General features: G+C 43.2%; 99 protein-coding genes, 3 pseudogenes and 1 riboswitch (2 of these 103 only partly in view). Of the genes and pseudogenes, 23 read left to right on the top strand and 79 right to left on the bottom strand.

Annotated features, from left to right (window positions below; translation table 11 throughout):
• Positions 1–950, bottom strand: the 5' portion of a protein-coding gene (gene spoIIIAA / locus R50345_RS21055; RefSeq protein WP_042129831.1) for a stage III sporulation protein AA. It extends 52 nt beyond the left edge of the window; only the first 950 of its 1,002 coding nucleotides appear in the window; it begins with the start codon at positions 948–950; its stop codon lies off the left edge, out of view.
• A gap of 82 nt (positions 951–1,032) precedes the next feature.
• Entirely contained in the window at positions 1,033–1,296 is a 264-nt protein-coding gene (locus tag R50345_RS21060) for a YqhV family protein (protein ID WP_375103510.1), read from the bottom strand.
• Between the two features lie 302 nt (positions 1,297–1,598).
• Here R50345_RS21060 and R50345_RS21065 point away from each other — a divergent pair, with 302 nt between their 5' ends.
• Entirely contained in the window at positions 1,599–2,465 is an 867-nt protein-coding gene (locus R50345_RS21065) for a YitT family protein (protein ID WP_081390085.1), read from the top strand.
• Between the two features lie 96 nt (positions 2,466–2,561).
• Here the strand turns inward: R50345_RS21065 and R50345_RS21070 are convergent, their stop codons facing one another.
• From R50345_RS21070 to R50345_RS21090, 5 genes are all read right to left on the bottom strand, one after another.
• On the bottom strand, positions 2,562–3,620 hold the full coding sequence (locus R50345_RS21070; RefSeq protein WP_197069699.1) for a type 2 periplasmic-binding domain-containing protein: 1,059 nt from the start codon (positions 3,618–3,620) through the stop codon (positions 2,562–2,564).
• A 445-nt stretch (positions 3,621–4,065) separates the two neighbouring features.
• A complete protein-coding gene (locus tag R50345_RS21075; protein ID WP_042129833.1) occupies positions 4,066–5,319 on the bottom strand; it encodes an aspartate kinase in 1,254 nt (417 codons plus the stop codon).
• Between the two features lie 317 nt (positions 5,320–5,636).
• Positions 5,637–6,194: an elongation factor P gene (gene efp / locus R50345_RS21080; RefSeq protein ID WP_042129835.1), complete on the bottom strand. Its 558-nt coding sequence runs from the start codon at positions 6,192–6,194 to the stop codon at positions 5,637–5,639.
• A gap of 47 nt (positions 6,195–6,241) precedes the next feature.
• On the bottom strand, positions 6,242–7,312 hold the full coding sequence (locus R50345_RS21085) for a M24 family metallopeptidase (RefSeq protein WP_042129837.1): 1,071 nt from the start codon (positions 7,310–7,312) through the stop codon (positions 6,242–6,244).
• Positions 7,313–7,386: 74 nt separating this feature from the next.
• Complete coding sequence (locus tag R50345_RS21090) at positions 7,387–7,878, bottom strand: YqhR family membrane protein (RefSeq protein ID WP_042129839.1); 492 nt, start codon at positions 7,876–7,878, stop codon at positions 7,387–7,389.
• A gap of 207 nt (positions 7,879–8,085) precedes the next feature.
• Here R50345_RS21090 and R50345_RS21095 point away from each other — a divergent pair, with 207 nt between their 5' ends.
• Both R50345_RS21095 and R50345_RS21100 read left to right on the top strand, forming a co-directional pair.
• Positions 8,086–9,033: a DUF1385 domain-containing protein gene (locus R50345_RS21095; protein ID WP_375105438.1), complete on the top strand. Its 948-nt coding sequence runs from the start codon at positions 8,086–8,088 to the stop codon at positions 9,031–9,033.
• A gap of 7 nt (positions 9,034–9,040) precedes the next feature.
• Positions 9,041–9,382, top strand: coding sequence for a hypothetical protein (locus R50345_RS21100; protein WP_042129842.1), 342 nt, complete (start codon positions 9,041–9,043; stop codon positions 9,380–9,382).
• Positions 9,383–9,464: 82 nt separating this feature from the next.
• Here R50345_RS21100 and R50345_RS21105 read toward each other — a convergent pair whose 3' ends face one another.
• The 3 genes from R50345_RS21105 to mntR form a co-directional block, all read right to left on the bottom strand.
• Entirely contained in the window at positions 9,465–10,394 is a 930-nt protein-coding gene (locus tag R50345_RS21105) for a patatin-like phospholipase family protein (RefSeq protein ID WP_042129844.1), read from the bottom strand.
• A gap of 89 nt (positions 10,395–10,483) precedes the next feature.
• Positions 10,484–12,115, bottom strand: coding sequence for a family 10 glycosylhydrolase (locus tag R50345_RS21110; RefSeq protein WP_042129845.1), 1,632 nt, complete (start codon positions 12,113–12,115; stop codon positions 10,484–10,486).
• Between the two features lie 305 nt (positions 12,116–12,420).
• Positions 12,421–12,846 carry a transcriptional regulator MntR gene (mntR, locus tag R50345_RS21115; protein ID WP_042129847.1) on the bottom strand — a complete coding sequence of 142 codons (426 nt, stop codon included), beginning with the start codon at positions 12,844–12,846 and terminating at the stop codon, positions 12,421–12,423.
• Positions 12,847–13,039: 193 nt separating this feature from the next.
• Between mntR and splB the strand changes: the two genes are divergently transcribed.
• Complete coding sequence (splB, locus tag R50345_RS21120; RefSeq protein ID WP_042129849.1) at positions 13,040–14,116, top strand: spore photoproduct lyase; 1,077 nt, start codon at positions 13,040–13,042, stop codon at positions 14,114–14,116.
• On the opposite strand, the gene R50345_RS21125 is transcribed toward splB, so the two are convergent.
• The 8 genes from R50345_RS21125 to R50345_RS21160 form a co-directional block, all read right to left on the bottom strand.
• Positions 14,113–14,826, bottom strand: coding sequence for a cytochrome c biogenesis CcdA family protein (locus R50345_RS21125; RefSeq protein WP_042129852.1), 714 nt, complete (start codon positions 14,824–14,826; stop codon positions 14,113–14,115). The genes splB and R50345_RS21125 overlap by 4 nt on opposite strands.
• A 94-nt stretch (positions 14,827–14,920) precedes the next feature.
• Positions 14,921–15,724, bottom strand: a complete 804-nt coding sequence (locus R50345_RS21130) for a metal ABC transporter permease (RefSeq protein ID WP_042132348.1) — start codon at positions 15,722–15,724, stop codon at positions 14,921–14,923.
• Positions 15,725–16,045: 321 nt separating this feature from the next.
• Positions 16,046–16,795 carry a metal ABC transporter ATP-binding protein gene (locus tag R50345_RS21135; protein WP_042129853.1) on the bottom strand — a complete coding sequence of 250 codons (750 nt, stop codon included), beginning with the start codon at positions 16,793–16,795 and terminating at the stop codon, positions 16,046–16,048.
• Positions 16,796–16,829: 34 nt separating this feature from the next.
• On the bottom strand, positions 16,830–17,825 hold the full coding sequence (locus R50345_RS21140) for a metal ABC transporter solute-binding protein, Zn/Mn family (RefSeq protein ID WP_042129855.1): 996 nt from the start codon (positions 17,823–17,825) through the stop codon (positions 16,830–16,832).
• Between the two features lie 211 nt (positions 17,826–18,036).
• Entirely contained in the window at positions 18,037–20,049 is a 2,013-nt protein-coding gene (gene metG, locus R50345_RS21145; RefSeq protein WP_042129857.1) for a methionine--tRNA ligase, read from the bottom strand.
• Positions 20,050–20,399: 350 nt separating this feature from the next.
• Entirely contained in the window at positions 20,400–20,663 is a 264-nt protein-coding gene (yidD, locus tag R50345_RS21150; protein WP_042129859.1) for a membrane protein insertion efficiency factor YidD, read from the bottom strand.
• 2 nt (positions 20,664–20,665) lie between these two features.
• Positions 20,666–21,127, bottom strand: a complete 462-nt coding sequence (locus R50345_RS21155; protein WP_042129860.1) for a Fur family transcriptional regulator — start codon at positions 21,125–21,127, stop codon at positions 20,666–20,668.
• A 227-nt stretch (positions 21,128–21,354) separates the two neighbouring features.
• A complete protein-coding gene (locus R50345_RS21160) occupies positions 21,355–23,604 on the bottom strand; it encodes a copper amine oxidase N-terminal domain-containing protein (RefSeq protein WP_042129861.1) in 2,250 nt (749 codons plus the stop codon).
• Positions 23,605–23,923: 319 nt separating this feature from the next.
• Between R50345_RS21160 and R50345_RS21165 the strand changes: the two genes are divergently transcribed.
• The 3 genes from R50345_RS21165 to R50345_RS21175 are packed head-to-tail and all read left to right on the top strand — an operon-like array spanning position 23,924 to position 28,283.
• Positions 23,924–25,726 carry a sensor histidine kinase gene (locus R50345_RS21165; RefSeq protein ID WP_156114841.1) on the top strand — a complete coding sequence of 601 codons (1,803 nt, stop codon included), beginning with the start codon at positions 23,924–23,926 and terminating at the stop codon, positions 25,724–25,726.
• A gap of 11 nt (positions 25,727–25,737) precedes the next feature.
• Positions 25,738–26,982 (top strand): response regulator, encoded by a 1,245-nt coding sequence (locus R50345_RS21170; RefSeq protein WP_042129866.1) that lies wholly within the window; start codon positions 25,738–25,740, stop codon positions 26,980–26,982.
• 23 nt (positions 26,983–27,005) lie between these two features.
• Positions 27,006–28,283 carry an ABC transporter substrate-binding protein gene (locus tag R50345_RS21175; RefSeq protein ID WP_156114842.1) on the top strand — a complete coding sequence of 426 codons (1,278 nt, stop codon included), beginning with the start codon at positions 27,006–27,008 and terminating at the stop codon, positions 28,281–28,283.
• Positions 28,284–28,365: 82 nt separating this feature from the next.
• Here the strand turns inward: R50345_RS21175 and R50345_RS21180 are convergent, their stop codons facing one another.
• The 19 genes from R50345_RS21180 to R50345_RS21270 form a co-directional block, all read right to left on the bottom strand.
• Positions 28,366–29,964, bottom strand: coding sequence for an ABC transporter substrate-binding protein (locus R50345_RS21180; protein ID WP_042129868.1), 1,599 nt, complete (start codon positions 29,962–29,964; stop codon positions 28,366–28,368).
• Between the two features lie 93 nt (positions 29,965–30,057).
• Positions 30,058–31,020, bottom strand: coding sequence for a carbohydrate ABC transporter permease (locus R50345_RS21185; RefSeq protein WP_231573854.1), 963 nt, complete (start codon positions 31,018–31,020; stop codon positions 30,058–30,060).
• Positions 31,021–31,035: 15 nt separating this feature from the next.
• Positions 31,036–32,061 (bottom strand): ABC transporter permease, encoded by a 1,026-nt coding sequence (locus tag R50345_RS21190; protein ID WP_231573856.1) that lies wholly within the window; start codon positions 32,059–32,061, stop codon positions 31,036–31,038.
• A gap of 768 nt (positions 32,062–32,829) precedes the next feature.
• Positions 32,830–33,615, bottom strand: coding sequence for a response regulator transcription factor (locus R50345_RS21195; RefSeq protein WP_042129873.1), 786 nt, complete (start codon positions 33,613–33,615; stop codon positions 32,830–32,832).
• On the bottom strand, positions 33,590–35,446 hold the full coding sequence (locus R50345_RS21200; protein ID WP_042129874.1) for a cache domain-containing sensor histidine kinase: 1,857 nt from the start codon (positions 35,444–35,446) through the stop codon (positions 33,590–33,592). Before R50345_RS21200 ends, R50345_RS21195 begins: the two co-directional genes overlap by 26 nt.
• Positions 35,447–35,475: 29 nt before the next feature.
• Positions 35,476–36,306 carry a carbohydrate ABC transporter permease gene (locus R50345_RS21205; protein ID WP_042129876.1) on the bottom strand — a complete coding sequence of 277 codons (831 nt, stop codon included), beginning with the start codon at positions 36,304–36,306 and terminating at the stop codon, positions 35,476–35,478.
• The gene (locus R50345_RS21210) at positions 36,306–37,190 is read right to left on the bottom strand and encodes a carbohydrate ABC transporter permease (RefSeq protein ID WP_042129878.1); all 885 of its coding nucleotides are present in this window, start codon (positions 37,188–37,190) and stop codon (positions 36,306–36,308) included. The genes R50345_RS21205 and R50345_RS21210 overlap by 1 nt, the downstream gene beginning before the upstream one ends.
• A 126-nt stretch (positions 37,191–37,316) precedes the next feature.
• Complete coding sequence (locus tag R50345_RS21215) at positions 37,317–38,726, bottom strand: extracellular solute-binding protein (protein WP_042129880.1); 1,410 nt, start codon at positions 38,724–38,726, stop codon at positions 37,317–37,319.
• Between the two features lie 426 nt (positions 38,727–39,152).
• Positions 39,153–39,890 (bottom strand): pyruvate formate-lyase-activating protein, encoded by a 738-nt coding sequence (pflA, locus tag R50345_RS21220; protein WP_042129882.1) that lies wholly within the window; start codon positions 39,888–39,890, stop codon positions 39,153–39,155.
• Positions 39,891–40,107: 217 nt separating this feature from the next.
• Complete coding sequence (gene pflB, locus R50345_RS21225) at positions 40,108–42,369, bottom strand: formate C-acetyltransferase (RefSeq protein WP_042129884.1); 2,262 nt, start codon at positions 42,367–42,369, stop codon at positions 40,108–40,110.
• Between the two features lie 251 nt (positions 42,370–42,620).
• Positions 42,621–45,242: a bifunctional acetaldehyde-CoA/alcohol dehydrogenase gene (gene adhE, locus R50345_RS21230; protein WP_042129885.1), complete on the bottom strand. Its 2,622-nt coding sequence runs from the start codon at positions 45,240–45,242 to the stop codon at positions 42,621–42,623.
• Between the two features lie 403 nt (positions 45,243–45,645).
• On the bottom strand, positions 45,646–47,109 hold the full coding sequence (locus R50345_RS21235; RefSeq protein WP_042129888.1) for an ABC transporter substrate-binding protein: 1,464 nt from the start codon (positions 47,107–47,109) through the stop codon (positions 45,646–45,648).
• A gap of 132 nt (positions 47,110–47,241) precedes the next feature.
• Complete coding sequence (locus R50345_RS21240) at positions 47,242–48,114, bottom strand: carbohydrate ABC transporter permease (RefSeq protein WP_042129889.1); 873 nt, start codon at positions 48,112–48,114, stop codon at positions 47,242–47,244.
• Position 48,115: 1 nt separating this feature from the next.
• Positions 48,116–49,036, bottom strand: coding sequence for a carbohydrate ABC transporter permease (locus R50345_RS21245; protein WP_042129891.1), 921 nt, complete (start codon positions 49,034–49,036; stop codon positions 48,116–48,118).
• 117 nt (positions 49,037–49,153) lie between these two features.
• A complete protein-coding gene (locus tag R50345_RS21250) occupies positions 49,154–50,482 on the bottom strand; it encodes a response regulator (protein ID WP_042129893.1) in 1,329 nt (442 codons plus the stop codon).
• A 19-nt stretch (positions 50,483–50,501) separates the two neighbouring features.
• Positions 50,502–52,295, bottom strand: a complete 1,794-nt coding sequence (locus R50345_RS21255) for a cache domain-containing sensor histidine kinase (RefSeq protein WP_042129895.1) — start codon at positions 52,293–52,295, stop codon at positions 50,502–50,504.
• Between the two features lie 583 nt (positions 52,296–52,878).
• On the bottom strand, positions 52,879–53,517 hold the full coding sequence (gene pgmB, locus R50345_RS21260; RefSeq protein ID WP_042129897.1) for a beta-phosphoglucomutase: 639 nt from the start codon (positions 53,515–53,517) through the stop codon (positions 52,879–52,881).
• A 32-nt stretch (positions 53,518–53,549) separates the two neighbouring features.
• Complete coding sequence (locus tag R50345_RS21265; RefSeq protein WP_042129899.1) at positions 53,550–55,832, bottom strand: glycosyl hydrolase family 65 domain-containing protein; 2,283 nt, start codon at positions 55,830–55,832, stop codon at positions 53,550–53,552.
• Complete coding sequence (locus R50345_RS21270) at positions 55,829–58,135, bottom strand: glycoside hydrolase family 65 protein (protein WP_042129901.1); 2,307 nt, start codon at positions 58,133–58,135, stop codon at positions 55,829–55,831. Before R50345_RS21270 ends, R50345_RS21265 begins: the two co-directional genes overlap by 4 nt.
• Before the next feature lie 420 nt (positions 58,136–58,555).
• Between R50345_RS21270 and R50345_RS21275 the strand changes: the two genes are divergently transcribed.
• Positions 58,556–59,281 carry a Crp/Fnr family transcriptional regulator gene (locus tag R50345_RS21275; RefSeq protein WP_042129903.1) on the top strand — a complete coding sequence of 242 codons (726 nt, stop codon included), beginning with the start codon at positions 58,556–58,558 and terminating at the stop codon, positions 59,279–59,281.
• A 272-nt stretch (positions 59,282–59,553) separates the two neighbouring features.
• On the opposite strand, the gene R50345_RS21280 is transcribed toward R50345_RS21275, so the two are convergent.
• From R50345_RS21280 to R50345_RS21320, 9 genes are all read right to left on the bottom strand, one after another.
• Complete coding sequence (locus R50345_RS21280; protein ID WP_042129905.1) at positions 59,554–60,345, bottom strand: formate/nitrite transporter family protein; 792 nt, start codon at positions 60,343–60,345, stop codon at positions 59,554–59,556.
• A gap of 52 nt (positions 60,346–60,397) precedes the next feature.
• A complete protein-coding gene (gene nirD, locus R50345_RS21285) occupies positions 60,398–60,718 on the bottom strand; it encodes a nitrite reductase small subunit NirD (RefSeq protein ID WP_170880354.1) in 321 nt (106 codons plus the stop codon).
• Positions 60,719–60,752: 34 nt separating this feature from the next.
• The gene (nirB, locus tag R50345_RS21290) at positions 60,753–63,176 is read right to left on the bottom strand and encodes a nitrite reductase large subunit NirB (RefSeq protein WP_042129907.1); all 2,424 of its coding nucleotides are present in this window, start codon (positions 63,174–63,176) and stop codon (positions 60,753–60,755) included.
• A gap of 217 nt (positions 63,177–63,393) precedes the next feature.
• Positions 63,394–64,104 carry a hypothetical protein gene (locus R50345_RS21295; RefSeq protein WP_042129909.1) on the bottom strand — a complete coding sequence of 237 codons (711 nt, stop codon included), beginning with the start codon at positions 64,102–64,104 and terminating at the stop codon, positions 63,394–63,396.
• A 450-nt stretch (positions 64,105–64,554) separates the two neighbouring features.
• Positions 64,555–65,304, bottom strand: coding sequence for an iron-sulfur cluster repair di-iron protein (gene ric / locus R50345_RS21300; RefSeq protein ID WP_042129912.1), 750 nt, complete (start codon positions 65,302–65,304; stop codon positions 64,555–64,557).
• Positions 65,305–65,505: 201 nt separating this feature from the next.
• The gene (locus R50345_RS21305) at positions 65,506–66,237 is read right to left on the bottom strand and encodes a hypothetical protein (RefSeq protein WP_042129914.1); all 732 of its coding nucleotides are present in this window, start codon (positions 66,235–66,237) and stop codon (positions 65,506–65,508) included.
• A gap of 251 nt (positions 66,238–66,488) precedes the next feature.
• Positions 66,489–66,806 (bottom strand): winged helix-turn-helix transcriptional regulator, encoded by a 318-nt coding sequence (locus R50345_RS21310; RefSeq protein ID WP_042129916.1) that lies wholly within the window; start codon positions 66,804–66,806, stop codon positions 66,489–66,491.
• A gap of 124 nt (positions 66,807–66,930) precedes the next feature.
• A complete protein-coding gene (locus R50345_RS21315) occupies positions 66,931–67,254 on the bottom strand; it encodes a protein YxiS (RefSeq protein ID WP_042129919.1) in 324 nt (107 codons plus the stop codon).
• Positions 67,255–67,279: 25 nt separating this feature from the next.
• On the bottom strand, positions 67,280–68,215 hold the full coding sequence (locus tag R50345_RS21320; protein ID WP_042129921.1) for a Gfo/Idh/MocA family protein: 936 nt from the start codon (positions 68,213–68,215) through the stop codon (positions 67,280–67,282).
• 166 nt (positions 68,216–68,381) lie between these two features.
• On the opposite strand from R50345_RS21320, the gene R50345_RS21325 reads away from it, so the two are divergent.
• From R50345_RS21325 to R50345_RS21340, 4 genes are all read left to right on the top strand, one after another.
• Positions 68,382–69,002 carry a TVP38/TMEM64 family protein gene (locus R50345_RS21325; protein ID WP_042129922.1) on the top strand — a complete coding sequence of 207 codons (621 nt, stop codon included), beginning with the start codon at positions 68,382–68,384 and terminating at the stop codon, positions 69,000–69,002.
• Positions 69,003–69,101: 99 nt separating this feature from the next.
• On the top strand, positions 69,102–70,088 hold the full coding sequence (gene msrA / locus R50345_RS21330; RefSeq protein ID WP_042129923.1) for a peptide-methionine (S)-S-oxide reductase MsrA: 987 nt from the start codon (positions 69,102–69,104) through the stop codon (positions 70,086–70,088).
• A gap of 138 nt (positions 70,089–70,226) precedes the next feature.
• Positions 70,227–70,625 carry a helix-turn-helix domain-containing protein gene (locus tag R50345_RS32010; protein WP_042123336.1) on the top strand — a complete coding sequence of 133 codons (399 nt, stop codon included), beginning with the start codon at positions 70,227–70,229 and terminating at the stop codon, positions 70,623–70,625.
• A complete protein-coding gene (locus tag R50345_RS21340; RefSeq protein WP_231574208.1) occupies positions 70,577–71,377 on the top strand; it encodes an IS3 family transposase in 801 nt (266 codons plus the stop codon). Before R50345_RS32010 ends, R50345_RS21340 begins: the two co-directional genes overlap by 49 nt.
• Before the next feature lie 79 nt (positions 71,378–71,456).
• Here the strand turns inward: R50345_RS21340 and R50345_RS21345 are convergent, their stop codons facing one another.
• A complete protein-coding gene (locus tag R50345_RS21345) occupies positions 71,457–72,581 on the bottom strand; it encodes a DUF4349 domain-containing protein (protein WP_052414679.1) in 1,125 nt (374 codons plus the stop codon).
• 237 nt (positions 72,582–72,818) lie between these two features.
• The gene (locus tag R50345_RS21350) at positions 72,819–73,595 is read right to left on the bottom strand and encodes a hypothetical protein (RefSeq protein ID WP_042129925.1); all 777 of its coding nucleotides are present in this window, start codon (positions 73,593–73,595) and stop codon (positions 72,819–72,821) included.
• Between the two features lie 371 nt (positions 73,596–73,966).
• Here R50345_RS21350 and R50345_RS30905 point away from each other — a divergent pair, with 371 nt between their 5' ends.
• Positions 73,967–74,119, top strand: coding sequence for a DUF1540 domain-containing protein (locus R50345_RS30905; protein WP_076120659.1), 153 nt, complete (start codon positions 73,967–73,969; stop codon positions 74,117–74,119).
• A gap of 141 nt (positions 74,120–74,260) precedes the next feature.
• Here R50345_RS30905 and metE read toward each other — a convergent pair whose 3' ends face one another.
• From metE to R50345_RS21390, 8 genes are all read right to left on the bottom strand, one after another.
• Positions 74,261–76,579: a 5-methyltetrahydropteroyltriglutamate--homocysteine S-methyltransferase gene (gene metE / locus R50345_RS21355; RefSeq protein ID WP_042132354.1), complete on the bottom strand. Its 2,319-nt coding sequence runs from the start codon at positions 76,577–76,579 to the stop codon at positions 74,261–74,263.
• 131 nt (positions 76,580–76,710) lie between these two features.
• A riboswitch (cobalamin riboswitch) is annotated at positions 76,711–76,916 on the bottom strand.
• 192 nt (positions 76,917–77,108) lie between these two features.
• A complete protein-coding gene (locus tag R50345_RS21360; RefSeq protein WP_042129927.1) occupies positions 77,109–77,969 on the bottom strand; it encodes an undecaprenyl-diphosphate phosphatase in 861 nt (286 codons plus the stop codon).
• Positions 77,970–78,019: 50 nt separating this feature from the next.
• Positions 78,020–78,643, bottom strand: a complete 624-nt coding sequence (locus R50345_RS21365) for a DedA family protein (RefSeq protein WP_042129929.1) — start codon at positions 78,641–78,643, stop codon at positions 78,020–78,022.
• A 17-nt stretch (positions 78,644–78,660) separates the two neighbouring features.
• Complete coding sequence (locus R50345_RS21370; RefSeq protein ID WP_042129931.1) at positions 78,661–80,610, bottom strand: FtsX-like permease family protein; 1,950 nt, start codon at positions 80,608–80,610, stop codon at positions 78,661–78,663.
• Positions 80,585–81,355: an ABC transporter ATP-binding protein gene (locus R50345_RS21375; protein ID WP_042129933.1), complete on the bottom strand. Its 771-nt coding sequence runs from the start codon at positions 81,353–81,355 to the stop codon at positions 80,585–80,587. The genes R50345_RS21370 and R50345_RS21375 overlap by 26 nt, the downstream gene beginning before the upstream one ends.
• A gap of 85 nt (positions 81,356–81,440) precedes the next feature.
• The gene (locus R50345_RS21380; protein WP_042129934.1) at positions 81,441–82,439 is read right to left on the bottom strand and encodes a sensor histidine kinase; all 999 of its coding nucleotides are present in this window, start codon (positions 82,437–82,439) and stop codon (positions 81,441–81,443) included.
• The gene (locus R50345_RS21385; RefSeq protein WP_042129937.1) at positions 82,436–83,137 is read right to left on the bottom strand and encodes a response regulator transcription factor; all 702 of its coding nucleotides are present in this window, start codon (positions 83,135–83,137) and stop codon (positions 82,436–82,438) included. Before R50345_RS21385 ends, R50345_RS21380 begins: the two co-directional genes overlap by 4 nt.
• A 574-nt stretch (positions 83,138–83,711) precedes the next feature.
• On the bottom strand, positions 83,712–84,506 hold the full coding sequence (locus R50345_RS21390) for a TIGR00266 family protein (protein ID WP_042129938.1): 795 nt from the start codon (positions 84,504–84,506) through the stop codon (positions 83,712–83,714).
• Positions 84,507–85,038: 532 nt separating this feature from the next.
• On the opposite strand from R50345_RS21390, the gene trhO reads away from it, so the two are divergent.
• Positions 85,039–85,935 carry an oxygen-dependent tRNA uridine(34) hydroxylase TrhO gene (gene trhO, locus R50345_RS21395; protein WP_042129939.1) on the top strand — a complete coding sequence of 299 codons (897 nt, stop codon included), beginning with the start codon at positions 85,039–85,041 and terminating at the stop codon, positions 85,933–85,935.
• A gap of 259 nt (positions 85,936–86,194) precedes the next feature.
• Here the strand turns inward: trhO and R50345_RS21400 are convergent, their stop codons facing one another.
• From R50345_RS21400 to R50345_RS21420, 5 genes are all read right to left on the bottom strand, one after another.
• Positions 86,195–86,866, bottom strand: a complete 672-nt coding sequence (locus R50345_RS21400; protein WP_042129940.1) for a YitT family protein — start codon at positions 86,864–86,866, stop codon at positions 86,195–86,197.
• A gap of 315 nt (positions 86,867–87,181) precedes the next feature.
• Positions 87,182–87,682 (bottom strand): Crp/Fnr family transcriptional regulator, encoded by a 501-nt coding sequence (locus R50345_RS21405; protein ID WP_042129942.1) that lies wholly within the window; start codon positions 87,680–87,682, stop codon positions 87,182–87,184.
• 264 nt (positions 87,683–87,946) lie between these two features.
• Positions 87,947–89,875: a PTS fructose transporter subunit IIABC gene (locus R50345_RS21410; protein WP_042129944.1), complete on the bottom strand. Its 1,929-nt coding sequence runs from the start codon at positions 89,873–89,875 to the stop codon at positions 87,947–87,949.
• A 38-nt stretch (positions 89,876–89,913) separates the two neighbouring features.
• Positions 89,914–90,825: a 1-phosphofructokinase gene (gene pfkB, locus R50345_RS21415; RefSeq protein ID WP_042129946.1), complete on the bottom strand. Its 912-nt coding sequence runs from the start codon at positions 90,823–90,825 to the stop codon at positions 89,914–89,916.
• Between the two features lie 148 nt (positions 90,826–90,973).
• Positions 90,974–91,774 carry a DeoR/GlpR family DNA-binding transcription regulator gene (locus R50345_RS21420; protein WP_156114843.1) on the bottom strand — a complete coding sequence of 267 codons (801 nt, stop codon included), beginning with the start codon at positions 91,772–91,774 and terminating at the stop codon, positions 90,974–90,976.
• 282 nt (positions 91,775–92,056) lie between these two features.
• On the opposite strand from R50345_RS21420, the gene R50345_RS21425 reads away from it, so the two are divergent.
• Positions 92,057–92,332, top strand: coding sequence for a hypothetical protein (locus tag R50345_RS21425; protein WP_042129950.1), 276 nt, complete (start codon positions 92,057–92,059; stop codon positions 92,330–92,332).
• A gap of 200 nt (positions 92,333–92,532) precedes the next feature.
• Positions 92,533–93,642: an AI-2E family transporter gene (locus R50345_RS21430; RefSeq protein ID WP_042129952.1), complete on the top strand. Its 1,110-nt coding sequence runs from the start codon at positions 92,533–92,535 to the stop codon at positions 93,640–93,642.
• A 107-nt stretch (positions 93,643–93,749) separates the two neighbouring features.
• Here the strand turns inward: R50345_RS21430 and R50345_RS21435 are convergent, their stop codons facing one another.
• Genes R50345_RS21435 through rnhA form a run of 3 tightly spaced genes read right to left on the bottom strand, consistent with a single transcriptional unit; the run spans position 93,750 to position 95,560 of the window.
• On the bottom strand, positions 93,750–94,154 hold the full coding sequence (locus R50345_RS21435; protein ID WP_042129953.1) for a hypothetical protein: 405 nt from the start codon (positions 94,152–94,154) through the stop codon (positions 93,750–93,752).
• A 31-nt stretch (positions 94,155–94,185) separates the two neighbouring features.
• Positions 94,186–94,854 (bottom strand): uracil-DNA glycosylase, encoded by a 669-nt coding sequence (locus R50345_RS21440; protein WP_042129954.1) that lies wholly within the window; start codon positions 94,852–94,854, stop codon positions 94,186–94,188.
• A 43-nt stretch (positions 94,855–94,897) separates the two neighbouring features.
• Positions 94,898–95,560 (bottom strand): ribonuclease H, encoded by a 663-nt coding sequence (gene rnhA / locus R50345_RS21445; RefSeq protein ID WP_042129956.1) that lies wholly within the window; start codon positions 95,558–95,560, stop codon positions 94,898–94,900.
• A gap of 267 nt (positions 95,561–95,827) precedes the next feature.
• Here rnhA and R50345_RS21450 point away from each other — a divergent pair, with 267 nt between their 5' ends.
• Positions 95,828–96,409 carry a hypothetical protein gene (locus R50345_RS21450; protein ID WP_042129959.1) on the top strand — a complete coding sequence of 194 codons (582 nt, stop codon included), beginning with the start codon at positions 95,828–95,830 and terminating at the stop codon, positions 96,407–96,409.
• A 135-nt stretch (positions 96,410–96,544) separates the two neighbouring features.
• Here R50345_RS21450 and R50345_RS21455 read toward each other — a convergent pair whose 3' ends face one another.
• From R50345_RS21455 to R50345_RS21465, 3 genes are all read right to left on the bottom strand, one after another.
• Positions 96,545–97,657 carry a DNA alkylation repair protein gene (locus R50345_RS21455; protein ID WP_042129961.1) on the bottom strand — a complete coding sequence of 371 codons (1,113 nt, stop codon included), beginning with the start codon at positions 97,655–97,657 and terminating at the stop codon, positions 96,545–96,547.
• 99 nt (positions 97,658–97,756) lie between these two features.
• Entirely contained in the window at positions 97,757–98,404 is a 648-nt protein-coding gene (locus R50345_RS21460; protein ID WP_042129963.1) for a hypothetical protein, read from the bottom strand.
• A 16-nt stretch (positions 98,405–98,420) separates the two neighbouring features.
• A complete protein-coding gene (locus tag R50345_RS21465) occupies positions 98,421–98,951 on the bottom strand; it encodes a hypothetical protein (RefSeq protein WP_042129965.1) in 531 nt (176 codons plus the stop codon).
• Positions 98,952–99,216: 265 nt separating this feature from the next.
• Here R50345_RS21465 and R50345_RS21470 point away from each other — a divergent pair, with 265 nt between their 5' ends.
• A complete protein-coding gene (locus R50345_RS21470; RefSeq protein WP_042129966.1) occupies positions 99,217–99,429 on the top strand; it encodes a hypothetical protein in 213 nt (70 codons plus the stop codon).
• 94 nt (positions 99,430–99,523) lie between these two features.
• Here R50345_RS21470 and R50345_RS21475 read toward each other — a convergent pair whose 3' ends face one another.
• The 3 genes and pseudogenes from R50345_RS21475 to R50345_RS21480 all read right to left on the bottom strand — a co-directional run bounded on the left by R50345_RS21475 (position 99,524) and on the right by R50345_RS21480 (position 101,633).
• Positions 99,524–100,537: a Gfo/Idh/MocA family protein gene (locus R50345_RS21475; protein WP_042129968.1), complete on the bottom strand. Its 1,014-nt coding sequence runs from the start codon at positions 100,535–100,537 to the stop codon at positions 99,524–99,526.
• 42 nt (positions 100,538–100,579) lie between these two features.
• Positions 100,580–100,693 (bottom strand): annotated as a pseudogene (locus R50345_RS32225) (Gfo/Idh/MocA family oxidoreductase); the annotation flags it as partial.
• Positions 100,694–100,778: 85 nt separating this feature from the next.
• Positions 100,779–101,633 carry a sugar phosphate isomerase/epimerase family protein gene (locus tag R50345_RS21480; protein WP_042129970.1) on the bottom strand — a complete coding sequence of 285 codons (855 nt, stop codon included), beginning with the start codon at positions 101,631–101,633 and terminating at the stop codon, positions 100,779–100,781.
• A gap of 183 nt (positions 101,634–101,816) precedes the next feature.
• Here R50345_RS21480 and R50345_RS21485 point away from each other — a divergent pair, with 183 nt between their 5' ends.
• Positions 101,817–102,722, top strand: a complete 906-nt coding sequence (locus R50345_RS21485; RefSeq protein ID WP_042129972.1) for an AraC family transcriptional regulator — start codon at positions 101,817–101,819, stop codon at positions 102,720–102,722.
• A 271-nt stretch (positions 102,723–102,993) separates the two neighbouring features.
• Here R50345_RS21485 and R50345_RS30915 read toward each other — a convergent pair.
• The 4 genes and pseudogenes from R50345_RS30915 to R50345_RS21500 all read right to left on the bottom strand — a co-directional run.
• Positions 102,994–103,164, bottom strand: a pseudogene (locus R50345_RS30915) (DUF255 domain-containing protein); the annotation flags it as partial.
• 182 nt (positions 103,165–103,346) lie between these two features.
• Positions 103,347–104,165, bottom strand: coding sequence for a CPBP family intramembrane glutamic endopeptidase (locus tag R50345_RS21490; protein WP_081954145.1), 819 nt, complete (start codon positions 104,163–104,165; stop codon positions 103,347–103,349).
• Positions 104,166–104,639: 474 nt separating this feature from the next.
• Positions 104,640–105,185: a DinB family protein gene (locus tag R50345_RS21495; RefSeq protein WP_042129975.1), complete on the bottom strand. Its 546-nt coding sequence runs from the start codon at positions 105,183–105,185 to the stop codon at positions 104,640–104,642.
• 63 nt (positions 105,186–105,248) lie between these two features.
• Positions 105,249–106,196, bottom strand: a pseudogene (locus tag R50345_RS21500) (helix-turn-helix transcriptional regulator).
• 353 nt (positions 106,197–106,549) lie between these two features.
• On the opposite strand from R50345_RS21500, the gene R50345_RS21505 reads away from it, so the two are divergent.
• From R50345_RS21505 to R50345_RS31395, 4 genes are all read left to right on the top strand, one after another.
• Positions 106,550–107,740 (top strand): coenzyme F420-0:L-glutamate ligase, encoded by a 1,191-nt coding sequence (locus R50345_RS21505; protein WP_042129976.1) that lies wholly within the window; start codon positions 106,550–106,552, stop codon positions 107,738–107,740.
• A gap of 90 nt (positions 107,741–107,830) precedes the next feature.
• Positions 107,831–108,730 (top strand): LysR family transcriptional regulator, encoded by a 900-nt coding sequence (locus R50345_RS21510; protein ID WP_042129978.1) that lies wholly within the window; start codon positions 107,831–107,833, stop codon positions 108,728–108,730.
• Between the two features lie 78 nt (positions 108,731–108,808).
• Positions 108,809–109,750: an NAD(P)H-binding protein gene (locus R50345_RS21515; RefSeq protein WP_042129981.1), complete on the top strand. Its 942-nt coding sequence runs from the start codon at positions 108,809–108,811 to the stop codon at positions 109,748–109,750.
• A 74-nt stretch (positions 109,751–109,824) separates the two neighbouring features.
• A complete protein-coding gene (locus R50345_RS31395; protein WP_231573860.1) occupies positions 109,825–109,983 on the top strand; it encodes a hypothetical protein in 159 nt (52 codons plus the stop codon).
• A gap of 346 nt (positions 109,984–110,329) precedes the next feature.
• On the opposite strand, the gene R50345_RS21520 is transcribed toward R50345_RS31395, so the two are convergent.
• The 5 genes from R50345_RS21520 to R50345_RS21540 all read right to left on the bottom strand — a co-directional run.
• Positions 110,330–111,469: a 5-methyltetrahydropteroyltriglutamate--homocysteine S-methyltransferase gene (locus tag R50345_RS21520; protein WP_042129983.1), complete on the bottom strand. Its 1,140-nt coding sequence runs from the start codon at positions 111,467–111,469 to the stop codon at positions 110,330–110,332.
• Between the two features lie 127 nt (positions 111,470–111,596).
• The gene (locus tag R50345_RS21525) at positions 111,597–112,370 is read right to left on the bottom strand and encodes an ABC transporter permease (RefSeq protein WP_042129986.1); all 774 of its coding nucleotides are present in this window, start codon (positions 112,368–112,370) and stop codon (positions 111,597–111,599) included.
• Entirely contained in the window at positions 112,348–113,331 is a 984-nt protein-coding gene (locus tag R50345_RS21530) for an ABC transporter ATP-binding protein (RefSeq protein ID WP_042129987.1), read from the bottom strand. The genes R50345_RS21525 and R50345_RS21530 overlap by 23 nt, the downstream gene beginning before the upstream one ends.
• 235 nt (positions 113,332–113,566) lie before the next feature.
• On the bottom strand, positions 113,567–114,673 hold the full coding sequence (locus R50345_RS21535) for an alpha/beta hydrolase (RefSeq protein ID WP_442950211.1): 1,107 nt from the start codon (positions 114,671–114,673) through the stop codon (positions 113,567–113,569).
• Between the two features lie 111 nt (positions 114,674–114,784).
• Positions 114,785–115,343, bottom strand: the end of a protein-coding gene (locus R50345_RS21540; protein ID WP_197069700.1) for a glycoside hydrolase family 3 protein. 1,139 nt of this gene lie beyond the right edge of the window; the window shows 559 of its 1,698 coding nt (coding positions 1,140–1,698); the start codon falls outside the window, past its right edge — the gene reads right to left on this strand; it ends in the stop codon at positions 114,785–114,787.

Genomic DNA, 115,343 nt, shown 5'->3' on the forward strand with positions numbered 1-115,343 from the left:
CCGCGTTTCTGCCCATCCAGAATACGAAAGGTGAGCCCCGCTTCTGAACGATGCAGAATGACGTATCTCTCGAACATCTTTTGTTCCAATAGACCCCCTAGTCCCGGTCTACGAGCCAGTTCTATTACCTCTTTGCCGTGAGCCGAAGCAACGACTGATATTCCAGCATGCAGCGCTTCGGTTACCGCATCGGCGTCTTCAGGACGACCAATCTCATCCGCGATCAATACATCCGGTGACAATGACCGAATCATCATCATCATGCCTTCTGCTTTGGGACAACCATCGAGAATATCTGTACGCGGACCGACATCAAAGGCGGGAATTCCGCGTCTGCTTCCGGCAATCTCAGAACGTTCATCGACAATCCCCACCTTCAAACCGGGTCTTCCGCCTTCACGCTTCCCCAAATCTCCTAAAGAGATTTGTCTTGCGATATCGCGAAGAAGTGTTGTCTTACCGTGCTGTGGGGGCGAGAGAATCAAAGTGTGCATCATTCGCTGCCTCCCCTTGTCCAGCAGATAAGGGAGCACCTTATCCGCGATACCGGGAACCTCACGGGCTATGCGGACATTGAAGCTTGTAATGTCTCTTAGGTGCTCAACACCCCCACCACTCAACACCGTCCGACCAGCAAGTCCTATTCGATGGCCGCCCGGAATCGTAATAAATCCCTTTCTCAGCTCTTCTTCCATCGTATATAGTGAATGGTTGCTGATCAGATCTAGCAGTCTATGACTGTCCTCCCGATCCGGCCTATAGGCTTCTTCCGGTCTTTGTGTTAAGCTGCCATTTGCTCTAAGAAAGTGATATTTACCTGAATAGTTAATCTCCAGCGGACGACCTTCACGGACCCGAATCTCTTCCACCATTCCAAGTAGCGGAAGGGGAAGGCACTTTAACAGTGCTCTTACTTTTTCAGGAAACAATTGCAGCCAATCATCTACCATACAAAGTACCCCCAAGTTGTCCTCTATCTAATTGCTTTATTCCATATTTATGCTTGTACGCGCTCAATATGCCTATCATCTATCATTTTTTTAGAATCCCGATTAAGAGAAAGGCTACACCGCAGCCCACCCAGCCCAGTTTGCTCCAGGACAACTGCTGAGCCATTCCTGTAAGTCCGATCGCTGTCGTCAATATCAAGATCGTTGGTCCTACCAAAGCCAGTCCAGAATTGACTGCGAGTGCCTTATCTACTTGATTCAATCGCAGCATAATTAGCGCAGCTATAATCTCCGCACTACCTGAGAACATTCGAAGAATTGCCATCCAACTTACATACTTGTCCAATCCACTCCACTCCTAACTTTTACAAATTCAAACCAAATGATATCGAGGGCTTGTTTGTCTTTCTCTTATCCATGGATATGCGATAATTACTCACTTTAGACAAGGAGAAATGACAGATTTGCAAGTCCCGCTGTGAAAGAGTTCATAGTACGCCCCTATATAAATAAATATAATCAGTACGATAAAATTATTTTTTACGAACACTTCCATCTGTGGTATCCTTGTTAATTGGAAATATAGTGGGTTTATATTTTCAAAAAGAGCAGACTATAAAGACATTAGAAAAAGAGGGGATTTGTGTCATGCAAGTTCGAAGTTACGGGTTATCGCCATCTATGCGTACCGTAGTCAGACCACTTAAGGAAGTAGCTATTATTATTTTTTCAGCCTTTTTAATTGCAAGCGGGATGCGATTGTTTCTAATTCCTCATCAGCTTTTGAGCGGTGGGGTAGCAGGGGTTGCCTCGGTCGTCGGTTATTTAACGGATCCGAAGTACATCTCCAAGCTTTATTTTGTAATAAACCTTCCTTTAATTGTCTGGGGATTTATTGCAGTGGGAAAAAAATACATCTTACTAAGCTTGCTTTCTGTCGTGGCTACAACCTGGTTCATAACCATTATTCCTGAGGTGCAGTTGACCAAAGACCCCATTCTGGCAAGTATTTTCGGCGGGGTAATTATTGCTGGCGGTGTTGGTTTTTCTCTCCGTACAGGGGGCTCTTCCGGGGGATTTGATATATTAGGCTCGATTATTTCACGTAAACGGGATATTCCGATGGGGAATATTATGTTCTTAATGGATGGTATGGTTATTCTGAGCTTAGGCTTCTTTAAAAGCTGGGACTCCGCTTTGTACGCTATGCTCTGTATTTTTGTGAAGAGTAGAGTAGTCGATATGATCCATATTCGCCATGTGAAACTGACCTGCTTCATCGTTACTAAAGAACGGGAGAAGATGTTAAATCGTCTTAGAGAGTTGCCCCATGGCATCACTGTCGTCGATGCAGAAGGTGGATACAGTCATGAAGGAAATACCATGCTTATGACGGTAACGACTCGATATGAGCTTGCTGAGCTGCGAAAGACTATAATTAATACGGACCCAAGTGCTTTCGTTAATGTACTAGAAACTGTTGAGATTCAGGGCAGATTCAGACGATTAGGTTAATTTCAGGGACTTACCTCCCATGTTGGTATATAAATGAAAAGGAACGCTGCAGATTAAATGCAGCGTTCCTTTTCATTTATATAGGTTGCTATTTGTTTATTTTTTGCTAGCGGAAATATACCAGTCGTTCACTTCCTTAGTAATTTCATCACCGCCAGATTTCTTCCAGTTGGCCACCATCGTATCGAATTCTTCGATAGGGGATTGGCCATAAATGATCTTGGAGTACGTTTGAAGTACCAATTTCTTCAACAGCTCATTTTTGGATTTCATGGTTTCGGTCAGAGGCCCTTGGAAGTAATTCTTCATACGAATATCCTTCTGCTCCAAGACGATCTTCATGGCTTCAATATTCTCCGGTTTACGAACCGCAGCCGTTGCAATCTCATACGGTGTTTCAGGCGTACCACCGTTTGCCAGTTTATTCATCGTCTCTGCGTACAATCCCGGCTCACGAGCACCGTCAAAAGTAAGAGAGTAGTAGATCGGTTCAACTAAATGTGTCCGGTCGCCATAGCCTGGGAATAGATCCGGATATTTCGCTGGGTCCTTAACTACAGTACCATCTGCTTGCTTGGCATAATCATAACCTTCAGCAAAACCATTTTCGAAAATGCCGCCCTTTTGCGGATTTGCCCAGTTATCGAATAAGAAGTTATAATAACGCAGCAATGCTTCTTGATGCTTCGAATCCTTATTGATCAGCATCCATCCGTTAACAGACGGGTTACCACTTTGTGTACCAATTTTGCCATCAGGACCTGCAGGAATAGCATAAGCTTTGTATTTTGCACCAGGTACGTTGTTCAGCAGATCCCCAAACGGCCAGTCAGGAAGCCAGTTGCGGCCTACAATTGCACCGGCTTGACCTTTAGTGAATTGTTCGTAACCACCATTTTCATCGACTAGACCTGCATCTTTAGTGATATAACCTTTTTCCATCCACGTCTTTAGTGTAGAAAGTGCTTGCTTCGCACCTGGATCGATCGAACCGTAGCTCAGCGTACCATCTGCATCTTTGTTCCATTGTTCTGGCATTGTGCCGAAATCACCGAACAACCAGCTGATGTCAGCAATCCAGTTTAATCTGGGGAATAACATCGCTGGCTCATTTACGTTACCGGCGGCACATTGTATTCGATTTTTCGCATACATTTGGCTCGTTTACGTTACCGGCGGCACATTGTATTCGATTTTTCGCATACATTTGGCTCGTTTACGTTACCAGCGGCACATTGTATTCGGTTTTTCGCATACATTTGGCTCGTTTATGTTACCGGCGGCACATTGTATTCGATTTTTCGCATACATTTGGCTCGTTTACGTTACCAGCGGCACATTGTATTCGGTTTTTCGCATACATTTGTCCGTAGGCTCGGCTAAAACATGCATTTCGGAGGATATAACGTCCGCTCGGTTTTTAGAATCTGACGGATGACTCCTCGTTTATTCCATGTCTCCTGCTTCTTTACGTTCACCCCTCCTTCCTCTTTCTTCGGAGTTATCCACATTTTTTTGTATTGTATAATTTCCTAAACAATAAAAAAAGATGCTTACAGCCATTTAGCTGTAAGCATCCTTTTTATTTACTTAGCAGCTCTTATCGGCGATCCTTAGGACCTCCGACGAAAGCCTGCTCTGTAGTATCAAGATTGTAGGCGGTATGAAGCGCCTGAATGATTGAAGGCAAATTGCCTGATTCAATGACGCAAGATACTTTGATCTCAGACGTACTTACCATCTTGATGCTCACACCCTCTTGGGAGAGTACATCAAACATTTGAGCCGCAACCCCTGGATGGCTGACCATACCCGCGCCAACGATGGACACCTTCACCAGGTTATCCTCAGACGTAACTTCACGGTAAGGCAACGTTTTATGAATTTGCTTAATTACTTCTTTCGCACGATCCAGCTCATCAAGAGAGACCGTAAATGAGAAGTCAGCCTGCTCATTTTGTACACCGCTTTGTACAATAATGTCAACGTTAACGCCCTCTTCAGCCAATTTGCCGAAGACTTGAGCAAGCACGCCCGGAACATCAGGCACTCCTAGAATACTTACACGTGCTACGTTCTTGTCATACGCAATACCACTTACTACGACTCCTTGCTCCATGCTTGCTTCCTCCTTCACAACGGTACCTTCATTATGATTAAAGCTCGATCTGACGACCAGCTTAACTTGATGACGCTTAGCGTACTCCACTGCACGTGGATGTAGTACAGCTGCTCCCAGATTGGCAAGCTCTAGCATTTCATCGTAAGAAATCTCCTTCAGCTTACGCGCTGTCTTCACGATACGTGGATCTGTGGAATAGATACCATCAACATCGGTATAAATCTCGCATACGTCTGCTTGAATCGCAGCAGCCAATGCTACAGCTGTTGTGTCCGAACCTCCACGTCCTAATGTGGTGATCTCACCTTCCACAGTCATTCCCTGAAAGCCTGCAACGATCACGATCTGTTCACGTTCCAAAGAGGCTAATACACGACGTGGGTCAATTTCATTGATACGAGCTCTGCCGTGAGTTTCGTCTGTCCGGAATCCGGCCTGCCATCCTGTATAAGAAACTGCATTCCGCCCGATCCCATGCAGGGCAATGGATAATAGAGCGACGGAGATTTGTTCACCTGTCGTCATCAACATATCCATTTCACGCGCGGGCGGCTGCCCGTTTAATTGCTTCGCCGTATCGATCAAATCATCTGTTGTATCCCCCATTGCAGATACAACCACAACGCAGCGATGTCCCTCATCTTGCTTGTCTGCGATGCGCTTAGCGACGCGTTTCATACGTTCAGTGTCGCCGACGGAGCTGCCTCCGAATTTCATAACATAAAGTGACAAAGTCCCATTCACTCCCCATATCGGTCTATGTAGTTGCTTCTAATCGGTTTCCCGCTTTAAATCAGTATAATACGAAAACAGTGCCTTGCGTTAATGGTTTCACAAAAAAATTATTAATTTCCATACTGGATTCAAAAAAGATAAGATCGCCATCGATCTTTAGTCTGGCCTTATTTTACTCATCTTCCAATATTTTAATGCGAGCTTGTTCGACAAACAAGAACCCTAACACCATCGTCCATTCCTTTACATTAAAAAACCTCCACCGTATAAACGGGGAGGTTATTCTAATCATATCTAAGTTATTATTCTGCTGCCTACGCGCGGGAGATATATTTACCTTCACGAGTATCAATGAGCAGGATATCTTCTTCGTTGATAAACAATGGAACCTGTACGCTATGACCAGTTTCAAGCTTGGCCGATTTCGTAGCACCTTGAGCCGTGTTTCCTTTAACGCCAGGCTCAGTTTCAACAACCTTCAACTCTACGCTGGTAGGAAGATTGATTCCGAGAATCTCGCCTTTGTAACTAACGATGTTTACAGTCATGTTCTCTTTAAGGAAATTCAATTCCCATTCCAATTGCTTTTCAGACAATTCGAATTGGTCATAAGTTTCGTTATCCATGAATACATGGTCCGATCCGCTTGCATATAGATATTGTACGCCACGGTTTTCGATAATAGCACGGCCAATTGTTTCACCTGCACGGAATGTGCGCTCTACTGTATTACCGTTACGCAAGTTCTTAAGCTTGGAGCGAACGAATGCTGCGCCTTTACCTGGCTTAACGTGTTGGAAATCAATAACGGTAAAAATATCTCCTTCTACCTCTACGGTCAAACCTGTCTTAAAATCATTTACTGAAATCACTAAAAATCCCTCCAAAATTCATAATTAATCTAATACATCCCGCTTACTTACAGTACTGTATATTCTTTAGACGAATGGGTCAGCAACGAAATTCCGCTCTCCGTGATCACAATGTCGTCTTCAATACGTACTCCGCCAATTCCTGGCAAATAGATACCAGGCTCTACAGTTACGACCATCCCCGGCTGCATAACATCGTCACTAAGTTTGGACAAACGCGGCCACTCATGAACTTCCATTCCAAGTCCATGACCCGTGCTGTGTCCAAATTGTTCACCATATCCGTAGCTAGCAATGATATCACGTGCCAAGGCATCGCATTCCCGTCCAGTCATACCCGGTTTGATATGTGCTAACGTATGTAGCTGAGCTTCCAGCACAATATCATAAATCTCTTTCAGCTTCGGATCCGGCGCTCCGAGTGCGATGGTTCTTGTCACATCTGAGCAATAGCCATCAAGTAATGCACCGAAATCAAGGGTAATGAATTCATTGCCTTGAATTACACGGCTGCTTGCTACTCCGTGTGGCATGGACGAACGTTCGCCTGAAGCAACAATCGTATCAAACGATGAAGAAGTTGCACCATGGGTACGCATATAAAATTCCATTTCCAAATCAACATCGCGTTCAGTCATGCCCGGCTTGATCACGTTCAGAATATGACTGAATGTAGCATCGGCCAGATCTGCTGCACGTTGCATAACGGCAAGCTCTTCCTCATCCTTGAACATACGAAGGTCTTCCACGGCCTTGGAAACTGGGACTAACACTGCCGGCTTAAGTGCTTCTGCATATGAGGTGTACGCGCTGAATGAAACATCATCCTGTTCGAAACCGATACGTACTTCTTTACCAGAAGGCAGAAGCTCGCGTACTGTATCAATGAACTTAGTTGCATGTTCTACAACTTTTACCCCCACTGCTTGGTCCGCGGCCTGTGTCATATACCTGAAGTCAGTCAGCAGATAACAATCATCACTTGTCACCAGTACATAACCGGACGATCCGGTAAATCCACTTAAATAGCGGCGGTTATAACCGCTAGTTATCAACATTGCTTCCAATCCTTGATCCTGCAAAACCTTACGCAGCTTGGAGACACGCTTGTTACCCATTTTCATTCTCCTCTCGAAATAGCCACATTGTATTTTAACATAGGGATATCCCCTTGAGAAGTTTTTTCGCGCCGTTAGGCAAGCGCTGTACTTTGCTCACGCTTCCGTTCGTCCGTATACTCGATCGCTGCTGTATATCCAATGAACATTCCCCATAGTAGAAAAATGCAGAACTCACTAATGACCGTGTTCCACGGCAGCTTGAATGGGGGCTGCATAAGAAACAATTGAGAACCAGGAATAAATATAACCGCCCACCAAAAAATGCCGTAGACCAGCCCTGGCCAAGGTCCCTTCAGCTTGCGCAGAAGCAGTACATACAGTATGGACGCGATCACCGAAAATACGATAAAAAACATGTATCCCACGAAATGTCCGAACGCAGTTGTCAAAAACTCATGTTTAAAAAAAGGCTCTGCGATAAAACCAGGACTGACTTTGGTAAAACTGAACCAATAGGTAAGCCAGTGAAGCCCTCCCCAAATCAATCCAGAAAAAAAACCTAATTCGAGTGCAAAAAGCCAAATATTTGTATGCCCCGATTGTTGTTGATGAGATTTGCTCATGAAATTGCCTCGCTTTCTTTATTTTCAATACTGAATTATCTCTCGCTCTCTCTAGAAGATAGTATGTACAGCAAAAGGCGATCCAACTAGTAATGTCATCAAAAATTAGTTACAATGTATTATATAAATCATATTAAATACGAGAAGGTGAATTGGTTGTCCCAGGAAACTCCCAGTTACGGCGGCCAAGCCGTCATTGAAGGTGTCATGTTCGGCGGTAAGCATATCAATGTAACAGCCGTACGACGCAAGAATCAGGAAATCACATTTTTAGAGGTACCCAAAACAGATAAGAGCTGGGTCACGAAACTGCGCAAGATTCCGCTGCTTCGCGGCCTTGTCAGTATTATAGATGCCAGCGCTAAAGGCTCTAAGCACTTGAACTATTCAGCAGAATCCTACGCCGAAGATGAATTGGAACCGGAAGATCTGGAGAAGGAAAAAGCAAAGCCGAAGAAAAAGGATGAGGGCTGGAGCTTAGGAATGATTTTTGGCGTAGCAGTAATGGGTATTCTCTCCTTCTTGTTCGGAAAGCTCATTTTTACGCTCGTACCGGTATTTGTAGAGGATTTTTTATTTAAAAATGTATTTGATAACTACGTACTGCACAACCTCATAGAAGGCGGCATCAAAATGGTTCTCTTGCTGGTCTATTTATGGGCGATTTCTCAAACACCTGTGATCAAGCGACTGTTCCAGTATCACGGTGCAGAACACAAAGTCATCAGTGCCTTTGAAGCAGGCGAAGAACTGACTGTTCAGAACGTTCAGAAATACAGCCGTCTGCATTACCGCTGCGGAAGTAGCTTTATGATGCTTACGATTATCCTCGGGGTGATTATTTACTCCGTAGTGCCATGGGATAATCTTTGGGAACGTGTAATCCAGCGGATTATCTTGTTGCCAGTCGTAATTGGTGTATCGTTTGAAGTACTGAAGGGTACCAATGCAGTAAGAGAAGTGCCAGGTCTTAAATATCTGGGTTACCCTGGATTGTGGCTGCAGCTCCTTACAACCAAAGAGCCAAAAGACGATCAGGTAGAAGTATCTATCGCCTCTTTCAACCGTATGCGTGAGCTTGATGCTGCGATTGAAGCAAGAGGGTATACGGAGGAAAGTATGTCCGGTGGCATATTGGATCCTGCGAAAGGATGAGTGATCTATGATCAGGCATGCTTTAATTTTTTGGATTACGGTTACGCTTGCGATTTTCGGTTTTGTGATTGGAGTGTTGACTGCCCCTTTCTTTACGCTGTCGAAGCTGATTCTCCCATTAGTACTGCTCACGATCATTTATTATGCTTACAAGAAAATGGGACCAGGGAAATATGCTCGAAGCAGTAATGGATCTAAGGTTAAAGTGAAGCCTTCTCAGAAGACCATGTCAAAGGTAGCAGGAATTCGCAAGAATCAAGCTGCACCAGGCAAACGCAAAAGCTATCCTTTCCAAGTGATCGAAGGAAGTAAAGGAAAAAATGACGATCAGCTTCCTAAGTATCACTAACTTCATACCAACTCAAAAAAGCATCTCCACGTTTTTAAGTAACGTGCGGGATGCTTTTTTTCTATACGTCGATGCTCGCTCGTTATCTTGGTCGCCACTCCTTAAAGAAATCCTCCCCTGCTTTAAGTCCAGCAGCATACAATTCATCGCTTTGCGCTTTTGTAATTTGAAACTGAGTCGTCCCAATCCCAAGCGTAGGAATTTTTACCGTGCGAACAAATTTATCCCCTTCAATAAACTTCTCATCATGAGCAGAGAGCATGGTAGTTACCATAGCTTGGAGCATACTGAATGGCCCGTTGATTTTATGCGGCTGCGGATCCGTCTTACCTACCGTTTGATAACCTACCGTAGGAATTTTATTCCCTGGTTGTTTGCTACCGTTATTCTTGCCGTCAAATAGCCACAATGGGAAATTACTCAAGAGCCCACCATCCACAACATACACAAATTGCTGAGTAAAGGATTTCCCTCTTGCTGCTTGCCCATTAAGTCTTAGCATGACCGGATCAAAAAAATAAGGAATGCTGCAGCTCATTCGCACTGCCTTAGCCACTTCAAAATGCTCCGGAGAGATCCCATACTGCTCCAAGCCATCTGGCAAGACTAATATCCTTCCATTTGTGATATCGGATGCGATGATGGATAATTTACCGGCAGGCAGATCACGGAAGGTGATGATTCCCTTTTTCAGTAAAAATGCTCTTACCCAGGACTCCAGGGCTTCCCCAGAATATAATCCTTTCTTCAATAACATCCGAAGCGCAGGACCAACGATAGCAGTATTGTAAACGGGACCTCGCTTCAGAAACGATGAAAAGGATGTTCCTTGGATGATTCGACACATTTCCTCCCCTTCATAGCCCGCTGCTAGTAAAGCGGCTACAATCGAACCTGAGGAGGTTCCTGCTACTCTTTTAAAAGTCCTGCCTGCCCTTTCTGTAGCTTCCACTGCTCCTGCGAGGGAAATTCCTTTTACGCCTCCTCCTTCAAAAACTGCGTTAATCTCCATACACAAAAATCCCCCGTTTCCATAGATTCTATTGCTTATCTATGAGCACGGGGGAACATTCATGACACCTTATAAATAACAGTTACCTATTAGGACTTAAAATAAAAGGTCAATAAGCTCGACAATCCGAACGGATTGCGGACTACGACGTCATTCGCTCTGAACATAATACTACCTGCAACCTCTTCATACTTCTCATTATATTTGAGCTGATTAATAATTTGATCTCCACTTTGCCATTCTGCCTTTTGATCACTGGCTCCGACCTTATAACCAGCTAACCCGATGTAGAGTTTAACATTCGTATTCTCTACTTCTTTTACCCACCAATCTACTAACTTGTCATAACGCGCTGTGCTAAAGGACAGACTCCAATAAATTTGCGGAGCGACATAATCAATCCAGCCCTGCTTAATCCATGTCCGAACATCCGCATACATGCTGTCATAAGCAGTTACCCCTGCACTAGTGTCCGAACCTGTACTATCATTTTTAATATTCCGCCATACTCCAAAAGGACTGATTCCATAAGAAGCCTTAGGTTTTACCTTATGAATCTGTTCTCCCAACTGACGGACAAATTCATTAATATTATCTCGGCGCCAATCAGCTTTAGAAAGCTTTTTCGAATTATAGGTAGAATAAGCAGCATCATCGGCAAAAGTAACATTGGAAGGATAAAAGTAATCATCCAAATGGACACCGTCGATATCGTAACCTTTAACCACTTCCATCACCGTGTCGATGATATGTTGGCGAGCCTCTGGAATACCTGGATTAATGTATTTCTTACCATCGGCATTCACAATCCATTCTGGATGTTCTTTTGCCACATGGTTACTTGCTAACGTTGAGGTGGAAGCATCTGTCGTTGCACGGAATGGGTTGAACCAAGCATGAAACTGCATGCCGCGGGAATGCGCAGCACTGACCATATAACTTAGAGGATCATATCCCGGATTCTTCCCTTGTGTACCCGTCAATACCTTAGACCAAGGAACTAAAGTCGATGGATACAGACTGTCTGCTGAAGGTCTAACCTGCACAAACACAGCATTAAAGCCAACGGCTTTTAGCTTGTCTAACAAATTATCAAACTCTTGCTTTTGCTTCGCTTCGTTTCCTGCCGAAGACGTTGAAGGCCAGTCCAGATTGAATACGGTGGAAATCCAAGCCCCCTTCATTTCCTTACTAGTCGATCCACCAGGGATAGTGGGTATCGTTGGTACTGTTGGTGTCGTTGGTGTCGTTGGTGTTCCTGGATCGACAGATTGTGGGGGTTCCGTGTTGGAGAACAAGGAGATATGCTTATTCACCTGATCCCATAACACCTGTAGTCCCAATTGCTCACTTACAAAACGAATCGGTACCATTACCCGCCCCTGCTTAATCTGCACAGATGTATCCAGCGCTACTGAGGCATCGTTTACCAAAGCATTTTTCTTGCCGCTCGTTAGCTTAAGGACCGTCTCTCCTAGAGTGATCGTTACAGTCTTATTCATTTGATTCCATACTACGCCGGCATTTAATCCATTACTGATCACACTAATGGGCACCATCGTTACATTGGAGGTTGTGATATACGGGGGCACATCACTTACCAGAGCTTCTCCATCCAGTTCAATGGTAATTTGCACCGCTGCCGCGCGTGCACCAGGTGACCATAAAGGCAGAAACAACATAAGTACTAACAAGCTCAACATCCATTTACGATAATTCATAATTCCTCCCCAAATCTAAAAAATATGTATCTAAAAAAAAGAAAAAACGGATAGATCCTTCATGCAAATGAGAGAATGCCTCCTTGAAAAAAGGGGGTCTCTGTCTTTGCAAAAAATATAAGAGGTACCGAATGAAACTCATACCCTCTTATATTTTTAAAAAGGACTGTATCCGTTTTGACGCTAAAAACTGGGAAAGGTTGCACTAAACAAAATAGAAACGGCTATACTATCCACTGATTATGCTCACGAAAGCCTTGCTGCGCATAACTTTTAGGACAGTATCCGTTTCGGGAAAAAACATTTTAGGAATCACTTGTCAGTTCATTGTGAATCGCATATAACGTCTGTATACGTTCTTCGTCACGCCGGAAATATTCTACCAATGTTTCAATACGAGTAATCGAATCCCAACTTAAGTGATGCTCGATTCCTTCAACATCATTATAAATGTATTCCTGCTGTACTCCGATCAATCCGAGGAATTCCTCCAGTAGTTGATGACGATCAACTAGCCGTTTTCCTACTTTTTTCCCTTTGTTGGTTAGGACAAGCCCACGATATTTCTCATAGATGAGATATTCGTCCTTATCCAGTTTTTGGATCATCTTGGTCACAGAGGAGGGGTGTACTTCCAGTCCCTCGGCAATATCCGAGACCCGCGCATAACCTTTCTCATCTATGAGCTTGTATATGCGCTCCAAATAATCCTCCATGCTGGGTGTTGGCATTAAACTTTACCTCTTTTCTATAATGAGCATGGCGCCGGGCCAAACCTTGCTCTAACAATGATACATGTTTCTAACGCACCTTGGCAAGTCCTTCAAAGGAACTTACAGATGAGTTGCACATGTTTACCATGCTTCTGTTGGGGCTGAGTTAGACATAATAAACATACTCGTCATTCCAAAGGAGCGTGAAAGTATGACTATAGTGACGCCAGAGTCCGCTACTGTAAAAAGATCCAGAAAACCAACTGCACTTTTTCTTCCAGAGCTCGTTTTCTTTGAGCCGAATGCTTTAAATTACCCTAAAGGTGAAAAAATTATGGAATGGGTAAAAGCTAACGATATCCCCTATCGTATGACTACATCACATAATCGTATTATGAATTTCCCCGGTGAAACTGAGGTCGAGCAATACAAAATTGCCAAAAGAACGCTTGTTGTCGGCCTACGCAAAACTTTGAAGTTTGACCAATCCAAACCATCTGCTGATTATGCTATTCCGATCGCCACCGGCTGTATGGGGCACTGCCATTATTGCTATTTGCAGACCACCTTAGGGGCAAAGCCTTACATTCGCGTATATGTAAACACAGAAGACATTATTGACGCTGCCAAAACATATATCGAGGAGCGCAGTCCAGAAATCACGACTTTTGAAGCTGCCTGTACCTCAGATCCGGTTGGACTGGAGCATATCACAGGTTCTCTGGCAGAACTAATTACATTTATGGCAAAAGAGCCCCTTGGCCGTCTGCGCTTTGTGACCAAATACCAACATGTTGAACCACTGCTTGCTTTGGAACATAACGGACATACCCGAATTCGCTTCAGCGTCAACGCAGATTATGTAATAAAAAATTTCGAGCCTGCCACCTCCCGCTTTGAGGAGCGTATTGAAGCCGCTGGAAAGGTAGCACGGGCGGGTTATCCGCTTGGGTTTATCATTGCTCCAATTATTTGGTATGACGGCTGGCAAGAAGGCTACGCTGAGCTACTGGCCAAATTAGCCCGGACCCTCCCCCCTGAAGTTGGAAAAGGATTAACCTTCGAAATGATTCAGCATCGATTCACCAAAACCGCTAAGACGGTAATTGAGAAGCGCTACCCCAAATCCAAGCTTGAGATGGATATGGAGAAGCGTAAGAAGAAATGGGGCCGCTGGGGACAAAATAAATATGTCTATCCCGATGAACAGCAAACCGCCCTGCGAGAGTTTATCACAGAGCGGATATTCGAACATTTTCCAGAAGCAGGGATTGATTATTTCACCTAAAAAATGAGCCAATCCGGTGTGATTCCCTGCAGCCACACTGTGATCCGGAACATTTGATCTGTAAAGAGCAGAACGCCCATAAATACCATGAGAACGCCGCCAATCTTCATCAGCACATTTGAATATTTAAGGATACGTCTAGCTCCGCCAAGAAAGAAGGCCAAGACAAAGAATGGCAATGCGAAACCGATGCTGTAAGCCGTAATTAACGTAAACCACGTGCCGGGCTCACTGGCGGAAAGTGCGATAATTGCGGTCAGAATCGGTCCGATACATGGAGACCAGCCCGCTGAAAAACCGATCCCAAAAATAAAGGATCCCACATAACCCGCCGGCTTCCATTTTAAATCAAGCTTACGTTCACGAAGTAGAAATTGCGGCTGAAAGATCCCAAGCAGAAATAATCCCATCACAATAATCAGAATCGCCGATAATTGCCGGATCAGATCACGTTGTCCATTAAAGAATTGTCCGAATAGTCCTGCACCAAATCCCAGTGTGTAAAAAACCGCTGAAAAACCTAAAATAAATGCCAATGTATGGGTTATTGTGCGTATTCGGACCTCTTTGGTATTGCTGCCTGACTTCAATTGCTGAACGGATAATCCGGTAATATACGATAAATAAGAGGGATAAAGCGGTAAACAGCAAGGTGAAATAAACGATGCTACCCCTGCTGCTAAGGCTATTCCTGCATTGATATTAGACAAGGTAGCGGCTCTCCTTCCAGCATTCGAGTCACTTCAGGGAAATAGTGTAGCTCCTTCATGTAAAAAAATGCATACCCTATATTTTATTCGCTGTTTATGCTGGCAAACCCTTTTTGCCGATCAAGGTCAATACTAATAGTGATATGAGTAAAAGCACAATGGTAGCACCAGGTGCCAGATTCCATACTCCTGCAACTACTAGTCCGCCTACAACAGCAATTTCTGAAATAATGACCGATAGGATAACCGAGGATTTAAAGCTTCGTGACAGCAATAAGCTTATGGCCACCGGAATGGTTAGTAGAGCAGATACTAGCAACGACCCGACAATTTTGATCGCTGTGCTGATTACAAGCGCCGTCAGAATAGTGATCAGCATGTTGAGCAGCTTCACAGGCAGCCCGCTGACACTCGCAGCATCCTCTTCAAAGCTAAGCAGGAAGAATTCCTTAAAGAACATCGTAACTACTACTACAACAGCTATCGTTACGATCCCTACTACGATTAAATCGGTATTGTCTAGCGTATAAATGCTACCGAACAAGTAACTCATAACATCAGCATTATAACCTTTTCCCAGGGTAAAAAAGAGTGAGGCTAAAGCCACCCCGCCCGACATAATTATCGCAATCGATAGCTCCGCGTAACTCTTATATGCCTTGCGAAGCTTCTCTATTGCAAAGGAAGCCACCACTGCAAAAACAAGACCTGCTCCTAGCGGGTAGAATCCTGTTAAAAAACCAAGTGCCACACCGGCTATCGTAACGTGAGCCAGTGTATCTCCAATCATAGATAAACGTCTAAGCACAAGAAAAACGCCTATAAGCGGCGCTGTAATACCTATCAGCAGACCGCCTGCAAGCGCCCGCTGAAAAAAATCGCTAAATAGAATCTCCAACTTTAACTCTCCTCCGTAGAACAATTGAAACATTTTTAATTATTAAAATCTTTTTTCGATCCCTCCCAAACCCTCCCTTCCAAGGGAGGGCCCCAAGGGCTCTGCCCTCTGGACACCCGCCAAGTGCAACTGGCGTAGGAGGTGGGGTTACTGAACTTAGATGGTGCGAGGTAAGATCGCTTTCGCCCCTTACGGGGCACGCTTACAGCGTCACGTTATTTAGATACGGAAAAGATTAAGAATGAAAGCATCTCTGCTCCCATGCTATGTAGAGTTCTGATAGCAGAGCTACCCTCTAGCTACTCAGAGTTTAACTATGACCTAAGAGAGCGTGTGCTGCAGGTTCTCTTCCGTACAATTCTGCAAATCATGAGAGTGACGGGAGAAAAAGTTAATCTTACCGTTCGTTTGCACGGGTTCATTCCCTAAGTAATTTTTAATCATGTCGATATCATGCGACACCATCAGGAATGTCATATGATGATGGGCATGCATATGTGTAATTAGATCAAAGAATCCTGCTTGGGATTCAGCGTCAATACCGACTGTAGGCTCATCCAAAATTAAGAGATCCGGATGGTTGATCAGCGCACGCGCGAGAAATACACGCTGCTGCTGGCCGCCTGACAGCTGCCCTACTCTTTTCTCCGCAATATCCTGTATCCGCATCACTTCCAGCGCATCTTCGCACTGGCGGTGCTGAGCCTTAGATACTCTACGTATAAGATTCTTGTTGTTGTATAAACCAGATAGCACTACTTCACGCACCGTTGCTGGAAACAGCGGGTTGAAGGCATTCTTTTGTGGAACATAACCAATCCGTTCCCAGTCTTTAAACTTGCGGACAGGTGTTCCGAATAATTTAATTTCACCACTGCTAGCCGGAAGCAAACCGACGATCATCTTCATCAGTGTTGTTTTACCAGCGCCATTAGACCCAATGATACCGAGGAAGTCTCGTTCTCTTACACTATAGTTAAGATTCGAGATCACCTTCTGTTCGCCATATGAAAAAGAAAGATCCTGTATATCGATGATATGCTGATGGCAGTCCAAGGATACCGATTGCATGCTTAAGCACCGCCTTTTCCTTATACTTTCCTTATTATTGTAAAGCCATAATCAGATTTTGCAAATTTTTCTCCATTAATGTGAAGTAGTTATCCCCGTTCTTTTCTTGCTCTGCAGTAAGACCCTCTACTGGATTAAGAACCATAGTAGACACTCCGGCTTCAGCTGCTAACGTCTTAGCCAGTTTATCGGAGACAAGCTCTTCAAAAAAGATGTACTTGATGTCTTCGTCTTTGACCAACTTCGCCAGATTCACCAAATCTTGACCTCTTGGCTCTGCGTCAGGTGATAATCCCATGATCGCATGCTGTTCAAGACCATAATCACGCGCAAGGTATGAGAATGCTTGGTGCGAAACTACGATTTCATGGTTAGGCAGCTTGGTAAGCTCCTGCTCAAATTTACTATCCAAAGCCTGTAAACGTTCAGCAAGCTTATTGTAACGCTCTTCATAACCATCTTTATGCTCCGGATCTACAGACTGGAGACTGTCTTTAATATTACGGGCCATGATGATCGCTGATTTCGGGCTAACCCAGGTATGCGGGTCTGTATGAAGGCTGTCCCCAGAATGGCTATTATGATCAGCATCATCTTCATGATGATCCTCTTCACTGCTGCCCCCGTGATCATGTCCGTCATCTTCATCAGTCATTATTAAATCAATCCCTTTACTTACTTCAACGGCTTCCACCTTGCTGCTGCTATCAAGCCCTTTTAGAAAATTAGGAACCCATCCCTCAAGCCCTGCTCCGTTATATAGGAACAATTGCGCTTTAGAGGTGTTAACAATATCCTGACTGCGCGGTGTCCAATCATGCGGCTCTACACCAACCGGAAGCAAATTAATGGCATTTATATCATCTCCACCAATTTCCCGAGTAAACTCATAAATAGGATAAAAGGTAGTTACAACATTTACTTTCCCTTCAACTATACTTCCACTGCTCTTAGGTCCACATGCAGTAAGTGTAAATACAAGCACCATTGCAAGAATGAGCAGACTTATTCGTGACTTCATAGCAACCATTAAATTGATCTCCCTCTCAAATCGTAATCTTTACTATTAGAAGTATAATAGTAATCATTACGATAAGTCAACAATAAATCCTGATAAGATGATTCTGGATTTTATCTTTGCTAATACTTCGAAAAAAGGAATGTTCCCACAGCCTATCCGGCTGAAGGAGCATTCCCTTCCTTGATATAAATTTTCATTTATATATTCTACATTACCAATCTTACTTCACAATAGCTCCATTTGGCATGCTGTCTGGCACCGTTGCTATGGTTAATTGATCACCTTTAGAAGCCGCTAGAATCATCCCTTGTGACAATTCTCCGCGTAGCTTCACCGGCTTCAGGTTCACAATACAAATCACTTTTTGTCCTACCAGCTCTTCCGGCGTGTAGAATTTAGCGATACCAGAAACGACTTGACGCTGCTCATAACCTAAATCCAGCTGCAGCTTCAGCAGCTTGTCGGCTTTCTTTACAGGCTCTGCTGCAATGACCTGAGCTACTCTGAGCTCAGCCTTGGCGAAATCGTCGATACCGATCTCTTCTTTATGCTCTTCCTCAGGCTCGGATACCGCTGGGGCAACAGGAGCTGCTTCGGCTGCTTCAGCCGCAGGCTTGCCAGCACCCATGGCGTCGGCAATATAAGCTACCTCTTGCTCCACATCTAGACGCGGGAAGATAGGATTGCCTTTCACCAGCTTTGTTCCTGCCGGAATCAGACCAAAAGTCTTACCGCTGTCCCAGGTCGTCAGTTCACCTGCTTCGATGCCAAGCTGCTCCCAGATCTTCGCAGGAGTTTGCGTCAAGAACGGCTGCAGCAGAATGGAAGCGGTGCGAAGACCTTCCACAAGATGTCTCATCACGGAAGCTAACTCCGCTGTTCTGCTCTCATCCTTAGCAAGTACCCAAGGCTGTGTCTCATCAATATATTTATTGGTGCGGCTGATAAAGATTCCGATAGCTGTCAACGCTACGGAGAACTCCATTTTTTCCATCGCTTCTTCTACTTTGGCATAAGTGTTCTCTGCCGCAGCTTGAAGCTCACCATCAAATGCTGTTACATTTCCTTCATACGCCGGAAGCTCTCCACCGAAATACTTCTCCACCATTGCACCTGTCCGGTTCAATAGGTTACCAAGGTCGTTAGCAAGATCATAGTTAACCCGATCTACAAAGCTTTCAGGTGTGAATGTACCATCTGAACCAAACGGTACTTCCCGCAGCAGGTAATAACGAAGTGCATCCAGGCCGTAACGATCAATCAAAGTAACTGGATCTACTACGTTCCCTTTGGATTTCGACATTTTGCCATCCTTCATGAGCAGCCAGCCATGTGCAAACACCTTTTTCGGAAGAGGTTCACCTAGCGCCATTAGAATAATTGGCCAGTAAATGGTATGGAAACGAACGATTTCTTTGCCGACAATATGTACATCTGCAGGCCAGAAGTTATCGTACAGACTGCGATCCTCAGAACCGTAACCCAAAGCAGTAATGTAATTCGTCAACGCATCGATCCATACGTACACTACATGCTTTTCGTCGCCTTTAACTTTAACCCCCCAATCGAAAGTCGTACGGGAAACCGCAAGATCCTCCAGACCAGGCTTGATAAAGTTGTTGATCATTTCGTTCTTACGGGATTCCGGCAAAATAAATTCCGGATTCTCCTCATAAAATTGCAGCAATCGATCTGCATATTTACTCATCCGGAAGAAATAACTCGCTTCCTTCACCAGTTCAACAGGATGACCGCTATCAGGGCTTTTTGCGCCAATGATTACGCCATTGTCATCTCGAACGATATCAACCAATTGCGTTTCGGTATAGAAGGTTTCATCCGGAATACTGTACCAGCCTTCATATTCACCTTTATAAATATCACCTTGCTTGAGCAGTCGATCAAAAATATCCTGAACAACCTTTTTATGACGATCTTCCGTAGTACGGATAAAGTCATCATTGGAGATATCTAACTTACGCCATAATTCCTTAATTCCAACAACGATGTCATCTACGAACTGCTGAGGGGTTTTACCCGCTTCCTCAGCCTTCCGTTCAATCTTTTGACCATGCTCGTCTGTACCTGTTAGATAACGTACGTCATAGCCGCGTAGACGTTTGTAGCGGGCCATCGCATCTCCAGCTACAGTGGAATAAGCATGTCCAATATGCAGCTTATCGCTCGGATAGTAGATTGGTGTAGTTAAGTAAAAAGTTTTCTTCTCGCTCATTGATTAATCATCCTTTCTTTCATTAAAAGACAAAAAACTCCCGCCCCTATAATGGGGCGAGAGTATAACTCACGCGATACCACCCAAATTTCCTGTCTCTTCACAGAGAACAGGCTTCGCCAGTTCCTTCCCGGGAACTGTCCATTAACGCTGGAACACGCTGTTATCTTACGCGAACATCAAATGCAGTTCCCGCTCGAACACAGTTCCTCCCGGACCATATTCAATCTAACGCTCCATACCGGCTTTCAGCTCGAACCGGCTCTCTGTAATGGACGTACCGATTTACTCATCCGTTCCTCGGAATTCATACTATTACCTGTGAATATACCCAATGATAAGGGCTTGTGTCAAGTCGCACGGGCAGAATCCTTCTTCGAGGGTTGTTCCTCAAGAGGTGGAACCGGATCAAGCCCCCCTGGATGGAAGGGATGGCATCTAGCAATCCGCTTGGCAGCAAGCCATGAGCCTTTAAGTGGACCATGGACTTCAATCGCTTCCAGCGCATAGGCAGAGCAGGTTGGATAAAAACGACAAGTTGCAGGCTTAATCGGGGAAATGTACTTGCGGTACACCCGAATGGGAGCCTGAATCGTTCTTCGAAGGGTCGCCATCCTTAGACTCCTTTTTTGTGATTAGCTGCTGCGACTAGTTCTTCTTCCCGGTTCTCTTCACATTCTTTGCAATAACCGAACACCTCAAATTTATGCTTGACTACCCGGAATTGATCAGGTGTATCCGTTAAATTCATCGGGCAGAAATTAATCGGGTAGGTTTTCTCGCATTGAAGGCAAATCATATGATGATGGTGATCCTGATGATTACAGCTTCCCTTGAATTTCACTCCGTCTTCAAAGACGATTTGTTCAAGTACACCAAGCTCTTCCATTACACGCAGATTGCGGTACACGGTATCAAAGCTAAGTCCGCTATACTTGCGGCCCATATGCTCATAGACATCCTTCGCTGACAAATAACCCTTATTCTCGCCGAATAACTTGGCAAGCGTTTTGCGTTGGTCGGTGATTCGCAGACCTTGCCCCGACATGACCTCTAATATTTGTTCTGTCGACAGCATACGCTCATCTCCCATAACATTTCAGTTCATTTCATTTATACTTCACTCTCTTAATAATGCCCCAAAATAAATGCCCCGTCAATGAAACAACCAAGTGCATGAGCGTTCATCGGAGTAAAATCATACATTTAAATACAAAAAGTCCGGCTGAGTATTCCTTGGTGGAATATTCAGCCGGACTTTTATTTCAGTTAATCCCAAATAACTTAAAGGATGGACATATTATTTTATTTCTTCGCAGGTAGCGGTGTAACTAGGAAATTCACCGGCAAGTTACTACCAGAAGCTGCTGTGAACAAAATCTCCACGGAGCCGCCATAATCGCCAGTACGATAAATTACACTGTTCATGTCAGCACTGGAGAGACTTCCAGATGTCGGCATGTGTACAATTTGACCGTTAACTAAGACAGGACCCATGTAATTACCGCCACGTGGATTAAACGTAATCAAGGAATTAGGTGCAACACGATCGAATTTGATTTTGTATAACACCCCGAAATTACCCGCATTCGATGCTTCAGTACCGTTCATTGGGTCTACGCCGATCAAATTCAAATCACTCGAATTGTCACCGAGAAGAAGTCTCGCAGGAGTTACTCCTACTTCATCGGTAACCGTGATGATGCGTGTAGAATCAGCATAAGTTCCTCTGTTATGCACCCCATCACGATCCAATATTGGAAGTGTAGGCAGTGTTGTCAAAGGATCTTTATTCGCATCGATCATCATGACATTATATTCAATAGGATAATCACTAAATAAATCCGCTTGGAGTGATACAATCTCGCCTGGTTTCATGGCAATTTTGTTTAGATCCGTAAGAATCGAGACGCTTTCCCCGGGTTGTAGGACCGTTGTCTTATAATCTCTTCTAGTCTGCATAGACTCCCAGTACCGCTGCACTGACATTTTACCAGTACCTTCTGGATAAGAGTTTGGACCGCCAAAGCCTACATATTCGGTTGTAATTGTCGTAGGGTACAGATTGTTATTCTTAGCAATCACATACACCTTCGTTTTAATATTCATATTATTCTTGTGGTGAACCAAGAAGCGGGTTCCGCCAAATGATGTTTCTTTATACGTGATCCCTTCCGTATTCACTGTTTCTGGACTGTTACTGCGGATAAGGGTATATGGCTCAGAAGAAAGGTTATACGCTACCTTCTGCCAAGTTGGAACCATCGATCCATCGATGTTAAATACACTACCTGGAGAACCGAATAATCTGTAGAAATCCTCTTTACTGTACATGATTTCATCTGAAATATTAATGGTCTTCTCAAAAGTGCTGATTGCGCCATGTGAATCTTTTACTTGAATGGCTACTGTTGCTGGACCTGGAGTGAAGAACGCTTCTGCTTTGTTCGTCCAAGTCACTTCAATTTGATCACCGTCTGGGTCGCTGCTTAGATCTGAATAAGTGATCATTTCACCCATTTTGTAAGAGTCTTTGTCTGTCGTGAAATTAGCGACTGGTGGTGTATTCGGTTTAAGTACATTGATGGTCACGGAGTAAGGATCGCTCCATTGTCCATTCGCATCCATAACGGAATAGGATACTACATAAAATCCTGGTTGATCATAAGCATCCTGCTTACCTTCCCAACGTTCATCTACAATAGCTGTACCATTCGGAGAAGAATTGGAGGTCACAAAATTCACAAGCTCACCCGCATAAATCTCAGTCGGCACTGTAAAAGAAGCTTTAGGCTTCGTGTTAAGCGTAAGAATTACTCTTTTTTGCACATTATCAACGGTATAAGGAATGCCTAACGCACCGGTGATGGACGTCAAAGGAACCATGAACGTACCATTAATTTGGTAAGCGGGACCTTTCATCGTCACATTTTTACCATTAACGGAATAGATCTTACTATCCGTCTTAAAGCGCATTACATCGCTTCCTTTGGTAACAATCGTTTCTTTCGTTTTATAATCGTAAATGTATTTCACACCTACGCGCTCTACCATAGCTCGGATCGAAACGTATGAGACACCATTCTTCACGGCCATAGGCTGATTAGCCAAATATTCAACACCGTTTTGGTACATTTTTTTACTGTTCATCATTAGTACAAGCTGATTACTAGCCGCGGCACGAACGCCATCTGTTGGTGTTGGCTGTGTAGTAGGTACAGGTGTTGCTGTTGGAAGTGGTGTTGCTGTAGGTTCAGCTGTTGCCGTAGGTTCAGCTGTTACCCCAGGTTCAGTTGTTGCTCCAGGTTCAGTTGTTGCTCCAGGAATTGGAGTAGGAGTTGGTGTAGGTGATACTACTCCCCCTGGTCCCTCAGTCTGCAATGGTGGCAATGGGTCAGTAGCCTCTGGCATAACATCCGTCACAGATGTAGCAGCTGCCCCTACTTCATTGGTATTACCGGAGGTATTATTGACAGCTTCGGCAAAAGCCGGCACTGCCGAGGCGGCCTGAGAGATGGCCAAAACAGCAACTAACGTTAATTTCTTCAAATCCATGATATAACTCCTCTGCTCCTATTTGTAAATATAAGTAGGTCTCTGTCTTTTTCATACGCCTCTTATATTCCCCGCAAAAACGTATCCACCCTCTACAGAGCGGAACAATTGCTTTTTGCCACGTTCGTTATAACAAACCATAGTATTAGACGCATTCGACCGCAAAAAGTTTCATTTTAAGGTAAAGAAAGATTAACTCAGTATTAAATCAACCACAACCCACCCTTCAGCTCCCCCCCGAAAAAAATGAGATTATCCATATAAATATGTGTATTTTGCGGTAAGGTATATTCGCATTCATTTGCTTTTGTTACAATGTATGGAAGAATATCTTTTTCATGCGGGTGATGACATGTCCAAGAAAATCTCCATCCTCGTTCAATTAATCATGGGTTTCTCACTAATCATCTTTACGATCGTAGCCTTTACGATATTTTTGTCCTACCGTTCATCATCCCAAGCCGTCCTTAACCGGTCGAACCAATATATTCTAGAGTCCGTCAAACAGCTTCAAGGAAAAATGGACGCTATTCTTCAAGATAATGACAAACTCTCATCTACGATCATGTTCAGTCCCTTGATTCAAGAAACACTGGGAGACTTAGCTGAATCCCGCACACCTCATACTGACGCTATGGATATCACCCGCTACATCGATCAACAGACACGTTCCATCAACTATGACATCCAGTTCAAGCTGCTCGGACTTTCAGATAATCAGGTATATACCAATAGCAGTTCTTTAAAAGTAATCTGGGACAGCGAGAAGGAAATCCGCGGGGCCTATTGGTTTCCAGCTATAGCAAAGAATAACGGCCGCATGGTCTGGTTTGGTGTAGATGTATGGCAGAACGGTACGATCCCTGTAGTCATGGGAGCAAGGCAAATTAATGATTGGAATGATTTAAATCGGTTAGGAACTCTATTTCTCGTCCTCCCTGTGGAGGTCATCCATAATGCTGTCAGCCAATTTCACCTGGGTAAAAATGAGAAAATCCAAATTGTTGATTCATTCAACACCATTGTTTATTCCACGGATCCAAATGAGATTGGGCTGTATATGGATGACAGAATCCTAAATCAATTCAGCAACCATAAAGCACGAATCATCCCGCATACCATAAACTCCCGCAATATGTTCGTATCCTATGCCTATTCAACCTATAGCGAGTGGAGTGTGTTTGCTTATATTGATTCTAAAGAAGCTGTTAAAGATTTAAATGGCATTCGCCGGAATATTATACTAATTGGTTTGTTGGGGATGGCCGCAGCGCTATTGTTTACTTCCTTTTTCTCGTGGACACTATCTAAACCGCTTCGTAATCTCGCAACCAAACTAAGCAATGTTGAGCGTGGAACCACACTGCCTTTTGTAAAGACAACCATGAACAAAGAAATGGCTATCCTTTACTCAAGCTATAACTCCATGCTTCAAAACCTGGACCACACCATTGCTGACCTTTCAAGTAAACAAATTAGTGAAAAACAAGCTCAAATCGTGGCGCTAAAAGCACAATTCCGCCCTCATTTTCTCTACAATACTTTAAATACCATCTATTGGTCACTTGCTAATAAGCGCCTGCGAGAAGAGTCACAAATGGTGCTCGCACTTAGCGACTTGCTCCGTTATAGCATTGATCGAGGATCGGAATTTGTTACGGTTGAGGAGGATTTACAGCAATTAGAACGGTTCATTTATCTGCAAAAATTACGCTACGAGTACAAACTACAGGTTGATCTGCATGTGAACCCTGAGGTCATGAATCGGCAGCTTATGAAGCTAACCCTTCAGCCCCTTGTAGAGAATGCTATCACTCATGGACTTGAACCTACGCTACGGGAGGTATGGCTCATACGTATTCGAGCCTACAGTGAGGGCACGTTACTTGTGCTAACTGTAGAAGATAATGGGGAAGGCATGAGCGAGGCAAGAATGGCAGAGGCCTTAATCAGTGACGAGGTCAAGCCAGAGAAGCTGCTTCACACCGGCATCGGTCTTTCTAATTTAAATCATCGTATAGAACTAATCTATGGACATGGATTTGGCCTTCATTTATCAACAAGCGAACTCGGAGGCTTATTAGTAAAAGTCACTGTTCCATTACAGTTCGATCAAGGGTAGGGGGCGAAGTGATGAATGTGTTAATTGTTGATGACGAGAGTTTTGTTCGACGTTCTCTGTCAGAAATGCTGGGAAGTGCGAACCAGAATTTTAGCATCATTGGGTCAGTAGAGAACGGATTAGCAGCTGTGCAATTGTTAAAAGAGCATGCTGTCGATCTCGTAATATCAGATATACGAATGCCCGGCATGGATGGACTCGAGCTCTCCAAGCATATCCATGAATGTTATCCTGACACTGAAACGGTTCTGCTCACAGGTTATCAGGATTTCTCCTATGCCAGCCAAGCCATTCGGTACGGTGTTCGAGAATATCTGGTCAAGCCAAATTCAGTCGAAAATATCCTCGAGGTCGTAACAAGTGTGTACGATCGTCTGGAATTAAAAAAGCAACATAGGCAAGTATCGCAACTACGAGAAAAGAATCTACGTGAGAAGCGCCTTTCGGATCTTCTTTATGGCATTCCATTGCCCTATTTTGAAGAACAGCTCATCCCTCCCTTTCATTCTTTTGTCGTCGTAACTGTAAATCATCTAGGTGATGATATGCCACAGTACTGGTCCGAACAAGCAATGTATGCAGCCGTAATCAATATATTAGAAGAGTGTTTTTCACTTTACGCTAACGTTGTCGGCATACAAGAAGAGCAAGAAGCAATAATCATGTTATTCTATCCGCATGAACAATCTGAAAGAATCGATGAGGCGTTGACGCAGGAGACGATGAGTAAGCTGTCAAGTATCTTGAAATCGCCTTTCAGCGCGGGTGTCTCCAACCCACATTATGACCTTGGAGCTCTCACAACAGCCTATCATGAGAGTCTACAGGCGTGCCAACAGATCAAAAAGGATAGTACACGATCGGTTATCTATTATAATGATGTATCTATGTACTCGGCGTCCCCACAGCTTACGGAACAACTACAGGTTAAGGCTACACGCAGGGTAATCTCTATGATGATTGAGGTAATGAATTCCCGACTCCAAGAGAACCTCTCACTCAAAATGATCGCAGATGAACTATACATGAACCCCACCTATCTTGGTCGTCTGTTCAAAGACGATGTAGGAGAATGCTTCTCCAGTTTCCTAACCAAGCTCCGTATTCAAAAAGCAAAAGAGCTGCTAAATAATGTTACGCTTAAGGTTTACGAGGTTAGTGATTTAGTTGGCTTTAAGGATCCTGCATACTTCAGCCTCATATTCAAGAAATACATGGGTATGACTCCTCAGGAATTTCAGAAGCATAACAAATAAAGTCGAGGTGTGTTCTCTTGCATGTGAACGCTAAGTTGATGACTGTCCTGTTAACCCTTGGATTGCTTCTTCATACAAGTGGTTGCCAAATCTCTCCCTCCAAGGAAGACATTGATCTACAAGACCCGATCCAGCTGAACATCTGGCTTACCGCTGGATCGGGTCTTGAGCCGCTTATAGCCGAGTATCAATCCCAGCATCCCGAGCTAGAAATTCGTATTCAGACCTCTACCTCCACGCAGCTTCCCGCCAAGCTGCAGACTTCATTCGCAGCAGGATATAGTTCCCCTGATGTAGCGGCTATTGATATTAGCTATTTGGATCGTTTTAAGCAGTTCCCCGATTATTTTTATAATCTAACAACATTTGGAGCGAGTGATCTGAAGGATCAATTCCTGAGTTGGAAGTGGCAGGAGGTGCTCGGGACTGACTTTATCTTCGGATTACCGACTGATATTGGTCCTTACGCTATGTTGTATCGGACTGATATTTTCGCGTTATCTGGACTCCCTACCAGACCGGAAGAAGTAGCAAATAGAATCCAAACTTGGGACCAATTCCTCAGGGCCGGCACTATAGTCCATGAGGCAACTGGCAAAGCCTTTGTCAATGACTTAGAAAATCTGTATCTAACCCTTTTGCGCCAGTCCAAGCTTCAATATTACAGCCCCACTACACAAGAACTGATCGTAGGAAATAATCCTGCAGTTAAAGGGGCCTGGGACTTCGCAATTCAAGCGCTTAAGCTGAATCTATCCGCCGGTATTGCCGTAGATACACAGCGCTGGGGTGCAGGTCTGCTAAATGGTGACTTTGCAGTTATGCTCTGTCCAGCTTGGATGATTGATCATATCAAGAGCAGTGCTCCAACAGCCAGCGGATTATGGAACGTAACGACCATCCCAGGAAACAGCGCTAATCGGGGAGGTTCCATCCTTACTTTGCCTAGAACAGGTAGTCATCCAGAGGAGTCATTCGCGCTTATCAAATGGTTAACCGAGCCGGCACAGCAACTAATTTCATTTAAGACACAAGGTGCATTTCCCTCCACACCCAAAATTTATGACGATCCAGAGATCCACAACCTGTATGATCCTTATTTTCCTAACTCAGAGATTGGACGTGTCCTCTCTACAGCAGCACAAGAAGTAATTCCTACCTACTACGGTCCTCACCATGCTGATGTAGAAATAAATATGCTCGAATACTTGACCAAAGCTGAGCAAGGTAAACTAGATCCCGAGCAGGCTTGGTCACTTGCCATTCAGGTGGCACAAAAAATAGATACTTCCTTCCGCTAACCTATTTATCAATCGCACAATAAAGGCTATCCCCAGCATTATTATCATGCCGGGGATAGCCTTTTAGTTTCGCTTAAAATATTTATTTTTGAGCAGCTAAGAAAGCATCCAATTGTTTTTGCTTTTCTGCAATAATCTTATCAAGTCCAGCTTTCTTGAGCTTGTCGGCATACTTAGTCAGCACGGTATCTGGATCAACAGAACCGGTGTCCAAACTGATATCGTATTCATCCATTACAGCTTTACAAGCCGCCATTTCAGTCTTCATAGAGGATGCGTCGAAGTTGAAGCCTAGTGCTACAGAAGCTTTGCCTTTGGAGTTAAAAGCCTTGAATTGCTCCCATTTGTCTGGAGCTTCACTTTCCCATACAGGATTCAGGAATTGGCTTCCAAGCATCCAGGCGGCAGCAGTATTATAGTCACCCGTTTTGTCAGTAGCTTTAATCGTATCGCCGCTAACGACATCATAATGAACACCTTTTACACCAAATACGAGGAGATTATTGATTTCCTTATCCGTGTGCAAAAGATCTAAGACCATCATGGCACGAGCTGGATCACCAGAGGAAGCGGAGATCGCTAACATAGACCCTGCGGCGTCACTGGTAGAAATCGTTGGTTCGTTAAAGGCAATTTGTTTCAGTTTACCAACCAAACCTGTAGCATTAGCCAATTCGCTATCTTTACCAGGTTTAAGGGATTGTACTGTCATAAAGACATTACCAGCCTTCATTGCATCTTGTGTAGAATTCGTTGCTACGGCCGCATCTTTGTTAATATAACCTTTCTTCATGTATTCACGGGTAAGTTTGATGATTTCCTTATAGCGGTCCAGCTCAATCATAGATTGAATTTTAGTGTCCGATGAATCCTTAAGCAGAACGCCCGGAATTGAAGCATCACCAAGCGTATCGTACTGTGCCATGTACTGAGAGTTAAAGGTCTCTCCTTGTTTAAAATACAGTGGAGTAAGGTCTGGTCTCTTCTCCTTTACAACTTTGAGAACGGCATCCAGATCTTGAATAGTCTTTACATTCGACATATCAATGCCTAATTCATCAGCAATATCCGAGCGATACACGATCCCGCCTTGTGCGGCTAACTCCTTATTCGTAGGAACGGCATAATTCACACCATTGATCGCAGAACCTTTTAAGAATTGCGGGTCGAGGTTTTTAAGAATCCCTTGGCCATATTCGTTCAATAGATTACCGTACTTGCCGTTATCATCATTAAGCGGGAGGTAAGCACCTTTAGCGGAGTTGGTTACATAGTTTTTCCATTGCGCTGTAAAAATAATATCGAATTTCTCCTGACTGGCAATCTTCAGGTTAACATCATTGTCCCATGGACCCCAGTCGATCGGTGCGATATCCAATTTAGCGTTAATTTTAGGTTCTAGAAGCTTATTAATAGCATCCTCAACAACCTGTTCATCCTTTTGAACGGCACCGACATAGATTAACTTGACAGTATAAGGATCTAATTTCTTCTCAGGTTCAGCTGTAGGATCTGCAGCAGGTTCATCTGTTGCCGCAGCGTTGGTAGCGGTTGCATTTTCACTTGGCGCTGGTGAAGCCCCTTCATTATTTCCGTTATTCCCTCCGCATCCAGCTAAGCTAAGACTGAGTACCACGATAAGCATCAGTGTTAATAGTGCGCTTGTTCGAATAGCCTTCATGTATACCATAACCTCCCTCAAAATATTTATATATGCTGAATCGGACGTTCACACACTTGCGTAGAGCGCCGAATTAAGCCATTCCAAACATTATTAGCCTTTAACTGCACCAACGGTAAGCCCCTTGATAAAATATTTTTGAAAAAACGAGTATACGAACACGATTGGACCGATACCAATAACAGCCATCGCCATTCTTACCGTTTCTGTCGGCAGATTGATTTCTACACCTTGTGCAGCTAAGGCTGCCATCGCTTGAGGGCTTGCAGTCAAGAATTGAACATTCAACATCGTCTTATACATTAGATACTGTAGATTGACATGCCCTTCTGGCGAAATGAAGATCAAGCTGAGATACCAGTCATTCCAATACGCCAAAGTTTGAAATAACCCTACTGTAGCTAACACCGGTAACGACAATGGCAGAATGATTTGAACGAAGATCCGAAACTCTGGTGCCCCGTCGATTTTAGCGGATTCAACAAGTGCCGGCGGTATTGTATTTGCAAAAAAGGTCCTCAAAATGATAACAAAGAATGCTGAAACCAGCAGTGGCATAATCAGAATCCATAGAGTATCTTTCAAATGCATCATTTGAGTATAAACCAGATACCAAGGTACTAGGCCTCCATTAAACAGCAGTGTAAAAAACATAAAGAACGAAAAGAAATTACGATGTGGAAAATCTCCACGTGAGATAGGGTAGGCATACATTGCCATAATCACGAGACTCAGAATCGTTCCAACCACTGTCACAAATAAGGAAACGGCAGCTGCATCTATAATTTGCCAATAATCTTTTAACAGAAATTCATAAGAAGAAATATCCCACTTGCTAGGAAAAAAGCTATAACCATTCTGTACAACGGATTTCTCATCCGAAAACGATACGATAATTACGAGAATCAACGGGACCACACAAATCGCTGTGTAGATCCAGAAGAATATATTAATTAACAAATTGGAAATATTCGAAATTTCATTGGGTTGTCTTTGCCGTTTAGTTCTCTTTCCTGTACGACCTGACGGCCCGATTGTAGTTTCTGCCTGGCTCAACACTCCCACCTCCCTCTAAAATAACGCATCATCTTTACTTATTCGTCGTACGGCTAGATTCGCTAAGAAGATCAGTAGAAATCCTACAACAGATTGCACGAGACCCGCGGCAGAAGACATCCCTATATCACCAATCGCTAGGAAGGTCTGATACACATAGGTGTCGATAACTTGCGTAGTGGAGTATAATGCGCCTGCATTTCTAGTAACCTGAAAGAACAATCCGAAGTCTGCGTTAAAAATCCTGCCGATCTGCAGCAGCGTCATTACGATAATAACCGGACTGATCAGTGGTAGTGTGATTTTGCGAATCTGCTTCCATTTAGAAGCACCATCGATCAGCGCAGCCTCATAATATTCATGATCTATACCGATGATCGCAGCCATGTAAATGACCGTCGTATATCCAATCTCTTTCCACAGTTTCACTATCACTAGAATCCCTGGCCAATATTGCGACTGTGAGTACCATTCAATTGGATCGACTCCAAATAAAGGAAGCAGCGTCTTGTTCATAAATCCATGCTCTGCACTCAGAAAGCCGTATACTAAATAACTAACGACGACCCATGAGAGAAAATACGGGAGAAACATCGCACTCTGATGGAATTTCGATAGCCATCTGCTGCGCATTTCGTTAAACATAATCGCAAAAGCCAGTGAAAAAAATAGTGTGAGTACAATAAACGCAGTGTTGTACAATAGGGTATTTCTTGTAATGACCCAAGCCGTCTCCGTCGAGAATAGATACTTAAAGTTCGCTATCCCGACCCAGTCGCTGCCTAGAATCCCTTTCTGGTAATTGATATCCTTAAAAGCAATTACCGTCCCTAACATCGGTATGTAGTTATTGATGATCAGAATAATAATGGCTGGGAGCATCATCAAATAGAACACCCAATATTTCTTCATCACTCTTAGAAAATTCGGCGCTCTCCCCCTGCCTCTTTTCTTTACTTCTGACAAGCTGACGGAAGGATTCGTCACACTCATTTTCAGTTCCCCCATTTCCCCATCATCCCAATCTAAGGCCTTTATCACGCTGTTAAGCTACCGTCTTGCATTTCCTTCTTACACTCTAATTAAAACATATGATAAATTATGGGAGTATAGGGAACATATTATATTTCTATAAAAAAAGAGATGATTATCCTTAGTAACTAAGGATAATCATCTCTAATGTTTAAAATCATTTAATTTATTACAGCCGTAGGCTGAATTACTATGTACTTATCACAGCCGCAGGCTGGTCGATAATTCTTTCGCTCTTTTATCACAGACGTAGGCTGGTCGATAATTCTTTCGCTCTTTTATCACAGCCGCAGGCTGGTCGATAATCTTTGCTCTTTTATCACAGCCGCAGGCTGGTCGATAATTCTTTCGCTCTTTTATCACAGCCGCAGGCTGGTCGATAATCTTTGCTCTTCTATCACAGCCGCAGGCTGGTCGATAATCTTTGCTCTTCTATCACAGCCGCAGGCTGGTCGATAGTCTTTGCTCTTCTACCACAGCCTCAGGTTGGTCGATAGTCCATTCATTCCCCAAGGAGTCCTTACATCCGCAGGAGTGGGACGACCCCATACCCACAACAAAGTGTGGTGAGGGAGAAGGAACGGAGAGGAAGTTTGGAACTGTAGGAGCGTAGCGTTCGCCTAAAAGCTTTCCTTGGAAAGCTACCTCGGAAGCATATGCTATCCTCGGATTTCAACCGCGAGCAGCGGTTTCCAATCAAGAAATCCGAGGATAACAGCGACCGGAAGTCCAAACATTCCTCGCAGTGACGCTAAACCTCACCATACGCCGCAAACCTTATAATACTTCTGCCCGACACCGATCGCGATACTCCTTAGGAGACATCCCCGTCTGCTTCTGAAACACCTTCGTGAAATAACGCCGTTCCTGATAACCCACTCCGGAACCAATCACCGTAATGCTCTTGTCGCTATTGGTAAGCATAAACTTGGCAGCTTCAATTCGCTGTTGTGTTACGTATTCCACGAAAGTCATTGCAAATCGGTTTTTAAACAAGAGACAGAAGTAACTGCCGCTAATTCCGATCTTATTCGCCACTTCCTCAATCCCGATATCAGAATGAAGATGTTCAGAGATGTACTGAGCGGCGAGGTTCATAAGCTGATCCGGTGTTTTTTTACCATTGTCCGCTTCAGGAATCTCCTGAAATAAAGGAATGCTATTATACAGTTTATTTTTAAACTGTTTACTACGAATAGTAGCTCCTATCTCACGTACCTTATTGCCAAGTTCTTCATAATGGATCGGCTTACAAATATATTCTTTCACCCCAAGCCGAATCGCTTCCCGTGCATAGTCAAACTCTTGATACCCGGTAAGAAGAAGTACCTCACTATCCAATCCCATTTCCCGCAACTTTCCTACAAAAGTTAACCCATCCATCACTGGCATACGAATGTCACTTAACACAAGATCAGGCTGCTCCTCTTCGGCAATGCGCAAGGCGTCCATACCGCTTCGCGCCATACCAACGACCTCCATCCCCATCTCCTGCCAAGGCAACACTCTGTTTAGATTATTCAGAATTGGGGCTTCGTCATCTACCAATAATACTTTTAGCATAATGATCTTCCCCCTGCTCGTATTTAGGTATGACACATTGAATAATAGTACCATAGCCTGGACTGGAACAAATAAATATTCCGTACCTGTCACCGTATTCAATGCGGATGCGATCCGCTACACTGCGAATACCAAGTCCTCTGCGTTCAAGATTCATCCGGTTTTCTCGTTCAACTTTAACCTCTTGCTCCACAGGATCATTCACAATGTATTGGAAAATGGACAACTGAGACGGCGTAATACCAATACCGTTATCTTCAATCTGTAAAATCAAGTCCCCTTGCTTCTCCCAAGCTTTCACAGAAACTTGACCTTTGTAATCAATCCCCTCAAATCCATGCTGAATGCTGTTTTCTACAAGCGGTTGCAAAGTAAGCTTTAGAATGCCGCAACTCATCAATTCTTGTGGGATATCAATATCATATTCAAATAAATCCTCAAACCTGAATTTTTGAATATCTAAATAATTGCGCAGGTGTTTAATTTCTTCATCCAGTGTAATTTCTTCTCGATCCTGAATGCTGATACGTAAAATACTTGCCAGTCTGTAGACCATCTCACTAACTTTCTTGCCTTCATTCTGTATAGCCAGGACATTAATCGACTCTAATGTATTGAATAAAAAATGCGGTTTGATCTGGGCCTGTAGAACACGCATTTCCGCTTGATTCTTGCGGCGCTGTTCCACATGGATTCTATTAAACAACCCATTAATTTTATCCATAAGATCATTAAAGCCTTTTGCAAGAAGCGTTAACTCATCATTCCCTTTTACCTCTACCCGCGTAGTCAAATCCCCATCCTCAACCCGTCGCATAAAACGAACAATTACGGCAATTGCGCCAGTAATTCGATTCATAAAGAACAGATTGAAAATTACCGCTGCTAAAAAGCATAAGAAGATAACCCCAACAAACCATCGTGCAAATACTGTAACTTCATGAGACAGAGAGTTCCATGAAGTTACAGACACTAGACTCCAAGGATAATCTTTCAAATGATACATGGAGAGAATACTTTTTTCCCCGTTGTACTGCGTTTTAAAACTCTGAAACCCTTTTTCAAAGGTAATCTCTTTATTCGCGAATGACTGAATATCCTGTCCATCCAGCTTTTGATCTGGGTCGAATAGAATCATTCCATCATCATTTACAAGCATAAACGAGACATCTTGATTACTATCCCCAATTTTTAAATTGCGAAATATCGATTCGAACTCCCAATTTTTGATCTGTACAACGAGGATACCTATGTTCTGAAAGAAGCTCAATTCCTTAACGAGTCGAATTTGTGTAAACACAGGTTCAGTTCCCGTAAGTTCGGGATATTCATGAGGAGCCAGCCACTTCGGCACACCATTCAAATCCATTACTTCCTGGTACAAATCACTTTTCTTGAATGTATCATAGGGTAGTGTTCGGAAATTTTCCTTATTAAAAAGCGACACGATTTCAGAGTTACCTCTACCGTTAAAATTGTACAAAAAAGCATAGCTGATCGATGGATGGTTAAATAACAGACTACGGAAATTGCGCTGGCTTGCATTCAAATTGAGTTGCTCGGCATCAGTCAAATCCTGGTTAGTAGGATCTTCTGCGCTAAGTGCCATATGAAAAACCGAGGTAGCAATTCCGTTGTCTGTAACGTTATCCATATCTTTTAACACATTCGAAATACTGTAACTAATTGCTTTAAGTGAGTATTCCGACTGCTGACTGTACTTCTTCTCAATAGAGTTATAAGTCACGAAAAACATAAGCATGCCTAGAATAAATAAAGGAATGATTATCAGGCCCAAAAATGCCGTAAATAATTTATAGCGCAAATTCATCGGCTGGTGCTCCTGACTGAGAAAAAAAGTTATCCTTTTACGCCGCCTGCTGTTACGCCTTCAATAATTTTCTCCTGTAAAATCGCATAAATGACAATTACCGGCAATACGCTGAAGACGATACCCGCTGACATTTGTGCATAGTTCATCTGGTATTGATCACGGAATTGAACCATACCAACTGGGAGCGTACGTAGTTCATCATTTGATAGGAAGTAGTTTGCCAGCAAGAATTCATTCCAATTGCCCAGGAAATTAACAATGAATACAGTAACCATGGCAGGTACGGTTAGAGGTACAATAATTTTAGCAAAGATACCTGGTGCCTTCAACCCATCCATGACCGCTGCCTCTTCAATTTCTCTAGGCAACGAGCGCATAAATGCAGCCAATATAATTATCGTAAACGGAATTGCATTCGCGATATAAGGGATAATCAACGCCCAGTGCGTATTCAGAATCCCCATCTTACGTACAATCGTATAAATAGGAAGCATCAATGCGTTGTTTGGAATGAGCATTCCCACCATAACTAAGGTGAACAAAATCGTATTCCATTTGCCTTGGCGCATCCGAGTAACTGCAAAAGCAAACATAGACGCTAGAATGATAGATACTACAGAAGCCAATATGGAAATGTACAAACTGTTAAAAAAGTAGGTGCTGATCTTGGCATTTACCCAAGCTTCAACGTAGTTATTGAAGACGAACTCCTTTGGAATCCCAAAAGGGTTAAGTGCTATTGCATTGTTATCCTTTTTCACAGAGGAGAATAACACGAACAGGAAAGGAAATAGAATAACTAGTAGATAGGACAATAGTGCGACGTGTGGCAGACTTTTTTTCAGGGCGCGTGGCATCAGTATTCAATCCTTTCTGTGCGTCGGGCTATCAGCAGCTGATAAAGGGCTGTAACCACCAGTGTAAATACAAAGATCAGGACTGCGATGGCATTACCGTACCCGTATTTAAAGTTAGTAATTGCATATTTAATCATATAGGTTGCCATTACATCGGTTGAACCCGCAGGTCCACCCTTAGTCATTACAATTACGATATCCGCCGCTTTCATTGCCCCTGCAATGGATAACATAATTACGACAGAGATGATTGGGACGATTAGCGGAAGCGTGATACGTGTAGCTCGTTGGAATCCAGTTGCACCATCAATAGCAGCAGCTTCGTCCAATTCACCCGGTATCGACAAAATAGCTGCCAGTACCATTACGATATAGAATCCTGTCCATTGCCAAGCATTCGTGATCAGGATCGATAACATTGCGAATCTCTCATCCGACAACCAGTAAAGCGGATCAATACCAACTAAGCCAAGAACCTTATTTAAAAGTCCAATGTTGGGCTCATAAATGAAGCCCCATAGAATACCGATAACTGCTGTAGACATAATGGAAGGCATGAAGACTGCCGTCTTGTATAAGCCTTTTAGCTTCTTTACATTTGATATCAATAACGAGAAGAATATGATTAACGGCACCTGTACAAAACAGGAGAAAAGAATGAAGAAACCGTTATTTTTGACAGATATCCAGAATCGTTCGTCTCCTAATGCCTTCTCAAAATTACTGATTCCGGCAGACTTAACTGTGTCAGATACACCATTCCAGCTAGTAAAGCTGTAATAGATTGAACTGAAGATGGGATAGATGAAGAACATCGTGAACAGGATCAGTGCTGGAAGAATAAAAAGGAAAAATACCAATGGATTTCTTAATGCTTTATTCATGACTACCTCCGGTTGCTTTGACATCTGGCGAACAATGAATGTTTAGATCAGCGCAAACACATAATTTCTTTGAGTTTAAAAATGTACCCTGGTTCTAGCACCAGGGTACATTCAGTTTGCAGCTACTTATTCAACTGCTGCGTTTGCTTCTTCTTGTACCTTCTGTAAAGCTTCGCCCATCTTCTCTGGAGTTGTCTGACCACCAATCAGCTTTTGAATTTGAATGTTACTGATTTCTGTAGTTACATCTGCTTGAACGAGAGAGTCAAATGCTGGGAACGAAGATTGTGAGTTATTAAGTACACCTACGATTTCGCTCATCAGATCATCCGTAATATTTTCATTCAGAACGTTTTGGTCAATTTTCATTGCTGGCAATACGCCATCTTCAACAAGTCCACGTAATTGCATTTCTTCATTAAAGAGGTTTTTGATAAATGATTTCACAGCAGCTAATTGACGTGGATCTTTCTCAGCAGAAGCAGAGAAGCCATAGCCATTGTTTACATCGCGCATCAATGCTGTTTGGTCGCCCACGCCACCATCAACTGGAGGAATATTGAAGAATCCAACTTTACCGATCAAGCCTTCGCCAGATTGTCCAGCTTTGAATACGGAGGATTTCCAAGTACCATCATACAGCAGGATTGCTTCAGCACTAGTGAATTGTGTTGTATATTCAGCATACTCGAAACCAAGTTCGCCTTTTTTGAAGTATCCTTTATCAACCCATTCTTTGTACTTCGCAAAGCCTTTTACAACGTTTGGATCAGTCCATTTAGCTTCGCCTGTTGCAAATTTAGCAGTTACATCTGGACCTGCATAACGTGACCACAAGTGGTTAGCTAGCATAAGTGGTACCCAACCAGCCTTAGACGCACCAGCTAAAGGCACTTTTCCGTCAGCCTTGATGTCAGCCAATTGTTGTTCCAATTCAGCAAATGTTGTTGGAGCTTTCCAACCCTTGCTAGTATAGTATTCTTTGTTGTAGAAGAATCCTTCACCAGATCCACCGATTGGCAATCCGTAAATTTTTCCTTCATAAGTGAAAGGATCTAGATTTGAGAATTTATCCTTAATTCCAAGTTCCTCAAGAATTGGAGTCAGGTCAAGTAATTTACCTTCTTTAGCATAGATCTTAGAGTCAGGGCTACCGAACAGATCGAAAATCTCTGGTGGATTACCTGCAGCCATTTCACCACGCAATTTTTCTTTACGGTTTACATCTGAATCTACTCCATCGAGTTTAAAGGTCAGACCAGGTACATCGCCTTCTACCTTTTTCACTACTTCTTGCAGAATAGCTAGACGTTTCTGTTTGTCTGCACCGATTTGAGTGTGACGAATCGTCATTTCGAACGGTTCGTTACTTACCGGTTCTTCTGTTGCCGGAGCATTTGTAGCGTCCGCTGCATTAGTCGCGGTAGCGTTTCCATCTCCTTTGTTAGAAGATGCACTATTGTTGCTTCCGCAACCTGCCAGTAAAGCTGATGATACAAAAATCAGGGACAATAGCAAAGTCATACCTTTTTTCATTTCTTGTGACCCCCCATATAATGTTATGCTTTACACTTCTTATTATAGAAAACAGATTCCATTCTCGTAAGGTTAAGATTCATCCACTATAGGGATAAAAATCTCTAATGAAAGCGGAATCAACTACACAATATGTTATGTATAATAACTTTATTATAGTAAAAATTACGATTAAACGTTATTATATGTGATTTAACCACACATTACCTCGGGTAATAATTATAAAATCTTTAAATAATGATATATTATCTGTCATTATGTATTTACAAACTCCTTAATCAACAGCTGTAACTATATCATGTTTTTACAAGGTAAATACAAAATTACCCCTTTTCAAGATACCAGACGTTCCCCTTTTAACAAAAAAAGCCGTTCCTTCAGTAGTAAATCACTGAAGGAACGGCTCTCACTTAAGGTAGATATCAATTATACCAGTGCTGTCTGTTTACGACCTTCTTCGACCAAGCGGTATGCCCGCTGAACTTCTTCATCGGAAGGGGATGGCACGCCATCTAACTCATAAGCCTTGCCGAGCATTTCCCATTTATAAATACCCATTTGATGATAAGGTAAGATCTCAAATTTCTCAACACCATTTAAGGTTCCAATGTAACGGCCCAAGTTAATAAGATCCTCTTCACGATCATGAATGCCTGGAACATATACATGTCTAATCCACATCTTACGATTATGATCTGATAGCCAGCGTGCAAGCTTCAAAGTACGATCATTAGATTTACCAGTCAACTTGATATGCGCTTCCTCATCTATATGTTTGAGATCTAGCATAACCAAGTCGGTAACATCCAATAAGTCATTAATCTTGTCACCTTCGTTGTAACCATTACTATCTAATGTAGTATGCAGATTCCAACGCTTTTTAACTTCTGTAAATAACTGCTTTACAAATTGCGCCTGCAAAGTTGGTTCTCCACCGGATACTGTCAATCCACCACCGGATGAACGATAGTAGTTTATATATGGCTCGATCTCCGCAAGCACTTCTTCTAAAGTCATTTCTTTACCTTCATCTAAAGCCCAAGTATCAGGGTTATGACAATACTGACATTTCAGCAAGCATCCTTGCATAAATAAGACAAATCGAATACCAGGTCCGTCAACGGTTCCAAAGGTTTCCAAAGAGTGTATGCGACCTTTAATCATAGGATATCATCCTTTCGCCACGACAGACTAACAGTCCCTCTTTCACGAAGAAGCTCCCTGTCCTTGAGACTGTCATTTCCCTTAATCGCGGCTGTGATATTTAAAATTTTAACAATTCTCAAACAAGATATTACCGCCCTTGAGACAAGGGCGGCATCTTCCTTGCAATTATTTCAATGTAGTACTTCATTCAAAGATCTTTATGAATAGGAACGAATTACATCGAACCATGGAACGTACGGTTGATTACATCCAATTGTTGTTCACGAGTCAGCTTGATGAAGTTAACTGCATATCCGGATACGCGGATAGTCAATTGTGGATAGTTCTCTGGGTGTTCCATAGCGTCCATCAGCTGTTCACGGTTAAACACGTTAACATTCAAATGTTGAGCGCTGTTATGGAAGTATCCATCCATCATGTGTACCAGGTTAGACTTACGGGATTCTTCGTCTTTACCCAGTGCTTTAGGTACGATAGAGAATGTGTTAGAGATACCATCTTGTGCATCGGAGTAAGGCAGTTTGGCTACAGAATTAAGGGAAGCCAGAGCACCTTTCTTGTCGCGTCCGTGCATTGGGTTAGCACCTGGTGCGAAAGGTTCACCTTTCTTACGTCCGTCAGGTGTAGTACCTGTCTTCTTACCGTACACTACATTTGAAGTAATGGTCAGTACCGATTGAGTCGGTACAGCATCACGATATGTTTTGTGCTTACGGATCATAGACATGAAAGCTTCAACCAATTCTACTGCGATGCTGTCTACAGCATCATCATTGTTACCGTAGCAAGGGAATTCACCTTCAGTTTCAAAGTCAATTGCAATACCTTGTTCGTTACGAATTGGTTTAACCTTCGCGTATTTAATAGCGCTCAGTGAGTCAGCTGCAACGGATAGACCAGCGATACCACAAGCCATCGTACGCAGAATGTCGCGGTCATGCAGTGCCATTTCAATACGTTCGTAAGAATACTTGTCATGCATATAGTGAATGATGTTCAAAGTGTTAACATAAGTCTTAGCCAACCACTCCATCATCGGTTTGAAGCGTTTCATTACTTCGTCATAATCCAGATATTCAGAAGTGATCGCTGGGAATTCCGGTCCAACTTGTGCTCCGGATTTCTCGTCTTTACCACCATTAATAGCGTACAGCAAAGCTTTTGCTAGGTTGGCACGAGCACCGAAGAACTGCATTTGTTTACCGATGCGCATTGGAGATACGCAGCAAGCAATCGCATAATCTTCACCCCAGTATGGACGCATTAGATCGTCATTTTCATACTGAATTGCACTAGTTTCGATGGAAACCTTAGCACAATATTTTTTGAAGGCTTCAGGCAATCTTTCGGACCAAAGAACTGTCAAGTTTGGTTCCGGTGCTGGACCCAAGTTGTACAGGGTGTTCAGGAAACGGAAGCTGTTCTTCGTAACACGAGTTGTTCCGTCTTCAGCCATACCACCGATGGATTCAGTTACCCATGTAGGGTCGCCGGAGAACAGATCGTTATAGTCAGGTGTACGCAAGAATTTCACGATACGCAGTTTCATTACGAAATGATCGACGATTTCTTGAACTTGCTCTTCAGTCAAAGTACCTTCAGCAATATCGCGTTCTGCATAGATGTCTAGGAAGGAAGATACACGTCCCAGGGACATCGCCGCACCATTTTGCTCTTTAACTGCTGCCAGATATCCGAAGTATACCCATTGAGTAGCTTCCTTGAAATTGGTCGCTGGTTTGGAAATATCCATACCGTGAGCGGCTGCCATTTCTTTCAATTCGCCCAGTGCACGAATTTGCTCGGACAGCTCTTCACGAAGACGAATTACCTCTTCAGTCATGGAATCAACTTCAAGTTCAGCTTGTTGTTGTTTTTTGTCTTTAATCAGGAAATCAATACCGTATAGAGCGATACGGCGGTAGTCACCGATGATGCGTCCGCGGCCGTAAGCATCAGGAAGACCTGTGATAACGCCGGATTTACGCACTGCTCTCATGTCTGGTGTATATGCATCAAATACGCCTTGGTTATGCGTTTTGCGAATGTTCGTAAACATATCAACGATGTTTTGTGGAAGCTCGAAGCCATAAGCTTTCGTAGCATCGACCATCATCTTGATCCCGCCGAATGGCTGGATGGAACGTTTGAAAGGAGCGTCAGTCTGAACGCCTACAATTTGTTCCTTGTCCTTATCAATGTATCCAGGAGCATGTGAAGTGATTGTGGAGACAGTATCCAGGGAAACATCCCATACGCCGCCTCTTTCTCTTTCTTCTTTGCTCAGTTGGGAAATAATTTTCCATAGTTCAGTTGTGTTACTAGTAGGTCCTACGAGGAAATCTTCGTTTCCTTCATAAGGCTTAATGTTACTTGCGATAAAATTGTTAACGTCAACTTTCTTGGACCATTTACCTTTTGTGAAATTTCTCCAACCGGATTTCACTTCATTTACTTCTTTTTCAATCACCGACATGCTAAATCCCTCCATCTATATTTATTATATTTGTAGAGATCGCGGGCTTGAAGGTTGATCCCGTGTCTCGTGATCCCCAAAGATGTGGTTGTTCCAAATTTCACAATCAACATTTCATATGTGGGACCGTTGTTTATATAAACATTCTAGTTTATTTTCTATAAAAACACTGTGACAAATATCACCTTTCGAGTGATATTTGTCACCTTTATCTAAGTCCACAACTATCCTATTCTCTATTTAACCAATTATTAATTATCAAATCTTCCGTAGAATGCATTACGGTATACATCAGCAAGTTCAGATACCAACGGCAGCTTAGGATTGGCAGTTGTACATTGATCTTCAAACGCACGGTCAGCCAAGTAATCTACACGGGATTCGAAGTCCTTAGGATCAAAGCCCAGTTGTTGGAACGATTCCTCGATACCCAATTTTTTATTCATATCGCGAATAGCATTGATCAGGCTAGTTACACCTTCTTCAGTTGTGCGAGCTGGCAATCCCAAAATACGGGCAATTTCAGCGTAACGCTCATCAGCTACGAAGTGCGAATATTTAGGGAACGAAGCGAACTTCGTAGGTTTTTTAGCATTGTAACGGATAACGTGTGGCATAAGGATCGCGTTAGTACGACCATGAGCGGTGTGGTACTGTCCGCCCCATTTATGCGCCAAGCTGTGGTTAATTCCCAAGAATGCATTGGCAAAGGCCATACCCGCAAGTGTTGATGCATTATGCATTTTCTCACGAGCTACTCTGTCGCCTTCCAGTGCCGATTTTTCAAGGTATTGGAATACCAGTTGGATGGCTTTAATAGCTAGACCATCAGTGTAGTCACTCGCCATAACAGATACATAAGCTTCGATAGCATGTGTCAATACGTCCATACCTGTATCTGCAACTGCAGTTTTTGGCAAGCTGTATACGAACTCTGGATCAATGATAGCTACGTCTGGTGTTAACTCATAGTCAGCCAATGGATATTTAGTGTGTTGTTCAGTTGTTTTATCGGTAATAACTGCGAAAGATGTTACTTCCGAACCCGTACCCGAAGTAGTTGGAATCGCTACAAACTTAGCTTTGTTACCAAGTTTAGGGAATTTGTATACCCGTTTACGGATGTCCATGAATTTTTGTTTTAGACCGTTAAAGTCTGCGTCTGGATGTTCATAGAATAACCACATTCCTTTTGCAGCATCCATTGGGGAACCGCCGCCAAGTGCGATGATGCAGTCCGGTTGGAATCTGTTCATCATTGCAGTACCTTTTTCAACTGTAGTTGTCGATGGATCTGGTTCAACTTCCGAGAACACTTCGATAGCTACAGGAGTTTGGCGTTGACGCAGGTAATGTTCAACTCTTTCAACATATCCAAGCTTAACCATCATTGGGTCAGTGATAATTGCGACACGTGTGATATCAGGCATTTTGGTCAGGTACTGAGTAGCGCCTTTTTCAAAATAGATCTTGTCAGGTACTTTAAACCATTGCATATTCACGGTACGACGATTCACCCTTTTCACGTTGATCAAATTGATTGCTGTAACGTTTTGCGACACGGAGTTACGACCATAAGATCCGCAGCCCAGAGTCAACGAAGGGATATTAGTGTTATAAATATCGCCGATCGCACCATGTGTGGAAGGCGAGTTAACTAGAATACGTCCTGTTTGCAGACGGTTAGAGAACTTCATGATTACTTCTTCATTGTTGGAGTGGATAGCCGAGCTGTGGCCCATGCCGCCAAATTCAACAATTTGAGCTGCACGTTCGATCCCTTGATCTGCATTTTTAACCTTGTAGCAAGCAAGAACCGGGCTTAATTTTTCAGCGGATAGTGGATATTTAGTACCTACACCTTCAAGTTCTGCTACCAGAATCTTTGTGCCGGCAGGGACTTGAATGCCACACATTTCAGCAATTTTCACTGCGGATTGACCTACGATTGCTGGGTTAACCGCACATTTATCTACGTTCATTGCTCCACTAGTCAGTTTGGCAGCTTCTTCTTTATTAACAAAGTAGCAGCCATTTGCGATCATTTTTTTCTTCACTTGATCGAAGATTGGTTCTTCGATAATAACAGCTTGCTCGGAGGCACAGATCATACCATTATCAAATGTTTTAGAAAGAATGATGTCCGTTACGGCTTGATCAATATCCGCGCTCTTTTCAATGAAAGCAGGTACGTTACCAGGGCCTACGCCAAGTGCTGGTTTACCACAGCTGTAAGCTGCTTTTACCATTGCAGAACCACCAGTTGCCAAGATAAGAGCAACGTCTGGGTTGTTCATCAATGCGTTTGTCTTGTCCATTGTTGGCATTTCAATCCATTGGATACAGTTCTCAGGAGCGCCAGCTTTCACGGCAGCATCATGAAGAATTTTTGCAGCAGCTGCACTACACTCTTGCGCAGATGGGTGGAAACCGAATATAATAGGGTTCCGTGTCTTAATCGAAATCAACGCTTTAAACATCGTGGTGGATGTAGGGTTGGTTACCGGTGTGATACCCATAACAATTCCGACGGGTTCAGCAATTTTTTGGAAGCTATCATAAGCGTTGTCTTCAATAACGCCTACTGTTTTATCGTATTTAATTCCGTGCCAGATATATTCAGTTGAGAAGATGTTCTTCGTAATTTTGTCTTCGTATACGCCGCGTCCAGTTTCTTCTACGGCCAATTTTGCGAGGTACATATGTTTGTCGAGTCCAGCCAACGCCATTGCATGAACGATTGTGTCAACTTGCTCTTGGTCTAGCGCCATGAACGCCTCATGCGCTTTTTTTGCTTTATCCACTAAATTCTGAATATACTCTTCAGCGGTAACTTGTTTAACTTGGGCGGCGACTTCGTTCTTAACTGCCATCTCCCTCGTCCTCCTGTCAATTTTTAGTTGTTTTTCTCTACACATTTATCTTATCACATGATTTCCACCTTGTATAGTGAAATCTTTCACAAAGTATAAAGTTTTTTTGATTTGTTTTCAAAGCGCTTTCATTCGATCATATTATAGATATTTTTCCATATTTTATGTTAAAAATCCCTTCAAATCTTAGAATTATACTTTAATAAGCAAAGTATTGAGCCCATTTCCTTCCATTCACTTTAATACAGCACTCCGTTAAGGCATTCCCTTCATCACAGAAATTTACGATTTTCCTATGCTGTAATAGTTTCCAGTTGATCATCATTAGCTCTGTAGATTTATAAATTTATAAATTATAACAACAAAAAAACCGGCCCCAAAGGGACCGATTTTATTAATTTACCTATTCTGCTTTAATCGTATCAAAGAATTTCTCTTGCACTGTTTTAGCTGCTGCTTCTAGCTGGCTCTTAGAATCCGTTCCTTTTTTGGAGAACAGCTCTTGAATGACATTGGACATTGTTGCGTAGTAGTCCTGTGTATTGTATTGAGCTTCAGGTTTACCATCTAAGAGTCCCATAATGTCAGGGCTATATTGGTATACATTGGTGTACTTGTCATAAACCGCTTTGGTCTTCTTACCAAACTCAGAATCTGCTGAGTAGTAATCTAAGAGTGGCGGGATAAAGTATTTACCATCAGCTGTACGTTGTTGAAGGACTGCATCCAGTGCTTCCAAACCTTTATCAGAGAAGTAATCAAATGTGATATAACGGAATGCCATTTCTTGCTCATCTGGTGTTGCATTCGGATTAATTACGAGGTAATCACCACCAAGTACCCCCGTATGCTTGCCGCCTTTTTCCATAGCAGGCATTGGATATGTGAGCACATCCTCAGGTTTCAGTCCACCTTGATTCAGTGCTTGCTCGATTACGCCATCGGACCCAGCCATTACCATAGCTGTACGACTTTGTTGGAATGCGCCTACAGCATCGCCCCAGCCAAGTGCCCAGTCCTGAGGAATCGCGTTAGCTTCCCATCTAAGTTTCTTGTAGAAATCCAGTGCTTTAACACCAGCATCGGAGTTAAAGGTAGCGACAACCTTGCCGCCTTCAACCTTTTGAATTTCACCGCCAGCTTCGAACAGGAAGTTGGTCCAGTTCCAGCCTGCTTCGTTACCTTTACCCATTGGAGCAATACCGGAAATACCTTTTTTGACATCAGCTACGCCTTTAGCCGTATTCAGCATATCATCCCAAGTCCAATCCATTGGTGGGACCGCAACGCCTTTTTCATCCAGCATTTTTTTGTTGATCATAGTCGTTGTTACATAACCTTTTTGAGTTACTCCGAAAACTTTACCATCAATGATGAACTGATTTTGCAGTACTGGGTTAATTTGATCCTTAAATTCGTATTTGTTCCAAAGATCCGTAATGTCAGCAACCCAGCCCTTTTCCACCAGGAACTTAGCTTCTGTAGCGTAGGTGTTAAAGAAGGTTGGTGCTTCATTCGCAGCCATTTTGATTCCGATTTCACTTACATTGTACTGCCAGTCGTCTTTAACAATTTCAACATTTGGATATTCAGCCTGGAAACGTTTAATCTTGTCATCTTCTTGCGCTCTCACTTCAGTCAAGTCAGGTGTTGGATAGTGAATCTTGATCGTCACTTTTCTTTGAGTAATGTCATCCACTGGCGCCTCCGTAGCGGTTGCTGTATTATCCGTTACCGCATTTGTTGGCGCAGTAGTTGCTTCCCCGCCTTTGTTTCCCGCTGTGTTTCCGTTATTATTGCCACTGCAAGCAGATAGCAACGAACCGGCTACAAGTACGCTTAGTAGAACGCTAGAGTACTTACGCATTGAAACTCCCCTTTTCAATTCATAATTATCTTACAGATAAATCATAAAATAGAAACCGTTTGCAAACGAGGTGCATTTATATTCACTTCATGTGCATGTTTACGATCCGTGGTTAAATTCGTCGATAATTGCTTATCCTTTCACTGCTGACAAAGCAACCCCACGCATAATGAATTTCTGGAAAATCAAGAAGACAATGATTGGTGGCAACGATACTAAAAACAGGATAGCAAATTTAATATTAGTATTGAGTGCCTTCACATTAATAACGTATTTATAAATGGCTGTCGCAAGCGTATATTTCTCTTCACTGTGCATAACTAGAGATGGCCAGAACCAGTCATTCCAAGCGGTAGAAAAGATAAAGATCGCTAAAGTTGCAAAAATCGGAATTGAAAGTGGTACAGCAATGGAGAAAAAGCTTCTCGGCTCAGAGGCTCCATCAATTCGTGCTGCTTCAAAGATTTCTGGATGAATCCCGTCAAAAAAGTTCTTTAACAAAAGAAAGTAGAAGGTGTTCGCACCTGCTGGCAACCAGAAAGCCGCGTACTGATTCAGCAATCCCAGCTCCTTCAAATTGACAAAGTTCGGAATCATGTAGCTGGTAGCCGGAATAAACAATGTCATCAGGAAGAAGAAGTAAATCGCTCTTTTGTATGGAACATTCATACGGGAAATACTAAAAGCGGACATTCCCAATACGACTAAAGTCACAACCATATTCCCTAAAAAAATATAAATGGTGTTTCTAAGAAACATCGGCAGATCAATGTAATTCATTGCATCCTTAAGGTTGCTGAAGTGCCATTCCTGAGGGAAAAAATGCGGCGGGAATGAATTCACCTCTTGATTCGACTTCAATCCGTTGAATAACGTCATACAAATCGGGTACAGCATGCTAAAAACCATAACCAAAATGACTACACACATCAAACCGTAAACAATCTTATTACTTGTTTTTTTCAAATCGTGTTCTGAAAGAATCCCTCTATCTGCGCTCTTCATCTTAGTAGTCCTCCTTGTTAAGCTTGAACTGTAAAATGCCCAAACCACCCAGGACAATGAACATTAACATGCCAAGCGCAGTAGCTGTTCCATAATCGAGTCTTGTAAATGCATATTTTACAATCAACAATGCGTAGGTAAGTGTAGTGTTATTCGGCCCACCATCAAGTAACGCCATTTGTGACTGATACCCTTGTGAAGTACCAATAATTTGTAGAATCAACATCAAAAAGATTAAATTACGCAGTGAAGGCAAAGTGATGTACTTTATTCGTGCCCATATACCTGCCCCATCAATCTCAGCGGCTTCATACCAATCTCGCGGAATGCTGAGTACAGCAGCCAAGTATATTAACATCCCTGATCCGAACTGCTGCCATGTCTCCATAAACACAAGTGAAATCATGGACCATCTTGTATCTGTTAAGAAGGCAACTTGGTCCACACCCATTGTACCTAGTAACGCATTAATTGGACCCACCGGATCATATAGCCATCTCCACAGTCCATACAGGACGACACCAGGCATAACGAAAGGCAGATAAGCCGCTACACGTACAAAACCCCCAAACTTTCTCAGCTCCGAGATCATGATAGCAAAAGCAATCGGAACCCAAAACCCAATAATAAGACATAAAAACATGTAATACCCAGTGTTCTTTAATGCAGTCAAGACATCTGGATCACTAAGTGCTCTACTGTAGTTCTCAAAGCCTACAAAGCTATTCCCTTTAACAAAATCCACATGGTAAAAGCTGTACAGTAAGCCTTTGAAAATTGGAACCCACAAAAACATAATAAAAATAATTACGGCAGGTACGAGGAACATATATCCCCAAAAGTTTTTCTTCCAGCGGTTTTGCTTGTACGGTGTCCCCTTCAGCGTCGCCGGGTTTTCGGTTACTACTGCGGTTTGATTCATCAGGCTCCCTCATTCCATTGTTCTTTCAGCATTTTTCACAAAATGCTTCCTACCTTAAATTGTAGGAAATGAGGGTTGTACTGAACATGTCTATATCTACCGAAGTCATGGGTGTTTTTACTTCTTCAATTCGCTGGGGCTAATCCCATAATATTTTTTGAAAATTTTACTAAAATGCTCGGGTGATTCATAACCTACACGTTCCGCAATTTCGTATCTGCGAAGATCGGTATTCAAAATCATTTCCCGACTTTCTTCCATCCGGAGCTTGATTACATATTCCCACAGGTTATAACCTGTATTTTTCTTAAATAGGTAACTCAAATAATTGGGACTAACATGATTCTTCTTAGCCACATCGTGAATCGTCAGTCCTTTTTGCGCATAGTTCTCGTCAATATATTCTTTAGCTTTTTGTACGATCAGATTGCTATGGGTATGAAGCTCTTCTACAGATGGATCACTCGTGTAACTGTTCCAGTTGAAATCCCCATAATAGAACACATAATGGTCACTGTGCTCATTGTTCCAGAGAATTGCATTGGAAGCCTGACGGTTCAATACAGCCATAAACGAAAGCCCCTTTAGAATCTGGCTGATGCCAATGACCACGTTCAGATGTAAGTATTTATGGATATTAAAATGAAGACTGCGTCCAAGAATATCTAGTCTATTGATTTGGCTGGCAGATGAATCCTCATAGCTTTTTTCATCCCATTGAATAATGATCGTAATCTCACCATCCGGTGCATAAAAAGCTATCGAGTTCCATTCCTGATCCATTAGTTCTTTGGCAATGTTCAGCGCAGCATAACAAAGAAGCCGTCTGTCCCGCAAAGTGTACTGCTTCTCTTGGTTCATTCCAGACAGTGGTACCTTAAGTTTTAAGACGGAAAAATACGGCCCTTGCAGCTTCAGGTTATCCAGCTTCAGCAGGTTATCTGCCTCAGCAAGTACAACTCCAGGGTCGATGAGCAATTCATTCAAAAGCTTGCTGAATTCTGGAAGCGGCTCTTCCAGTCGAAAGCTCTCGTTAATCCCTGACATGAAAACGTCTAGTTCTGGTGAGGGCTTACCCATCTTAAGGAGCACATTTCTGACCGAATCCAAAAACTGCTCACTATTCAAAGGCTTAATTAAATAATCCTTAGCACCGAGCCTAACGGCCATTTGAGCATATTGAAACGTCTCATGTGCAGAAATCACGATAGTCTGAACCCATGGTTTGGCAAGTTTTGCATGCTGCATCAGATCAATTCCACTCATTGCACCCATCTGAATATCCGTAACGAGCAGATCAATTTCCTCCATGCGGATACAGTCCAACGCCTCAAATCCGCTATTAGCTGTATAAATATTAGAAATATCCAGCCCGGATGAAGCTAATAAATTGCTCAGTCCTTTACAAATCAATGGTTCGTCATCTACTACCAATATATTGAACATATCTGTATGTTCCCCTTCCTTAGTCCTGATTCTCCGATTTCGGAAGCTTGACTGTTACTAGCGTTCCGCCTTCTGTACGAGGGGTATAGCTGATGCCATAATCAGAGCCAAAATGTAAATGAATACGCTGGTTAATATTACGGATACCATAACCGCTGGTAGGATTCGGACTGTCATCATTCAATACAGCTTCAATGGCTTCATAATCAACAGACTTATATCCGTTATCTTCAATAGAGATCCTAACGGTTTCGTCCTCACAAACTGCAGTGATGGTGATCTCACCATCCTCGCCCATATTTTTGACCCCATGAATAATAGCATTTTCTATTAATGGCTGCAGCGTAATTTTAGGAATTAGGTTGCTTTTCGTATTTGGGTGAATATCCATCACAACTCGAAATACGTAATCATAGCGGTGCTGCTGCAGCTTGATATAAGCCGTTGCATGCTCCAGCTCTTCTTCAAGGGTAATCAGCTCCCTTCCCCGACTAAGACTGATCTTCATAAGTTTGGACAATTCCTTGATCATCTCGGCGGATTCGACATTCCCTTCTAATGAGCTTTTCCAATAAATGCTCTCTAGGGTGTTATAAAGTAAATGGGGGTTGATCTGTTGATATAGCAGTTGAAGCTGTGATTCCTTCTGTTTAAGCTCCATCTGGTATTTATATGTGATTAATCCGTTAAGCCTGCGGGCCATGTCATAGGTAGAAGCAATCAGCACACTGACCTCATCATTACTCCCCCTCCGCGGCGTCTCTGGAACACGATTACCCGGCTCGTATTTTCGCACGAAAAAAGCCAGCTTTTGCAAAGGAGTCATTAATGAACGCCAAAAGTACGTTATCATAATCAGTCCAAATACTGCATAAGCCACGGTGATATATTGAATAACACTTTTCATTTCGTTCTGTTGCTGCAATAGCGCCTTTACTGGAACTTTGTAGACCAGCTTTTGACCAAGCGCATGGTTATTGTTAACCACATAGATAAAATCGGAGGTAATCACATCTACTGTACCTTCCAAATCCTCAGCAACCACCGTCTCCGGCAACGCAATTACTTCTCCAGTATTATTCGTAGTGGAAGCAAGAACACGGTTATTCAAGTCTGTTAAGTAAATTTCTCCGTCAGGCAAAGAGATTGATTTGAGGGATTCTCCAATTTTAGAGTCCATTTTGGTGATGACCAAAACGCCAATCGTCTCCGCTTTTCTGGAAATGTTGTTTACAGCTCTCATGTAAGTTAGTGTTTTTAAATTCTCTGCTTGCGCGCTTAGCCTCTCCGTGAACTTCAGTGAGCCGCGTCCCTTCTTCTGAACAACCTCTTCAAACCAGTATGGCTCTTCGGCTTTGGAAAAGAAATAAACGCCCGCCTTCTTAACCTGTGGGAAATTGGGGGCGAAAAAGTAATAATCATTCGGATCGTATATATAAAGGGAGTAATGAATACCATCCCCCCGTTCAGCACCCTGGGAGTAACTGACCAACAACTTCTCTATCGTCTCATACCGTTTGACTCTCTCCAGTATGGTATCCGAGCCAGTCATATTAATTTGCTGAATCAGAGGATTCTGTATCACGGTGGTAGTGATTTTATTTACTGTGTCGATATCCCGATTAATAATCGTAAAGTTCTGCTTGTTCAATTCCACATAAGCATTCGTAACATGGCGCTTCAGTATTTGCTCCGCCTTCATATTCCCATATATGTTCAAAAAGAGGATCGGAGAAATCATAATCAGAAATAGCAGGATGAGCTGCTGCTTGACGTTCAGCTTTCGAATCAATCTAATCAGCCTAGACAACACTATAGTCACACCTCCGGGTTAAATAACTATATCAAAGGGATAAACGCTTACATATGTTCATTTTAAAGTTTTTTATGGTCATTTGTATGTAGTTTTTTTCTGTTGTGCGGATTATAAGAGCATGGTGATATAGACGTCACTGCGTGGAGCGTTTGGGCTTACGATCGCTGTTATCCTCAGATTCCCTGATTTTATACCGCTTTGCGGTAGAAATCCGAGGATAAAGGCGACCACTTCGTTTCTCCAGCTCCAAACCTCCACTCCGCAACTTCATCACCGAGATTCTTAAAAACCGAAAACAGAAAAAGTGAGGGCGCGCAGGGACCACTGCGTGGGGCTTTGGGACCCGATACTCCCTCTGAGCTTCTACCGAAATTATGAGCTTCTTGAGTCTTTTTAGTATAATAGCTTTCCAAGCTGCATCATCACGTTCAGCCATCGGATGCACGTTAGTTTTTTCGAGCAGCTGAACTTGTCAGCTGAATTCAGAGTGTGAGCGCAGGAATTCAGAATAAAGAAGAAAAAAAGACCGACCCCACAGTAGCGTCAACTACTTTGGAGTCGGTCCCCTGTTCAATTATCCTTAGTCTGTCAACAACTCATATAATCCTTTTACAACCATATCAGCTTCCTTCAACACTTCCGGCTTGCCAATACCTACTACCTTCATACCTGCAGCCTTACCTGCTTGAACGCCCGCTTCCGCATCCTCAAACACGACACATTCATCCGGCTGTAAGCCTAGCTCCTGACCAGCGATCAAGAACACCTCCGGGTGCGGCTTGGCAAGTGACACTTTGTTACCGTCAACTACGGCATCGAACAGATCCGTAATATTCAGCTTATTCAAAATAAACTCTGCATTCTTACTAGCTGAACCTAACGCAATTCCAATCCCGCGCGTTCTCAGTCCAGTTAAGTATTCTTTGACCCCAGGTAGCAGTTCCGACTCCTCAAGCTTAGAGATGTACTCTACATATAGGCGGTTCTTCTTCTCCGCCATCGCAAGCTTCTCCGCTTCTTCAAATTGTAGGCCGCCAACCTCCAGAAGAATATCGAGCGATCTCATCCGGCTCACGCCCTTAAGACGTTCGTTATCCTCTTCTGTAAATGTAAAGCCTAGCTCGTCAGCAAGACTCGCCCAAGCCAAATAATGATATTTAGCTGTGTCTACGATTACGCCATCCAGATCAAAGATGGCGCCTTTCATATTTTGCAACATGGATTTACTTCCTCTCCGTTGTTAGTTAATGTCTATACTGTTGTTTCGGCCAAGGTTAGCCGCAAGCTCTCACCTGCACCACAGGACTTACCTTCTCGCCCTTGTACCGAGAACACCAGAGTCCCGCTGTAGTCGGCTGCTGTGGTAACTGTAACTTCATCCTTGCTGATCCGCAGTTTAAAGGTATCTCCCCGAAGCGTAACCGGAAGCTCAACAGACTGCCAATGTTTAGGCAGTGAAGGTTTGATATGGACAGTTCCGCCATCGTAATCCAACCCTGCAAAACCAAGTACCGCAGCCATCCAAGCACCGCCGTTAGCGGCTGGGTGGGTACCACCAATATAGAGATCCCCTACATACTGCTTAGATTCTCCCGTGAGATCTACAGTAGCTGTGCGCATAAAATATGGATATCCCCAATCCGGAGAACCAATATCGGCAGCTACCAAAGCGTAGATACAAGGACTAAGACTTGACCCATGCTCGGTGCGCGGTTCGTAGAATTCCCAGTTCGCTTGTTTCACTTCCTTGGTGAAGGAATGTTTGAATAGATTTAACATCAATACGACATCCGCTTGCTTCAGTATGGTTGTAGTTGTGGCTAATCCATTACCGCCACCCAAATACTCATTTTTGTTAAGTACACGGGATTTCAATTCTGGCAGCTCGATATCCTCTAAGGTGAAGTAACGGTCGAATTGTTCGATGACAAGGCTGGCTGGGTCTGGCTGCGGAACATAGAAGCTATCCAGCATAGCTTTGAACTCTGTCAGAAACGGACCTTCACTAAACTCTGTAGACAGTTGGCTGTATACTTCCGGATACTTATCTTGCAGCAATTCTGCTGTACGCAAGGCAATCTCCAGTGTCTCCTTAACCAGAGCATTCGTAAAAGCATTATTGTTCACACGCTCATGATATTCGTCTGGACCTGTTACATCTAGAATCTCGAAGCGTTCTTTTACTGAATTATAGTAAGCATAAGAGTAGAAGAACCGGGCACATTCCCAGATCACTTCCGCCCCTCCGCTAGTTAGCAGACTCTCGTCACCTGTAAATTGAACGTATTTCCAGATCCCATGTACAACATCTCCACTGATATGAACCTGCTTATCGCGGAAATAAGTCCGCATTGGTCGACCGGTAAATACATCATTCACATTAAACAGTGTACAAGCATCGTCTCCTGTATCCTGACTTTCCCAAGCATAGAATGCTCCCAAAAAACCATATTCCGCGGCCTTCCGGCGAGCTCCGTCCAAGGTATGAATCCGGTACATCATCAGGTTGCGAGCAACCTTTGGATCCGTATGCAGGAAGAACGGCAGCATAAACATCTCTGTATCCCAGAATACGGCTCCTTTATAAACCTGACCCGATAAACCACGAGCCGGGATAGAAACCTTTTCCGAAACCGTAGGTGCAATAATTAACAGCTGATAAATACTGTATCTTAGAGCAAACTGGGCATCCTCATCGCCTTCGATAATGACATCGCTAAGTGACCATCTTTCTTCCCATTGCTGGCGATGAGCCTGTAATAACTCGTCATAACCGAGCGTTTCAGCAGCTTGGACAGACTTCACTGCTTCTGACTCCGGTGCACTAACATCAAGTCCAGTATATACCGCAACGTACTTAAACCATTCATAGGTCTCACCCGCACGCGCTTCAAAAGAAATCCGGCGAATACTAGCGCCCTCATCCAGTTGCTGATCTCCAAAATTAAATACGGCTCTCTCCGCTACAACTACCGGAATGTTCAATTCTCCACTCGTAGAGGAATAGACGAGTACCTCGTCCTGTGACTGTACCTTTTGACCAAAGAGGTGGGGACCATTGATATCCCATACATCTACGTCAATCCCGGTCTCAATCACAATTTGGCAATCTTGTGTACTATGGATAGAGTATTTACTAACGAGCAGATGAAGATTGTCCTGGCTTACAAAACGATCTGCTGTGAACGTCAACGTTCCTCCGTCAGATATATCATACTCAGTATTCCGATGATGAATCGCACTGCGGATATTCAGCTCCTGCATATGAGAGCTCGGTTCAAGCTCTAGCACACTTAAAGGCTGACCGTTACAGACAACCTTGGTCCATAATCCATTCGGAGCATTGACAGGTTCTCTCCACTTATTTCCCGCTTTGTCATATAGACCGGCTAAAGTTACGGCAACTAACTCAGTTTTACCGAATTCCTCCAGTGTGCCGCGATATCCCATATAGCCATTGCCTAACATATATTTGTTCCCGTTCGTCGTCACCAGTTGCTTGTCGAAATGACTATCCCTAACCGCCCAGCTCATCGGGCCAACATCCCTTCGCCTAGCGGAAGCGTCGTGCCGGAAGCATCCACTGTAATGGACTGGCCGTACACGATAATATCCGTGCTACCCCCATGAATTGCTGTGAGCGTTACTGAAGTTTTGTTTACCAAAATACGTAGTAATACCCCTTCGTACATCACTTGGAAACTATACTCGTTCCAGCGTTCAGGTAATGAAGGTTGGAAGGACAACCGCTCTCCATCTGAACGCATACCACCAAAGCCATATACAATATTCATCCAAGCGGCTGCAATCGAAGTTGTGTGAAGCCCTTCACGTGTATTACGGTTGTAATTGTCTAAATCCAGTCTTGTCGCAAATTCAAAGAACGAATAGGCTTCTTCCGGCTTACCGATTTCGCTTGCCAGTATGGAATGGATTGAAGGTGAAAGTGAAGATTCATGAATACATCTAGACTCGTAATATTCATAGTTGGCCAGCTTCGCTTCTTTAGAGAATTGTCCATTATATAAGAACATAAACATAAGGACATCCGGTTGCTTAATCATGTCATAACGGTACAGACGATCATATGACCAGTTCGAATAGAGCGGAAACTCCGTTACAGGGATGGAATGAATATCAATATGCGGCATATCGAAGAATCCATCATGTTCTTCAAATACTCCTGTTACTTCGTCAACCGGAATTTTCATATGGTCTGCTTTATTTTTCCAATCGTTAAGCTCTTCGTCACGAAGCCCCGTCTTTTCTACAACCGTCGCAAAAGCCGTTGGTGCCTGTTCTTTCATTTCCCGCAGGGTATTCAGGGTGTATTCAAATGATTTTTGGGCCATCAGATTAATATAGCAGTTATTATTCACCATCAATTGGAACTCATCAGGACCCATTACGCCAAAATATCCATATTTCCCGCTTTGTTGACCCCATTGACCGCGTGTAGCGTAGAATCTACTAATCTGAACCAGCATCTCAGCGCCTTTACTGTGCAGGAATTCTTTATCGCCAGTATTTTTGACATAATGCCAGATACCATAGGAAATAGCAGTCCCTACATGAAGCTGAAGATTCGAATGCTGCCAAAGATCACAGCTCTCTGTTCCATCTATAGTAGCAATAGGGTAACATGCTCCCTCGCAATCAACATCTTTAGCACGTTGCATAGCCTGAGGTAACGTCTTATATCTAAAGTCCAGCAAGCTCCGGGCGGCCTTAGGATTATTGAACATATAGAAAGGCAAGCAATACGATTCTGTATCCCAGAAAGCCAACCCACGATATACTTCTCCCGTCAGCCCTTTAGCGCCGATGTTGAACCCAGGATGATCACCATGATAAGTCTGATAAAGCTGGAAAATGCAAAAGCGAATGCCCTGCTGATTCTCAGGATCGCCCTCGATCCGAATATCACTTGTCTCCCAGATACCATTCCAATAGGCTGTCTGATCCGCGAAAATTTGAGTATCTTTCAGTTGACTCGCACTTTCAGCAAGAGATAGCCCTTTGCTCCACAGCTCTTCAGCTGTATGTGCAGATTCATTATCTGAATAGTTAATAACCAGCTTTGTAAAATGGGTCGATTCTCCTTGAGCAAGCTCCAAAGTAAAGCTTTGCCCTATAAATTTATCATGTTCAGTTCGGGTAAGCTGAAGCGGCTGCGAAGATTGTAAAGTAAAGCTGGAGAATAGCTTGTTAGCTGTGTTCACTGTTCTCGCCATAATAGCAGTGGTAGCTCCTTGTTCTCCGCTGCGGAGACTACTCCACATACATTCGCCGCGTTCCTCATGAATAATGCTGAAATCAAGACCCGCACAAATGTCTACGCTGCCCGAAAAATTAAGTGGCTCAAATTCCACCCGCTGTAGCCCCAGATGAGACATCGTCATGCTGACTAAGCGTGTAAAGACAACTTTTAAGCTTTTGCCATCATTTAGGTGCCAGATCAGCTCCCGCCGGTAGGTTCCACTACGAAGATCAAGTTTACGTACATAATCCGATATTTTACTTTTTGCCAGATCCAGCTGTTCACCATTCACAGTGATCCGCGTATACAGCCAGTCCACCGCATTCACCATGTATCTCAGCGAGCGAATGATTCCTTTATAATGATTGCCAATGTCCAATTGTTCATTTAACCCGTTGAAATAACTGCCTTGCAGGGAATCCCCAGAGTAACCTTCCTCAGCATACCCCCGCACACCCATATACTCATTTCCTAGTGAAAAAATAGATTCCGAGGTCCGATTTCGTTCTGGATCAAAGCCCTCTTCAATAATTGCCCAAGGATCTACCTTAAGATATTTGTCAGCCACTTTAGCCATGTATGATTTCCCCTTCTCCTGGTTTTTGCTCCATTCTCAGGATATCGTTCCATACCCGTTGCGCCAATGTCTGACCTTAATGAAGATGTGTGCGTTTATACGGAGTTGAAATCGAACGGATTTCTATATCATGAATTTTTGCAGTATAATATGTAGAATCTAATAAGAACCCCAAAAAAACAGCGACAGACCCATTATTTGAGAATAATGGATTGCCACTGCTGATATATAAAGAACATATACTTCTTACTCCTTTTTAGTTAAAAATCATATTACATCTAGCACTTTTGAAGTGAAAATAATCACAATGTTGAAAATTCGACACTTTTAAATGGTTTTTCTTACCCAAATTGAAGATTAAAGAGGTATAATTAATTTAAAATTTACTGAAAAACTGAGGGAATAAAGGGGATGTCGATTATGCTAAAAGAACATTACAATGTCATCGAAGCCCACGGAAATACAAACTGTTTCTCCGAACAGAATTTCAACAGACTTCTTGTTACTATGAAAGAGCGCGTTGTTCCAGAGGGTTCACATCTTTTCTGGGAAGGCGACTACTCGGATAAATTGTTTTATATCAAACGTGGACGTGTGAAATTAACTAAATCAACGGATGAAGGTAAAGAACTTATTCTTTATATGTACCAAGCTGGCGATATGGTAGGTCAAGCGGACCCATTCTTCAGCACCAAGCACAGCTTTACTGCAGAAGTGATTGAAGAGAGTGAAGTTGGCGTTATCGAGCAAAAGGATCTAGAAATTCTCATTTGCCAACATTGTGATTTTGCTATCGACTTTATGAAATGGATGGGCATTCATCACCGCCTAACTCAAACGAAATTCCGTGATCTGATGATGTATGGCAAACCAGGCGCACTTTGCTCTACTCTCATTCGACTTGGTAATACTTATGGTGAGAAGAGCAGCGATGGTGAGAACATCCTCATCAACAAAAAAATTACGCATACAGATCTGTCCAACATGATCGGCGCCACTCGTGAGAGTGTAAACCGGATGCTGAGTGACTTGCGTAAAAAGGATGCGGTTGAGTACGAAAACGGCATGATTGTCATCAAGGATCTTGGTATGCTGCAGGAAATTTGCCACTGCGAAATGTGTCCAAACGAGATCTGCCGAATTTAATTCCATTATCATATACCCTCTATTCACCTCAATGAAACTTATATGACCCAATTATTCTGCACATTATAAAATAGAGTGGTCCAAGGCGCCTAACATAGGCGTCTTTTTTTATACCACAAGACAAGCAAAAACGCCTTCGGCGTCCCTAATGGACGGTAAGCGTTTATGCGAGAAATATAAGGATAATTTATAGCGTGAAACTTATACTTTCTTATATTTAGAAAAAGAGCTGGACCCGAAATTGGGTCAGCCCTATAACCATAAATATTCTCTTAACGTTTAGTCTGAGTACTTCGCACGGGAGAGATCATCCAATAGGCCATACCAACAAATACGCCACCGCCAATTATATTTCCTAGTGTAACGGGTATCATATTGTGTATCCATCCGGCAATCGTAACGGTGTCTGGGTGATTCGGGAGCAACACAGCAACGCTCAGTAGGGTCATATTAGCCACGCTGTGTTCATAACCACTCGCAATAAAGGCGAACAAGCACCACCAGATCAGAACCAGTTTGGCTGTTTCACTTTTAGCGCGTGAAGCCATCCATAGCGCTAGACAGACCAGCCAGTTACAGAGAATCCCACGGAAAAAGAGCTCCGAAAACGGAAGGCTCATTTTCTTAGCTGCAGCTGCGAAGATCAGATGCTCTGGGGGCGCCGCACTGAATAGTCCAGTTCCTCGAATTAATAGTGCTAAAATCACTGCCCCTGCCACATTCCCTACAAACACAAGCACCCAGTTCTTGACGGTATCCCAAATACTTGTTCTGCCAGCTAGTGTGCTAACCGTAAAGAACATATTATTTCCGGTAAACAGCTCTGATCCAGCAAACACAACAAGAGTCAAGGCAATACCGAAGGATGCACCCATAATGAGAGGTTGGAAAGGTGATTTGGCAGCCGCTAGAGGCGCCCCCAGCGAGAAAATAAGAATAATCCCAATGCCCACATATGCCCCGGCCAAGAGGGCTGCTAGAAAATATCTTGGTAAACTTTCATTCATTTGGTCTCGCTTGCTGACTGCCGCCTCGACAATGTTCTCCACACTTTGTGTAAACATAATACTCCACCCCACCGTTTTCTATTTAATCCTTTACTACAACCTTCGGTGTCTACAAGCTCACTGTCACAATGTCTCCACTAAGGGAGACAGGATAAGTCACAACACTACCTTGATCCGGTGCTTGTACTTCACCCGTGCGAAGATCTATTTTCCAATCATACAGTGGATCATAAAGAAAGTGTCCCGAAACGATCCCTTCAGCAAGCGGACCCCCTTTGGGATGAGGGCTCCGATTCTCCAGCGCATAGATCGCTCCGTCAGAGGTACGAAATACAGCCAGCTCCATATTTCCAGCCACAACTACCCGGCCGATCTGTAACAGGAAATCCTGTACAGTTCCTATCGTATATGTCTGTGTTGCCATTTTCATTGTTTTTCTCCCTTCTGTTTGTGTAATCTATCCGTTAAAGTCTTGTTTCTTCAAAAAGTGCAGTACGTGTGCTGTTGTCATTCAGTATTTTTTTCCAAGGATCTGTGACCTGAGTTAAGGCAAAATCAATCCGCGCCGCAAGCTCTTTACGATTCTCTTCATTGTTGAGAATGACCGTTTGAATCTGTTCTAGCCCCATACGTTCAACCCATTCGGAGGTTCTCTCCAAATAATTTCCGGTTTCACGGTAGTATTGCATCACAGCCGAGCACACTTCAATTAACTCTTCATCGGTCTTCACCTTGCAGAAGGCGTCCGCTATTCGCGGTTTAATACCGCCGTTACCACCGATAAATACTTCCCAACCGCCATCATTACCGACGATACCGATATCCTTCGTGCAGGATTCTGCACAATTACGAGGACAACCGTTAACAGCCATTTTAAACTTCGCCGGAAAATCAAGACGCTCATACTTACGCTCCATAAGAGCGCCCATTCCCATCGAATCTTGTGTGCCAAAACGGCAGAACTGCGAGCCCACACAAGTCTTAACCGTACGAAGAGATTTGGCATAACCGTAACCTGAAGGCATATCCAGCTCTTCCCATACCTTAGGTAAATCCTCTTTTTTCACACCGATCAGATCCAGGCGTTGCCCGCCAGTCACCTTCACAACTTTCACATCATATTTAAGCGAGACATCGGCGATTTTCTTCAGATCCTCTGGTGTTGTTACCCCGCCGTACATGCGTGGTATTACAGTGTAGGTTCCATCCTTTTGAATATTGGCACCCATTCTTTCATTTACAAATCGGGATTCTTTCTCATCTTGATGAGTATCAGGGTTGATCATCCCTAGATAATAGTTAATCGCCGGACGACACTTGGAGCAGCCTTCCTCTTGTTTCCAACCGAGTACATTCATGACCTCTTTTGTTGTTTTAAGACCTTTAGCTGTGATTTCAGCAACAATCTCATCACGGCTAAGCGTTGTACAGCCACAAATACCTTGCTTGGCAGCTTGCTGGAAACTGTCACCCAAGACAAATTCCAGGATTTGTTCTACTACGGGTTTGCAACCCCCACAAGAGCGAGTAGCGCCAGTGCAAGCTTTAATCTCATCCACAGTAGTAAAACCATGTTCGGTGACGGCATCTACGATCGCTTTTTTAGTTACACCGTTACAACCGCAGACAATTTCTTCGTCCGCCATCGTCTCTACGGAAGCACCCTTCTTAGCTCCCCCACCGCAGCATCCCGTTCCCATGACCTCTGTATAAATTTCATCGGTCATTACCGCGCCTTGTTTTACTAACTTTTGCAGATTCGCGGACTCCGTCACATCACCGAACAAGACCGCACCGACAATTACATTATTTTTGAGCAAAATTTTCTTATAGGTTCTCTTCCATTCATCTTTGCTTGAGATCACCGTGTGTTCAGGAGAATCCAAAAACTCACCTGCAGAAAATACATCCACCCCAGATATTTTAAGCTTCGTGGAAACAATGGAACCTTCATAAGGCTTCGTTTCACTACCACATAAATGTTTAGCTAGAACCATGCCTTGCTCAAATAGCGGGGCCACCAGTCCGTAACACACTCCACGATGCTCGGCACATTCGCCGATGGAATATACGTTCTGCATGGAGGTTTGCAGATAATCATCCACTACGATCCCACGTTTTACGGAGATTCCGCTTTCTTTTGCCAACGTTACATTCGGTTTAATTCCGACGGCCATTACCACAAAATCTGCAGCAAGCGTACTGTCATCACTGAACCGCAATCCACTTACTCTCTGTTCCCCGGTCAATTCTACCGTTTGTTTGCCCATAGCAAATTTCACACCTTGACGCTCTAGCTCAGCTTGCAGCATCGAGGAGGCATTCCGATCAAGCTGGCGCTCCATCAGGTCTTCCATTAAATGAACTACAGTAACGTCCATACCTAGGTTCACAAGACCTTTTGCTGCTTCCAGCCCAAGCAATCCCCCGCCGATTACAGCCGCTTTACTATATTGTTTGGCCGCTGCCAGCATCGCATCACAGTCGGAAATATCTCGAAACCCAACCACGCCCTCTTTATCACTGCCAGGCACAGGTAAAATAAAAGAATTCGAGCCTGTCGCAATAATTACTTTGTCGTATGGCACTGACAACCCGTTATCTGCAACAACTTGTTTGGACTCTTCATCAATTCGTGTCACTGTAGTACCCGTGTGCAGGGTAATATTATTGTCTTCATACCAATTCCAGTCGTTTAGGATGATATCATTAAGGGTTTTGCTACCTTCAAGAACATAAGACAACATGATCCGATTGTAATTGGGATGAGGTTCACTTCCAAAGACCGTGATGTCATAAGCTCCACCCAGCTTCAAAATCTGCTCTATCGTACCTATGCCCGCCATACCGTTGCCTACTAACACTAAATTTTCTCTCTTCGCTGTCATGGTTAGGTGCCTCCTCAAGCTTATGAGTACATGCTCAATTTCTCTTCTACATATTGGAATTATACGGTTCAAATTCAAGTCGTCATTGTGATTGCGGTCACTTTAATTGTGAATGTTTTCACACTTTAGTTCGCTAATGATTGTTAGGTATTTTCAAACATAAAAAGCCAGACCAACGATTCTGAAGAACCGTTAATCTGGCTTTGATGTACTATTTTTAGCGTAAAGTTAATAGAATCTCTAAGACATCATGAGGCATAAGCTTCATATCCATCCCATTATCGAGCAGTAGCTTTCCGTTCACCTTCAGCTTCCAGACTTCATTACTTAGCGGGGTATAATCATTAACAGAAAGCACGCTTCTACTACCATCATCCATCTGCACCATACCGCAGCTCTTTAGCAATTCTCTTACAGTTAAATCCTCTTTAAATAACATAATATATGAATGCTGCAAATCTACTTCTACACTTCCGCCGTTCAAAGTCAGCATTACAGTTTGAAGTGGTTCTTGATGGTCCTTAGATTTCGCTGTGAAGACTAGCTGTGAATCATATCCTACAACATTATTCCAATCCGCTTTCCCAATGATTTGACCGTCCATCTGAAGCTCCCAAACCATTCCCGACTCTAGTGAAAAATCCTTTACCGAAAGAATACTTGAGTTATCCTCAGCAAATGTGGCAATATTACTACCTTTCAGTAACTCCATTATTGATATTCCATTTCTGTAGCTCCCACTGAGTGACCTGTCCGATGGTTTGGTAAGCAGTTCTTGATCACCAATCTTAATCGATATCATCGGCCCCTCAGATCCTGCTGCACCATTATTATCATTACTATTAGCATCAGTCTGAGTGGAGCATCCATTTATTATGAATACGATGATTAAGCCTAGCATCAACTTCCACAAATTTCGCGTGGGCATCCTGGCACCGCCTTATCCCGCCTAATGACCCTATAGCGTCTCAGGCTTGTAAAGTTATGTATACTATCTATTTAAGAATAACTTAAACAAGCCTTGTTCTCAAATAAGTAAAAATTCTAGATTCCCTAGAATAGAGTTCTTCTCGAAAATCATATAAACATAGAATTCCTCTATATAGATTATTTTTCTATTCAATACATAATTTTTACATCCCTAGAACAAAAACCGCACACTTGCAGGCTTCCCTTCTTTTGCTCATTCGGCGACATTTCGTTCTCCGCGTTTAAGCATCCTTCCACAACTGGCCAACCTGCCTTCAATTAATCTTAACCATATTTTTCAGGATCATTTCATCTACCTTTTTCAACGGAGGTATCCTCATTGCTTTGCATTGTATAATTTCCCAATAAAAAAAGCCCCCTAAGGGACTCTTTAGAGCTCTATTCGTCTTCACTGGTATCTAGGGAACAATATATTATTCTCCAGATGTACATGTTCAAAAGTCATACTCTCCAGCTCTTCCAGCCGAGCATATGTTAATCGATAGGTCGTACAAGCATGCGCCGGTGGAGTGAAATCATCTGTAACACTACGTATTTTTCTCAAAATATCGCCCGCACCATCATGCTCATTCTCCAGCTCAGACAATGACTCGCGGATTGCTGTCAAGCCTTCTTCAGTAGGATTAGCATCGTACGTCAACAGCTTAGGAAACTCATCTTCTTCTTCTTTAGCCGTATGCGTAAGTAGTTCTTCCTTTAGTGTGTTAAACAAGTCATATAACTCAGCCAGATGAGGAGAATCGCCACCATGCACTCGATACACCTTAGTTACATTTTGGCTAATGAGGGGTAGCTCTTCACGGAGATAACGGTGATGTTTGTTTATGATATGGTCAATTAACTCTTCAGAAGGTGCAGTATTCCAAGCGATTTCCTCTCCGGGTACTGGATACTCTTCGAACAGCTTGTTAAGATCACTGATGATTAGCTCTTGATCCAGACCACGTTCAGCCGCCGCTTCAGCAAGAGGTTTAGCTCCACCGCAACAGAAATCAATCCGTTTTGCCTTGAAATAATCTGCTGCTTTAGGGAACTGCAATACAATATCTCTAACTAGCGCATCTGGGGTAAACCCAGCTTGTACCGATTGTGCTTGCTTCGAATCCGAAATACTATCATTAAGTTGTTTAGTTTCCATTATAGCTCCTCCTTGGGTTATGGGATTAGGTTTTGAATAAATCTTATCCACTTCTTCACCTTAACCCTGAAAGGAACTTTGACTTGTGATTGTACGCACGGAAATTGTATCTTATTTTTGAACGAAATTGGAGATTAATGCACATGCAAAATAAACGCAAAAAAAGCACCTTTACCTACAAAGGTGCTTGTTCAACTCTCTTTATTGCACATAAGCCTGCATATACGTCCGCTGTCCCTTTGAATCCTTCAAATAAGGTCCCAACCCGGCAAAACGCGAGTGATCCATATAGACACCGGTCATCCATCTTCCTTCCGTCAAGCCCCCATTCCATTTAAGGACAAGATCAGGCGCGGAAATCCATTCCTGAAAGACTCGGATATTCTGATCTTTGTATTCTTTACATGGCTTAGACCGCTCAATAAGGTGAAACTCATTAAGATATGTTGGAACGAAATAAGAGGATATCGTATGCAAATCATCATCGTCAAAAAAAGGCTCATCGCCTAAAAAGGGCTTGAATAATACGGTGTTCTCGTACATGGACCAAATTACTGCTTGCAGCACCATGCTCTGGCGAATGCCGTTATGAAACTTATATTGTCGCTCTTGATTCACCGCATTTTCCTCTTCGAGAGGTTCCGTCGACTCCAGACAGTGCCGTTCACAGCCAATACATTTCCAGCCGGTCGGACTCTGAATCCATTTTTGAAAAATAGTTCCGCTATCATTGTTCCCTTTGTAGAGTGAAGAGATAATGCTGTAAGGCACGCCAATCCACGCATCCCATAAGGAATCAGGAAGATGGCTATGCAGCATGAACAACGTCTTGTCATAGATGAGCTGTACTTTGATAGAAGCATTCTCTAGCTCAGCAACATCCTTTTTTCCATACGTTATTTCCCGGGAAAACAGGGTCGTCTTCGTCTTCATCTCCCTCGCCTCCTAATAGTTTTGCTATGCCTGTACTCCAGCTGAGTAGTTTTGAGCAAAAACCAAATACGCGAGCGCTTCCATTCAAGGATCATACAATGTTTTTCTATTATATTACAATTATTTTTAAACTGTGCAAGTTTTTTTCAAGCATAAAGGATTGGAACAAAACTGTCACTGTCTAATATTTAGAAATTGAAAAGCCCTTTTTCCACCATTTCGGAAAAAGGGCCACAACATTACTGTGAATTTTAGTCTACCCAGCTCTCAGCCCAAGACTGAATTTGCTGCATAACAGGCTGCAATGCACGGCCTTTATCTGTTAATTCATACTCAATACGTACGGGTGTCTCTGGGTATACATGCCTAACCAGGATACCCTCACCTTCCAAATCCTTCATCCGCTCGGACAGCATCTTATCGCTCATTGAAGGAATGAGGCCGGAGATATCTTTAAACCGCTTCGGTCCACTCATCAATGTCTGAATAATAAGTCCATTCCAACGTTTGCCTAAGAAAGAGAAGGCTGTTTCAAATCTGGGACACATCGCAAATTGATGTTCTTCCATTGTTCTCACCTCTCACTAGCGAAACTTACTATTAGTTAGTATATATAATATTAACACATTTTAACCTTGATGAACATCGTTTACCAAAAAAAGTTCATCTGACTCTATTATTATATCCCCAATGTCAATCCCCCACAGGTCCTTTAGATCCCCGCCCGGCAATCGCTTCGGTTACGATTTGTGCCAAGTCGTCATTTCCAAATAACGAAAGCACACCCAGGACTGTATCATCAGAAATGTCCCCTGCTTCCTCCGCAGAAACCGTGAGGGAAAGCGCATGACGCAAAGCTTCATTCCCTTCTTGCTGCGGATAGGCCTGCAAATAAAGCGCATGCGGATCGAGGCCTTGATTGACGCACCACTGAGCAAAGACAAGGATCATCATCTCTTCTTCGCGCTTATAGCTTTCGATGATCTGTTCCTCCACTAATTTACGGTTATCCTCCATATATTCTTCTCCTTTCTCGGAGACCTCATTCAGCAAGCTGTGCCGCCAGCATATGACTAGGCAGTACCGCTGAAGCAGCAATGCTGCATTGCTCCGGTGTATTTATATTGCTAAGAAAATCGTTCACCACTCCACTAAAACCTCTTCTATCCAGCACAGTATCCCAGCTTCCAAAGCTTTGAATTTGCGGCTTGGCATCCTTTTTATAAAGAACAGCCTTGTCCAGATCCACCACTTCCACTGATCTGCCATACCCATGTAGCTCAAGCTTCTCCACATCCACGCCAGCTTCACGAATCATACTGTACATCCCTACTGCGCCATGTTTCCAGCTGAGCATTCCAGATGCCTGTAGAAGACGACCTGCTTCATTAGATTGAAGATGATTACGAAGCCGTTCATAATGATCTCCACACAACCACAACAGCAAATCAAGCATATGGATCAAATCATCATGCACAGTTTCGCGGCTGGTACCCGTCTGTAGCTTCGTTCGATGTTTTATCGCACTACAATGGCTAATCCCACCGACTTCCTCAAGCCATTGCTTAGCGGTAACATACATAGGGGCAAAACGGCGATTAAAGCCCACTCCTAGCAAAAGCCCTTTATCTTGTGCTAACTCCGCCATCCTTCTGGACTCTTCAAAATCATAGGACAGCGGCTTATCTACATATACCGAAATCCCATGTTCGAGACATTTTGTTACTATATCATAATGTGTAGTCGTTGGGCTATGTACAAATACTGCATCCAGATCCCAAGAAAACAGCTCATCCAGATTCGTCGTACCTTTAGGAAAACGGTAAGTTTGAACGGCCTGCTCCACCGTTGTCGGTGAATGACTAAGAACACCAACTACCTCCGCATGTTCATGCTGAGAGAGCAGTGGCAAATATACTTTGCGGGCGATATTGCCGATTCCTATTATGGCGACTCTTTTACGTTCAGATGCAATCATTGATCTTCCCCCCTCTCAATACTTCAATAACTCGTTCATTCTCTCTTTGTTCTCTACAAATGCTATTATACCTGCTTCTCATTCTCTGACAATTGATCTTTACTTCAATATTTACTTCTTTTCCCTTATGATGAGATGAATGAGTGGAAGAAGGGGCATATTATCTATGAAGAAATGGTTCTCGATTATTCTTTATGTTTCGGCCACAATCCTTGCGTTTATCTACAGATATGACATCCTAAGCTGGATGAAAGAGGATCATAATCTTTTCAGTTCCATAGGGATTGCAACTTTACTGGCTTTGTTTCCAGTTGTACCTTACAAAGCTGTCATCGGGTTCTTCGGTTATGCTTACGGGAGTTTAGCGGGTGCTATAATCTGCTGGCTGGCTACAAATCTTGCTGCGGCAATCCTTTTTGGCGTTGTAAAATACTTATTTCAAAGCCAGGCAAGAGCTTACTTAGCCTCCATACCCGCGCTCGAAAAGTTCACAGCCGGCATAGAACGACGGCCTTTCGCTTCAATTGTCCTTGCTCGTCTCGTGCCGATCATTCCCCAAACAGCGGTCAACATCTACGCCGGAGCCGCTGGTCTGCCTTTTTGGAGCTATATTGCAGCTTCTGGCATAGGAAAAATACCGGGGATTGCCTTATACGCCTTTCTCGGAGATCATCTGTTGCAGAATCCCGGAAGTGCAATTACAGCCATCATTGTGTATGCCGCAGTACTGATTATTGCTGGACTGAGTTTGCGTCCCCGCTCTCAAGAAGTGAAAAATCATCGTTAGTGAAGAACTATTTGCTCGCAAACTGGCAGGCAGTTAGTATTTGCTTTATAATTAAATTGTGATCTATTTAATTGCATTATGTGAAATGGAGGGATATCAATGAGTGAACATCAGACTAACCATATAAATACCAAGACAGAAAAAGCAACCTTTGCAGGCGGATGCTTCTGGTGCATGGTCTCGCCGTTCGAAGAATTGCCAGGTATCATTAGTGTCGTCTCTGGCTATACCGGCGGTCATACTGTAAACCCGACCTATGAAGAGGTTTGTTCGGAAACGACAGGACATGTTGAAGCTGTACAAATTACGTTCAACCCAGATATTTTCCCTTATAGCAAGTTACTTGAGCTGTTCTGGCAGCAAATTGACCCTACCGACGCAGGTGGACAATTCCATGATCGCGGGACTTCTTACGGAACAGCGATCTTTACCTATTCGGAGGAACAAAAACAACAAGCAGAAGCTTCCAAGGCAGCTCTGCAAGCAAGCGGTCGATTCTCTAGTCCGATTGTAACTCCGATTCTCCCGGCAACCACCTTCTATCCCGCCGAAGAATATCATCAGGGCTACCATCGTAAGAATCCCGGCCACTACAAACGTTACCGTAAAGGTTCCGGCCGAGAAGATTTTATCGAAACTCACTGGACACATAAAGAGGACAAACAAAGCTTGAAAGAACGTCTAACACCACTTCAATATGAAGTCACTCAGAATAGTGCAACAGAATCACCTTTTCGAAATGATTTCTGGGATCACCATGGAGATGGCATTTATGTAGATATCGTATCTGGTGAGCCGTTATTCAGCTCGCAGGATAAATACGATTCCGGTTGCGGCTGGCCAAGTTTTACCCGTCCGATCCGGGACTACGCTGTGAAGGAAAAGACAGACCTCAGTCATTTGATGGTTCGCACAGAAGTACGCAGCAAAGTAGCAGACTCTCACCTAGGTCATGTCTTCGACGATGGTCCCGGAGAAAACGGGCTACGCTACTGTATAAATTCAGCAGCATTGCGATTTGTACCTAAAGAGGATCTAGAGAAAGAAGGCTATGGAGAGTATCGCGTGCTCTTCCAGTCTGCCTAATTTTCAATCTTCTGCACAAAAGAAAAAATATCGTCCTTTTATTAGAAAAGCCCTCAATCCATGTGAAGTGCACCCCTTAGAATAGACATTGGAAAAAACCCCTGGTTTATCCGATGAAATTCTAGGGGGTGCATTTTTATGGCGATTAAAGGACAGAAGTTTAAAAATTACTCAGATGAGATTAAAAAAGAGGCCATTCGTTTACATGTGGAGGAAAGATGGACTTATCGGAAAATTACGGAGCATTTTGAGATACAAGATCAAGGACGGGTAAAGAGATGGATGAAGAAATACCGAGAGCTAGGGGAATTTGGGCTACTAGATCAACGGGGGCGTCGTATTGAATATATCGATCAAGATAGGTATGTTCAAAAGCTCAAACGGGAAAATGAAATGCTAAAAAAGTGTTTGGAAATCTGGATGCAGGAGGTGAAACGCACAAATATAGAGTCATTGAGAACGCTGCAAAAGAGTATGCCGTTAGCAACCTGTGTAAACTCTTTAGGGTCTCTAGAAGTGGATACTACGCTTTCCTGAAGCGCAAAGGAACAGATCGGGATCAGGAAGCAAAGGCGCTCATTCAGAAGGTCTATGAAAGGTATGAAGGAGTCTACGGTTATCGCCAAATTCAATTGTTCTTGCTACAAGACCACGGGGTTTGGATGAATCATAAGAAGGTACTCAGAATTATGCAGGATTTAGGCATTCGTTCGAGGATCCGCCGAAAACATCGTTGTAATTATGCTACTTCTGAAGGAGACCGTGTGGCGAAAAATATTTTGAAACGGGATTTCAAAGCGGATGCTCCCAACCAAAAATGGGTGACAGACATTACGCAATATCGTGTAGGCGAAAAGTGGCTCTATCTTTCTGCGATTAAAGATTTATTCAATAACGAAATTATCGCTTATCAAATGAGCGCTAGGAACGACAACGAACTGGTTCTCCGGACCTTTGAGCAGGCGTGGAGTCAGCAAAAAGACGTGACTGGACTGATCGTTCACAGCGATCAGGGATTCCAATACACGTCTCATGCATACCACGACATGCTGCCAAAGGTTGGGGCCCGAATCAGCATGTCTCGCCGAGGCAATTGTTATGACAACGCCTCTATGGAGAGCTTCTTCTCGCATCTCAAAACGGAAGGACTCTATCCTTATGATATCCGAAATATGGATGAGGCACAAAGGAAAATTGAAGATTACATTCGATTTTATAACCAACATCGGCCACAACGAAGGTTAAATAAGCTGCCTCCGGTAGAGTACCGGAAACAGCTTATTGCCTAGGGTCTTTTTTCAGTGTCTATAAAATGGGGGCTTGACCAATGTAATACCTTGGATTGAGGGCTTTTTAATTTCATAGCGCCTACTCTTTCTCTGAGTCCTTATTAGCCTTCAGATCATCTTCTGAAGCTGCCTCCTTGATCTCTTTTGCCGCAGGAATGATTTGCTCTCTGTTCAGCTCCTTATTTCGTTGACGCATCCTCTCGGTCTGCTGCTCCCGACGCTCGCGAATATTTTTGCGGGAAACTAGAACGACAGCTAGGATAATGGCTACTCCAATTAGTATCGGTAACGCTCCTGCAAGGATAACGACAATCCACTGAAACATAACAGATAGTGCATTCAAGCTTCCTTTTAGAGCATCTGAAGCACGTTCCAGTAACGGTCCTTGCTCTTCCTTCTCTTTGACAGCAATGCTTTCATCCGTCTGATACACTCTCAGTTCTACTGTAGAGAATGATACATTCTGATTAATATATCTCATTCTACCTTTAATCTGCTCAATGGTTTCCTGAATCGAACCAAGCTCGTTCGCGAAGGCGACCAGATCCGTGGATTTCGTTGCTTTTTTCATAAACTCTGTATATTGTGCTTCCATTAACTGCTTGGCCTTCAAACGCGACTCCAGATCAACATACTCTTCAGAGACATCTTGTCCTTGAATGCTGCGCTGTAGAGATTCGTGTTTTACTTGTTCTAATTTATTCAGAAAAGGGGAGAATCCGGAGGCAGGCACCTTAAGGATAAACGTCCCACCTTGCTCGTACTGCGACATATTTTCATTAAACTCAATAATATATCCATTTGCCATGGTTACTAAATTACGTATTTCAGTCTGTGCTTTTCCATAGTCTTCTACTTCCATGTTAAGATTCGCTTTATAGATCAGCTTCTTGTTCAAGCCCGCTACTACATCACTACCAGTAAATCCTGCACTTGCTTGAATTGTATTGTCTGGTGTGGATCCCTTTACAGCCAAGTTATCGCCGCCGCCACCTGTTTCTGTCTCAGGAGCTGCCGCGGTACTCTGGTCCGCAGATGAGGCCATCGAGCTTTGCGTTTGTACCTCTGCTGCTGCATTGTTACTCGTACTACCATTTTCTTTTGCCGAACTATCTGCCGCTGAATTCCTATCCGCTGAGCCACACCCCGCCAAGACCACCGTAAGAATTAATAAACATAAGTAATGCAGACCCCATTTGCGCATTCTCATTCCTCCAAAAATGTAATAGATACCGCTTGCACGGATCATAATATCGTTCCGGAATGTCTTGTTCTAAGCAGATCTCTTCCGTCACTCTATACTATGACGTTCCAAAACTTGGAAGGTTGCACTTAAAAATGGAATGAAAAACAGTTTCTTTTGAGTTATGCTCTCTAAACAGAACAAAAGCCGCATTTCTGCGACTCTTTTAGTTTAAAGCTATTATATTTCGTGCCAAAATCAACCTGGGTTAGCAGCACTTTGTTTAATGACATACACGCCATCTGGTAGCGATCCGCTTAATAATCTCGCTGTGTAAATATCAACATCATAACTATTAGTACTTACAAGAACTGAAGAACCCTGAACATTAACATAATTCTTCTCTGTGATTACACCAAATGAGTTATTCATAATAGGCGTGTATTCCATCCAAGCATAGTTGTACGGATTTACTGATGCAGTTGTCGTGTTACTGCCACCATAAGTATTGGACCATGATGAGCCACCTGTAATACCAGCACTTACCGCTGTTTGTTTTGCGGTTACACCAAAGCTAGTATTCGCAATATAGCCTTGAGATACTGAATAGCTAATGTTTAACAACGAATTTACAGAAGCACTGTTATATACAGGTTGAGAGATTCTTCTAGTCAAGCCACTTCTAGTGACATAGGAGACATAACCATTTTGTTGATAGGAGTAGATCGTTGTTTGGTAAGCATCTCTAGGTGCAATAGCAGAGGCACTTGCAAAGGAAGAATCCGTTTTGAACAGAGGTACACTTGCCAACAGCCCCTCTTTAGCAGCCTCTACAGCTTGTCCTTGCGCAAGAATGTCATTGTACTCTTCTACAGAAATTTCTGACAATCCCGTAGCTGAGGCTTTATAGACTTTTATGATTTCTGATTCACTCTTTTGAGGAGCTTCGTCATTATGTACACCTTCCGCACCTGCATAAAGCGGTAAGCACAATATGAACATTAGGGCAAAAGGGAATAATAAGAACTTTTTCAATATCTTCATCCTCCAATATTTCAGATTAGGATCGGCCGTTCCCCATTGAAAATATTAACAGAATATTTTTGTAATAATATAGATATTTAGGATTATTTTCTATTTTTAGACATGTAAGCAATAGATGTCTTTTGTGTTTTTTTATATTTATTTGTATAAGTTTGTCGTATTTCCGTTATTGAATAACCCATTTGCTTACATACATTTTATTTGATACAATTACCACGTCTAATCAAACAGAAAATACCAAATACCCTCTATTCATAATGAATGAGGGCGCGGCATGGTTCTGTTCGGACAAGCTCCACCTTGCTGAACAGAGCAGTTCATTTCATGATGCTGTCTATCACACCAAGGGGAGGTGAACCCTCATGGCAAAAGACGTAATTTGCGAAGTTAACTCCTGCACCCACTGGGCAGAAGAGAACAAATGCAGTGCTGATTCTATCTTTGTAGCTTTCCACAGCTCCCAAGAACCTACACGTGCAGAAGAGACAGATTGTAAAACTTTCGAAAGCAAATAAGGTGATGATTTGAAGGGACCCTCCACGGTTCCTTCTTTTCTTTTCTCATTCTATCAAGAATGAGAATTATTATCAAGTGGCTGAAATAAAAAGCCAGGGAGAAGTTCCCCGGCTTAAATTTATTGCTTTACTCTTTCGCTATTAGGAGGCAGTAACTCCTGCCTTTTCTCTTGCAATAGCGGCTGCTCTTACCATGTTACGCAGTGCATCCTCTGTCTCCTGCCAGCCGCGTGTCTTAAGACCGCAATCCGGATTAATCCAGAACTGTTCTGGGTCCAGCACCCGCAAAGCACGATCAATATTAGCTGTCATTTCTTCTACAGCAGGAACCCGTGGACTATGGATGTCATACACACCAAGACCGATTCCTTTATCATATTCCTGCTCCTCAAAGCTGACGATCAGTTCCCCATGGCTACGGGAAGTCTCAATAGAGATGACGTCCGCATCCATTGCTGAAATGGAATCAATCATGTCATTGAATTCGCTATAGCACATATGAGTATGAATTTGCGTTGTAGCCTTCACATGATTTGTCGCGATACGGAACGACTTCACCGCCCAATTTAAGTATCCCTCACGATCTTCAGCTTTCAAAGGAAGTCCTTCACGGATAGCGGGTTCATCTACTTGAATCATCTCTATGCCTGTATCCTCCAAAGCTTTCACTTCATGGCGGAGTGCTAAGGCAATTTGATTGGCTACTTCTTCCCGACTAAGATCATCACGTACGAAAGACCAATTGAGAATCGTGACCGGACCTGTCAACATGCCTTTAACAGGAAGGGAAGTTAAAGACTGAGCATAGACACTTTCTTTAACAGTCATTGGCTCAATAAAAGCTATATCCGCATAAATAACCGGTGGCTTAACGCAGCGGGATCCGTAGGATTGAACCCAGCCATTACTGGTAAATAAGTACCCGTCCAGCTTCTCCCCGAAAAACTCCACCATATCGGTTCTTTCGAACTCACCGTGCACGAGTACATCCAGACCCAGCTTTTCTTGGAAGGTGATTGCATCTGCAATCTGCTCACGAACGAACCCGTCATACCGCTCCTGATTCCATACACCTTTACGCCATTTCAACCTTGCCTGGCGCACTTCTACGGTCTGTGGAAAGCTTCCGATCGTTGTCGTTGGCAGAAGTGGTAGCTGCCATTTCTCCTGTTGCACCTTAAGGCGCTCTGCAAAAGGCAGACTGCGTTGGTCTGGTAAATCTGCAAGTCCGAGAACTTGCTCTGCTACATCCTTACGGCCGCGTTCGGGAAGTGCACGGAAGGCTGCAAGAGCTTCGCGGCTGACTGTCAGCGCAGCAGTAGCTTCTCCAGTACCCTCTAAGGCTGCAGCAAGCAGGCCAAGCTCTTTAAGCTTCTCATCAGCAAAGGCTAATGCAGCCTTGACGGTTGCCTTCAGCTTCACCTCACCCTGAACAGTAACCGGAACATGCAGCAAGCTGCAAGAAGGTTGTAGAATAAGACGATCAAGTGGTACATGTACACTCAGCTTCTCGATTAGCTGCAGCTTAGCATCCAGATCCGAGCGCCAGATGTTGCGTCCGTCAATAATACCCGCTCCCAGCCACTTATCCTCAGGCCAGCCAAGGCGCTCAATCGATGCCAGATTCGTTCCGCCATCATGGACAAAATCAAGACCTAAACCTTGTACCGGAAGCTTGAACAATGCCTCCAATGGTTCAGCAGCTTCAAAGTAAGTCTGCAGAATAATATTTAATCCAGGCACGGATTCAGCAATTTCTGTGTAAATCGAGTTAAGTAATGATAGTTCTGATTCATTTATTCCTGTAACAATCGCTGGTTCATCGATTTGTACCCAGCTTACTCCTTCTTGCTTCAGTTCCTGCAATAGCTGAACGTAAACCGGAAGAAACCGAGCGGCAATCTTCGCAATATCCGCAGATGCAAAACCTTTTGACAGCTTAAGGAAGGTATAAAGGCCTAAAACCACAGGTTTCCCCTCAATACCCGCTTGAGACTTGGCGAAACGGTATGCTTCCAGTGGTTTATTCTCCGTCAGGCGCGGCGTTTGTGCACCGATCTCTGGAACGATATAGTGATAGTTCGTGTTGAACCATTTCGTCATCTCGCAGGCGGTAGCCTCAGCGTTCCCTCTAGCCATCGCAAAATAAAGATCAAGCCCAATGTCGCCACCATCATACGCATAACGCGGAGGTACGATCCCGAACATTACAGCCGTATCCAACACATGATCGTAGAATGTAAAATCATTTACCGGAATTAACTCAATGCCTGCCTCCTGCTGAGTCTTCAAATGCTGAAGTTGAATGCCTGCCATTTCAGTACGGAACTCTTCCTCATTTATTTTACCTGCCCAGAAGGCTTCCAACGTTTTCTTCCACTCGCGGTTTTTTCCGATTCTTGGATAGCCAAGATTACTTACTTTTACTTTGTTCGTCACTTTACAGCTCCCCTTCTCCATCTTCTTATTTTGGCTTGAAACCATAACATCCCTATTAAAAAGAGCGCCCTTCCCTAAAAAAGTCAAAGGGAAAGACGCCCATAATATACCTATGGTTCACGTCTAACACCTTCCTATCCTCCGTAGGTGAAGCAGTGCTGTTGAAACAGGCAGGTCTCCTGGCTAGCGGTGTCAGCATCCTTAGCAGTCTTCCCAGCAGTAGTAAATTGCCAGTGACGTATATTGCTATGGACTCTTCCGTTACAGTGGCGGGACCGCATCGGCTTCGAACCGAATTTCCCTATTAAGCCTACCGAATTACTAATTCCCGGCAAGCACCTGTCTCCGATATTATCAAGCTAAAACGCCTTCGGCGTCCTTTTATGGACGGTAAGCGTTTATGCGAGAGATATAAGGGTAAAGTGAACTTTTACTTTATCCTTATAATTAATAAACTGAGTGTCTTAATCTGATGTCATCATACGTGAAAGCCCCCGTCATCTGCAATAGATGACGGGGGCTTCTGTTATATCGATTCCTTATAACGGATTTAGAAAAACACGAAATATACTACAGCGGCAAGTATTATCCGGTATATAGCAAATGGTAAAAGCTTAATCCGGTTGATCAATTTCAGGAAGAATCGCATCGATAACAGCGCAAATACAAAAGCACTGATAAAGCCTGCAATGAAGAACGGCAGGGCATCGATGGTGAAATATTGCCAATTCTTCATCAGTGAGAGGAGACTGGCCCCTGCCATGATTGGAACAGCCATAATAAATGTGAAATCAGCAGCAGCACGATGACTCATACCAAGAAGGACACCACCGGAAATCGTCGACCCGGAACGTGAAAATCCTGGCCATAACGAGAAGCATTGGACAAGACCAACACCTAGTGCCTGCTTATATGTAATCTGATCGACACTCTCTGTTTGGATCTTCTTGGGTCCAAATAGATCCGCAATAATCATTAACACCGCACCAACTACTAGACCGATTAACACGGTAGATGTAGAGAATAAATGCTCATCAATATAATCATTAAACAGAACGCCCAGCACACCTGCCGGAACTAAACCTACAAGTACCTGTGTAAGCTTAAGATGTCCACCCTTTTCGAGCGGTGGTTGTTCCTCAGTTACAGGGTCCAACTGTTTACGACTGAAATGCTTTAAGCCCAACAGTTCAATGAACCTATTTCTAAAAATAACAACAACTGCTAAGATTGACCCCAGTTGTATAACCACTTTGAAAGTATTGGCCGTATATTGCCCAAATAACTCTGTCGATTTTAACCACATATCATCAACAATAATCATATGACCTGTGGAGGATACCGGAGCAAACTCGGTCAATCCTTCAACAATCCCCAAAATAATAGCTTTAATAATCGATAATAGCTCCATTTGTTCTCCTCCTTTTTAATCATAACTTTTATCTATAAGTCCTTCTTCGCTCAACCTTCGGTGTTCATTTTCCGGCTACGCTTGCGGAAGTACAAATACCCCAAAACCGCTAATCCCCCAGCAATAAGTACGTACACTACGTTGGAGTACATATCCATATACATGGCAATGTCTTCCCAGTTTTCACCCAATGCTGCGCCAATAAGCACTAGCAGTAGATTCCAGCCCAGTGTACCAATCGTTGTGAAGATCATAAATACGCCAAATTTCATACCGGACATCCCTGCCGGAATCGAAATCAAACTACGTACTAGTGGAACCATCCGACAAAATAATACGGTCCAATAGCCATATTTATCAAACCAAGCATCAGCCTTGTGAATGTCTTTTTTGCTGATTCGGAGTAGACCGCCCCAGCGTTCAACGATCTTTTCCAACCGATTTACATCCAGCAAACGACCGATATAATATAGAATCACTGCACCCAGCAAAGAACCAAGCGTAGCAGCAATAATTACACCAGGGATGGTTAAATTCGTTGTGGTTGTCATGAATCCGCCAAAAGGAAGGATCACTTCGGAAGGAATCGGTGGAAAAATATTTTCAAAAGCGAGCATCAGGAAAATACCGAAATAACCAAACTGCTCCATAAACTCTGTAATCCATGCTTGCATTTCGTAACCCCCATTATTCAAATCAAGTTCTTCTTCAAGTTGCGTAAATAACGGCTGCGAATAAAAAAGAAGTAAAGTCCCTGGACAGCCAAATAGCCCATCAATACAGCCCCTGTCTCCACAGCAATTGATAAGTAGAACAACCGCTGAAGCGCAATAAAGGCAAACACACTATGCAAAATAGCAACCCCAACTGGCACAAAAAACAACAACGACAATTGAATCGTTACAATTCGGTTTAGCTCTTGATCTGTAAGTCCCATTTTGGACAATGTAGAATATTGATGACGATCATGATCTAGATCTGTGTATAGCCGGAAGTAAAGGAAGCTGCCTGCTGCAATGAAAAAGACAGTACCCACCAGTAAAGAAGCAAATAGCATCGTGTTATACAGTGTTCTCTGTATTTCAAACAGCGTGCCGCTAACCACAATCGCGTATGGAGAGTTACTTTCATAGGATCGTTTGCCTTTATGGGCAAGATCCGCCGCTATACCAACCGTTCGCGGGAAGTCATCCATATAAAATCCTGTATACAAATCAGTCTGTACGGGATCAATAGCCTTGTATAGCTCATCGCTGATCACAACTCCGCTGAAGTCTCCTCCATCCCTTCCATCAAGCTCCGGCAACAGATATTCGGCTATCGGAACATGCTGGGTATACCCCGTTTCACGAATGGAAAGACCTTGCCTCAGGGTGTAGACCTGCTTCGCTCTACCCGCTGTCAGACTCCGATCTCGTTGCGAACCGATCATCACCAGTCCTTCATCTCCACTAAGAGGGCGCTCATCCGTCGTAAACCCTGCACGAAGCAGAGCAAGCTTATAATCACTGTAAGCAATCAAGGGAAGCCTTAACGTGCGATCAGGCCCAGTCTGAGATTCCACCTCTGCGTATTTGATAGGAATACTAAGTGTCTCATAAGGTAAGGCGAGCGTTGTAAGCTCATCTTTAATTTCTTCCAAATGCTGTTCAAAAAGTACCGGTGTCTGATCGCCTTTGGCTACATAACCAACAGCTGCCGGATAATCCAATTTCAGCTCTCTGGAAAGCGTATGGATCGATGCGAATACCCCCACTGAAGTAAAAGATACTGCGGACACAATCGTCACCATAAAAAACATTCGGGCATTCTCTTTCCAGCGGTAGGACAAACCCGATAATGTAATCATATTGGTATGGTTCCAATACAAGCGCCGAATCGTCTTAAGCAATTTAACAACATAAATACTAAGCTGCGTATAAAAGAGATAAGTTCCTGCCACCGTAATCACAACTACGGGAAACATCACCTTTTCAACCGAAGCCGCTTTTGCAGTAGCAGCCAAATAATAACCCAGTAGCAGTAATACAGCAGAGATCATAGATAACACGAGGGATACCTTTGGTTCCTCATCTGCTTTTCGCTCTCCCTGAAACAGCCGCATTAGCGATTCATTCCCAATAAAGGCGAAGGTGCTCAGCGAGATTAACATAAATAACAGTGCAAAACTGCATATCGTAAGTACTAGTGCCTGCCAAGGAAGATGAAACGTTAAAAGAGGTATTCCTAGAAAAGTAGATCCGATCATCAAAAACAACTTACCCAGAATCAACCCTAGTAAAGTACCTGTTAGGATGGCTGAGGTGCCGATCATCATATTTTCCAAAAACACCATCGTGTTGAGCTGTTTCTTCGTCATTCCATGCATCAATAAAATCCCAAATTCCATCTTCCGTGACTGCAGAAACGATCCGACCGATACGAGAACAAACAAGGAGCAAAACACATAAATAATGGCTTCCGCCGCCATCATTGTATGAGCCGCCGTACTATAAACCAAACTCTTAGAAATATCCGGATGATAGATAAACAAGGCGCACACAAAAAAGATCATCACTGAAAAAGCACTGACGACAAAATAAGCCGCATATTTACGCTTGTTACGTGTAACATTCCTATAAGCGAATTGCCGAAAGGTCATGGCTAGTTCCCCCAAGCAGAGACAACATATCAATAATACTTTGGAAGAAAGCGCCTCTACTGCTTCCCCTGTACATTTCACTATAGAAACGTCCGTCTTTAATAAAGATGACTCGGTTACAAAAGCTCGCGGCCACTGCGTCATGTGTGACCATCAGCACGGTTGCCCCTTCTTCCTTATTCACCTCTGTCAGCATATTCATGACTTCGCCTGAAGCTTTGGAATCCAAATTCCCTGTAGGCTCATCTGCTAAAATCAGTGCAGGACGATGAATCATCGCCCGGGCGATGGCGGTCCGCTGCATTTGTCCACCTGAAATCTCGTAGGTTCTTTTTTGCAGCAAATGCTCAATGTCCAGCATGCTTGCTACTTCTTTCAGCCTGCTCTCCATTTCCGTTACACGGACACCAGCAAGCGTGAGAGGCAGTACAATGTTCTCCTCTACAGTGAGCGTATCCAGCAGATTGAAATGCTGAAAGACGAAACCAAGCTCATGGCGGCGAAAGAGTGCCTTTTCTTGTCTGCTAAGCAGATTGGGATCTCGGCCGTTGATCAGAATCTGACCGGAGGTCGGCTGGTCGATGGTGGCGATCGTGTTGAGCAGTGTTGTTTTCCCACTCCCCGAAGGTCCCATTACGCCAACGAACTCCCCTTTTTCAACAGAAAAGCGGATATGATTCAATGCCTGAGTGGACACTTTACCCTCATATATTTTTGATAAATTATGAACATCTAGAATGGGCAAGTGTTACCTCTCCTTCTTTCGACTGGATTGCCTTCATTATACAAAGTGTATACACAGGCTGCCATTTCTCTAACTTACAATGACCTTACATATTTGTAAGGTAGGACTCCCTAAACACTATCCGCACGGTCGTGCCCTTACCTTCTTCTGAGCAAATGCTCACCTCGTGACCAAGCTTTCCGCAGATCTGTTTCACAAGATATAGACCCATCCCCGTGGATTCTTGAAAGGTTCGTCCATTTACACCTGTAAAATAAGGATCAAACACACGCGGCAGATCACCTGCCGGTATGCCAACCCCTTCATCTCGTATCTCCAGTACTGCTCTCTTTTCCTCTTGTATGTACCCATGGAAATAAACATGTTTGCCGACTTCCGTCGTATAACGTATCGCATTTGTAATGATCTGTGTCAGCACAAAACTTAACCATTTCTCATCTGAGGTTACGGTGATTCGCTCTTCTATTTTAATAGTAGGAAATATACGGTTACGTATGAACAGACGTTTCTGCTCTGAGGTTACACCACGTACTAGGGTTTCCAAATCCAAACGTTCCACATAAAAGTCATGCTCAAAAGTATCTAGCCGAGCCGTATAAAGTACGGTATCCAGTCCTTTTTTCAGACGATCCAGTTCATCACCTATTGCTGTAAAAGGCGGTCCGTCCTTATCTTGGATCATCAAATGGATGACAGACAAGGGTGTCTTCATCCCATGCACCCACTGATTAATAAAATGAATATGTTCTTCCAGCTTGTGGCGGTAGCTGTGTAAATCATTTTTGTAGAGGCGGAATTGTGATCCTAGTAGTCCTCGTAAACTCACGGCAAGCGGAGAATCCTGAGTAGGGCCGCCGGCTTCATCTAGAGAGGAGGGAACTGTCTCCAGCCGTTCATAGAATGTACGATTGCTGATATACCGATAAGCGAGGTAGCCAAGCAGCAGACAAGTGCTGAGAAGAGCTGCGTACAGACTTACGCTCACACCACTGCCTCCATCCAGCCGATAGACTAGTGTGATCAAGATGAGCTGCGCTAGGTAGACTATAATTAATGGGATCTGCTCCCGCAAAAATAGCTTCATTCCTCATCCCCCCAGTTCGAAATCAAGCGGTAGCCTTGGCCTCGAACGGTTTGTAGGCCGTCCGTAATCTCTAGAGCGGCAAGCTTTTTACGTACACGAGTGACATAGACATTAAGTGTATTCTCATCTACGAAAGCTTGATCATCCCAGATTTTCTCGAGCAGTCTGTCGCGGGTAACGATGGTTCCCGACTTTTGCATTAGCTCATCTAGTATTTTGGCTTCGGTGTGGCTTAAGTCCACCTTGACTTCTCCTCGAGTAAGAATTAGTCGCTCCACATCCAGCGTCATTCCGGCAACGGTTAGGGCACGATCATTGTTGCTTCCCGCGTAAGTGCCGTAGGCGCGTCGTAGCTGGCTTTTGATTTTGGCCATCGCAATTTCATAATCAAAAGGCTTTGTGATATAATCGTCCGCTCCGTTCTCCAGCGCCATCACCTGATCCATTTTGCCGTCACGGGCAGATATAAAAAGGATAGGGCAAGTGGAAATCCCGCGAATCTGACGGCACCAGTAATACCCATCGTATTTTGGCAAATTAACATCTAATAGAACCAGGTGTGGAGCGAACACTTCAAACTGAGTGCGAACCCGCTCGAAATCATTCACTGCCTGTGTCTCATATCCAAATTTATGTAAATAATCCTGTAGCAGAGCCACCAGTCCACGGTCATCTTCTATAATAAATATTTTGAACATATCATGCCTCCGGTCACAGCCTTAACAATATAGGGGTTTGCCAAATAATATATACATCGTGGAGAGGGTTAGTCAAATCGTTAGGGGATTGTGCGACAAATCGTCATGCGTAAAGCGAGGCAGACTTCATGCGTAACGGGAGGCAGATCGTCATGCGTAACGCAAGGCTGGTATTTAATGGTTATGACTTAAACTATCCCAAGTCCAATCTCTAAAAAAAGACCCGTGAATGAACATAATCATTCACGGGTCTCACTATATAGTTAGTTGCAGATACAGTAGCAGTGGGCATCGCAAAGTCGATAATAAAAACATCAAACGGCGATATCACATCGAACATAAGTAACCAATGGTTTATTGAAGGAAACTGAACCGGAACGTTAAGGGTGTTAGGTTAGCTCGATTTGGAGGCTGGATTTGCTCATATCCTGCAAATCTAGGGGATTTATACTCCTCTTTTGCTCCATTTGGGCCAATTCAGACGAATCTGGGGGATTTATACACCTCTTTTGCCCCATTTGAGCCAAGTCGCACTATTCTGGGGCATCACTCTACCCATCAACCTCGGCCAATCCTATCTGCCATCCAGCAGATTACCAAGTCCCCCAAGCACGCTGCCTTCTTCTTTGCGTCCGTTGTTACCGGCTGCGGACAGAATGCGGTCAGCCATACGGCTGAATGGTAACGACTGCACCCACACCTTACCGGGACCGCGCAGCGTAGCAAAGAACAGGCCCTCGCCGCCGAATAGCGCGGTTTTGACCCCTTTTACAAACTCAATATTATAATCCACAGAAGACGTCATAGCGACTAGACAACCCGTGTCCAGCTTAAGCGTCTCTCCCGGTTGAAGTGTGCGTTCCATAACATAACCGCCAGAGTGTACGAATGCAAGGCCGTCACCCTCCAGTTTTTGCATAATAAAGCCTTCTCCGCCAAAAAAGCCCGTACCCAGCTTACGCTGAAATTCAATACCGATCGAGACGCCCTTCGCCGCACAAAGGAATGAATCCTTTTGACAGATCACTTTTCCAGCGTATTGCTGAAGATCAAGCGGGATGATTTTGCCTGGATATGGAGCAGCAAAAGTGACACTTTTTCTTCCATAAGAACCGCTGTGTGTAAATACGGTCATGAACAAGCTTTCCCCTGTCAACAGACGTTTGCCCGCACCCATCAGCTTACCCATCAGTCCGCTACCGCGCGTACCCCCACTACCATCACCAAAAATCGTCTCCATCGTAATTTCCTGATCCATCATCATGAAGCTTCCAGCTTCGGCAACTACACTCTCTCCGGGGTCTAGTTGTACCTCCACACACTGAATTTCCTCGCCCATAATGACATAATCAATCTCGTGAGCACTCATCCCGTAGTTCCTCCTTATTATTAAAGTCACGATGTGACTCTTCGAATGAAAATTAATACGTGCGTTGTGATTCACGGTTTCGCCAATCATGACTACCCATGTTATTTACCTATTTCCAGCAAAAAAGTCAACCAAAATTCTGGCTGACCTAAATCGTAGTATCCCCGAAAAATGCAGTTTATACCAGCCGCCATCACGCATAAATTGTTTCTTTATCAGGCATATAAAAGAGTGATCACGCCAAAACGGCTACATCCAATATGATGAATACAGTACCTTCTTTGACTCCCACATCCACTGATCAGCAGCGACAAAATATCGTCTCCTCCACTCGCGCCGCCACTTCGCAGACTAATCCCCCATATGCATGATGATTCAGACATATTCATTGCGCTGTTTTTCTTATTAATATCCAAGTTTTAACCATTACCGCTTCAAGAGTATCTTTTTCAAGTCTTGATAATATGTTACAATACTTTTTATACTTAAACGTTTATTTAGTAGTCTAATTCTAATGATAAAGGTGAAAAGAATGAAACCAAAATCGGAATATGCAATTCTGCTATACTATAAATTTGTAAAAGTGCCGGATGCAGAACAATTCGCTCAGGAGCATTTGGCTTACTGCAAAGAGCTTGACGTAAAAGGACGAATCCTCATCTCAGATGAGGGCATCAACGGGACACTGTCCGGAACGATTGCCCAAACCGAGCAATACATGAAGGATTTGCGCGCAAATCCGCTGTTTAGCGATATCGTCTTCAAGATCGATGAGGCTGATGGTCATGCCTTCAAAAAGATCTTCGTTCGTTATAAAAAGGAACTCGTGACGTTCCGTGTCGAGGATGAACTGGACCCTAACGTGATCACCGGAGAGCATCTGGCGCCTAAAGATTTCTATGAAATGATGCAGCGCGATGATGTGGTAATTCTGGATGGTCGTACCGGCTACGAATTCGATCTTGGTCATTTCCGCGGTTCGATTCGCCCTGAAGTAGACAGCTTCAAAGAATTCCCAGACTGGATTCGCGAGAATATGAGCGAGCTAAAAGATAAACCAATCCTGACCTACTGTACCGGCGGAATCCGCTGCGAGAAATTAAGCGGGTTTATGATGAAGGAAGGCTTCCAGCAGGTGTACCAGCTGGATGGCGGCATAGTAACTTATGGTAAAGACCCTGAGGTACAGGGCCAACTGTTTGATGGAAAATGTTATGTCTTCGATGAGCGGATCTCCGTACAGATTAATCATACCGACGAGGATATCGTTGTTGGTCGTTGCCATCACTGCGGTCAGCCAGCTGACCAATTCATCAACTGCGCCAACGATGCTTGCCATCTACAGCATATTTGCTGTGAGGACTGTGAAACACAGCATAGTGGTCATTGCTCGGACGAATGCGAAGCTATCACGAATGCTGTGGGCTGAAATAAAAGGGGCAAGCTGGTCGCAAATGTTTCTACACGATTCAAAGATGAGCACATAAGAGTCTTAAATTAACTAAAAGGTGGCGTACAGGATTTTCACTGTACGCCACCTTTTGTTATGAGCGAAACGTCCGAGCAATGCCTGAGAGCTGCAACCCCTTTAAATTACGTCACTTATCCAACAAAAAAAGTCAACCAGAAATTCTGGCTGACCTTAATCGTAGTATATCCCCGAAAAAAGCTGTTTATACCAACCTTCTTCACATTACTGTTCCATCATGCGGCTTGCGCATCGTAGACTGAATCTTTGGCGCCTTCACTAACTTTGGTTTGCCTAAAGAGGTTGTAAAAGTGATCACATAGCCAGCTACGACTACCGCCATCACGGTATACATTGTTTCCTTAACAGGCATATAAAAGAGTGATAATGCCAGAACGATGACATCCAACATGATGAATACTGTACCTACTTTAATTCCCTTCCATTCACTGATCAGCAGCGACAAAATATCGTCTCCACCACTTGCGCCGCCGCTTCGCAGAATAATTCCCGCGCCTAAACCTGTCAGTACGCCAGACAAAAGGGCTGCTAATGCCAAATTGCCCTGCAAGTTAATGACCAAATCGGAATAACGTTCCATGAGTCCGTAAAAGATTGTAAAAGCTCCTACAGAAACAAAGGTGTTGCACACGAACGCTTTCCCTTTGAACATCCATGCAATCAAGAGTACTGGAACGTCTAGAAGCAGAGTTGAAATTGAAGGTGAAATTCCTAATACATATTTGCCGAGTAGCGATAATCCTACGAATCCGCCCTCAGACAAATGGTTCTGAAAATTGATGTGATAATAAGCAAATGCAAGCAAAAATGTTCCAAACAAAATGACTGTCAACCGGAGCAGTACATTCACTCCGTAATTGTGGTTCCTCATACAGGTCTCCCCTTATCGTATATGGCGGCTAAACGTCCCACCAACCTCTACGACGGGTAAAACCGGAGGTGTTGCTCCTTCGCATATATATACTCCTTCCCCTCGCAGAGGCGGTTCGTCGAGTAACAACGGTTCACGCACCTTCTACAGGGAAGCTAAGTATAAGACAGATCATAACGTTTCCAAATCGTCCTTTGGGGAATCGTCCTTCGGGGACACATGGTATCCTGATCCTTTCTCTAATTTAATAAGTTCTGAATACATTATACCACGGAGATCCCCCACTCTAAACACTTTGCTATAAAAAAGCAGGAGTCACTCTACACTCCGTAGCAATCGATTGATTGTTTCACGCCTCACACCGATCAATTGTCCTATTTCTTCCTGTGTCAATAACTCTGTTAGCATTGCGCCATGTGAGTAGTCATTGAACCATCGGGTAAGCAATTCCAGGCGTTCTGCAGGGGTACCTACGGTAAGGTGATCCAGGCGTGTCTGCATAAATCGCACCTTCTCTTGGAGCAGCCTGGCGATTTCCATCGCTTGACCCGGATCTTCACTTAACTGTTGATACCATGCCGCTGAAGGGACTGCCTCCACCTCGCTCTTCATCATCGCAACTGCTGTTCCATGCGCCTCCTTTGGCGAAATGAGTGAATGATGGGGAACCATCTCTCCGGGATACAAGATGTTAAACAGCACCATGTTCCCATTTTCATGAAGTCTTGTTACCTTGAACAGCCCACTTTTCACCTTGTATAAGAATTCGCAGCTGTCCCCTTGACGGAACAAGACTTCCCCCTTATGCAGTATCATCTCGCTCGCTCCTTTGCCCTCTTGTTATATATATTTTCAATTATACAAAAATAAACCCCATGTAAGGAGATTATTCTCGCAAGGGTTGAGGGAAATACGCGGTCAAGTTAAGAAACGCCTTCAGCGTCCTCTCAGGGAAGATGATCGTTTCTGCGAAAAAAGAGGGGTAGTTTTTAGAGTAAACATACAAATTCTTATATTCAAAAAAACTGCCGAGCACCAGAAGAAGCGTCCGGCACCCAGCAGTTCAAATTACTTATTTTATTATTTTGCCTCAAGAGGTTTCTTCCATAATCCTAGCATTAATCCGGAAATAACAGATCCGACCAGAACAGCCAACAGGAACAACAATGCGTGGCTCGAAAGTGCGGCTACAAAGATCCCGCCATGCGGTGCTGGGACGTTGATATTCCAAAACTGAGTGAGACCACCAGCTACGGCTGAACCTAGGATACAAGAGGTCAGAACACGCAATGGATCGGCAGCGGCGAATGGAATCGCCCCTTCTGTAATGAACGATAAGCCCAATACATAGTTTGTTAACCCTGATTTACGTTCTGATTCTGTAAATTTATTCTTGAAGAAGGTAGTAGCAAGCGCTATTGCAAGTGGAGGAACCATACCGCCTGCCATTACAGCTGCCATCATGAATCCGTTAGTATTTCCACTGGTAGTGAATACCCCGATGGCAAAAGTGTAGGCCGCTTTATTGAAAGGACCTCCCATATCAATAGCCATCATGCCACCAAGAACGAGACCCAGAATTACTGCATTAACGGTTCCAAGATCGTTAAGCCAATTAATGAGCCCTACGTTCATCCAGCTAAAGATCGGATCGAACAGGTAATACATCAATCCACCGGTAATCAATAGACCAAATACCGGATATAACAGAATTGGCTTTAATCCGTCGAGCGTTTTTGGCAGACCTGCAAACACCTTGCGCAGACCGATAACAACATAACCAGCCAAGAAACCTGCAGCCAGACCGCCGAGGAATCCAGCATTGGAATTCAAGGCCATGTAACCGCCAACCATACCCGGCATCAGGGCTGGACGATCACCAATACTAATCGCAATAAATCCTGCAAGGACAGGAATTAGGAAATGGAAGGCACCATCGCCGCCGCCAATCGTCTGCAGTAACTGGAATAGTGGATGATCCTCTCCGCCGACTTGTTCAATCAGGAAGGAGATCGCCAGCAGAATACCACCACCGACTACAAACGGCAGCATGTGGGAGATACCGTTCATCAAGTCCTTATATATTTTACTGCCGATACTACCTGACTTCTCTTTTGATTCTCCCTCATTGCCACTGCGGCCTTCATTATGGTAGATCGGTGCATCGCCGTTCATTGCTTTGCGAATAAGTTCTTCCGATTTACGAATACCGTCACTAACCGGTCTCTGCAGCACAGGCTTACCATCGAAGCGAGCCATTTCCACCTGTTTATCCGCTGCGACAATTACACCACTTGCACGCCGAATTTCATCGGCTGTTAAGACGTTCTTGGCTCCCTCAGAACCATTCGTTTCTACACGGATATTAACTCCCATTTCCAGAGCCTTCTTCTTGAGCGCATCTTCAGCCATAAAGGTATGCGCAATTCCGGTAGGACAAGCTGTAACAGCTACGACGAATGCTTGGGAATCCGGGTTGCCGATAATTAGCTTTTCAGGTTCTGACTTCTTAACAGCTTCAGCAGCTTCGCTCTCTTTCTCCTTGGCTTCTCCTTCCGCCTGCTTCGCATCGAACAAGGCGGATACCTCAGCTGGCGTTCGGGTATTCATCAGCTGTTCAATGAATTCACTATCGATCAACAGTCTGGACAGCGAGGCCAATGTACGAAGATGCATGTTGCCCGCTCCTTCTGGGGCGGCAATCATAAAGAAAATCCGAGCCGGCTCATCATCAAGCGATTCGAATTCGACGCCTGTCGCACTCTTGGCAAACACAACTGTCGCTTCATTCACCGCTTTAGTCTTAGCATGTGGCATTGCGATACCGCCACCAATCCCAGTACTGGATTGCTCTTCACGCTTCAGAATCATCTCTTTAAATAGAACAGGATCATTGATACGACCACTTGCGGCAAGACTGGCAATCAATTCATCAATTGCCCCTTCTTTAGTGGTTGCTTTTAAATCCATAATCATTGTATCTTTTATCATTAAATCCGTAATTTTCATGTCTTCCAACTCCCTTGAGTACTTTGAATGCTGTTAGCTTACACTTCTGAGATGTCGATCAGCGGTCTAAGTTTCTCGATAAATTCTCTATTTGCCAGGTCATCTGAGAACGCCGTTGCACTTCCTGAGGCAACACCTGCTCGGAACGCCTCCATCAAATCTCCAGTCAAGGATAATGTACCTACGAATCCAGCGATCATGGAGTCCCCTGCGCCCACAGAATTCTTTACTGTTCCTTTTGGAGCATTGGCGTGGTATACCCCCTGATCCGTTATGAATAAGGCACCTTCACCCGCCATTGAAACCAACACATGCTTCGCGCCTGCTTCCAGCAGCTTACGTCCATAAGTAATGATTTCTTCCTTAGTCTGTATCGTAACGCCGAATAGCTCTGCAAGCTCATGATGATTGGGCTTAACGAGCAACGGCTGATGAGGGAGTGCCATTGTCAGCGCTGACCCTGTAGTATCAATTACAAATTCGGCCCTTCTCTGCTTGCATACAGATATCAACTTGTCATAGAAATCTGCGCCAAGCGATGGGGGAACACTTCCCGACAAGATCACAACATCAGCCTCGTTCAAAGCGGATAGCTTCTGCAACAGCGCATCAGCCTCCGTATCATTGATGACAGGCCCTGCACCGTTAATCTCTGTCTCTTCTCCATGCTTAAGTTTGATATTAATTCGGGTATCATCAGAAACAAATACGAAATCACTAGAAATTGATTCTTTCCGCAACCATTCCTCAATATATCGCCCGGTGAATCCACCAAGGAAGCCTATAGCCTTATTCTGAACCTCAAGCTGATTTAACACGCGGGACACGTTAATCCCTTTACCACCGGGAAGCTTCAAATCACGTTTCATCCGGTTCAAATCACCTAGTCTCAAATCTTCAACTTCCACGATGTAATCAATGGAAGGATTTAGCGTTACTGTATAGATCATTGTTATCCCTCAATTATTTTGGTTTTCTAAGCCATTAGATTACCGCTTGAACATGCGGCAAATGTAATTTCTCCAAACGATCTTACGATGATTCCTTACCACTCAAATTAAGGCAGTTTCTATCCATAAAAATATCATCTGTCTAGGGTCATACCAGAGAGACGTCAACGCCCATTTGCGTGAGCTCACGGATGAACTTGTCAGATGCACCAGAATCAATAATGCAGTGGTCCATTTCCATCACATCGGCAACCTTGCAGAAGGATACCTGACCCAGTTTGCTATGATCAGCGAGCAGAATCACTTGCTTCGCAACCGAGATCATTTTGCGCTTAGTCGCAGCCTCAAGCATATTTGGAGTCGTGATGCCTTCTCGTAGGTCCAATCCGTTAGTTGCAAGAAAGGTTTTATCCACTCGCACCATTTCTAAAGAACGTTCTGTCATCGGTCCTACAAAAGCCAGTGTATCGGGCCGCAGCATACCACCTGTAATCGAAACTTCTATATTCCGGCAATCCCTCAACTCATTGAGCGCCATGATTGAATTCGTAATCACCTTGATATTAGAAAAAGTCTTTAATTCTTTGGCAATCTGCAGCGTTGTTGTTCCAGCATCCAGCAGAATAGCATCGCCTTCCTCAATCATCTCTACAGCCTTGCGTGCAATCCTCTGCTTCTCATCCAACAAGCGATCTTCTTTATCTGGATAGGACGCCTCAAAGTTGACACTCTGCAGGGAAACTGCCCCGCCATGTGTTCGTTTCAACAACTTAGCTTCTTCAAGCTCTTTCAGGTCACGGCGTACAGTGGATTCGGATACACCCAGTTCCTGACTTAGCTCTTGTACCGAAGCTCTTGAATTCTTTTCCACAAAAAGCACGATTCTTTGTTTTCTCTCTTCCTCAAACAACATCGTGGTTCGCTCCTTTAAGTTACAGCGCCATCCCATCTATAAATTGCGCTTATCTTTGGAAATTCATGATCATTAATTGATTATTTATGACTGTTATTGATCGTTTGTGCTCGTTTATGATTTTAACAGCGTTTTCATCATCTGTAAAGCGCTTTAACATTAAAAATGACACTCTAACAAAATGTAATAAATGGATTGATCTCAGCTTATCTCCAAGGTTGGATAGCCCCCTCAGAAAATTAGATACCAGTCGCCTATCTCCTTAACGGTCTTTAAATCATATTAATATTACATATAGGGAAAAGCGGGTGATCAGAAATGGCCAACGGAAGAAATAACAAAAAAACGGGCAGTAGCAGCAATGCTAAAAGCAATGGAAATAACAATGGGAATGTAAATCAGGAAGAAACTGCAGAATTAAGCGCTGAAGATTATGAAATCATCGCTGCCGCACTGGCCACTTTAGGGGAATTTTTTGCTTTTTTATCTCTCGTCAAGGCAAGACAGGTTACAAAGGAAAGCGGAGGAGAGGTTATAGTGCCAGAAATATTCACTCTATCCACGAGAAAATCCTCTAGACGGAAATCAAGATGATCTACGAAGCCCCTAAGTGATTGAAATGATGATGTTATGGTTATAAATTGTGAACCTCTTACTTGGCGTAGCCTTAGTCAAATGGTCATCCTCCACGGATATGCCAAGAACTACCTACCGGAGAGTAATCCACTCTTTTGAATCAAGACATGTGAATTAGGGTTATTAAACTACATAGATTATTATTTTGAAACTGGGGGATGTTTCTATTGCAACAACAGAAGTATTTTCGGACAAGTCTTGCTATTATCGCTTTTTTACTTATTTTGTACTTAGGCTCTAAAGTAATGTTTCTATTCGCACCACTGGCTGCCATTTTCAGATTATTACTCGTTCCCATGGTACTATCAGGTTTCATGTACTACCTGTTACGGCCGTTAGTAAGGCTTCTTGAAAAAAGAAAATTAAACCGCACACTCTCCATCCTGCTCATTTATTTCCTATTTGCGGGATTGTTCATTCTCTTCTGGGTTCTAGTCTGGCCGACGCTGCAAGAACAAATTCAGAACTTTATTGATAACACCCCTTATCTCGTTCAGGGATTACAAGATCAGTTCAATGCATTAAGGGACAATCCGTCATTGTCACGTTTTTTCCAAGGAGACTCTGACATAGCTGCCCGTATATCAGAATATCTAAGCGATGCTATTACTTGGGTGACCAATTCGATGTCCAATTTGATCGGCGTAGTTTCCAGTATTGTTATTCTAATCGCTACCTTGCCCATCATTCTGTACTACATGCTGAAAGATGACTATAAGCTATCCCCTAAATTACAGAGTCTAATCCCGAAAAAATACCGTAAGGAAAGCAAAGAGATGTTCGGGGATATCGACAGCGCACTGAGCAGCTTCATTGTCACACGTGTGGTGCTAAACGTCGTACTCGGTATTATGTTATATATCGGATTCCTTATCATCGGACTGCCTTACTCACTGCTGCTCGCAGTAATTTCTGTACCGCTCAATTTCATTCCTTATGTGGGTTCTTTCCTTGCGGGAATACCGGTAGTTATTGTTGGATTCATTGAGTCACCTACGATGGCAATATGGTCTTTGGTTGTCATATTCATTGCTCAGCAAATCCAAGATAACGTACTCTCACCGATCATTTACGGAAAATCATTAGATGTTCATCCACTAACTACTGTCCTTCTTGTTCTTATAGGCGGTGATTTCTACGGTATTATTGGCGTGCTAATTGCACTGCCCGTCTATATGATTGCCAAAATTATTTTCCTGCGAGTGTATGAGATAATTGTTGCAGATCGAGAGGAAGAGGCTGAGCCTCTGAAGAATGAACAGCTATAACGTTTGCTAAGAAGTTATACGAACTGTCTGAAGTTACATAAATAAAAAGGTACGCCTCCAATTGGAGACGCACCTTTTTATTTTTCTTAATAGAGGAACTAAAATAATTACCCCCGTAAAGAACGAACTACAAAGATGTGATTGCCCTTCATAAGGTTCTGTCCATCCTGTAGTGTAACTGAACCCTTTGTATGCGAAACGATGGTCGTGTTCAGAGCAATCAGCCGATCCTCTTTCCACACGCTCACTGCCGATTTAAAATATACTGCGTTATCAAATTGCTGCCGTTCCCTCATCACATAACCCACAGAATGCAAGACTGGAGGCAGCGCTCTTTCTCTAGGAGCCAAAGCCTTGATGACCACAATATCCTGGAAAGGCACGGCAATTTCCTGATGACCGATAACCGCTACAGAAGCAGAAAGATCCCATTTGCGCAAAATCCCCTTCATGATTGTGTAAGGTTCTTCACCGCAGTACATGATAACCGGTTTACCTACCCAATGCTTCATAGCCCCCTCCTCCTTCCCAACATCCCACTAGCTATAAGTCCGAAATGAACCAATCGATCCCTTTCATACCCTTCGGCTCCAAAAACTGATTGACCTTCGAAAAAGGACGACTACCAAAGAATCCACGATAGGAAGAGAGCGGACTCGGGTGTGGAGACTGAATAACCTCATGTCGACTTTGGTCTATAAAGGCGCCTTTTTTTTGTGAGTGACTTCCCCATAAAATAAAAACTATCGGTGTAGTTCTTTCATTTAACTTCTTCATTATAGCGTCTGTGAATGTCTCCCAGCCTAAACCTTTATGAGAATTCGGTTCTCCCTCTCGTACCGTTAGTACTGAGTTGAGCATAAGTACTCCCTGTTCTGCCCATCCCAGTAAGGACCCATGGTTAGGAATCGGTACTCCGACATCCTCCGTTAGCTCCGTATAAATATTACGCAGTGAAGGCGGTACACGCACGCCCGGATTTACAGAGAAGCTTAAGCCGTGAGCTTGTCCCGCCCCATGGTAGGGATCCTGACCCAGAATAACAACCCGTGTCTCACTATATGGCGTAAGCCTTAACGCCGTGAATAGCAATTCTTTTGGCGGATAGACCGTATGATCCTTATATTCACTTTCCAGATTAGCCATAAGCTCCAGAAAATAAGTTTTTTGCATTTCTTCCCGTAATATCTCATCCCAATCGTTGCCGAACATCCCGTTTCTCCTCCTCAATCCGAAACTCAGAACCTTACTGCACCTATTTCCGACCGTAATCTGCCTTGATTTCGCCCCACTCTTTGGTCTGCCATTTCAGCACTTTATTGTCATACGTATTGGTTTGTAACCAACGTTCTGCCCGGTCAATAAGCACCCAAATCTCCTCTGTTGAAGCATCGCGCGGCAAGGTTGTCGCAACCTTTTTCTGCTTTACCCATTTCATTGCATTCACAGAGTCACTGTAGACCGTCTTCTTACTTCCCTCTTTCTTCAGCAGCGCCAAGGCATGCACAATTGCTAAAAATTCACCTAGATTATTAGTTCCTTTTTTAATCGGCCCACAAGAGAAAATAATATCTCCGGTTTGTGTATCCACGCCTTTGTATTCAACTGGACCCGGATTGCCTCGAGTTCCTACATCTACTGATATGCTGTCGTAATCAATTTCTGCTGAGGTCTCAACTGATGCGCTTCGTTTAAAAGAACTTGTCCCCTTAGACTTAGCTGCGCCAGATGCAGATGCCCCTGTTCCCCAATTGCCTTTCCAACCTGCTGTGTAAGCCGCATCTGCCGCCGCTTTAGATTCATAAGATTTATATTTGGCTCCGGTATAGTGATCGGTCTGCGCCTGACATTCTGCCCAAGTGCTGTAGACTCCCGGTTGCTTGCCTTCCCATACTACATAATACTTCTGTTTAGCCATTGGTATAGCTCCTTTTTCACCTTAACTTATTGTAATCCAAAATGCTTCTTCATCGAAAGTAGATTGTTATTTTTCGCAAATTTCTCCGTATAAATTACACTTTTCAGTTCATACTATACGCCAGAGATGTCCAGGCCTATATTACCATTTGTAGAATGATCGGTAAATATTATTGTGTCCACAAGCAAAGCACCACATTAATATTAACTAATCAGTCTATAGTAAGCTCGAAGGATATCAGTACAATTACTCAGGGAGGTTATACAGATGAGAAAGATAGCAAGCGTAGCCGCAGTATTTGCAATTGTGCTATTGGTCGGATGCGGAAACTCAACCAATAACAATGCCAACGTCACCCCTACCGCCACCACTACACCTGGCAACGCCAATAACGAAGGTACCGCTAATACCCCAAATAACACCACAGATGCTGTAACCTCAGCTTCAGTAGTGGATAATGAAGAGGCCTTTAAAAAAGCTATCAGTGCAGACGGTACTTGGATAGCTGCTACACTGAAAGACTTGACCTTCACCGAGGATCTCGTACTGGACGGACAATTTACGAATAAAGATGAACCCGCCCGTAAAATTGCTCTCTACACACAAGATGCAGATCACAATATCACTAACTCCTATAAACTGACTGCACCAAAACTTACGATCAAGAGTAAAAACGCTCGTATTCAAGGCGGCACATTTATTGGTGATGTATACGTAGAAGCGGATGGCTTCAGCTTAGTAAATGCAACGGTTGAAGGGAATGTTTACTTCGCAGATGCTAAGTATCAATCCACCTTCGATACCTCGGATCAAGGAAAAGTAACTGGTGTTACTGAAGTGAAAAAATAAACAAAAAGGTGCTCTCAAGTCTATATGACCTGAGAACACCTTTTTTTTCATGCCTTCATTATTCCTGATAAAATCCCATTCCTCACACTGGAAATTCATTGGATTACTTAAAAGAATCAATACTTCTTTTTTCATTTACTCATCCCCCTCAAGTTTCAGCACCGTATTTGCTACTTCCCGCCCGTTAACCAACAACACTATCTGATGTTCCCCGGGATAATGACGGCGAGTGGTTAAATCCGCCCAGCGATGCGTCCGTTTGCCAGACAGAATTGTACCCCCAGGTACTGTTTTATCTGATAGTAAGAAAGATTTACGAGAGGTTCGACCTGTAGCCTTCACGAAATAGATGCCATATTCTATTCGAACACGGGCAGGAGTTCCTTCACAAACTTGAAGCTCGTATTGTAATTCGGAGCTTTCTCCAATCCGCAGGATGGAAGGATCAATCGTGATAGAAGCACTCGTTATGAGTGGTGTTGCTTCGTCTGCTTGCTCCGCATATCCAAATAAAGCCATGATCTCCGGATTAGCTTTACGGATCAAAGAACGACAACCATGCCGCACAATCCAGTCTGTGAGGGGATCTGTACCTATCCAGCGGCGTGCGGTCTCAAGTACTACCTCCGGGTGATCCTTCGCAATATCGTTCAAATTGTTGGCCACGCTCTTGCGCACATATAGGGAGGAGTCTGTCTTCAGTTGCTCAAGTACAGGCAGCACAGGGGCTGGATCAAGCTTAAACATCGGGAGCGCCTGTCCCCATGGTAGTCGAGGGCGACAACCCTCACTTGCTAACCGGCGTACATGCTCATCAGGATGCTTCGACCATACTAGCATTTGCGCCATCATCCGCTCCGGTTCACGAATGAGAAACGGTCTAACTGCAAATTCTGCCGACGATTTTGATGTGAACCTTTCCAGCGCCTGCATGGACAACTCCCAATGTTCAGCTGCTTGCCCGAATACCTCTACAAAATCTGGAAAGATCAAGTATGGAAATCCTACACAATCCTCAGCAATGGCGAACAATATCGCCAGTGCTTCCTCATAGGGAAGCTGTAAATGACTTCCCAGTGTCTCCGTAATCCGTCGCATCCTTGCCTTCAGTTCGAGCGCATCCCAGGGTTCCGACATAGCCGAAATGACAAATGCATCCGTGTCGAAAACACTATATACACTGCGAATCTTTTCGCCGAAATCATGCAGAAATTGTTCATTGTACATCGCTTTTAAAGGTTCAGCCATTGAATATCCCTCATTTTCTTCTATAGATCTTCAGAGTTAATCTGTTATGAAATCGTAGCACACCCAATTTGACAACAGTATGTCAACTTCAGCCGCTCCTTAATCTAGCACATCAACCTGCTTTGTCTCGAGATTAAGAATGCGACTTCTCGTATCATTGCTCGAAATATAAATAGGTTCTCCAGTAGAATCGATCCAATAAGAGATGGGAATCGAAATTCCGCAATTTCGGTAAGATCCGTCAGCATGGCTTGTCCCAATGATCATCGTGTTATATTTAATGGCAATCCTAGTGGCTTCCTCGATCCATAATGTAAACTGTTCTTCGCTGAACATGCCCACCCCAATCGGATGCCCGATGAAATCTAACGACTCTGCTTGTCCTTCCAAACCTATGTATCCCTGCAGCAGCTCAACACACAGCAAATAACCAATACGGAGACTATCCGCTTCCGCAACTGAAGGGTGATACAGCTGTTCATCCATCGGTGATTTCGCTCGTTCCAAAATGATATCCCCCGAAGGATGAATCATCAGCGCTCTATCCTTGTTATTGCTGTTCCTATATCCTGTAATGATCAGCTTCTTATATGTTTTGGCGAGTTCACATAAAGTCTTCACACTGACCTCATCTGCTACATAACCTTCCGGATACAACACCGCGTCAAAAGAATCCTGCCTGCTCATTTCTTTGAGCAAATGCTCCAAATGGGGTTCGTGATTGGGTTGCGCTACGAGTAATCTCATATTTTCCCTCCAACGGTTAATTAATCAGTACCTTCACCTGTTCCATACTTTGCTCTGCACGACTGTTCAAAGCTCTTTTATCTTTAAGGCCAAGCTCCTTAAGATCATGTCCAGGGTCAATGACCAACGGCTGAGAAATTACATTTTCGAGGATTTGCACGGCAGCCTTACAGGCCTCAAATAACAGTTCTTTTGAGATCACTTGTTTATGAGAGCCAATGATTTCAACCAGTTTCTCTGCGTAGATTAATCTAACCAAACTGTCCGCACTCATCATATTCCGCAAGGCAAAGGAAGATACCTTCTCCACAATCCAGCTGTCTTGATAGTTTCTCGATAAAGCGTCTAGTGCAGTAATCGCATCCCAATCCCGGATCGACAACTGCTCGGCGTACTCCAAGGCTAATTCATTCAGCCATTCTAATTCTTGTTCTCTAGGAATTTCAAAACTCTTATACTCTTTAAGCAAACCTGCCTTATGCATATTTAAAAAATGACCCAGAAATCGTGTGTATAACTCCTTGGCTCTTTGAATCTGTTCTGTCATTTGGCGATCATCCTTTCATTACACAAATCATATCCGTCCGCAGGATTCTTTTCAAACCAGAATGTAAAAAAAGGGCAGACAGCGAAACAACTTCGCTACCTGCCCACGGGTGATCTTCGGATAATATATATAATTACAACCAAATTTCGCATATTTTTGACCAAAACCAAGTAATTCCTCCTCAAAATCATCAGCAAAACGTGGTAAAATAGTTCCTTAGGATTATACATTCATACATGTTGAAGATATCACCGGAGGGAATACCATGCCACATACACTTAATAAAAATATTGATTTTTTTATAGCCGCTTTATCCCAAACTTATATTTCTGCTCTACAGCTTGACCCTGATGGAATGTATTCAGAGGTAGCCTCAGGAATTGTGGAACAGTTCTCCGATGAACAGGTACGTTTAAGAAGATATGACGGCTCCGTATCGCACTATGCTAGGGACAATACAAAATTCCAGCGCAAATAAGGATAGACGAAAATACAGGCCAAAAAGACGTGCCTGGAGGAATCATCTACAATGATCTATCCTCCAGGCACGCCTATCCATCCTCTATATCCTGTTAGTTAAGTACAATCCATTCCCCTTCGGCATTCGCTGACTGTACTTCCGCCTCTATGATCTCCACAGATTCTGCTGCACTCTCCGGCGTACATATAACGATAGGCTTCTCTTGAATAATCGCATCCAGGAAGTAAACCAACTCTCTGTAGTAACCCGCATCCGGGGAAAGCTCTACCGTAAAGCCTGCTCCATCATTGGGATTCACCTTGACTCCACTACCATCAAATACAACATTTCCTCGCTCGAAGTTAACTCTGTACCCCATGTAGAAACCAAAGTCGCCCTCCAGCGTCCAGTCCACCTGAGCATTGATCACCTTTGCATCCTTATAAAAATAGTGTGTAGAAACAATATCGTATCCACTTTCTGGGAGAACATTCCTTCCTAAAGTCGATACTTTATCCGGTCTGCCGAATAGATAATTAATCATATCCGTATCGTGAATATGCATATCCAGGATAGCTCCGCCGCTTAGCTTCTCATCCAGAAACCAATCTTTAGGAGCTCCTGAACCCCGGTAGAAATACCCTTCCGTTACTTTACCAAATTGCTCAGTTTCGACAACTTCTTTCAAATATTCATACCCTGGCCAAAAACGAAGGCACTGTCCGATCATCAGCTTTTTTCCACTGCGCTCCGCGGTTTCTACCATTTTCTGCGCTTCTACTGAAGTTCTAGCCATCGGCTTCTCACAGAAGACATGATATCCACGTTCTAGCAGCGAACAAGCCATTTCAGCATGCAGGTAAGTAGGAACTGCAATATCGATCATATCCAGTTCCTCACCCGCAATCATTTTCTCCAGATCATCATAGAGATTGTAAGCTGTTAAATCATACACTTCTTGAGCGGTACTCATATTGCCGTCCGCTTTACCGTCTTTTAGTTCCTCAATTCGCAAATCACAAATGGCTTTAAGGGCGATGGGATGCCCCTCTTCCATTAAGCGAACATAATTATCAAAATGCATCCGTCCCATAAATCCAAAGCCAATCAAACCTATTCTTAACATAGTGAATCCTCCCCCGCTAAATGAAAAATAATCAATCAAGTGCTATCCAAGCACCTTCCAGTGTCCAATCTGCCTGTGCATTGACCGCGCCGCCTCTACCATTTTCCAAGCCTCGGCAGAGTGTCTGGCCATCGGTTTCTCACAAAATACATGGTACCCTTGCTCTAATTATCAAAGTTCATTCGGACCATGAAACCAATCCTACCAGTCCGACTCTGAATATTACTTTTCCTTCCCTACTCTAAGCTTTGAATGCGGTGCGTCCAAGGATGGCATCCATAGCTGCGGAAGTATTAAAAATAATTTGCTCTGTATAATGTGTGTACGACGGTATCATTTCACCTGTAACATAATTGTTGTATCCAATTTCATCAAGCGCTTTCATGACTGCCGGATAATCAACATCCCCAGCGAGCAAATCAACGAATCCGTGAAGCCCGCCAGCCGTACGGCGGTAATCTTTGAAGTGCACCTTTTTAATTCTGTGACCTAGAATCCGTATCCACTGCTCTGGATAACCGGAATGGACGATATTCCCAACATCAAGATAAGAACCTACATAACTGGAACCCACCGTATCAATAAAAGTACGTAATTCAAGCGGAGACAGCAAGAATTTATTCCATACATTCTCAAGTCCAATGGAAACGCCTGCTTGCTCAGCATCCTTGGCTAAATGACTAATCGCTTCCAGTGCTCTATCATAAGCTTTTTCATAATCAACAACCTCACAGCCCTCGATAAAATCCACACCAACAGCGCCAGGGATGACAAGAATCGTATCTACACCAAGCGCAGCCGCGAGCTCCAGTTGCTTTTTACATACGTCGATTGCCTTAGTTCGATTAGCTTCAGATTCACTTGTCATCGCATAAGACCAATATAGCCCAGTTGCCAGTCCCGCAATCTCTAGACCCGTTTCATTAATAGAATCACGAAGGATACGTGCTTCCTTCTCAGTGGTTTGCAAGCCAAGTTCACCTGTCTCATTTAATGACAGTTCGATACCCTCAAATCCAGCCGCTTTGGCCAGACGTACGCATTCTTTAATTTCTGTTCCCTCTCGAAACGACCAGATGTTGATTCCCTTTTTCATTTGGACCCTCCTCTTATTTGTTCTTTTCCGTTTTCGACGTTATAGACTTTTATAGACTTAGATACACTTTGTATCCTTTATTTATTTATATTATAATAGATAATAAGTTCAATTTATTTAGGCGAAGAAGAGACTTTTTGCATTATTCCGGTCTAATCTATTAAACATTCAGGAGGCAGTGCCATGTCTGACAAAGATCCGTCTTATCCATTGAGAAAGCAGGTACCCTCTCGTGATTGGTCACCCGGAATTCACTATGCACAATTGCAGACACTTCCCACTTGTACCTTTCCAAGAAGAAGACTATATGACTTCGAGCTACTATATGTTCGCCAGGGCAAATTATTAACAAAGATGGATACGGAGGAATATATACTGCACGCTGGACAGCTAATATTCCTCTCATCCGGGGTATATCATCAGAATGCTATTCTGTCAGATTCAGATACCAAGCTTATTGGAATCCATTTTGATTTCTTTGGGGAATCCATTATTACACATGAAGAAGATATGGTAGTGAAAGAGGATGAAGTAATGGACGATAAATTCGCCTTTGAAGCCGTAACCGCTCCTTTCATGCCATTGTCACAAGAACCGATCTACTCCCCACCTCCCGAATGTGTTCATGCCATGGAACAACTCGTTCATGAATTCACCATGCGGCCTGCCGGTTATGAGTGGGTCTGTCGAGGGCTGCTGCTTGGAATTCTGACTTCGCTGCTCCGATCGCAAAACTCCCGAGATGCAGCTAAATCTTCTGTTCACACCGAACGGATCAGAGCATTAATAGAGGAGATAGAAGAGCGGTTAGCAGAACGCTGGACCAACAAATCTATGGCTGCGGCCATGAATATGCATGAAGACCATTTTGCCAAGCTCTTTCGTGAGGTCGCCGGTATGCCCCCCGGAGAATACCTCCGTTCGATCCGGCATAGGGAAGCTCGTAAACTGTTGCGAGAAACAGATTGGCCGATTGAAAGGGTAGGCGAGCAGGTCGGTTATCCCGATATTCATTATTTCAGTAGAGTATTTTCGGCGAATGAGGGGATATCTCCACGTGCGTATCGTAAGTTGTCTCGGATTCTCTAAATCTATAGATGCGATAATCTCAGGGACTGATCGTTCTATGCGGACGCTACGCGAACGGACCGTCTCTTTCAGCATGATCTGGCTCAATCTCTTCAAGCGCAAAAAAACTTCTCAGGTAAAAATGGAAGTACACACAACCATTTAAACGAAGAAGTTTCTTTACCTGGATCTATAGTTTTTTAGTCGCACTTCCTACTAACCGGCGGAGTGAACAGACTGATTGTAGAGACCCATATCAAGAATGTCCTGTGATAGACTCGTGCCATCACTGACATGTCGAATAGCCAATGGATAAGAAGATCGGCTTGTTCTCAGCCTGCGCCTTGGCAAAAGCCTCGTCTCCCCATGGATACCAGTCCGCGGGGTTGTGGGCATGCTGCAGCAGATATGGGGACTTTTTATAAATTAGTCGATTAGGCTGTTGGCCTTCTTCAATCTCCATTTCTGTAACCTCCTTATGCGGTATGTGCCATTGTTAGTATTACCCAATGATATGCCAAAAAACACTAGCGAGAGGTTTGTGCTGTTTGAGAGTAATTATTATTCATTTAATAGAGCAGCCCTAAGAATAATGTTCGGACGACTTACTTAAGCGAGGAAATTCTATTTATTAATGAACAAGATTTAACGATTATAAAAATATAAAAGATATCCCATAAGGTAAATGATAAAATCGGAATAGCTGTGGCATACAATAGAGGCTAGAATACTTTTTGTTTTCAAATAAGTGACCGTATAATAAATTCCTAGAATAAAGGCAGTTATCAGCTGAATCACATCGTATTTCAAATAAAAGGGAGACCAATTTATAAAGATGTGTCCTAGCATAAAATAAAAAGAAGACAAAAAGACCATCATGTTTATACCATTTGGACTCAGAGAGTTAAAACGTTTGAACCAAAACAACAGAAAAAATTGAATAACGAAAATCCGAAAGAATGGTTCTTCACTTAATCCAGGTAATGTACCAAATATCATAATATCTTTTACAGCATATATTACATTTCTACCTTCATATTGTTCAATTAAAGGCTGAAGACCAAGAGTTGAATAAATTAGTGCACAGCATATAACGACAACGAAAGGAAATATCAATATAAAATACTTGATGTACTTCATGCTAAGCTGCAGATTTAATGTACTAAAACCGACTTCCTTTAATCCCTTCCGTAAGAAATAATGAATGAGCAAGCAGGTAATCAAAAATTGAACAAGATACCAAGAAAATGCACTTATAAAATCTGTATTGTTAGCTAATCTCTCTGAATGGCTCATCATCCATGTCATTGGCCCGTTTATATCATAAGTAAGAAAGTTAAATACATACTGCAGAGAATAAATAATGACGATTAAAATACAATTAAGAATCAAAAATTTGAGTGCTTTAGATAAGGTCATATAGTTACCTCCAAAAACTCTCTTCTGAGCGCCTTTATTACTCATTGCTTCTCCTCAACAAATCTTCTAAATTATACCATAAATTGTATCCAGAAGTGCTTTAAGCTATTGGGGCCGCTACAAAATATAGGACATACAGATTAGTAGCTTTGTTATTGGAGATGAAAACGGACAATTAAGTAAGAGGGGCAATAAATTAATCTAAGATAATGGAAGGTTGAGGAATTAAAATCAAATATTAGGAACTAAGGTTGTGGATTCTACTCTAGTGGAATTCACCGACATGACACCACTGTCACGTACAGCAGCTACGCCCCTTCCTATCGCAAAAGGAACCATGATATAAGAAGCTTGAAGAAAGATACAGGCCATATAAATATTAAGAATCATTTTTGAAACCCAAAACTTAAATCTCGTTAATACATAAGCTATAGGGACCACAGAATAACTAGAATCGCAGTGGAAAGCACCACTAGAAAGACCTTTGCTAAAGATCAGCAAAGGCCTTTTTTTTGGGTATTACATCACTTTCCCAAACAATTCTTTGTTTAATCGTTCCAGCTGCAGAAGATGATGACGATAGTGCATCTCTATAAGCAGGAACCATTCCTCCGCGCATAGTCCACCGAATCGCGGGTGAGATACGGTATTAAGCTTGAACGATTTTTCAAGAGACGACTCGATCTCTCTCATTCTTTGGATGACTGTGTGCAACCCTTGAATTAATTGTTCTTTGCTCTCCGGCTGCTCCGGCGTATATTGGGCAGAAGGCGGGACCTGAATACGAATGGGCGGAAAGCTGCCTTGTGCAAATATAGCCGCACCATCCTCGGTTTTCCCTACATGAGATACTAAGGGATCTTGGCTTAGCACCAGACATTGATCAATATTGCGAAGCTGCATATACAGTGCCGAGTTTATGAGATGTTGAACCATCTGTCCGATGGACCACTCGTTTTCACTTGGCTTTTGCTTCAGCTGCTCCAGATTGAATCGCTCTAATTCCTGAATATAGTATGTCGCAGTTTCTTCAAAACGTTGTAAGGCTTCTTTTGTTGTAGTCATTATATATCAGCTCCTGTGTCATTGATTATCCAAGTATATAAAAACGCTACTGACAGCGTTATGTCAGTAGCGTTTTAACATTATTTCTATTTCGTTTCTAACTTGATGGCGAAAAGATTCCGGCTCTAGCACAACCATGCCTCCTCCCCAGCCCAGCACCCATTGCAGCAATTCCGCCGGCTCTCGAACTCGAAAAGTAACCAGTAAGCCTTCCGCATGCTCCTCTATAGTTTCCATATAGAAATTGTTCGATTCCCTTACCTTATCAGCTATATCAGAATGGACTAAGATACGCACATGAACGTTGCGATCATCAGGAGGTTGGTATACCTCCAATTGAAAATCCGCTGGCAGTATAAATTTATCTTCCAGATCAATAAGCTCCCTCATTCGGGATAACCGGAAATGACGGATGTCTTGACGCAATTCACACCAAGCGACGAGTACTCATGATCCTTGATGAAGCACAAGTCCGTAAGGAGCAACCGTACGAATACTTTGACGGTTCCCATCAGCTTCGGCGATTCTTTTAGAATAACGAAATCTTATTTTCCTTTCCTCCAATATCGCTCGACGAATGGCTTCCAAACATGCCTTTTCTTGTATTGGTGCTATTTCTGCTGCGGATGCAAATAAACGAAAACTTTTGCGGATCTGTGATGCTTCACTGCGGATGGCTTCTGGCAGGATAGCTTCTATCTTTGCTTTAGAGCTTCTAGCCTTATTGCCATAGTGGGCATCAAACCACTGCTCGATAAAGTCAGTCCCGATAAGTAATGTCACTGCTTCGTCCAGCGTGAAACTAACGGGTGGCAGGAAATACCCCTCGATTAAGGAGTAACCCTGCCCTGGCGCTCCTATTATGGATACGCCCGCTTCACTCAGTGCCTGAATATCCCGATAAATAGTTCTCACACTCGTTTCAAACGTAGCAGCCAAATCCTCCGCTCGCAACACTTTATTACGCTGCAGTTCAAGCACTATAGCTAACAAACGGTCCATTTTGTTCATACGACTCTCCCTTCCCAAAAATTGTTTTTCTATCTCAAACGGCAATGTTTAATATCATCCAAAATCTCATCCACAGCTCGTCGATACCCACCCGATTCCCGATTTGCCGTTAGATTTATAAGCAGGATCACAAAACACTTCGTAAGTAGATTAGAGCTCCACATCGCATTTTCTACCACCTGAGATAAAAGCTTGTACAAATTTTTGTTTAGTCTTTTTTATCTATAAACTGTTTTTATATTAGATATTATAAACATTAATTTTACTTATATCGCTCTAAAAGGGTATAGTAATATAGGCTTTACAACCATTTTAATTATATAGAGTATACCCTTACAAGAGGAGAGATCATATTGGAAAGAGTAGTTGGAACAGTGGTACGTGGACTCCGCGGGCCCATCATTAACAATGGGGATAACATTGAAGAAATCGTAGTTCAAACCGTATTGAATGCTGCAAAAGTCGAAGGTTTCTCGATCGAGGATCGTGACATTGTAACCGTAACCGAATCCATTGTGGCTCGGGCACAAGGTAACTATGCGACGATTGACCATATTGCAGCTGATATTAATGGGAAATTCGGCGAGGAAACCGTGGGTGTTATTTTCCCAATCCTTAGCCGTAACCGATTCTCTAACTGCTTACGCGGTATTGCCAAAGGGGCAAAAAAAGTAGTCTTAATGCTAAGCTATCCAGCTGATGAAGTGGGCAACCATCTTGTAGACATCGACGAATTAGATGCTAAGGGTGTTAATCCATGGACGGATGTGTTAACAGAGGCTCAATTCCGTGAGTTTTTCGGCTATATTAAGCACCCATTCACAGGTGTTGATTATATCGAATATTATAAAGGTTTAATTGAAGCTGAAGGTGTGGCTTGCGAAGTCATCTTCTCCAATAATCCAAAAACCATTCTAAACTACACAAAACATGTATTAACTTGTGATATTCACACACGGTTCAGAACAAAACGTATTCTCATGAGCAATGGTGCTGAAAAAGTGTTTGGTCTGGATGATATTCTTACACAATCCATTGATGGCAGCGGCTTTAACGAAGCTTATGGTCTGCTGGGATCCAATAAAGCAACAGAAGAAAGCGTGAAGCTATTTCCAAATAACTGCCAACCTATCGTGGATGGTATCCAAGCAAAAATCAAAGAAATGACAGGTAAAACTGTAGAAGTTATGGTTTATGGCGATGGTGCATTCAAAGATCCAGTCGGCAAAATATGGGAACTGGCAGATCCAGTTGTTTCCCCTGCTTACACTACAGGGCTTGATGGAACACCAAATGAAGTGAAATTGAAATATTTGGCCGATAACAACTTCTCTCATCTTCGTGGTGAAGAGCTGAAACAAGCCATTTCTAAATACATCCAGAATAAAAATGATGACCTGGTTGGTGCAATGGAAGCACAAGGGACGACTCCTCGTAGATTAACAGACCTTATTGGATCACTGTCTGATTTGACTTCTGGCAGTGGAGATAAAGGAACACCAATGATTTATATTCAAGGTTATTTCGATAACTATACAAAATAAGATAAGCACAACAAAGGGGGTCTCTAAACGAGGCTCTCTTTTTTACTTGCTGGGTTATAATAAAGCAAACAGCGGTAAGCGGAGGATCCTATGAACATAAGAAGGATTAAATATTTTATTGATCTCGTTGAATGCAGAAATTTTACCGAAACAGCTAAAAAGAACTATGTATCGCAGACCACCATTAGTCAACAAATCGCCGCGCTTGAAGAGGAATTCAACATTCAATTGATTGACAGAAAGCAGATCCCTATCGAGCCAACCAAAGCCGGATGGCTTTTCTATGGCGAAGCTCTCATCCTCTGGAAGCAATATAACCATATGAAGATGAGCATGGAAAACTTTCAAAAGTATAATACGCAATCCCTGAGTATCGAATATGCGGCGATGACGGATATCCAAAGCTTGTTGAAATTGATTCCCTCGTTTCAGGATCATCATCCGAATATTAAGCTGGAACTGAATAAAGTATTGCTAAAAGATATTTCAGAATACTTGCTAAAAGGGATTTACGACGTAGCTATTGCCTTTGACTCCGAGTTTCAGGGAAAAGAGGATATTGTAACCTATCCCTTATATAAGGGACGTTATTGTGCGGCTGTGAGTCATCCCCATCCTCTTTTTCATCATGAATCGATCGCCAAAGAGGAGTTATATGAACATCCACTAGTCATGCTGAATCCAACAGCTATTGGAAACTCTTATCATCTAATGATCCAGCATGCCATTGAAGACGGCTATCAGCCGAACATCCTTCGAACCGCAGACGATGTGGAGTCAGAATTATTTTATATCATCACGGAGAATTTGATTGGCTTTTTTCCGGATAACTATCAGCTCGCCTATCTTCAGGATAAAGTCCGGTTAATCCCATTAGTTGATTCACACCATACCTTTGCAATCGAAGCAGGATATCTTAAAAACAATACAAACCCTGCCCTGCCCTCCTTCCTTCAGCAGATCCAAATTGGTTTTAGCAATCGACCATAAGTTTTATGTGTTAGACTATGTTCATTTTTTCACATACTATAAGGATATAATTCATATCCACAAGGAGTGACGATGATCATGGGTAAATTATTGTTGACGGGTGTCGATGGAAATCTAGGGAAACAAGCTGCAGAATATTTGTTGAAACTGATAGATAAAGACCAAATCATTTTTTGCGCCTACGATCCAGCCTGTTTGAAAGAATATGCGGAACAAGGGATTGAAACACATGTGACCAACTTTAATAACAACGAAGGCCTTGCCGAAGCTTTTGCTCATGCTGATAAACTTGCTCTGATCTCCATGCCTTTTGTTGGGGAGAAACGCCAAAATGCACACAGAAATGTGGTTGATGCAGCCAAAGAAGCCGGTGTCAAACAGATCATTTATACTTCTCTTGTAAACGCGGCTGATGAAACCAATCCAAGCGTTGAAAAAATTGATCATATTTATACCGAACGTTATGTTCAAAGCGTAGGGCTCGATTATATCTTCCTTCGGAATTCCCAATACGCGGAAGCGATGATTACCAATTACTTCACGTATGTGAAGGGTGACGGGGTATTAACGAACAATCAAGGTGACGGTAAAATGGCTTATATCTCGCGGAAGGATTGCGCAAAAGCCGTTGCGTATGCCCTAGCCTCCAATAATTATCAGGAAGCGATTCTAAATATCAACGGGCTTGAATTGATGACAATTACCGACTTCATTAAGATTGGTAATGAAGTAACGGGTAATCATATCACCTACAAAGAAAACACGGATGAAGAGAATTATGCCGTATTCGAAGCAATGGGCGTGCCTAGAACCACCGATGGGGCATTTAAAGATGGATCGGAAGCACCGTATTCTTCTGAAGGTATGGTTACTTTTGGACAGGCAATCCGTGAAGGAAAAATGGATATTTTTACAGACGACTTTAAAAATTTGACGGGGCAAGAGCCACTGACCGTGAAATACATGTTTGAACATGCCAATGAATTTCAGGTTGGCGAAAGACATGCTAAAGACAATTAATAAGTGGCACCTCGTACCTCTTAGACTAAATCACCCCCGTTTAATACACGGGGGTGATTCCTTTTATGCTGAGGATGGCACAAAAACAACCCGTTTTACAAGGTCAGAAGGAGCATTCCAAGCTTTCTCTACTTACTGAACACTCACAATTCTCTGCCATTGCAACCACAATCGTGGGTAACTCAGCAAGTGCCGCTATTTCCAAATTAATTCTCTGTCTCTCTGCTCCGTAAAGCTCAATCATATGCTCGTCCTGGAGATAATTAGGGAATTCCTCCCTTATTATCAGAGGATTCTGGTCATCAGACTAATAATTAGGGAATTCCTCCCTGAAATTCGACTGATTTGACGGTAAATCTTGATTCCACTCTGTTTTTTAGGGAGAAATTCCCTAATTTCATTCATTTAGAGTAATTATCGGCTTTTATTAGGGAGGTTTTCCCTAATTACTCTCAATTCACTGGTATAGTGTAAACTAGCCAAGAAAATTCACGTACTCACTCTATATCAAAAAACACCTTAAACCGAGCGGATGAACATCCGTACGGCTTAAGGTGTTTTTTCAACTGTTAACTTATATTAATTCCAGATCTCTTCAGCAATCTCTTTGATATAAGCAAGCTTGCGCCATTGCTGCTCTTCTGTCAGGTGGTTGCCTTCTTCCGTGGATGCGAAGCCGCATTGTGGGCTCAGGCAAATCCGGTTTAGATCGACATATTGCTTCGCTTCCTCAATACGCTTCAAAATATCTTCTTTGCTCTCCAGCTCACCAAATTTGGAAGAGAACAAACCAAGCACGACTTGCTGATTCTCTTTTAGGAAGCGTAATGGTTTGAAATCGCCTGCCCGTTCTGTATCAAACTCCAGATAGTAACCTGAATAGTTATTGATGTTCAGAAACGTTTGTGCGATAGGTTCATAACCTCCACCAACTCCAGCATAAGTTGAAACATAATTTCCTCGGCAAACATGTGTTGTTACAACGAGATCTTCCGGCAGACCAGATACAACTTCCTCGTTCAATTGCGCAAGCTCGTTCGCATATTCAGCTACATTCACACCAATCTGATTCATAAAAGCTATAAACTGTTCGTCGCATAGCGCTCCCCATGTGCAATCGTCGATTTGAATGCTGCGGCAGCCCGCTGCATAAAAGGCAAGAATCGACGCTTTATATGCTTTAGCAATATCTGAAATTAGCTCTTCACGATTTGGGTATATTTCATTTGTGCTTTCCTTATTTTCTGCCCGGTCTAGCTCGAACAGGAATTGCGCAGCTGCAGGAATCGATTGACGAGCTACAACGTCCTCACCAGCAGCGCTTTTTAAAAATTCATAATGCGATACAAAAGGATGGCTGCTATAGCTTATTTTTCCGGTCAATCGGGCTGTTTCTGGTCTCGACTTCGCACCGTTAAATTGGTAGCCTTGATCAATAATCGTCCGCTCTACACCGTCAAAGCCCCAAAAGAAGTCAAGATGCCACCAAGAGCGGCGGAATTCTCCGTCGGTTACAGCTTGAAGACCTACTTCTTTTTGTTTCTGAACCAGCTTAACAATTTCGTTGTTTTCCACTTCCTTAAGCTGCTCAGCGGTAATTTCGCCGTTCTTGTATTTTAATCTAGCTTCTTTCAATGCCTGAGGGCGCAGGAAGCTTCCTACAATATCATATCGAAATGGGGTAACGGTTCGCTTTTTAGGTTCGGTTTGAATGCTCATATATTAATCTCCTCGTAAAAAATTATTAGAATTAATATAGCATATCCGATGGCTTATACCGTTACACCAATGAGCTATGGCAGGCTATAAGTATTAGCTATACCTAAAGAATAAACGATTGCGTGTGCTAATATTGTCCCAGAAGACCTTTCTTCATGGCTATTTTCTCACAGCGATCAAACACAACGAGTCCTAGAATCAAATAAACCAGCGAATTTAATATTAATACGCCATAATCTGATAAAGGTATATCCGTTAACGTTAGATTCTCCAGCATCACCGTTCTGACCATATTCACTCCTTTAACGAACGGGGCAAAGGCTAAAAACGGAGCAACAGTTATCGGAACAAACACAAGTCCCATCAAAACGAATTGAAAAATCTGTAGAAATGCTTGAATTTGTTTCACAATAATAGCTAATCCAGCGATCATAAAGCTAACGCCTACCATACTTATCATAGTAACAATAATGATTGGGATCGTTGTCATGGGGTTAAGACTCAACCACTGTCCGGAGGTTAGCATCGCACCAAACAGCAACAGGATCATAATAACAGACTGTAAGCCTAACTGACTGACGATCCGCGTGAGCATGATTTTCCATACCCCCATGGGAGACATATATAACTGCTCTAACGTTCCACGCGTCGCTTCCGTGATTACCGAATAACCAATAAAGTTCATCGTCATCATCGTTAAGCTCCAAAAGACTACACTTACAATGGAGTATTGAACATTCATATCAAAGCTGGCTGGATCCCCGATGAACATAATGCCAAAAAATGCACCTAGAAATATAATATAAAACGTGGCTACTAAGGCAATCGTGTTCGGCAGATAACGTTTCATCTCAATATATTCCTTACGAAAATTCGCATTAAATAAATGGAGCCATTTCATGCGTTTTACCTCCCTTCACAATCTGAATAAATACTTGTTCAAAATCAATGGTTATACGATCAATGCTTTCCACCATCGTTCCTTCCTCTTTCAGAAGATCGAACAACTCGTAGATATCCTGACCGTGCTCTAAATTCACTTCCACGATCGTTTCATGAGAGCTTGCTTTATAAGTACTTAAAGGGAATATACTCAACAGTTTTTGCTCCTGTTTTAGGCTTAATTGCTCACCTAATTTAATGGAATATGCCCTTGTTTCAAATAACTTAAGTAGTTTCTCCACCTTGTCGTCAATCACGACTTCACCCTTGTTAATGATAATGGCACGGTCACACAGCTCCTGAACGACGGGCATATCATGTGAGCTGATAATGATCGTACGTTTTTCTTCCCTTACTATTGTTTTTAGAATATTTCGTAATTCATAACTAACCTCAACATCCAAACCGAGCGTTGGCTCATCCAGTAAGATGACATCCGTATTAGCTAATAACGCAACAGCGATTGCCAGCTTTTGTTGCATCCCCCGAGATAATCCATTGACCAGCTCATTCTCCTTTTCTTTAAGGTTGAATTGCTCTAATAATTTATCTGCTTGACCGGCAATTTGCTTCCGAGAGTACCCCCGGTTACCTGCAAAATATTCTAAATTTTCCCGTACCGTAAGACGCCAATATAAATTCCGGTTTCCCTCTAATACAGCACTAATATGCTCTAGCGCTTTGAGTCTCTTCTTGCAAATATCTAAGCCATTAATGGATATAGAACCCCCATCCGATTCTAACAACCCACAGAGCATCTTTATCGTTGATGTTTTCCCAGCACCATTTGGTCCTAGTAAACCTAGAACCTCTCCACGATTCACATGAAAAGAAACATCACGAACGGCATGGATCTTCTCTTTCGTCTTTCTTTTCTCGTACACCTTGCTAATCCCGCGTACCTCTATAATTTTCTCCACCTAATAACCATCCTCTCCCGTACGATTTATATAAGTAATTCCATTGATAAATTTAATTTTATTTTAGTATCTAGATTTAAATAACTGGCTTCAGATGGAAACTTCCTCCGTCTGAGGGATGAGATTTGGGTATGGGATGTGTTTTTTTACAAATACGACGAAAAGACACATCTCTTGAGATGTGTCTGGAATTTTATTTTCTTCACGAAAAAGAACTTCTACTGTCATGCAGTTATTATCCAAAAACGCGCTTAATTCCTTTAGCTATTTCGTTCATACAATCCTCCGCTTGTGGGTAAATGCCGATTTTATCCATGAACGCGTGGTCCACTCCATTATAACGGATATATTGTGTATTAACGCCTGCACGTTGCAGTTTTCTAGCGTAGGCTTCGCACTCAAGTGTCAAATAATCATACTGTGCAGTAATAATTAACGTGTCAGGCATACCACTTAAATCTTCTACTAATAAGGGAGAAGTATAAGCGCTTGTTGCAGGAACCTTACCTTGTAAATAAATATTGTCCAGCATAGCCGTCATATCACCCATACCCATCAATAACCCCTTGATCAGCTCATGGTGATTGTTAATCGTGTACTCTTCGATATTCCATTCGAAATCATCTGTCGCTGCCCCAGCCATGTTCACCGTCGGATAAAGCAATGCTTGGAATTTAATCATACCTGTTCCTAAATCTCTATCCTTCATCGCGCATACCGTTGATAAGTTCCCGCCTGCACTATCGCCACATACTGCGATTTGATTCGGATTTACATTTAGTTCTGCTGCATGCTCATATACCCAGCGAACAGCATCGAAGCAATCGTTAAATCCTGCAGGGAACGGATGCTCAGGTGCAAGGCGGTAATCCACCGAAACAACAACTGCATTTGCTTTCTCAGCAATTGCTTTACAAGGATTCTCCACTACATCCAAAGTACCTCCTAGGAAACCGCCACCATGGAAGAAGACTACCGCTGGGACATTCGAGCCTTCAGCTGGAGAATAGATCCGAACTGGGATAGAGCCCTCTGAACCTTCTATATCTCTCGATTCTGTACGAATATCCGTTGATGTTACATCTGTATTCGGCCAGCCCATCATTGCGCGCATCCCCTGAACCATTGCCATTAAATCGAACTCTCCCTCAGGTGGCTTGCCCATCGCAGCCATCTTTTCAGCACTTTCTATTGTTGTCTGCAACACGCGAGCGTCCATTTCTCCCTCAGCATCTGAATCCGGAAGCTTTTTAATCATCATATCTAGACCTTTCACGTTCTTAACCTCTGTCCGTCTTTCTAGTTCCGCCAATAGATTTTCATATATATTTTTTTCCATGATATGCTTCATCTCCCTAGTTAAATTCTTTGGTTTTATCAATTATTTGGAATAGATCATCATGTGTTTGCAATGTAAAATGTGATCTCCCTCATTCATTCGCTTCTAAAACCATTACAATTTAGTCTCCCAATAGGTACAGAATGGATCTACAGGATTTACCCCTTTGAACGGCGAGCGTCCTAACAACTTCTCCACCAATGCTTCATATACATACTCACTTGAAGAGTACGTATTAATAAATGTTTTCACCTGTGGTACATCTTGTAAATGGTAAGGACTTGCTGTGGAAATGAACAAGGTAGGTAACTCTTGTAAGAACCACGGCATATCAGCACCCATAGGCGGTGCCCAGTTAATTCGCACGACCGTTTGATTACTCATCGTTACGATATTGGCACAATAAATAGCTAGATCATATTTATCTGTTAAACTTTTAATGGAAGTCATCATCCAACTAAAGTCCAAATTTTCTCTATTAAAGATATCAACTACAAATCCCTCACGCTCTAGCTGCTCCACCAAAGTACGATAGGAAACTTCACTGCTATAATGCCCTACCTCATCGCCAAGTGAGAAGAATAATATGCGCTTATGACGTTCTGGACTAATGGGTAGTAGAGACTGTGTATCTTTCACTAGTGTAATAGCTTGGTCTGCACACTCCTGTGCC

This window comes from Paenibacillus sp. FSL R5-0345 (assembly GCF_000758585.1).
GTDB lineage: Bacteria > Bacillota > Bacilli > Paenibacillales > Paenibacillaceae > Paenibacillus_AQ.

What these genes read in the sequence shown, in the direction of transcription:
- R50345_RS21525 (WP_042129986.1), bottom strand. Translation starts at nt 112,370, where the DNA reads ATGAAATGGCTCCATTTATTTAATGCGAATTTTCGTAAGGAATATATT.
- R50345_RS21410 (WP_042129944.1), bottom strand. Translation starts at nt 89,875, where the DNA reads ATGAAAATTACGGATTTAATGATAAAAGATACAATGATTATGGATTTA.
- R50345_RS21110 (WP_042129845.1), bottom strand. Translation starts at nt 12,115, where the DNA reads ATGAATTATCGTAAATGGATGTTGAGCTTGTTAGTACTTATGTTGTTT.
- R50345_RS21320 (WP_042129921.1), bottom strand. Translation starts at nt 68,215, where the DNA reads ATGATTGCATCTGAACGTAAAAGAGTCGCCATAATAGGAATCGGCAAT.
- R50345_RS21215 (WP_042129880.1), bottom strand. Translation starts at nt 38,726, where the DNA reads ATGAAAAAAGGTATGACTTTGCTATTGTCCCTGATTTTTGTATCATCA.
- R50345_RS21370 (WP_042129931.1), bottom strand. Translation starts at nt 80,610, where the DNA reads ATGACCTTTCGGCAATTCGCTTATAGGAATGTTACACGTAACAAGCGT.
- R50345_RS21240 (WP_042129889.1), bottom strand. Translation starts at nt 48,114, where the DNA reads ATGAAGAGCGCAGATAGAGGGATTCTTTCAGAACACGATTTGAAAAAA.
- nirD (WP_170880354.1), bottom strand. Translation starts at nt 60,718, where the DNA reads ATGAAAATGGCAACACAGACATATACGATAGGAACTGTACAGGATTTC.
- R50345_RS21365 (WP_042129929.1), bottom strand. Translation starts at nt 78,643, where the DNA reads ATGCAAGCATGGATTACAGAGTTTATGGAGCAGTTTGGTTATTTCGGT.
- R50345_RS21135 (WP_042129853.1), bottom strand. Translation starts at nt 16,795, where the DNA reads ATGCAATCGGTATCCTTGGACTGCCATCAGCATATCATCGATATACAG.
- R50345_RS21495 (WP_042129975.1), bottom strand. Translation starts at nt 105,185, where the DNA reads ATGACTACAACAAAAGAAGCCTTACAACGTTTTGAAGAAACTGCGACA.
- adhE (WP_042129885.1), bottom strand. Translation starts at nt 45,242, where the DNA reads ATGGCAGTTAAGAACGAAGTCGCCGCCCAAGTTAAACAAGTTACCGCT.
- R50345_RS21460 (WP_042129963.1), bottom strand. Translation starts at nt 98,404, where the DNA reads ATGAGATTACTCGTAGCGCAACCCAATCACGAACCCCATTTGGAGCAT.
- R50345_RS21515 (WP_042129981.1), top strand. Translation starts at nt 108,809, where the DNA reads ATGGGTAAATTATTGTTGACGGGTGTCGATGGAAATCTAGGGAAACAA.
- R50345_RS21310 (WP_042129916.1), bottom strand. Translation starts at nt 66,806, where the DNA reads ATGGAAGAACATCAATTTGCGATGTGTCCCAGATTTGAAACAGCCTTC.
- pflB (WP_042129884.1), bottom strand. Translation starts at nt 42,369, where the DNA reads ATGTCGGTGATTGAAAAAGAAGTAAATGAAGTGAAATCCGGTTGGAGA.
- R50345_RS21140 (WP_042129855.1), bottom strand. Translation starts at nt 17,825, where the DNA reads ATGGTTGCTATGAAGTCACGAATAAGTCTGCTCATTCTTGCAATGGTG.
- R50345_RS21325 (WP_042129922.1), top strand. Translation starts at nt 68,382, where the DNA reads ATGAAGAAATGGTTCTCGATTATTCTTTATGTTTCGGCCACAATCCTT.
- nirB (WP_042129907.1), bottom strand. Translation starts at nt 63,176, where the DNA reads ATGACAGCGAAGAGAGAAAATTTAGTGTTAGTAGGCAACGGTATGGCG.
- R50345_RS21280 (WP_042129905.1), bottom strand. Translation starts at nt 60,345, where the DNA reads ATGTTTACACAAAGTGTGGAGAACATTGTCGAGGCGGCAGTCAGCAAG.
- R50345_RS21065 (WP_081390085.1), top strand. Translation starts at nt 1,599, where the DNA reads ATGCAAGTTCGAAGTTACGGGTTATCGCCATCTATGCGTACCGTAGTC.
- R50345_RS21070 (WP_197069699.1), bottom strand. Translation starts at nt 3,620, where the DNA reads ATGTATGCGAAAAATCGAATACAATGTGCCGCCGGTAACGTAAATGAG.
- R50345_RS21245 (WP_042129891.1), bottom strand. Translation starts at nt 49,036, where the DNA reads ATGAATCAAACCGCAGTAGTAACCGAAAACCCGGCGACGCTGAAGGGG.
- R50345_RS21420 (WP_156114843.1), bottom strand. Translation starts at nt 91,774, where the DNA reads ATGGGATGGCGCTGTAACTTAAAGGAGCGAACCACGATGTTGTTTGAG.
- R50345_RS21105 (WP_042129844.1), bottom strand. Translation starts at nt 10,394, where the DNA reads ATGGAGATTAACGCAGTTTTTGAAGGAGGAGGCGTAAAAGGAATTTCC.
- R50345_RS30905 (WP_076120659.1), top strand. Translation starts at nt 73,967, where the DNA reads ATGGCAAAAGACGTAATTTGCGAAGTTAACTCCTGCACCCACTGGGCA.
- R50345_RS21360 (WP_042129927.1), bottom strand. Translation starts at nt 77,969, where the DNA reads ATGGAGCTATTATCGATTATTAAAGCTATTATTTTGGGGATTGTTGAA.
- R50345_RS21470 (WP_042129966.1), top strand. Translation starts at nt 99,217, where the DNA reads ATGCCACATACACTTAATAAAAATATTGATTTTTTTATAGCCGCTTTA.
- msrA (WP_042129923.1), top strand. Translation starts at nt 69,102, where the DNA reads ATGAGTGAACATCAGACTAACCATATAAATACCAAGACAGAAAAAGCA.
- R50345_RS21095 (WP_375105438.1), top strand. Translation starts at nt 8,086, where the DNA reads ATGTTCGGCGGTAAGCATATCAATGTAACAGCCGTACGACGCAAGAAT.
- R50345_RS21455 (WP_042129961.1), bottom strand. Translation starts at nt 97,657, where the DNA reads ATGGCTGAACCTTTAAAAGCGATGTACAATGAACAATTTCTGCATGAT.
- metG (WP_042129857.1), bottom strand. Translation starts at nt 20,049, where the DNA reads ATGAGCGAGAAGAAAACTTTTTACTTAACTACACCAATCTACTATCCG.
- R50345_RS21520 (WP_042129983.1), bottom strand. Translation starts at nt 111,469, where the DNA reads ATGAGCATTCAAACCGAACCTAAAAAGCGAACCGTTACCCCATTTCGA.
- R50345_RS21165 (WP_156114841.1), top strand. Translation starts at nt 23,924, where the DNA reads ATGGAAGAATATCTTTTTCATGCGGGTGATGACATGTCCAAGAAAATC.
- R50345_RS32010 (WP_042123336.1), top strand. Translation starts at nt 70,227, where the DNA reads ATGGCGATTAAAGGACAGAAGTTTAAAAATTACTCAGATGAGATTAAA.
- R50345_RS21480 (WP_042129970.1), bottom strand. Translation starts at nt 101,633, where the DNA reads ATGAAAAAGGGAATCAACATCTGGTCGTTTCGAGAGGGAACAGAAATT.
- R50345_RS21405 (WP_042129942.1), bottom strand. Translation starts at nt 87,682, where the DNA reads ATGATACTGCATAAGGGGGAAGTCTTGTTCCGTCAAGGGGACAGCTGC.
- R50345_RS21430 (WP_042129952.1), top strand. Translation starts at nt 92,533, where the DNA reads ATGTTTCTATTGCAACAACAGAAGTATTTTCGGACAAGTCTTGCTATT.
- R50345_RS21440 (WP_042129954.1), bottom strand. Translation starts at nt 94,854, where the DNA reads ATGTTCGGCAACGATTGGGATGAGATATTACGGGAAGAAATGCAAAAA.
- R50345_RS21345 (WP_052414679.1), bottom strand. Translation starts at nt 72,581, where the DNA reads ATGCGCAAATGGGGTCTGCATTACTTATGTTTATTAATTCTTACGGTG.
- R50345_RS21380 (WP_042129934.1), bottom strand. Translation starts at nt 82,439, where the DNA reads ATGAAGCTATTTTTGCGGGAGCAGATCCCATTAATTATAGTCTACCTA.
- R50345_RS21295 (WP_042129909.1), bottom strand. Translation starts at nt 64,104, where the DNA reads ATGCCCACGCGAAATTTGTGGAAGTTGATGCTAGGCTTAATCATCGTA.
- R50345_RS21465 (WP_042129965.1), bottom strand. Translation starts at nt 98,951, where the DNA reads ATGACAGAACAGATTCAAAGAGCCAAGGAGTTATACACACGATTTCTG.
- mntR (WP_042129847.1), bottom strand. Translation starts at nt 12,846, where the DNA reads ATGCCAACACCCAGCATGGAGGATTATTTGGAGCGCATATACAAGCTC.
- R50345_RS21275 (WP_042129903.1), top strand. Translation starts at nt 58,556, where the DNA reads ATGCTAAAAGAACATTACAATGTCATCGAAGCCCACGGAAATACAAAC.
- R50345_RS21100 (WP_042129842.1), top strand. Translation starts at nt 9,041, where the DNA reads ATGATCAGGCATGCTTTAATTTTTTGGATTACGGTTACGCTTGCGATT.
- R50345_RS21305 (WP_042129914.1), bottom strand. Translation starts at nt 66,237, where the DNA reads ATGAAGACGAAGACGACCCTGTTTTCCCGGGAAATAACGTATGGAAAA.
- R50345_RS21160 (WP_042129861.1), bottom strand. Translation starts at nt 23,604, where the DNA reads ATGGATTTGAAGAAATTAACGTTAGTTGCTGTTTTGGCCATCTCTCAG.
- R50345_RS21090 (WP_042129839.1), bottom strand. Translation starts at nt 7,878, where the DNA reads ATGAGCAAATCTCATCAACAACAATCGGGGCATACAAATATTTGGCTT.
- R50345_RS21085 (WP_042129837.1), bottom strand. Translation starts at nt 7,312, where the DNA reads ATGGGTAACAAGCGTGTCTCCAAGCTGCGTAAGGTTTTGCAGGATCAA.
- R50345_RS21195 (WP_042129873.1), bottom strand. Translation starts at nt 33,615, where the DNA reads ATGCTAAAAGTATTATTGGTAGATGACGAAGCCCCAATTCTGAATAAT.
- pgmB (WP_042129897.1), bottom strand. Translation starts at nt 53,517, where the DNA reads ATGTTGCAAAATATGAAAGGCGCCATCTTTGATCTGGATGGCGTAATC.
- yidD (WP_042129859.1), bottom strand. Translation starts at nt 20,663, where the DNA reads ATGGCGACCCTTCGAAGAACGATTCAGGCTCCCATTCGGGTGTACCGC.
- R50345_RS21315 (WP_042129919.1), bottom strand. Translation starts at nt 67,254, where the DNA reads ATGGAGGATAACCGTAAATTAGTGGAGGAACAGATCATCGAAAGCTAT.
- R50345_RS21510 (WP_042129978.1), top strand. Translation starts at nt 107,831, where the DNA reads ATGAACATAAGAAGGATTAAATATTTTATTGATCTCGTTGAATGCAGA.
- R50345_RS21385 (WP_042129937.1), bottom strand. Translation starts at nt 83,137, where the DNA reads ATGTTCAAAATATTTATTATAGAAGATGACCGTGGACTGGTGGCTCTG.
- R50345_RS21425 (WP_042129950.1), top strand. Translation starts at nt 92,057, where the DNA reads ATGGCCAACGGAAGAAATAACAAAAAAACGGGCAGTAGCAGCAATGCT.
- pfkB (WP_042129946.1), bottom strand. Translation starts at nt 90,825, where the DNA reads ATGATCTATACAGTAACGCTAAATCCTTCCATTGATTACATCGTGGAA.
- ric (WP_042129912.1), bottom strand. Translation starts at nt 65,304, where the DNA reads ATGGAAACTAAACAACTTAATGATAGTATTTCGGATTCGAAGCAAGCA.
- metE (WP_042132354.1), bottom strand. Translation starts at nt 76,579, where the DNA reads ATGGAGAAGGGGAGCTGTAAAGTGACGAACAAAGTAAAAGTAAGTAAT.
- R50345_RS21450 (WP_042129959.1), top strand. Translation starts at nt 95,828, where the DNA reads ATGAGAAAGATAGCAAGCGTAGCCGCAGTATTTGCAATTGTGCTATTG.
- R50345_RS21155 (WP_042129860.1), bottom strand. Translation starts at nt 21,127, where the DNA reads ATGCTGTCGACAGAACAAATATTAGAGGTCATGTCGGGGCAAGGTCTG.
- R50345_RS21205 (WP_042129876.1), bottom strand. Translation starts at nt 36,306, where the DNA reads ATGCCACGCGCCCTGAAAAAAAGTCTGCCACACGTCGCACTATTGTCC.
- R50345_RS21235 (WP_042129888.1), bottom strand. Translation starts at nt 47,109, where the DNA reads ATGCGTAAGTACTCTAGCGTTCTACTAAGCGTACTTGTAGCCGGTTCG.
- R50345_RS21250 (WP_042129893.1), bottom strand. Translation starts at nt 50,482, where the DNA reads ATGTTCAATATATTGGTAGTAGATGACGAACCATTGATTTGTAAAGGA.
- R50345_RS21210 (WP_042129878.1), bottom strand. Translation starts at nt 37,190, where the DNA reads ATGAATAAAGCATTAAGAAATCCATTGGTATTTTTCCTTTTTATTCTT.
- R50345_RS21435 (WP_042129953.1), bottom strand. Translation starts at nt 94,154, where the DNA reads ATGAAGCATTGGGTAGGTAAACCGGTTATCATGTACTGCGGTGAAGAA.
- R50345_RS21390 (WP_042129938.1), bottom strand. Translation starts at nt 84,506, where the DNA reads ATGAGTGCTCACGAGATTGATTATGTCATTATGGGCGAGGAAATTCAG.
- R50345_RS21485 (WP_042129972.1), top strand. Translation starts at nt 101,817, where the DNA reads ATGTCTGACAAAGATCCGTCTTATCCATTGAGAAAGCAGGTACCCTCT.
- trhO (WP_042129939.1), top strand. Translation starts at nt 85,039, where the DNA reads ATGAAACCAAAATCGGAATATGCAATTCTGCTATACTATAAATTTGTA.
- R50345_RS21490 (WP_081954145.1), bottom strand. Translation starts at nt 104,165, where the DNA reads ATGAGTAATAAAGGCGCTCAGAAGAGAGTTTTTGGAGGTAACTATATG.
- rnhA (WP_042129956.1), bottom strand. Translation starts at nt 95,560, where the DNA reads ATGGCTAAACAGAAGTATTATGTAGTATGGGAAGGCAAGCAACCGGGA.
- R50345_RS21400 (WP_042129940.1), bottom strand. Translation starts at nt 86,866, where the DNA reads ATGAGGAACCACAATTACGGAGTGAATGTACTGCTCCGGTTGACAGTC.
- R50345_RS21475 (WP_042129968.1), bottom strand. Translation starts at nt 100,537, where the DNA reads ATGTTAAGAATAGGTTTGATTGGCTTTGGATTTATGGGACGGATGCAT.
- R50345_RS31395 (WP_231573860.1), top strand. Translation starts at nt 109,825, where the DNA reads ATGGCACAAAAACAACCCGTTTTACAAGGTCAGAAGGAGCATTCCAAG.
- R50345_RS21170 (WP_042129866.1), top strand. Translation starts at nt 25,738, where the DNA reads ATGAATGTGTTAATTGTTGATGACGAGAGTTTTGTTCGACGTTCTCTG.
- R50345_RS21270 (WP_042129901.1), bottom strand. Translation starts at nt 58,135, where the DNA reads ATGGCTAAAGTGGCTGACAAATATCTTAAGGTAGATCCTTGGGCAATT.
- splB (WP_042129849.1), top strand. Translation starts at nt 13,040, where the DNA reads ATGACTATAGTGACGCCAGAGTCCGCTACTGTAAAAAGATCCAGAAAA.
- R50345_RS21180 (WP_042129868.1), bottom strand. Translation starts at nt 29,964, where the DNA reads ATGAAGGCTATTCGAACAAGCGCACTATTAACACTGATGCTTATCGTG.
- R50345_RS21265 (WP_042129899.1), bottom strand. Translation starts at nt 55,832, where the DNA reads ATGAGCTGGGCGGTTAGGGATAGTCATTTCGACAAGCAACTGGTGACG.
- pflA (WP_042129882.1), bottom strand. Translation starts at nt 39,890, where the DNA reads ATGATTAAAGGTCGCATACACTCTTTGGAAACCTTTGGAACCGTTGAC.
- R50345_RS21200 (WP_042129874.1), bottom strand. Translation starts at nt 35,446, where the DNA reads ATGAATTTGCGCTATAAATTATTTACGGCATTTTTGGGCCTGATAATC.